The sequence below is a fragment of the Edaphobacter lichenicola genome, assembly GCF_014201315.1.
In the GTDB taxonomy this organism is placed as follows: domain Bacteria; phylum Acidobacteriota; class Terriglobia; order Terriglobales; family Acidobacteriaceae; genus Edaphobacter; species Edaphobacter lichenicola_B.
The window spans coordinates 1380418-1473122 of record NZ_JACHDY010000001.1; the positions used below are offsets into that span (position 1 = coordinate 1380418).

General features: G+C 58.3%; 74 protein-coding genes and 2 tRNA genes. 31 read left to right on the forward strand and 45 right to left on the reverse strand.

Annotated elements, in window-relative coordinates:
* Positions 1-217: 217 nt before the first annotated feature.
* From HDF09_RS05915 to HDF09_RS05925, 4 genes are all read left to right on the forward strand, one after another.
* Entirely contained in the window at positions 218-874 is a 657-nt protein-coding gene (locus tag HDF09_RS05915; RefSeq protein ID WP_183762811.1) for a TetR/AcrR family transcriptional regulator, read from the forward strand.
* Positions 875-998: 124 nt separating this feature from the next.
* Positions 999-1340 (forward strand): hypothetical protein, encoded by a 342-nt coding sequence (locus HDF09_RS20655; protein ID WP_260180937.1) that lies wholly within the window; start codon positions 999-1001, stop codon positions 1338-1340.
* A 12-nt stretch (positions 1341-1352) separates the two neighbouring features.
* Entirely contained in the window at positions 1353-2201 is an 849-nt protein-coding gene (locus HDF09_RS05920; protein ID WP_260180938.1) for a hypothetical protein, read from the forward strand.
* Positions 2198-3694: a hypothetical protein gene (locus HDF09_RS05925; protein ID WP_311718787.1), complete on the forward strand. Its 1497-nt coding sequence runs from the start codon at positions 2198-2200 to the stop codon at positions 3692-3694. The genes HDF09_RS05920 and HDF09_RS05925 overlap by 4 nt, the downstream gene beginning before the upstream one ends.
* A 29-nt stretch (positions 3695-3723) precedes the next feature.
* Here the strand turns inward: HDF09_RS05925 and HDF09_RS05930 are convergent, their stop codons facing one another.
* Together HDF09_RS05930 and HDF09_RS05935 are read right to left on the reverse strand one after the other, a co-directional pair.
* Positions 3724-7317, reverse strand: a complete 3594-nt coding sequence (locus tag HDF09_RS05930) for a TonB-dependent receptor (RefSeq protein WP_183762814.1) — start codon at positions 7315-7317, stop codon at positions 3724-3726.
* Between the two features lie 799 nt (positions 7318-8116).
* Positions 8117-8205, reverse strand: a tRNA-Leu gene (locus HDF09_RS05935).
* Positions 8206-8354: 149 nt separating this feature from the next.
* On the opposite strand from HDF09_RS05935, the gene HDF09_RS05940 reads away from it, so the two are divergent.
* Together HDF09_RS05940 and HDF09_RS05945 are read left to right on the forward strand one after the other, a co-directional pair.
* A complete protein-coding gene (locus tag HDF09_RS05940; RefSeq protein WP_260180939.1) occupies positions 8355-9590 on the forward strand; it encodes an ABC transporter permease in 1236 nt (411 codons plus the stop codon).
* A gap of 2 nt (positions 9591-9592) precedes the next feature.
* A complete protein-coding gene (locus tag HDF09_RS05945; protein ID WP_183762821.1) occupies positions 9593-10849 on the forward strand; it encodes an ABC transporter permease in 1257 nt (418 codons plus the stop codon).
* Between the two features lie 117 nt (positions 10850-10966).
* Here HDF09_RS05945 and HDF09_RS05950 read toward each other — a convergent pair whose 3' ends face one another.
* Both HDF09_RS05950 and HDF09_RS05955 read right to left on the reverse strand, forming a co-directional pair.
* Complete coding sequence (locus tag HDF09_RS05950; protein ID WP_183762825.1) at positions 10967-11230, reverse strand: hypothetical protein; 264 nt, start codon at positions 11228-11230, stop codon at positions 10967-10969.
* A 201-nt stretch (positions 11231-11431) separates the two neighbouring features.
* Entirely contained in the window at positions 11432-13864 is a 2433-nt protein-coding gene (locus HDF09_RS05955; protein WP_183762828.1) for a transglycosylase SLT domain-containing protein, read from the reverse strand.
* 326 nt (positions 13865-14190) lie between these two features.
* Here HDF09_RS05955 and HDF09_RS05960 point away from each other — a divergent pair, with 326 nt between their 5' ends.
* From HDF09_RS05960 to HDF09_RS05970, 3 genes are all read left to right on the forward strand, one after another.
* On the forward strand, positions 14191-14835 hold the full coding sequence (locus HDF09_RS05960) for a PEP-CTERM sorting domain-containing protein (protein WP_183762831.1): 645 nt from the start codon (positions 14191-14193) through the stop codon (positions 14833-14835).
* Positions 14836-15057: 222 nt separating this feature from the next.
* Entirely contained in the window at positions 15058-15684 is a 627-nt protein-coding gene (locus tag HDF09_RS05965; protein WP_179585025.1) for an RNA polymerase sigma factor, read from the forward strand.
* Entirely contained in the window at positions 15681-15920 is a 240-nt protein-coding gene (locus HDF09_RS05970; protein WP_183762834.1) for an anti-sigma factor family protein, read from the forward strand. Before HDF09_RS05965 ends, HDF09_RS05970 begins: the two co-directional genes overlap by 4 nt.
* A 30-nt stretch (positions 15921-15950) precedes the next feature.
* On the opposite strand, the gene HDF09_RS05975 is transcribed toward HDF09_RS05970, so the two are convergent.
* The 3 genes from HDF09_RS05975 to HDF09_RS05985 form a co-directional block, all read right to left on the reverse strand.
* On the reverse strand, positions 15951-16328 hold the full coding sequence (locus HDF09_RS05975) for a DUF779 domain-containing protein (RefSeq protein ID WP_183762837.1): 378 nt from the start codon (positions 16326-16328) through the stop codon (positions 15951-15953).
* Between the two features lie 16 nt (positions 16329-16344).
* Positions 16345-17874: an aldehyde dehydrogenase gene (gene adh / locus HDF09_RS05980; RefSeq protein WP_221270006.1), complete on the reverse strand. Its 1530-nt coding sequence runs from the start codon at positions 17872-17874 to the stop codon at positions 16345-16347.
* A 77-nt stretch (positions 17875-17951) separates the two neighbouring features.
* On the reverse strand, positions 17952-18584 hold the full coding sequence (locus tag HDF09_RS05985) for an NUDIX domain-containing protein (protein ID WP_221270007.1): 633 nt from the start codon (positions 18582-18584) through the stop codon (positions 17952-17954).
* A 56-nt stretch (positions 18585-18640) separates the two neighbouring features.
* Here HDF09_RS05985 and HDF09_RS05990 point away from each other — a divergent pair, with 56 nt between their 5' ends.
* Positions 18641-19396 (forward strand): DeoR/GlpR family DNA-binding transcription regulator, encoded by a 756-nt coding sequence (locus HDF09_RS05990; protein ID WP_183762840.1) that lies wholly within the window; start codon positions 18641-18643, stop codon positions 19394-19396.
* A gap of 30 nt (positions 19397-19426) precedes the next feature.
* Here the strand turns inward: HDF09_RS05990 and zwf are convergent, their stop codons facing one another.
* From zwf to HDF09_RS06025, 7 genes are all read right to left on the reverse strand, one after another.
* Positions 19427-20833, reverse strand: coding sequence for a glucose-6-phosphate dehydrogenase (gene zwf, locus HDF09_RS05995; protein WP_183762842.1), 1407 nt, complete (start codon positions 20831-20833; stop codon positions 19427-19429).
* A gap of 25 nt (positions 20834-20858) precedes the next feature.
* Positions 20859-21881 carry a phosphogluconate dehydrogenase (NAD(+)-dependent, decarboxylating) gene (gnd, locus tag HDF09_RS06000; RefSeq protein WP_183762845.1) on the reverse strand — a complete coding sequence of 341 codons (1023 nt, stop codon included), beginning with the start codon at positions 21879-21881 and terminating at the stop codon, positions 20859-20861.
* Positions 21882-21962: 81 nt separating this feature from the next.
* The gene (gene pgi, locus HDF09_RS06005) at positions 21963-23597 is read right to left on the reverse strand and encodes a glucose-6-phosphate isomerase (RefSeq protein ID WP_183762848.1); all 1635 of its coding nucleotides are present in this window, start codon (positions 23595-23597) and stop codon (positions 21963-21965) included.
* Between the two features lie 333 nt (positions 23598-23930).
* Complete coding sequence (glmM, locus tag HDF09_RS06010; RefSeq protein ID WP_183762852.1) at positions 23931-25277, reverse strand: phosphoglucosamine mutase; 1347 nt, start codon at positions 25275-25277, stop codon at positions 23931-23933.
* A complete protein-coding gene (gene xseA / locus HDF09_RS06015) occupies positions 25274-26668 on the reverse strand; it encodes an exodeoxyribonuclease VII large subunit (protein ID WP_260180940.1) in 1395 nt (464 codons plus the stop codon). The genes glmM and xseA overlap by 4 nt, the downstream gene beginning before the upstream one ends.
* 292 nt (positions 26669-26960) lie before the next feature.
* Positions 26961-27185 (reverse strand): DUF2905 family protein, encoded by a 225-nt coding sequence (locus HDF09_RS06020; protein ID WP_183762855.1) that lies wholly within the window; start codon positions 27183-27185, stop codon positions 26961-26963.
* Positions 27186-27196: 11 nt separating this feature from the next.
* The gene (locus HDF09_RS06025; RefSeq protein WP_183762858.1) at positions 27197-27568 is read right to left on the reverse strand and encodes a response regulator; all 372 of its coding nucleotides are present in this window, start codon (positions 27566-27568) and stop codon (positions 27197-27199) included.
* A 276-nt stretch (positions 27569-27844) separates the two neighbouring features.
* Between HDF09_RS06025 and HDF09_RS06030 the strand changes: the two genes are divergently transcribed.
* The gene (locus HDF09_RS06030) at positions 27845-29035 is read left to right on the forward strand and encodes a potassium channel family protein (RefSeq protein WP_183762861.1); all 1191 of its coding nucleotides are present in this window, start codon (positions 27845-27847) and stop codon (positions 29033-29035) included.
* Positions 29036-29118: 83 nt separating this feature from the next.
* Here the strand turns inward: HDF09_RS06030 and HDF09_RS06035 are convergent, their stop codons facing one another.
* Entirely contained in the window at positions 29119-29850 is a 732-nt protein-coding gene (locus HDF09_RS06035; RefSeq protein ID WP_183762864.1) for a tetratricopeptide repeat protein, read from the reverse strand.
* Between the two features lie 277 nt (positions 29851-30127).
* Here HDF09_RS06035 and HDF09_RS06040 point away from each other — a divergent pair, with 277 nt between their 5' ends.
* Complete coding sequence (locus tag HDF09_RS06040) at positions 30128-31975, forward strand: phosphoenolpyruvate carboxykinase (GTP) (protein WP_183762867.1); 1848 nt, start codon at positions 30128-30130, stop codon at positions 31973-31975.
* A 309-nt stretch (positions 31976-32284) separates the two neighbouring features.
* Entirely contained in the window at positions 32285-33091 is an 807-nt protein-coding gene (locus HDF09_RS06045; RefSeq protein WP_183762870.1) for a HugZ family pyridoxamine 5'-phosphate oxidase, read from the forward strand.
* 243 nt (positions 33092-33334) lie between these two features.
* On the opposite strand, the gene HDF09_RS06050 is transcribed toward HDF09_RS06045, so the two are convergent.
* Positions 33335-34018 carry a TetR/AcrR family transcriptional regulator gene (locus tag HDF09_RS06050; protein ID WP_183762873.1) on the reverse strand — a complete coding sequence of 228 codons (684 nt, stop codon included), beginning with the start codon at positions 34016-34018 and terminating at the stop codon, positions 33335-33337.
* Between the two features lie 128 nt (positions 34019-34146).
* Between HDF09_RS06050 and HDF09_RS06055 the strand changes: the two genes are divergently transcribed.
* Positions 34147-34902, forward strand: coding sequence for an SDR family oxidoreductase (locus HDF09_RS06055; protein WP_183762876.1), 756 nt, complete (start codon positions 34147-34149; stop codon positions 34900-34902).
* 132 nt (positions 34903-35034) lie between these two features.
* On the opposite strand, the gene HDF09_RS06060 is transcribed toward HDF09_RS06055, so the two are convergent.
* The gene (locus HDF09_RS06060; protein WP_183762879.1) at positions 35035-38652 is read right to left on the reverse strand and encodes a TonB-dependent receptor; all 3618 of its coding nucleotides are present in this window, start codon (positions 38650-38652) and stop codon (positions 35035-35037) included.
* A 368-nt stretch (positions 38653-39020) separates the two neighbouring features.
* On the opposite strand from HDF09_RS06060, the gene HDF09_RS06065 reads away from it, so the two are divergent.
* Both HDF09_RS06065 and HDF09_RS06070 read left to right on the forward strand, forming a co-directional pair.
* Complete coding sequence (locus HDF09_RS06065) at positions 39021-40715, forward strand: MFS transporter (protein WP_183762882.1); 1695 nt, start codon at positions 39021-39023, stop codon at positions 40713-40715.
* Positions 40716-41063: 348 nt separating this feature from the next.
* Positions 41064-41300, forward strand: a complete 237-nt coding sequence (locus HDF09_RS06070) for a hypothetical protein (RefSeq protein WP_183762885.1) — start codon at positions 41064-41066, stop codon at positions 41298-41300.
* Positions 41301-41369: 69 nt separating this feature from the next.
* Here the strand turns inward: HDF09_RS06070 and HDF09_RS06075 are convergent, their stop codons facing one another.
* Positions 41370-43856, reverse strand: coding sequence for a 2-oxoglutarate dehydrogenase E1 component (locus HDF09_RS06075; protein WP_183762888.1), 2487 nt, complete (start codon positions 43854-43856; stop codon positions 41370-41372).
* Positions 43857-44231: 375 nt separating this feature from the next.
* Here HDF09_RS06075 and HDF09_RS06080 point away from each other — a divergent pair, with 375 nt between their 5' ends.
* The gene (locus HDF09_RS06080; RefSeq protein ID WP_183762891.1) at positions 44232-45236 is read left to right on the forward strand and encodes a hypothetical protein; all 1005 of its coding nucleotides are present in this window, start codon (positions 44232-44234) and stop codon (positions 45234-45236) included.
* Between the two features lie 110 nt (positions 45237-45346).
* Here HDF09_RS06080 and HDF09_RS06085 read toward each other — a convergent pair whose 3' ends face one another.
* From HDF09_RS06085 to HDF09_RS06095, 3 genes are all read right to left on the reverse strand, one after another.
* Entirely contained in the window at positions 45347-45547 is a 201-nt protein-coding gene (locus HDF09_RS06085) for a cold-shock protein (protein WP_013581125.1), read from the reverse strand.
* A gap of 264 nt (positions 45548-45811) precedes the next feature.
* Positions 45812-46609, reverse strand: coding sequence for a (d)CMP kinase (gene cmk, locus HDF09_RS06090; protein WP_183762894.1), 798 nt, complete (start codon positions 46607-46609; stop codon positions 45812-45814).
* Positions 46610-46614: 5 nt separating this feature from the next.
* On the reverse strand, positions 46615-48828 hold the full coding sequence (locus HDF09_RS06095) for a hypothetical protein (RefSeq protein WP_183762897.1): 2214 nt from the start codon (positions 48826-48828) through the stop codon (positions 46615-46617).
* A 467-nt stretch (positions 48829-49295) separates the two neighbouring features.
* Between HDF09_RS06095 and HDF09_RS06100 the strand changes: the two genes are divergently transcribed.
* Complete coding sequence (locus tag HDF09_RS06100; protein ID WP_183762900.1) at positions 49296-49724, forward strand: hypothetical protein; 429 nt, start codon at positions 49296-49298, stop codon at positions 49722-49724.
* A 181-nt stretch (positions 49725-49905) separates the two neighbouring features.
* On the opposite strand, the gene pstS is transcribed toward HDF09_RS06100, so the two are convergent.
* Together pstS and mutL are read right to left on the reverse strand one after the other, a co-directional pair.
* Positions 49906-51000, reverse strand: coding sequence for a phosphate ABC transporter substrate-binding protein PstS (gene pstS, locus HDF09_RS06105; RefSeq protein ID WP_311718811.1), 1095 nt, complete (start codon positions 50998-51000; stop codon positions 49906-49908).
* A gap of 98 nt (positions 51001-51098) precedes the next feature.
* Entirely contained in the window at positions 51099-53168 is a 2070-nt protein-coding gene (gene mutL / locus HDF09_RS06110) for a DNA mismatch repair endonuclease MutL (protein WP_183762903.1), read from the reverse strand.
* Positions 53169-53508: 340 nt separating this feature from the next.
* Here mutL and HDF09_RS06115 point away from each other — a divergent pair, with 340 nt between their 5' ends.
* A complete protein-coding gene (locus HDF09_RS06115) occupies positions 53509-54042 on the forward strand; it encodes a PEP-CTERM sorting domain-containing protein (protein WP_183762906.1) in 534 nt (177 codons plus the stop codon).
* An 80-nt stretch (positions 54043-54122) separates the two neighbouring features.
* Here the strand turns inward: HDF09_RS06115 and pyk are convergent, their stop codons facing one another.
* From pyk to HDF09_RS06135, 4 genes are all read right to left on the reverse strand, one after another.
* A complete protein-coding gene (pyk, locus tag HDF09_RS06120) occupies positions 54123-55598 on the reverse strand; it encodes a pyruvate kinase (protein ID WP_183763468.1) in 1476 nt (491 codons plus the stop codon).
* 125 nt (positions 55599-55723) lie between these two features.
* Positions 55724-56569 carry a YihY/virulence factor BrkB family protein gene (locus HDF09_RS06125; protein WP_260180941.1) on the reverse strand — a complete coding sequence of 282 codons (846 nt, stop codon included), beginning with the start codon at positions 56567-56569 and terminating at the stop codon, positions 55724-55726.
* Positions 56570-56653: 84 nt separating this feature from the next.
* On the reverse strand, positions 56654-57139 hold the full coding sequence (locus HDF09_RS06130; RefSeq protein WP_183762912.1) for a thioredoxin family protein: 486 nt from the start codon (positions 57137-57139) through the stop codon (positions 56654-56656).
* A 143-nt stretch (positions 57140-57282) separates the two neighbouring features.
* Positions 57283-58434, reverse strand: a complete 1152-nt coding sequence (locus HDF09_RS06135; protein WP_183762915.1) for a VWA domain-containing protein — start codon at positions 58432-58434, stop codon at positions 57283-57285.
* 350 nt (positions 58435-58784) lie between these two features.
* Here HDF09_RS06135 and HDF09_RS06140 point away from each other — a divergent pair, with 350 nt between their 5' ends.
* From HDF09_RS06140 to HDF09_RS06150, 3 genes are all read left to right on the forward strand, one after another.
* Positions 58785-60335, forward strand: a complete 1551-nt coding sequence (locus tag HDF09_RS06140) for a sensor domain-containing diguanylate cyclase (protein WP_183762918.1) — start codon at positions 58785-58787, stop codon at positions 60333-60335.
* A gap of 182 nt (positions 60336-60517) precedes the next feature.
* Positions 60518-61363, forward strand: a complete 846-nt coding sequence (locus tag HDF09_RS06145) for an alpha/beta hydrolase (RefSeq protein WP_311718817.1) — start codon at positions 60518-60520, stop codon at positions 61361-61363.
* A gap of 248 nt (positions 61364-61611) precedes the next feature.
* Positions 61612-63978, forward strand: a complete 2367-nt coding sequence (locus HDF09_RS06150) for a sensor domain-containing protein (RefSeq protein WP_183762921.1) — start codon at positions 61612-61614, stop codon at positions 63976-63978.
* Positions 63979-64056: 78 nt separating this feature from the next.
* On the opposite strand, the gene HDF09_RS06155 is transcribed toward HDF09_RS06150, so the two are convergent.
* The 3 genes from HDF09_RS06155 to HDF09_RS06165 all read right to left on the reverse strand — a co-directional run bounded on the left by HDF09_RS06155 (position 64057) and on the right by HDF09_RS06165 (position 65706).
* Positions 64057-64317 carry a GlsB/YeaQ/YmgE family stress response membrane protein gene (locus HDF09_RS06155; RefSeq protein ID WP_183762924.1) on the reverse strand — a complete coding sequence of 87 codons (261 nt, stop codon included), beginning with the start codon at positions 64315-64317 and terminating at the stop codon, positions 64057-64059.
* Positions 64318-64475: 158 nt separating this feature from the next.
* Positions 64476-64865 carry a DUF6979 family protein gene (locus HDF09_RS06160; RefSeq protein ID WP_183762928.1) on the reverse strand — a complete coding sequence of 130 codons (390 nt, stop codon included), beginning with the start codon at positions 64863-64865 and terminating at the stop codon, positions 64476-64478.
* Between the two features lie 139 nt (positions 64866-65004).
* A complete protein-coding gene (locus HDF09_RS06165) occupies positions 65005-65706 on the reverse strand; it encodes an ROK family protein (RefSeq protein ID WP_183762931.1) in 702 nt (233 codons plus the stop codon).
* Positions 65707-66084: 378 nt separating this feature from the next.
* On the opposite strand from HDF09_RS06165, the gene HDF09_RS06170 reads away from it, so the two are divergent.
* The 3 genes from HDF09_RS06170 (at position 66085) to HDF09_RS06180 (ending at position 68740) form a co-directional block, all read left to right on the forward strand.
* Positions 66085-66546 (forward strand): TonB family protein, encoded by a 462-nt coding sequence (locus tag HDF09_RS06170; protein WP_183762934.1) that lies wholly within the window; start codon positions 66085-66087, stop codon positions 66544-66546.
* Positions 66547-66733: 187 nt separating this feature from the next.
* A complete protein-coding gene (locus HDF09_RS06175) occupies positions 66734-67114 on the forward strand; it encodes a hypothetical protein (RefSeq protein WP_183762937.1) in 381 nt (126 codons plus the stop codon).
* Between the two features lie 183 nt (positions 67115-67297).
* Positions 67298-68740: a DUF418 domain-containing protein gene (locus HDF09_RS06180; protein WP_183762940.1), complete on the forward strand. Its 1443-nt coding sequence runs from the start codon at positions 67298-67300 to the stop codon at positions 68738-68740.
* Between the two features lie 25 nt (positions 68741-68765).
* Here HDF09_RS06180 and HDF09_RS06185 read toward each other — a convergent pair whose 3' ends face one another.
* Complete coding sequence (locus HDF09_RS06185; protein WP_183762943.1) at positions 68766-69419, reverse strand: pentapeptide repeat-containing protein; 654 nt, start codon at positions 69417-69419, stop codon at positions 68766-68768.
* Between the two features lie 141 nt (positions 69420-69560).
* Here HDF09_RS06185 and HDF09_RS06190 point away from each other — a divergent pair, with 141 nt between their 5' ends.
* A complete protein-coding gene (locus tag HDF09_RS06190; RefSeq protein WP_311718823.1) occupies positions 69561-70118 on the forward strand; it encodes a DinB family protein in 558 nt (185 codons plus the stop codon).
* Position 70119: 1 nt separating this feature from the next.
* On the opposite strand, the gene HDF09_RS06195 is transcribed toward HDF09_RS06190, so the two are convergent.
* Positions 70120-70575: a hypothetical protein gene (locus tag HDF09_RS06195; protein WP_183762946.1), complete on the reverse strand. Its 456-nt coding sequence runs from the start codon at positions 70573-70575 to the stop codon at positions 70120-70122.
* 301 nt (positions 70576-70876) lie between these two features.
* Here HDF09_RS06195 and HDF09_RS06200 point away from each other — a divergent pair, with 301 nt between their 5' ends.
* Positions 70877-71563 (forward strand): PEP-CTERM sorting domain-containing protein, encoded by a 687-nt coding sequence (locus tag HDF09_RS06200; RefSeq protein ID WP_183762949.1) that lies wholly within the window; start codon positions 70877-70879, stop codon positions 71561-71563.
* Positions 71564-71654: 91 nt separating this feature from the next.
* Here the strand turns inward: HDF09_RS06200 and HDF09_RS06205 are convergent, their stop codons facing one another.
* Entirely contained in the window at positions 71655-72185 is a 531-nt protein-coding gene (locus HDF09_RS06205; RefSeq protein WP_183762952.1) for an SRPBCC family protein, read from the reverse strand.
* A gap of 357 nt (positions 72186-72542) precedes the next feature.
* Here HDF09_RS06205 and HDF09_RS06210 point away from each other — a divergent pair, with 357 nt between their 5' ends.
* The gene (locus tag HDF09_RS06210; protein ID WP_183762955.1) at positions 72543-73118 is read left to right on the forward strand and encodes a PEP-CTERM sorting domain-containing protein; all 576 of its coding nucleotides are present in this window, start codon (positions 72543-72545) and stop codon (positions 73116-73118) included.
* Positions 73119-73273: 155 nt separating this feature from the next.
* On the opposite strand, the gene HDF09_RS06215 is transcribed toward HDF09_RS06210, so the two are convergent.
* The 6 genes from HDF09_RS06215 to rplA form a co-directional block, all read right to left on the reverse strand.
* The gene (locus HDF09_RS06215; protein ID WP_183762958.1) at positions 73274-75058 is read right to left on the reverse strand and encodes a vanadium-dependent haloperoxidase; all 1785 of its coding nucleotides are present in this window, start codon (positions 75056-75058) and stop codon (positions 73274-73276) included.
* A gap of 714 nt (positions 75059-75772) precedes the next feature.
* Positions 75773-79963, reverse strand: coding sequence for a DNA-directed RNA polymerase subunit beta' (rpoC, locus tag HDF09_RS06220; protein WP_183762961.1), 4191 nt, complete (start codon positions 79961-79963; stop codon positions 75773-75775).
* A gap of 198 nt (positions 79964-80161) precedes the next feature.
* Positions 80162-84649, reverse strand: a complete 4488-nt coding sequence (gene rpoB, locus HDF09_RS06225) for a DNA-directed RNA polymerase subunit beta (RefSeq protein ID WP_183762963.1) — start codon at positions 84647-84649, stop codon at positions 80162-80164.
* Positions 84650-85285: 636 nt separating this feature from the next.
* On the reverse strand, positions 85286-85660 hold the full coding sequence (gene rplL, locus HDF09_RS06230; RefSeq protein ID WP_179585103.1) for a 50S ribosomal protein L7/L12: 375 nt from the start codon (positions 85658-85660) through the stop codon (positions 85286-85288).
* Between the two features lie 138 nt (positions 85661-85798).
* Entirely contained in the window at positions 85799-86581 is a 783-nt protein-coding gene (rplJ, locus tag HDF09_RS06235) for a 50S ribosomal protein L10 (protein ID WP_183762966.1), read from the reverse strand.
* 77 nt (positions 86582-86658) lie between these two features.
* Positions 86659-87369 carry a 50S ribosomal protein L1 gene (gene rplA, locus HDF09_RS06240; RefSeq protein ID WP_179637359.1) on the reverse strand — a complete coding sequence of 237 codons (711 nt, stop codon included), beginning with the start codon at positions 87367-87369 and terminating at the stop codon, positions 86659-86661.
* A gap of 207 nt (positions 87370-87576) precedes the next feature.
* On the opposite strand from rplA, the gene HDF09_RS06245 reads away from it, so the two are divergent.
* The 3 genes from HDF09_RS06245 to HDF09_RS06255 are packed head-to-tail and all read left to right on the forward strand — an operon-like array spanning position 87577 to position 90307.
* Positions 87577-88476, forward strand: a complete 900-nt coding sequence (locus HDF09_RS06245) for a DoxX-like family protein (RefSeq protein WP_260180942.1) — start codon at positions 87577-87579, stop codon at positions 88474-88476.
* Positions 88460-89143, forward strand: a complete 684-nt coding sequence (locus HDF09_RS06250) for a DUF4166 domain-containing protein (RefSeq protein WP_183762972.1) — start codon at positions 88460-88462, stop codon at positions 89141-89143. The genes HDF09_RS06245 and HDF09_RS06250 overlap by 17 nt, the downstream gene beginning before the upstream one ends.
* A 57-nt stretch (positions 89144-89200) precedes the next feature.
* The gene (locus tag HDF09_RS06255) at positions 89201-90307 is read left to right on the forward strand and encodes an SPL family radical SAM protein (RefSeq protein ID WP_183762975.1); all 1107 of its coding nucleotides are present in this window, start codon (positions 89201-89203) and stop codon (positions 90305-90307) included.
* Positions 90308-90458: 151 nt separating this feature from the next.
* Here HDF09_RS06255 and rplK read toward each other — a convergent pair whose 3' ends face one another.
* From rplK to HDF09_RS06285, 6 genes are all read right to left on the reverse strand, one after another.
* Positions 90459-90893 carry a 50S ribosomal protein L11 gene (gene rplK, locus HDF09_RS06260; RefSeq protein WP_179585113.1) on the reverse strand — a complete coding sequence of 145 codons (435 nt, stop codon included), beginning with the start codon at positions 90891-90893 and terminating at the stop codon, positions 90459-90461.
* A gap of 83 nt (positions 90894-90976) precedes the next feature.
* Positions 90977-91615, reverse strand: coding sequence for a transcription termination/antitermination protein NusG (gene nusG, locus HDF09_RS06265; protein ID WP_183762978.1), 639 nt, complete (start codon positions 91613-91615; stop codon positions 90977-90979).
* Positions 91616-91657: 42 nt separating this feature from the next.
* A complete protein-coding gene (secE, locus tag HDF09_RS06270; RefSeq protein WP_183762981.1) occupies positions 91658-91918 on the reverse strand; it encodes a preprotein translocase subunit SecE in 261 nt (86 codons plus the stop codon).
* Between the two features lie 65 nt (positions 91919-91983).
* Positions 91984-92059, reverse strand: a tRNA-Trp gene (locus HDF09_RS06275).
* A gap of 48 nt (positions 92060-92107) precedes the next feature.
* Positions 92108-92257: a 50S ribosomal protein L33 gene (rpmG, locus tag HDF09_RS06280; RefSeq protein WP_158943905.1), complete on the reverse strand. Its 150-nt coding sequence runs from the start codon at positions 92255-92257 to the stop codon at positions 92108-92110.
* A gap of 283 nt (positions 92258-92540) precedes the next feature.
* The coding region (locus HDF09_RS06285) for an EF-Tu C-terminal domain-related protein (protein ID WP_455685161.1) at positions 92541-92705 on the reverse strand (165 nt) is incomplete at its 5' end.

The following is a 92705-nucleotide window of genomic DNA, read 5'->3' on the forward strand; positions in this document are numbered from 1 at the left end:
GAAGCTCCGCCAAAGACATCGCGGGAGCCGCATCGCCTGAAGCACGGAGCTAAACAAATCAGTTTTTCGAAAAGATGTGTCTACTGTATCGCAAAACTTCCGTGCTGGTCAGCAAATTTCGGCAACCGATTCACAGTCGGAGTGGCCAAACGCGACAAAGATGACGATCGTCATAAAATAAGACTCAAACTTCAGTCAACCCCAAGGTCGATCTTCGATGAGAGTAAGCCGTGCCAAGGCAGCAGAGAACCGCGAACGAATCCTTGATGTTGCAACCAGGCTCTTTCGAGAGCGCGGCATCGACGGCATCGGTGTCGCTGATCTCATGAAGAGCGCCGGTCTCACCCATGGCGGATTCTACGGCCACTTCAAATCAAAAGATGATCTCGTCGCCCAGGCCTGCAGACGCGCCGTCACCCGGATGCGTGACAACTGGATCCGCACCATGGACCACTCCAGCGATCCTCTGGAAACCCTCGCCAACGAGTACCTCGCCGCCAAACACCGTGACAACGCTGGCCGCGGCTGTCCCATAGCCGCCCTCGGCTCCGAGATTGCACGTCAGGGATCCGTCACGCGACATACCGTCACCGAAGAACTAAAGCCCTTCATCAACTACCTCTCCGAAATCGTTCAGGGCCGATCTGCAAGTCTTCGCCGCGAACGAGCCATCGCACTCTACGCCAGTCTGGTCGGCGCTGTCGTCATCGCCCGCGTCGTTGACGATCTCGAGTTTTCCAACGAAGCCCTCACCGCCGTGGCCAACGCTATCCAGAGCAAAGGTGCGAAACGGAACGCTCCAGCACCTCGCACACCGACACCACGGACGAAAAAAAGAACCGTCTCACGCGCTCCTCGCGAAACAAAAGCGTAGTTCCCTCTGCTGTCGCCTTCATTCTGAACACAGATAAGATCCATCTTCCATTTCAGAAGTGAGACAACTCGATACGCGACAACATATAAGATAGGGCCATCGGTAGCATCGACAGCGAGGTCCTATGGCTTCCTCCACCTTCCCAACTCCGTACGCTGATGGTCACTCCAGCACGCAGGTATCCACGAAGACCGCGAGCGTTCCCTGGTACATCTGGTGCGGCGCGCTCGCCGTCACTTCCTCCTCGATCGGCGGAGCATGGAACGTCTCCTGGCATCGCTCCATCGGTCGCGACAGCTTCTGGACTCCAGCGCACATGGCCATCTACGTCTGCGGAGTGCTGGCCGCGATCATCTGCGGCTACCTCATCCTGATCAACACCTTCGGACGCACCCCAAAAGACAGCGCGGCAACGGTGAATGTCCTCGGCTTTCGCGCCCCTCTCGGCGCCTTCATAGCCGCCTAGGGTGGCATCGCGATGATCACTTCGGCCCCGTTCGACAACTGGTGGCATGCCGCGTACGGTCTCGATGTCAAAATCGTCAGCCCACCCCACACACTGCTGATCCTCGGCATTCGCTGTGTCGCAATCGGCATACTCTTTCTGATCCTCGCCGCAATGAATCGCGCCTCTGCCGAAGAGTCGAGCGGACATACCTTCAAGACTCTGCAGCGTCTCTTCTTGTACGTCGGCGGCCTCTTCATAGGCGGCCAGATGTTCTTCCTCTTGGAATACACCTGGGACGTGAAGCTTCACTCGGTAAGTCCTTACGTCGCGATGGGTATCGCTCTCCCTGTTGTCTTCGCCATGCTCTCGCAGGCGTCGCGATATAAATGGGCCGCGACCTCAACCGCCGCGGTATACATGATCGTGGCTATCTGTGAGATTCTCATCCTCCCGCTCTTCCCTGCGCAACCGAAACTTGGCCCCGTCTTCTATCCGGTCACACACATGGTTCCCGCAAAGTTCCCCATCCTGATCTTCGCACCCGCGCTCGCACTCGATCTCCTCTGGCAACGCACCCGCGAATGGAAGCCCTGGATGGGCGCTTTGGTCTCCGGCTTTCTGTTCATTGCCGTTCTGGTCATCGTCGAGTGGCCATTCGCCACATTCCTTCTCTCCAAAGCATCGGAGAACCGGTTCTTCGGCACCGGCTACTTTGACTACAACTCCCGCCCCAATGGCTTCGACCGCATGCGCATCTTCTTCGAACCCGACCATGGTGCGGTCCTATTTAGCGGCCTGCTGCGGGCTGCCGTCTACGGTTCAATCGGAACCTGGATCGGACGGAGCTTCGGTCGCTGGATGCGGAGCGTACAAAGGTGAACCGTTTGTCCAGCAAAGTTCGTCTTCTCCTGCTCTCGATACTTTGTCTTTTTGACGCTCCTCATTTAGCCCACGCCCACGTCGGCAGTAAGGACGTTTTTGAACAGATCAACGCTGGCCCGTACAAGCTCTTCGTCACGATTCGCATGCCGACGGTAATACCCGGCGTAGCCTGGGTCGAAGTACGTTCCAGCGGCGCGATGGTAAGGAACATTCACATTACCCCCCTCCCAATCACCGGCGAGGCATCGAAGCATCCTCCAACCTCTGACCCGATGACGAGCTCTACTGCCGACCCTGCGTTTTTTACAGGTAGCATCTGGATGATGGCCTCCGGCTCTTGGCAGGTCCGCTTCGAAATTACAGGGGAGGCCGGAGATCAGATCGCGTCGGTTCCCGTGCCAGCAGTCGCTATCTCGACCTTGAAGATGCAGCACGGCCTTGGTCTCGCGCTGGGAATCCTTGGCCTCTTTCTGGTTGTCAGCATGGCCGGTATCGTTGCTGCGGCCGTCCGCGATGCGCGTCTTGAACCCGGCGCCGCTCCATCGCCTGGTCGAAGACGAAGAGCCATTCTGGCTACCGTCGGCAGCATTGCTGTCATGGCTCTTCTGATTTGGGGCGGCGCGACCTGGTGGAACGTCGAGGCCGCAGCTTACTCCTTGAATGTTTATCACCCTATGTCGGTGCAGCCAGCGCTCTCTCGCAATCTGCTCGATCTCAACGTACTCGCCTATGATGGCGGCAAAACTCGAAGCTCCCGCTCCAACAAGGATTTTCTTCCCGATCACGGCCACTTGATGCATCTCTATGCCATTCGCGAGCCGGAGATGGATGAAGTCTTCCATCTGCATCCGGAACTGCCAGCGCCAGGAGACTTTCATATCGCGCTGCCCTCGATGCCAGCCGGAGACTACAAGCTCTACGGCGATATCGTCCACGCTAACGGCTTCCCTGAGACGCTTGTTTCGACGATCACCATTCCTCCCAATATGCCGGGCAGTCCACTTGGCCCCGACGATGCAAATGGATCTCCCCCGCCTCTGCGCCGCGGCGAACTTGGCAACTCTTACAAACTGCCCGATGGATACGTGATGGTGTGGGATCGCCCCTCAACCATCAATGCAAACACCGCATATGCCTTCCGCTTTTGTCTGCTTGATGCGAATGGAAAACCCGCTGCGGATGTCCAGCCTTACATGGGCATGACAGGTCACGCAGCATTTGTTAAGACGGACGGCACCGTCTTTGCTCACACTCATCCTGAGGGGTCCGCTGCGATGGCTGCGCTCATGCTCGCCAACGGAACTAACGAGAATGATGCGAGCGACCGCAACGGAGCCATGGACATGGATATGGGGACGCATAACGAGCCGCTCTCCCATACCGTCGAGTTTCCTTACGGATTTCCCTCTACTGGCCGTTACCGAATCTTCATCCAGATGAAGCACGGCGCGACCATCGAGACCGGAGCCTTCGACGTCATCGTTCCATAAGCGCTCTTCATTGCATCCTGCCACAAACGTTAGAAGTTGAGCTTCAACTGGAACTCCGTGCTCCGAGGCCCACCGATGTCTGATGTGCCCGAACCACGTTGCACGCGATTCTGATCGTGATCACTAAAACCATTAGGACCATTGAGCAGGCCGCTCGAATTGCCAGTGGTGGTATTTGCCAAAGTACCGTTTTCGTAGTCTTTGAAGTTCGAGAAGTTAGCGACGTTGTAGAACGCGATGCCAGGCACTAGGGACAGACCCTCCCGTAAGCGGGAAAGACGGATCGGATAGGAGAAGTTGACATCGAGGGCACGGTAGAAGGCGTTCTCGGGTCCATGAGCCTCCGGCACTGGGACGATAGGCTGCTGTGTCGCTTGGAGAGCAACCAACTGCTGCTGACTAAATAGCCCGGCTGCGACGAGAGCCTGTCCGGCTGGTGTCAACTGACCGGCCTGCGTCGCGTTGTACTGGTTAATCAAATTATTCAGGTTCGTGCCCTTGTACTGGTGCATGAAGTATCCGGGATTCGTTCCGGGTACAAGATCACCGATCGTGCCGTCACCGGTTACGTCGGACTGGAAGATACCAGCCGTTGGACCTCCACCGGTTCCGCCATTATCAAGATTCAGATCGGTGGCCGCCGCGGAGTAAAAGTGACCGATGATGCCGACCTGTGGTCCATACTTTAGCGTTGCCGAACCGCCGAACGAGATCGCATGCGTGTGATCCAATCCATTCCGGCCAATATATTGGGTAGGATGGTCCCAGTCGTACGAAGGCGAAGCGAAGAACTGGTCCCCTACGCCTGTGTTGCCGTTGTTGATGGCGGGGTTTGCCGTCGAGACGATACGGGAAAACGAGTAGGAGATCTGCAGATTGGAGGACATAACGCCAGGAGCCGGATGGGCCTTCTGCTCGCGGAAGACCGCCTGCAGCGCATCATAGCCAGATCGACCGACGGGTAGCAGGAAAAGCCCCTCTCCCAGCAAAGGATTGGCCCCGGGAAACGCCGCCCCCGTATCGGGAGTGAGTCCATTGTAGGATGCTGGATTGGTGTTGTTAAAGGTTCTCCCCGAATCGACCCCATTCCCCGCGAAGTCCAGGATCGAAGCTCCAGCCGCTATGGAACACGTGATTGCCGCGCTCGTGGATCCACCAGCGCATCCGAAGCCGCTGGTGGTTGTTGCTATGGCGCTTCGGGCCGCGGCGGTGTTGAGATAGCGAGCAGCCCCAACATGATTCACGTCAATCTGTTGAACGATCTTAAGGGTTGAGTTATGAACGTAATCGACTGAGAGGATGCCACCCTTAAAGATCTCCCTCTGAATGCCGCCGTTCCACTGTTCGGAGTACGGTGTTCGGTAAGGAGCCCCATAGATGGCAGTAGCCGTCAACGTATTTCCGACAAATTGACCATTGCTGGCGGGCCCAACGGATGCGGTTACCTTCTGGAAGAGATTCGAAAGGTTGAGGAAGTGCTGACCTGCCTGACTGATTGGTTCTGTGCAAAGCGTGGCGATGGAAACGCCGCCATCGCTCGTAACCACTGTGCCATCCGGAAGCGTTAGCGAGTTGGTTCCCCCGCAGATCGTGTGGTTTGCGTCGTTGAAGAGACCCATTTTGAGAAGCGGGCCACGGGCGTTGAGAGTATTGTTGAAGACGTCACTTTCGTAGAAGATGCCGAATGCTGCACGAAGCACTGTCTTGTGGTCTCCGGGGCTGAAAGTGAAGCCAAGCTGAGGACCGAAGTTTGCATACGGCTGGTGAACCTTCTTACCAAGCCCAGGCTGAAACTGATCGAACAGAGGGGCGCTTCCCGAGCATGGTGACAACAGCCCCGGGGCGACGTCCGAGCACAGAGGGGTTGCCAAGTCCTGGTTGGCCCGGCCGGTATCGACGCTCCAGCGAAGACCCCCTGTGAGCGTGAAGCTGGGACTGATCTTCCAGTTATCCGAGATGTAGGCTCCCTGGCGCCAATCGGTGAGTCCGCCACCCGGAAGGTTGAAACCGGGGTTCTCTGTTGAAAAGCCCTCTCCGTTGCCGAACCGGACCTGGGAAGGGAAGTACCCATTCACGGGATCAGAGGGGCAGGTGCCGGGGGTCCCGTTCCCGCAATTTGCGACCAGATTGCCGGCCAGGAGACTCACACGAGGAGAATCCTGAAAAAAACTTGCGAATCCTCCACCAAGAATACGATTCAGGCTATAGCCGTACCGGATCAGATGGGAGCCCCTGGTCCAGGATCCGTCGTAGCGTATTTGTTTATCCGACTGGTAGGTATTCTGAGGAGCATCAACGTTCGGACCGGAATATAGTCCTGCCGACGCAAGACGGAAGTTCAGGTTCTGTCCGTTCGCCCCCTGAAAGCCGTTATATACGCTGGTGTTTCCCGCAGTGCCGTCGACCAGAAGATTGTGAAACTTCTCATAGCTGCCGCGGAAAGAGTGAGTGAAGTGTCCCGTCGTGAAGTCCGCGCCACCCGCAAGACCGGGCGTGTTGTCGCGGTTGTTGTAGATCTCATAGCCCGCGCCAAAGTTTGAGCTGGACTTGTTGACATCATAGTTCGCGCGAACAAAGTAGTGCACACTCAAGGGTCCGTTGTAGTCCAGGCGAACTGTCGAATACGTCTCACGATAAGGAGAAGGAATGGTAGGGTGCGCCTGCTGAATCGCAAGGAAGATTGGGGCCATGGTGATCGAAACGGGAGACTCCTGCTTGATGCGCTCCGCATTTCCGAAGAAGAACAGCTTGTTCTTAATGATTGGTCCGCCGACGCTTCCACCGTACTGATTACGCTGGAAAGGGGTATCAATCCCGCCTGCAGTGTTCGCAAACAGCGCCCGGTGATCCTGGAAGTTGTAGAAGGCCTGCCCGTGAATCGCGTTGGTTCCGGAGTTGGTCGATACCAGCACCTGGCCGGTAGAAGTCACGTCACCCGAGACGTCCTGGGTCGAGCGGTTCAACTGAAAGTCGCCGATCGCACCCTGCGACACGTTGAAGATGGTTGTTCCAACGTTCTCGTCAGTAATGTCCTGACCATCAAGCAGAATGCGGGTCGTGCGGCCAGAAACACCGCTGGTTGAGATAGCCGAATAACCGGCCTTCGTGGGGTCAAATGATTCCCCACTCTGCAGGATGACACCCGGTTCGATCTGGGCAAGATCGAGAAAGTTGCGCCCATTGACAGGAAGAGAATCGATCTGATCTTTCGTAATAACATCACTGACGCCAGCCTGATCCGTGTTGATCTGAAGCGCCCCCGCGTTGACCTCCACCGTCTCGGTCGAGGAGCCAATCGCGAGCTTGAAATTTCCATTCGTCGCCGTCCCCGTCCGGACTACGGTCTTCACCGTAAGCTTTTCAAACCCAGCAGCGCTCACCGTCACCGTATAAGGTCCGGGAGTCAAAGGTCCCAGGCTATAGAAACCGCTGCTATCAGACTTCAGAGTCTTCGAGGAATTGGTGTCATTGCCGAGAATAAAGATTGTCGCATCGGGCACAATCGCTCCGGTGCTATCTGTGATTGTCCCTTGGATTGATCCACCGTTAACCGAGATCGCCTGCCCCGCTCCCATCACCGTGACGGCGAGAAATAGTACTAGCAACCCACATAGTGTCTTCATGATTCGTCTCCTGTGCCTCGCAAGATAATCAAAAAACGATGCCGCGATGCATGACCGCGGATCGACAAACTAAATTCAGGCCGACCTTTCGCAGAGTAAACGGCAATCTACGCGGTCGTTTTTAGATAGGCATGTGTTCCATCACGTCCATTAGTGAATGAATGTTGCTGACCGGCCGAATCTGGCCTGCACTACAAGCACTCTTCGCTATATGCACGAAAGATCTCTAATCCGAGATGGAACGGATCGTAATCACGCCTGGGTTCTATTTAAGCTACGTTCAACGCTGTGAGGGTGGGATTTGTTCCAGACGTACTGACACGTAGTGGAATCTCTCGAAGAACTGCGGACCATACGATCTTCCTTCTAGGTTCGGAAGATTTGACGAGACAGGTTCGCATCGAAAGTGGGGAAAGCCAATTCGCAACACCCTGTAAGCCATAAACTACTTCGAAATCATCTGAATCGATACTTGGTACGACTGACTTTAGGGGAACGCGATGGGATCTGCTATGGCCGCCTCTAAAAAGTTTTCTATAGCCACTCTTCTAATTTTTGCAACTGATGATTCGCGAAAGCTCGCGAGTGCGATAAGTCGCTCCGTGTTTTACATTTTTTTGGAAGTACCCTGACTCTTAACTTGTTGATAGAGAGCACCCGACTCTCAGCCGTTCAGAGGCACGCGCCAAACTATTTCAAAAGAACCCCTGCCGTCGGACGAGTTCGACGATGTGAAGAATCTATATGAGTAATTTTCCTGCCCAAATGCTGCCAAAAAATGGCGTAAGTTGTTTGTCTGTGGTGCCCGGAGGGGGACTTGAACCCCCACGACCGGTTAAGGTCTGCGGATTTTAAGTCCGCTGTGTCTGCCGATTTCACCATCCGGGCTTGCGAGAGAGAGAGGACCGCCTGCACCATCTTAACGCATTCCCGAGAGATTCCCCCGCAGGGAACCTCAGCCGGCATCTTTGCGTATCTTCGAAGAGTTCGCATCTTATCTCGGGTCGGTTCCATCTATGCCTTTCCACGAAATCCTGATGCAAACCTTGTCTGCGCTCTGGGACACCAAGCTTCGCAGCTTTCTTACAATGTTCGGCATCGTCTGGGGCATCACGTCAGTGATCCTGCTCGTTGGCCTTGGCATCGGCTTCAATGTGGACCAGAAGGAACATCTCCGCACGATTGGTACAGACATCGCGATCATCTTTGGCGGCAAGACCGGTGCCCAGGCGGGAGGATACGCCGCGGGCCGAGACATTCATCTCACCGTCGATGACGCCATCGCGATCCAGCAACAAGCGTCTCTGGTAAAGACCGTAAGCCCCGAACTCCGCCGCAGCGTCTCCGAGGTCAGCCAGTGGAACGCAGCCAACCGACCGGTGCGTGGAGTATGGCCAGAGTATCAACGATTTCGCTCCCTCACCGTCGAGCAGGGACGTCTCATGACCGCGCAGGACGAGGACGAAGGAGCACGAGTCATTCTGCTCGGTGCCGAAGCCAACCGGCAGCTCTTTCCCGGTAAACCGGTCATCGGACAACCGCTGATGGTAAGCGGCTATCAATACACCGTCATCGGAGTGCTTGCAAAAAAGAAGCAGAATGGCAGCTACGGCAGCGGCCCGGACAACACGCAACTCTTCACAACCTACTCGGCCATGGCCCGTGACTTCCCACCCACCGAAGGCCCCGGCGTCATTCGCGGATATGTAAACAATATCGTCGTCGAACCGGTATCGCCCGAGATGCACGAAAAAGCCCTGGACCAGGTCTCGCGAATCATCGCAGAGCGTCATCACTACGATCCCGACGACAAAGAAGCTCTTTGGATATGGGACACCCTCGAAGGCTCGAAGTTTACCGAACGCATCTTCAGCGTAATGACATTTTTCTTCGGCGCCGTAGCGCTGCTCACACTCGCCCTGGGCGGAATTGGCGTCATGAACATCATGCTGGTCGCAGTCACTGAACGCACTCGCGAGATAGGCGTCCGCAAAGCCCTCGGAGCCACAGCCATCGATATCAAGCGCCAATTCCTCGTCGAGTCAGCAATCATCACATTGGTCAGCGGACTCGGTGGCCTGGCACTCGGAGTCGGCATCTGCGTCGCAATGCGCTACGTCCCGCTTCCCGACTTCGTGCCGCATCCCGTAATCTCTCCAATGGCCATTGCCGCATCGCTCACCACCCTGGCGGCCATCACTGTCTTCGCAGGAATGTACCCTGCTCTTCGCGCTGCCAATCTTAGCCCCATGGAATGCCTGAGGACAGAATAAAGATGAGCCTGCTTGAAATCATTCGCCAGAGCCTCGACTCACTCCTCCGCAACCGTCTGCGCTCTGGCCTCACCATGCTCGGAATCATCTGGGGACTGGTAACCGTCGTCCTTCTGCTTAGCTACGGCAAGAGTCTCGGCGAAGGCGTACTCAACGGCTTCATGGGCTTGGGCGACAACGTCATCATGGTGTGGGGCGGTCAAACCAGCATGCAGGCTGGCGGCGAACGATCCGGCAAAAAAGTAAAGTTCCTCGACGGCGACACGGAAGCAGTACGCGACGCAGTTCCCTTCCTGAAAGCAGTCAGCTCCGAGACCGACGACGGCTTCAGCTTCAAGTACGGCTCCAAGGTGGTCAACATCCAAAGCAAAGCAGTCGACTTCCCCTACGGAGGAATGCGCCGGCTCAACGTCGATCAAGGCCGCTACTTCGAAGCAGCCGACTTCACCGATCATCGCCAGGTTGTCATCTTCGGCCCGCACGCCGCACAAAAACTCTTCAACGGCTACCCTCCCGTCGGGGAATCGGTCCAGATCGAAGGCCACGTCTTTCAAGTGATCGGCGTTCTAAAAAACAAAATCCAGGACTCCTCCAACAACGGTCCTGACAATGAAAACGCCTTTGTACCCTTCGACATGATGCGCCTGCTCCGCAACCAGCGCGACCCCGACAGCATCGTCTTCCAGCCCAGTGCTCCGGAGCTTCATCTCAAGGCGCTGCAGGCTGTACGAGCGGTGCTCGCCCAGCGGCACCACTTCGATCCCAAGGATGACAAGGCTGTCCCCAGCTGGGACACGGTAGCCGACTCAGCCGAGATCATGCAGTTCAGCACCGCGCTCGACCTTCTCCTCGGCATCATCGGCGCCATGACGCTGGGCGTCGGCGGAGTTGGCGTCATGAACATCATGCTTGTCTCGGTCACCGAGCGCACTCGCGAGATCGGCCTGCTCAAAGCTCTCGGAGCACGCCGCAAAGACATCCTCACGCAGTTTCTCCTGGAAAGCCTGACGCTAACCTTCCTTGCAGGCATCGTCGGAATGACCGTAGCGGTCATCGTCGCGTACCTTATCCCGCCGATGCCGCTCTACTCCGACATCTACAAGACAGCCAACCACGAGGGCGACATCCTTCTCCGCGCCTCCCCAACTATCATGCTCGTCTCGTTCGCAATCCTCGCCGCAGTCGGCGTCATCTCCGGGCTTCTCCCCGCAGTGCGCGCCTCACGCATGGACCCCGTCGTGGCTCTAAGACACGAGTAATCCATCCGTTCGTCCCTACCAACGGGAGGCCAGCGTACTCACCCAGCCAGGACCGGTATACATGTCACGAAGTGCCCGCCCGGCGCGGAGCGGGCCCGTCCGGCAGGACACACACTTCTAATTTGCCAGCCGATACCGAATTGTCTGATCTTCAAGAAAATACTCTGCTGAACAATCGGAAGCCCCACAAATCATAGACTCCAGTCCCGCACACTGCTGCTTCGTAATCAGCCCCAGCGACCCGCACGACGGACACGCCAGCACCGCCCAGTAAGGGTTATCCGCCTTACCCAGCTCGCCCGCCTGCTCCAGCAGAAACAACGTACCCGGCTGCATCTGCTCCGGGATCCACACTTCAAGTAGGTTCAATTCCGCTACCATGCTTGCCTCTTCTCCCAACGGTTGTCTGCGGTTCACGACTCACGTTCTAGCGCCAATACCGAATTGTCAGGCTGCGGAAGAGACCTCCTGGATGACTTTGTGCTGTGTCGTCCTATGCACTACTTCTGGTGCAAAGAATAACGGAATTCCCGCTCCTGTCAATCCCACATTTTGCACAAAAAGAAGACAGCGTGGTTCGCCCTACTGCGCCGCATACAGTGCACGATAGATCTCACGGTTACGCAGAATCGCCTGCACATACTCCCGCGTCTCACTGTAAGGAATCGACTCAACGAACTCAGCGATATCTTTGTAGTCTCCGATCGCTATCCACTGCCGCACCGGCACGTCCCCTGCGTTGTAGGCAGCCAGCGCATACTCAGCCTGTCCACCGAACCTGTCCATCACCTCACGCAGATTCAGTGTTCCCAACTGCAGGTTCGTCGTCGGATTCAACAGCATATTCGCGTCGAAGTGTTTGATCCCCTGCTTCTTCGCCGCCGACTTCCCCACAGAAGGCAGCAGTTGCATCAACCCCCAGGCGTTTGCATGACTAACCACACCTGCATTGAACTCCGACTCTTGCCTAATCAGCGACGCCACCAGGAAAGGATCCAACCCGTTCTTCCGAGAGTTTGCCGTCAGATCCGCCCAGTAGGGCTGCGGAAACAGAAGCTTCCAATACACCGTCGGAACCTCATCCAGTGGCAGCGAAAAAAAGGAGATCCCGCTGTGCTTCATCGATTGAATCGCCCGCGTTGTCTCTCCATACGACGAATAGATCTCCGCCTGTGCCAGCGTGCCCCATTCGCTCGAGGTCTCGCTCGCCTGAATCTCCGGCCCGATATATTCATTCAGCGCCGCATTCGCCAGCAGCCTCGCCTTGATCAGATGAGGCTCGTTCTCCGGCAACTCCCCCGTCAAATCCGGAACCACCGGCACATGCACCGCGCTCAAAGCCGCAGCAGGAGCGACACTCGCCGTCTGCGTCTTCAGCACATTCAGTCGCTGCCTCGCCAGCCCCGCATAGTAGGAGTTGATATACGAGGCAGTCAGCGCGCGATAGTAGTTCACAGCCTGCCCGAAGTTCTTCTCTTCATCCTCGTAGATTCGCCCGCGCCAGTAGAGAGCCCCCGGAATCTCGATCCCCCCGCCAAACATCTGGATCTGCTCCTCCATCAACCACCCCGCCTCGGCATAGTTATGCTGCCGATAGTTCATCCACGCCACCCGCCAGTGTGCCGACGGCGCATATAAGCTCTTCGGAAACAGCTTCACCAGCAGCGCATAATGATAGGTTGCCTGTTGCGGGTCATGCTTCAGCAGATACATATTTCCGCCTGAATACAGTGCCTCCTCCAGCCACCGGCTCGTCGGAAAATCCCTCACCATCCGCGCAATCAAAGCGTCATGCGCGCTCTGGTCATCCTCATTACGCGACAACTCGGCTAGCAGATACAGCTTCAGCGCCGCACTATCGTCCCTGGTATCCGGCAGCTTCTCCACCTCTCGCCGGCTGATCTTCTTCAATCTCATATCCGATGCCGCAGCATAGATCAACAGTGCATCATGGTCAGCCGCACTCAAACCCGAACTATCCCGCTCGATCGAGTGATACTCCTCTCCAGCCTCCGCGTATCGCTTGGCGTTGAACAGCTGGTCGGCATGAACCTTACGTTCCGCAGCAGTAGGAGGCGTATTCATCGCCTGCAACTGCGTACGTGCCTGAGCCGCCTCAACGCTCAAGGGAAATCCAACATAAATACTTCTGTAAATGGAAGCCGCGTGCGCCGTGTCGCCCGAGGTCTGGTAAGCCCGCGCCAAAGCATAACGAAAGTCGACATGCGACCCTTGCGCCGAATCCGCCAGTGGCACCAGAACCTTCAACGCGCCCTGTGGGTCATTTTGTTGCAAATGAGCATTCGCCAGCAACACCGACGCACCGGTGTCGAAGATGCTCTCAGGATGCCGTTCCGCAAAGCCGTCCAGCAACCCATATGCATCCACCCCATGCCCACCCTGTATCGCAGCCTGCGCCCCCAGGTAATCGGCGTAGTCGTCCAGTGCCGTACCGCTCACATTGGCCTGTCGATAGCTGTGCACCGCATCGTCATACCGATGATCCAGCATCGCAGCATGCCCCAGCGCCAGGTAAGCCGCCGCCGCGCCTTCTCCCGGATGCTGCCGCGCATATGCCTCCACCCCGCTATAAGCCGCTGCCGACCGAGTCGCCGCCAGCTGCTGCGCCATCGGACGAAGCAGCTCCGAAGCCTTGAACGCGCTCGTCAACCGAATCGTCTGCGCCGTTGGCTTCCGCGAGACGATGTGGTGCTTCCGTCTCACAGCGCCCTTCTTCCCCTTCGCCTTACTGCCCGGCGTCTTGCCAGATGTCCCTTCCTTCGCCTTCCCACTCGCTCCCTTCGTCTTCGATCCCGAAGCCTTCCCCGCGCCCGCAGAAGATGTCCCAGACTGGGAAGGTGTCTGTGCCTTCTTAGGCTGTGATTTAGACTGCGGCGTCGCCGGGGTTGTGGTCTGCGCCTGCCCAACCGTATAGCCCGCCGAACACGGCACGCTCATCCCCATCAAAGCAGCGGCAACCACCGCCGACCAAACCTTACCCCTGATGGTCCCCATCGTTCCCTTGTTTCTCCAACCCACATCTCCACTCTAAGCTGAGCCGCTCTGGCTCCGCAGCACCAATCGACCGTGAACCACCACGGATACCACTAAAGATACTTCATAGGATGCGTCCAACCTGCCCCTATTGCCTCTTATTGGTGCCGAGCGCTCCGAAGTTACTAAATGCCAATCCTTTTTCACGACACGGGTAAAGATTCCCCCTTCAAGGCCGAATAGACGAACAGGGCTGCAGAGATGCAGGTAAATGCATATTTCTTTTGTCCCGCAATCGCGTTCTCTCACTCCCTGAAAGAGTTTCCAGACCGCCCATGAGGAATACTATGCGCCTAAGCCTGTTCGCCCTTGCCTCTACCCTCGCCCTCGCTTCCATCCCTCTCTTCGGCGACCCTATCCCCTACGCAAACGTCGGACAACTAGCTCCTGACCAATTGTTTACAGCAACCGGCAACGGAGTAGTCACCGCCTACTTCTACTCCTCCGGCGCCGGCAACGACGACAAGATCATCCTCTGGGACAAGACCTCCGGCACACGGACCGCTCCCGCTCTCAACAATCACAGCTCCGCCGTCGGATCCTCCGTCTCACTCTCTGTCAAAGCCGGCGACTCCCTCGTCTTCGTCCTTGACGATGTCACAACGGGCCAATACTTCAGCTCCGTCGACTACTTCGGCGTCGCATCACCAGCCGACTACAACGACGACGGCTACAACCACGCCTACTCCACCCCCTACTCCGGCGGACTCAGCGGTCTTCCTGCAGGCATCTATGTCGGGATGGAAGATCTCGGAGTTACAGGCCTCAAGCCGCTCACCGGCTCCGACCTCGACTACAACGACGACAACTTCGTCGTCACCAATGCCACCGCGACCCCGGCCCCGACCCCGGAGCCAAGCACCATCATCCTCTTCGGCACCGGCCTGGTCGGAGCAGCCAGCGCACTCCGCCGCAAGTTCGCCCGCGGCTAAGTCCTTTCTCCATCAACGTTCGGCAACACCGGAGAACGTGAACCTCCCAAGCCGTGTTCTCCTGTAATCGCTCTTTCGGCAACAAAAACCCGCCCTGCAAAGCACTCCCCCAATCCCTAACTTTGCTCTCTGCCTCACCGACATTTACTATGTTGTAGATACTGAATCTTCCCGTTCCTTCAACCGGGCGATTCCAGTGTCTATTTCCGCACCTTTTCACTCATGCCCGCCATCCAATCTCCAGCCACGGAAGAGGTACACCCTGACGTAGCGCTTGTAGCGCGCGCGAAAGAGGGGGATACAGCAGCATTTGAGCAGTTGGTTCGTCAGTACGAGCGCCAGATCTTTCGGGTCGCGCAGCATATTACTCAAAACCGTGAAGACGCCGAAGACATCACGCAGGACGCATTCCTCAAGGCCTACGAGAAGCTGGATCAGTTCCAGGGAAACTCGAAGTTTTCGACCTGGCTCGTCCGCATTGCGGTCAATGAGAGCCTCATGCGGCTGCGCAAGCGCAAAACCAGCAAGACCGTCTCCATGGACGAAGACGTCCAGACCGACGAAGGCTCTATCCCTCGCGACTTCGCCGAGTGGAGGCCGAACCCCGAGCAGCAGTACAACCAGGCTGAGCTCGCCGATATCCTCCGCAAGACCATTCAGGGTCTTCCTCCAGGATTCCGCACCGTCTTCACTCTTCGTGACGTTGAAAATCTCTCCACGGAAGAGACTGCGGAGGCACTCGGCTTGAGCGTCCCCGCAGTGAAATCCAGATTGTTGCGCGCGCGGCTTCAACTGCGCGAGCGTCTCAGCCGATACTTCCGGCAGAAGCAGGAGGGCCAGCCAGCATGAACTGCACGGACCTATTGAGCCATCTTTCCGACTACTTCGACGACCAGCTCACGACCGAGCTCCGCGAAGAGATCAGCGAACACACCGCCGGATGCCAGCACTGCCGCGTCGTGCTCAACACCACTCATCAGACCATCGAGGTCTACAAAGGCAACGAGATCTACGAGGTCTCTCCCGGTCTACGCGAGCGCCTTCACTCCGCCATCATGGCCAAGTGTCTTGCCGTAAAAAAATAATTCTCGCTGCGGCGTAAGAAGCCACCGGGATCAAATGCGCCCAGCCGCCCTAAGAGCACCAATCTCCACATCCGTGAACACCCTCGACCGGATCAGAAACCGTACCCCTTCCCCGTTCTCCAGCGAAAACATCCCACCGCGTCCCGGCACCACATCTAATATGAGCTGCGTGTGCTTCCAGTATTCGAACTGGCTCCCGCTCATATAAAACGGAGTCTCCCCCAGCGTCGCCAGCAGCACATCCCCGTCGCCAACTAAAAACTCTCCACGCGGATAGCACATGGGGGAGCTGCCGTCACAGCAACCTCCCGACTGATGGAACATCAGCTCCCCATGTTTGTTCGACAACCTGCCCATCAACTCGTCAGCGGCAGGCGTCGTCACAACCTGTTCCGGTAAATCGTTCATCTCTACCCCATGTCCTCTAAAAAAATCCCATCGCATTCGGGCTATAGCTCACCAGCTGATTCTTCGTCTGCTGATAGTGTTCGAGCATCATCTTGTGATTCTCTCGTCCCACACCCGACTGCTTATACCCTCCAAACGCAGCATGAGCCGGATACAAGTGATAGCAGTTCGTCCACACCCGTCCCGCCTCAATAGCCCTGCCGAAGTGATACGCCCGGTTCATGTCTCTTGTCCAAACGCCCGCGCCTAGACCATAGAGGGTGTCATTCGCCAGCGCCAGTGCCTCGTCTTCATCATGGAAGGTCGTCACCGAAACCACAGGCCCGAAGATCTCCTCTTGGAAGATCCGCATCTTGTTGTTGCCTTTAAAAACGGTCGGCTCAACATAGAAACCCTCCGCCAGATCGCCCGTCTGTGCAGCGCGCTTCCCGCCCGCCAACACCTCCGCACCCTCCTGCTTGCCGATGTCGAAGTAAGACAAAATCTTCTCCATCTGCTCGCTCGAAGCCTGCGCGCCAATCATCGTCGTCTTATCCAGCGGATTCCCCTGCTTGATCGCACCAACGCGCTTCAGGGCACGCTCCATGAACTGGTCGTAGAGCGTGTCCTGAATCAGTGCGCGTGAAGGGCAGGTACACACCTCGCCCTGATTCAATGCAAACATCGTAAAGCCTTCGAGCGCCTTATCGAAGAACGCGTCATCCGCGCTAGCCACATCCTTGAAGAAGATATTCGGACTCTTCCCGCCCAGTTCCAGCGTCACCGGAATAATATTCTGCGAGGCATACTGCATAATCAGTCGCCCCGTCGTCGTCTCGCCCGTAAACGCAATCTTGTTGATGCGTTTGCTCGAAGCCAGTGGCTTGCCCGCCTCCAGCCCAAAGCCATTGACAATATTCACCACGCCCGGCGGCAGAATATCCTGGATCAGCTCCATCAAAACCAGGATCGACATCGGCGTCTGCTCTGCCGGTTTCAGCACCACGCAGTTCCCTGCTGCCAACGCCGGAGCCAGCTTCCACGTCGCCATCAAAATTGGAAAGTTCCACGGAATAATCAGCCCGATCACACCAAGCGGTTCATGGTAGTGATAAGCAATCGTGTCCTTGTCGATCTCCGAGATCGATCCCTCCTGCGCCCGAATTACACCCGCAAAATAACGGAAGTGATCGATAGCCAGAGGCATATCCGCCGCCATCGTCTCGCGAATCGGCTTGCCGTTATCCCACGTCTCAACCGTCGCCAGCATCTCCAGATTGTCTTCAATCCGCTGTGCAATCTTCTCCAGCATCCGGCCTCGTTCCGTCGTCGAGGTCTTTCCCCAGGCCTTCTTCGCTGCATGAGCCGCATCGAGCGCGCGATCCACATCCGCCGCATTCGAACGCGCAATCTCGCACAGCACCTGCCCCGTCACCGGCGTCACATTCTCAAAGTACTGTCCCGACAGAGGCGCCACCCACTCTCCGCCAATATAGTTCTCATACCGTTTCTTGATCGACACTGGAAACCCAAAAGTCCCCGGCTGAACCGCAGTCATCGTAGCCATAGAATCCACTCCCTAGAGATCGTTACCTACACCGCGCTCGAAATTGTAATCCTCCGAACCGAAATCTGTCACAGCCCTCAACAAACAACGGAAATAGCCTTTCCTGTCTCGCTAAACACATGAATGAAGGCATACTGCAGCAACATGATCGTCTTGCCATCCGCAATCGCACCCGTCCCAATAGCGGCCATCGCATCCTCGATCGAAAGCTCCAGAACCTCAATATCTTCGCCCTCAACGAAGTTGCCGCCGCCTGCCGTTACCCTGCTCCCGTTGTCGTATTCCGCAAGAAAAAAGTAGAGCTTTTCGGTCACCGACCCTGGACTCATAAATGCCTCAAAGATCTTCCGAACATGATCGACGCGATACCCAGTCTCCTCCTCCACCTCAGCCTTGATCCGCTCCTCCGGGCTGGCCTTATCTAAAAGCCCAGCGGCCGTCTCTATCAGCAAACCCGGATGCCCATTCACAAAAGCAGGAAACCGAAACTGCCGCGTCAGCACAACCGTTCGCCGCTCTAGGTTATACAGCAAAATTGTCGCGCCATTCCCGCGATCGTACGTCTCCCTGCTCTGCTGCTGCCAAGTTCCATCGCTCCTCTGCAGATCAAACGTCGTCTTCTTCAACACGTACCAATCGTCCGACAGCGTCTCAACCTTCTTGATCCGCACGCGGTCTTTCATGGAGGGAGCCTGCACGAAATTCATCATGCCGGAACGATATCGTGCAGTTTCGTGCAAAGTCAAGTATTATCGTGAATAACCGAATGCTAACCACCCATCGAAAACAACAGATCCTTTCCATCCTCAAGCGTCAGGGCCAGGTCATCGCCAAAGAAGTAAGCCAAGCCATGGGCGTCTCGGAAGACACCATTCGCCGCGACCTCCGCGAGTTGGCTCACGACGGTCTCCTCCAACGCGTCCACGGCGGAGCCCTCCCTGCCTCTCCCGCCGTAGCAGATTTTCCCAGCCGCGAACGAATCGCACCAGAGAGAAAAATAGCCATCGGCCGCGCAGCAGCAAAGATGATTCAACCAAACCAAGTCGTAGTCCTCGACGGAGGCACCACCGCCAGACAAGTCGCGCGGCACATCCCTCTAGACCTCAAAGCCACCATCGTCACCCACAGCCCCACCATCGCCCTCGAACTCATCGACCACAAAAACATTGAAGTCATCCTCATCGGGGGACGCCTCTTCCGACACTCCGTCGTCGCCGTCGGAGCCTCCGCAATCGAGAGCATCGCTCAAATCCACGCAGACACTTTCTTCATGGGAGTCACCGGCATCCACCCAAAGACGGGCCTAACTACAGGCGATTACGAAGAAGCCGCCATCAAGCGAGCCATGAGCCACGCAGCAGCCGAGACCATCGTCCTGGCCTCCGCCGAAAAGCTCAACGCAGCCTCTCCCTACGCCATCGTCCCGCTCTCAGAGATCAGCGGCATCATCACGGAACGCTCCGCAGAAAAATCTCTCCTACGCCCATACGAAAAACTCGGCATAACCGTCACACGAGCCTGAAAAAGCTCCGGCCGTAGCCGAAGCTCTTCCTTATCCCCTCGCGACAACTCTGAAGTCGTCTGGCTCCTGTGCAAGCGGCGTATCCCATCCACAGCAAGGAACAATATTTCTCCCTGCCTCTGGGGGGCCCCATGTGTGAGGCTCGTAAACATACACCGGCGTATCTTCCTTCAGAACAGGATCAACAATCCGCCAAGCCTCTTCGACATAGTCTTGCCGCGCGAACAGCGTAGCGTCACCGGCAATCGCGTCCGTCAACACCCGCTCATACGCCTCCATCTCCTCCGGACTCGGATGACGGCTAGCAATCAACTCCACCGCCTCGCGTCCACCACCAAGTTCGTCGGCGACAGAAACCGACATCGCCACCGTCATCTCTGGGCTTATGCGGAAGCGCATGTAGTTCTGCGCCGTATTCGGCTCCGTGATGTTCGTGTGCGGTGGTTTGCGAAACCGCGCCATCACCTCCATGCACGTCACTGGAAGATTCTTCCCCGCACGAATGTAGAAAGGAACGCCATCCCATCGCCACGAGTTAATCTCAAGCTTCAGGCAAGCAAACGTCTCGACCTTCGAGTTAGGCGCAACACCCTTCTCATCTAGATAGCCACGAAACTGCCCACGAGCCAGATCTTTCGACTGAATCGGTGGAATCGCCTTGAGCACCTTCACCTTCTCATCACGCATCGACTCTGCATCGCCGCGCGCCGGGCACTCCATCGCGAGATTGCACATTACCTGGAAGATGTGGTTTTGGATCACATCGCGAATCGCGCCCGTCTGGTCGTAAAAAGCTCCGCGCCCCTGAACCCCAAAGTCTTCCGCCATCGTGATCTGAACGGTCTCAACATAATCGCGATTCCAGATCGGCTCCAGGAACGCATTTGAAAAGCGAAAGGACACCATGTTGTGAACCGGCCCTTTCGCCAGATAGTGATCGATGCGAAAGATCGACGACTCGGGAAACGCCGACAACAGAATTCGGTTCAGCTCTTGCGCCGAAGCCAGATCATGCCCGAACGGCTTCTCCACAATCATCCGCGCGCCCTTAGCCGAACCCGACTTCACCAGCTGCTCGACAACTTCCTCAAACAACGAAGGAGGAATCGCCAGATAATGAGCCGGTCGCTCCGACGAACCCAGCGCCTTCCGCACCGCAACGAACGTCGACGGATCCACATAGTCCCCATCGACATACTGCAGCAGCGCACTCATCTTCGCCCACGCGTCCGGATCCAGCCCCCCATGCTTCTCGAGACTGTCCTGGGCGCGCGCCTTGAACTGATCAAGGTTCCATCCAGCCTTCGCCACGCCAATCACCGGCACGTTGAGCGTGCCCCGCTTGACCATCGATTGAAGCGCCGGGAAAATCTTCTTATAAGCGAGATCGCCGGTTGCACCAAAGAAGACTAGCGCATCGGAATGAGATTGACTCACGAGTTTTCTCCTTCAAGTCCCAAGACTATTTTTCGTGCGGCTTCTCAAGATGGCCGCCAAAGGCAAAGCGCATCGCAGATAACAGCTTGTTGGAAAAGTCGGCCTCACCTCGCGAACTGAACCGCGAATAGAGCGCCGTCGTCAGAACAGGAGTCGGAACGCCTTCATCGATCGCAGCCTTGATCGTCCAGCGTCCTTCACCCGAATCCGAAACCCTTCCGCCATACTTCGAAAGCTCAGGGTCTACAATCAGCGCAGACGCCGTGAGATCCAGCAGCCACGAAGCAATCACGCTCCCCCGACGCCAGACCTCGGCAACGTCAGGCAGGTTGAAGTCGTAAAGATAGTGTTCAGGATCGCGCAACGGCGTCGTCTCAGCATCGATCTCCGCCGTGTGCTTGCCGATGTTGGCCGCCTTCAGCACGCCCAACCCTTCGGCATAGGCCGCCATCATCCCGTACTCGATCCCGTTATGCACCATCTTGACGAAGTGTCCGCCGCCGGTCTCGCCGCAGTGCAGATATCCCATCTCCGCCGTGCCACCAACCTTCTCACGCCCCGGAGTCTTGGGGATATCGCCCACCCCAGGAGCAATCGTCTTGAAGATTGGATCGAGATACTCAACAGCTTCCTTCGGGCCACCGATCATCATGCAGTAGCCGCGCTCCAGGCCCCATACGCCCCCGCTCGTCCCCACATCCACATAGCGAATTCCCTTCGGCTCAAGTTCCTTCGAGCGCCGAATGTCGTCTATGTAGTACGAGTTTCCACCATCAATCAGGATGTCGTCCTTCTCCAGGTGCGGCACGATCTCGGCAATTGTCTGCTCGACCACTCCCGCAGGAATCATCAGCCAGATAGCGCGCGGCTTCGACAGCTTGCTAACAAAGTCCTCAAGCGAAGTTCCGCCCGTAACGCCCTTTTCCTTCGCAAGATCAGAGACAACCTGTTGCGACCTGTCGAAGACAACGCATTCATGCCCATTCTTGGCCAACCGCTTCACCATGTTGGCTCCCATCCTACCCAGGCCTATCATTCCAAGTTGCATTGAACGCTCCCTCCCAATAGTTGCTGGTTCACTGAACATCAAAACGGTGCAGAGTTTTCTTGCAACCGCAGCCGCCGACCCTTATTTGTTCTTCCTGTATCTCCGAATCAAATTCGTTGTAGAAGTATCATGCGAAAGCGCAGGCTCCGTCTTGCTCTCAAGCTCTCCAATAATCTTCTGCGCCAGCACCTTCCCAAGCTCAACGCCCCATTGATCGAACGAGTCGATGCTCCAGATAGTACCCTGCGTGAACACCGCATGCTCATAAAGAGCAATCAACTTGCCCAGCACCTCCGGAGTCAGATGATCCGCAAGAATTACGTTCGACGGACGATTGCCTTCGAACACACGATGCGGAACCAGCCAATCCGGCGTCCCCTCAGCCTTCACCTGCTCCGCCGTCTTGCCGAACGCCAGCGCCTCAGCCTGCGCGAACACATTTGCCATCAACATGTCATGATGCGGCCCCAGCGGATTGAGTGTCTTATAGAACCCAATAAAATCGCAAGGAATCAAACGCGTCCCCTGATGAATCAGCTGATAAAACGAGTGCTGACCATTCGTCCCGGGCTCGCCCCAGTAGATCGGCCCTGTCACGGTCGTAACATGTGTGCCATCAAGAGTTACATGTTTTCCGTTGCTCTCCATTGTCAGCTGCTGGAGATACGCCGGGAACCGCTTCAAGTACTGCTCATACGGCAGAATCGCAACCGTCTGCGCATCGAAGAAGTCGGTGTACCAGACCGTCAGCAGCCCCAGCAAGACTGGCAGATTGCTGGCGAACGGTGCCGTGCGGAAGTGCTCATCCATCTGATGAAACCCGTTCAGCATCGCGCGAAAGTTATCCGGCCCAATCGCCAGCATCGTCGACAGCCCGATCGCCGAATCCATCGAGTACCGGCCGCCGACCCAGTCCCAGAACTCAAACATATTCGCCGTATCGATGCCGAACTTCGCAACCTCCTTGGCGTTCGTCGAAATCGCGACAAAGTGCTTCGCAACCGCCTTCTCATCGCCACCCAATCCAGCAAGCGACCAGTCCCTCGCCGAGTGAGCATTCGTCATCGTCTCCAGCGTCGTAAAGGTTTTCGAGGCAACGAGAAACAGCGTCTCATCTGCATTCAGATCCTGCACCGCCTCGACAAAGTCCGTTCCATCAACATTCGACACAAAGCGGAACTTAATATCGCGCTGGCTATAGTGCTTCAACGCCTCATACGCCATCACCGGTCCAAGATCCGAGCCGCCAATCCCAATATTGATGACGTTCTTAATTCGCTTGCCCGTATGTCCCTTCCACGCCCCACTCCGAACCCTATCCGCGAAAGCCGCCATCTTGTCCAGTACCGCATGAACCGCCGGCACAACATCCTCACCATCGACGACGATCTTTTCACCCTTCGGCGCGCGCAACGCAACATGCAGCACTGCCCGATTCTCGGTGATATTGATCTTCTCCCCGAGGAACATCGCGTCGATCCGCGCCCTCAGTCCCGACTCCTCCGCTAATTGAACCAGAAGTTTCAGCGTCTCATCCGTAATGCGATTCTTCGAGTAGTCAAGAAAGATGCCCGCAGCCTCAAGGGTAAACCGCTCTCCTCGCCCAGGATCATCTGCAAAAAGTTGCTTCAGCTGCGTGTCTTCGATCTTCTGATGATGCGCACCCAGCGCCTTCCATGCCGAACGCTCGCTAAGCGGCGTCAATTTCGTCGTCATCTGCATGCTCCTTGCATCTCTGTTTGTTTCCGCCAGACCAGACTACTATTCATTCCCGTTACAAATATCGTATTGAAGATGGAAGGTGGAAAAACCTGTAACTTTCCCGCAATTTTAACGAAGACTCCCGGAAAAGCAGCCTATACAAATCCACGGTCCTAACTCCAGCCTCTCTTTTATTGATGTTCGAAAGACAAATAGATATTCCAGAAAAAAGCTGAACTATTCATTGCCCATAAGACAAGTTCGACGGCATAGAGTTACCACTCCGAAACAAGATCGGACAGGTCCTGCTTAGTACACGGCCACCGCGATCATTTAGATGCCGGTCCTTCAGATTCCGATCTCAGTCCGTATTGCGGCAGCGATCGTATTTGCATGATGCCGCATCAGTGGCTCTGATTCCGCTTCGATCATCACCCGGGCCAGCGCCTCGGTGCCGCTATAACGAATCACCACTCGGCCCGAATCAGCAAGCTCCACCTCGGCGGCACGAATTGCAGCAGCCACGTTCGGAATCCCCTCAAGCGGCCTCTTCTCGCGCACCTTGACGTTCACAATCACCTGCGGAAACACCTTCAAATCTGCCAGTAGCTCCCCCAAAGACCTCCCGTTCCGATGTACGACATCCAGCAACAACAATGCCGTCAGTAGTCCATCCCCCGTCGTGCTGCGTCCGCTAAAGATAATATGGCCCGACTGTTCTCCTCCCAGAGCCGCACCCGTGGCAATCATCTGTTCAAGAACATACTTGTCGCCTACCGCGGCGCGAAGCATCTCGATTCCGCTGCGTTTCAGCGCCGCCTCAAGCCCCATGTTGGACATCGTAGTCGCAACCACCGTCGAGTTCGTCAAAAGTCCACGACGTTGCAAATCGCGTGCCGCGAGCAACAGCACCGCATCCCCGTTCACAACGCGACCATGCTCATCTGCAAAGAGCGCACGGTCGGCATCGCCATCAAACGTAATTCCCATCGATGCCTTGCAGTTCTTCACCTGTTCGGCAACGATTTCCGGATGCAACGCCCCGCAGGCCTCATTGATATTTCTCCCGTCTGGACTGGCATGGGTGATCAAAACCTCTCCGCCGAGGTCGGAGAACAACTGAGGCGCGACCGACGAAGCAGCCCCGTTGGCACAGTCGATCACGATCTGCTTCCCATCCAGTGAAAGCTCTGGGACGGACGCCAGCAGAAAGCGAACGTACTCAGCGCGATCGGCCTCATTCACAGCAGGCGGCACGGTCCTTTGCGGCACAGCCGTCGATGAAGCAAGTTGGCGGAAGATCTCCTCTTCGATTGCAAGCTCAACCGCATCCGGAAGCTTATAACCGTCCGGCCCAAAGAGTTTAATGCCATTGTCCTGCCACGGATTATGCGAGGCCGAGATGACGACGCCAGCTGCGAAGCCATGAGTATGCGTAAGGAACGCAATCGCCGGGGTCGTAATCACACCAGCGCTTTCAACAGAAGCACCGCCCGCGTCCAGCCCGGCAGTCAACGTTGCGGCAATCCATTCGCTCGACTCGCGAGTATCCATCCCGAGCAACACGCGGGGCCTCGGAGTCTTCACCCCGAGAATATGCGCCAATGCAAGTCCGATAGCGTATACCGTAGTCGCATCAAGGGGCGACTGCCCAGCGACAGCGCGAATGCCATCGGTTCCAAAGAGCTTCTTCATGACTTGCTGGTCTCCATTACGTTTGCTTCGTCCCTATGAGTCTGAGTTATTTCGGCTTCGAGCGTCCCCTGTGCAAGCCGCGCACGTATAGTCTGGCCCTGCGCCGCATCTGTGGAAGAACGCAGCAACGTGCCGTCTCCAGCGCCGCCTTGCAAGTACACCAGGGCATAGCCGCGTGACAAAACTGCAAGCGGCGACAACGCATCGAGCCTCGTCGAAGCCCTTTCAAGCCGTGTACACCGGCCGGCAACGTTCTCCGTCGCGGCGCGCTGCAACCGCTGTGTGGCAGCCTGCAGACGATGGTTCGTCGCAGCGATGCGATCAGAGATATCCTGGCGGCGGAGACGGTCGCTCACAGCATTCAGCCGTTGGGCAGGAACGCGAAGACGTCGTTGCGCAGCCGCGTCAAGACGAAAGCGAAGCTCGTCAAGCCGCTGATCTCTCCGGCTAACCACATCTCGCAATCGATTTAAAACCGCCTCTGCAGAGAGTCGTGTATAGCGCTGTCTCGCATGCATCAAATGGAATCTTCCAGCACGCTGCACCCTCGCGCCCAACGCAGCAACGCGCTCCTCGATGCGATGTTGAGCGGCAGTAATCAGTTCCGCGGCAGCGGACGGCGTCGGCGCTCGAAGATCCGCAACGAAATCAGCAATCGTAAAGTCAGTCTCGTGCCCAATTGCGGAGACAACAGGAAGTGCGGACGCGGCAATCGTACGCGCCAGCGCCTCATCGTTGAAGCCGGCAAGATCTTCGATCGAGCCGCCCCCTCTCGCAATCACAATCGCATCGACCCGCGAAGAGTTTGCGTTGAACCAGCGAATCCCCGCAGCAACAGACTCCGGACTGGAAGCACCTTGCATCGTAGCGGGATATACCAGCAGATTCAGCCGCGCATGGCGACGACGAACGACGGTAACAATGTCCCGAATCACCGCGCCGGACAGCGAAGTAACGATGCCAACGCACTTCGGAAACGAAGGCAGCTGGCGTTTACGCCCCGCGTCGAAGAGTCCTTCCGCCAGCAATCGCGCCTTCAGTTGCTCGAACGCAACCTGCAACGCCCCGGCACCGCGAGGCTCCATCGTCTCCGCAATCATCTGGAGCTGCCCCCGGCTCTCATACACCGAGACGCGGCCGCGAACCAGAACCGCAAGCCCATCCTCAGGCCGGAAGCGCAACAGTCCTGCCTGACGGCGAAAGAGCACAACCGGTAACTGCGCCTCGCCATCCTTCAACGTAAAGTAGGTGTGGCCAGAGGGTGCTGGCCTGCAGTTGGAGATCTCACCTTCGACCCAAAGATCACTATAGGCCGTCTCAATCTCCTGCCTTATGTTCATCACCAGCGCGCGAACACTCCAGATACGACGCTCCGTCGCCTGCTCGCTCATCTCCGAAATATTTCGCGGGCTGGGCCTTATCGCAACCTCGCCAGACTCTCCCCTGCCAGAAACTGGCTCCGCAGAAGCAACAACCGTTATCCCGGCGTTCTCTTCAAAGAAAGAGAAAAGCTCCGATTGAAGCAGCGAGTCCTGCGCAGGGATTGTCGAGATCTTCGAGATCGACCGTCTTTCGGTCCGGACCTTCCCTCGCCGCGCTCGCAGGCTGGCCAGTGTCGGCGGATTGTCTTCCCTTTCGGACATCTTGCCTGAGTCTAGCATCGCGACGCCGCCAATCAGACGGTCAACGGCGCAGACGTCCCACAACCCAAAGAAGCACACTCAGAAGAACGCTGATCAGAATCGAAGTTACGATGGGAAAGGAAACCGACCATCCCCGCCCACGCCAGCTAAGGTCACCGGGAAGACGACCGAGAGGAAGATTCAGGCGATTCAACCCAAGGATGAGCGCACCTGCCAGAGCCAGCAACAACCCGAGGATGACAAGAGTACGACCCAGCTCAGGCATGCTGCACCACTCTAAGCAGTCGCCAGCAGCGCGGCAGCCTCACGCAGAAGCTCCGAAGGTTGACACGGCTTGGTAAGAATGCCTACAGGTCGCGACATGGTGCTGGCCCGCTCGCGCACACTCTTCAGATTGGAGTAGAAACCGGTCAGCATAAGGATGCGACAGGCCGGCAACTCCCGCGTCACATCGTTTACCAGCGAAAGTCCATCCCGCCCAGGCATCGACACATCGCACAGAAGTAGATTTGGCTCAAACTCGCGAGAACACTCCAATCCCTGATCTGCGGAGTAAGCGGCCTTCGCCTTGAAACCACTCTTCTCAAAGATGAGAGTCAGCGTATCGGCCACAAGACGGTCATCATCAACCACCAGAACTCGCTGCATCGGTGCCCTCCGTGCGAATCGTTCGGGTTGCGCGCGTCAACACATGCCTGATAAATCCAGACTAGGCCTCAAAAAGCATATTTGTCGAATCAAAATTCAATGATTTCATCTCTGAAGAGTTAGACTCCGCTCTTCAAGGGAGAGTCATCAACGAGGCTGTGCAAAAGAAAGTTTGCGAACCACGACCTGCGATTTCACCCGTACAGAATCGCAACTTCAGTCTCTGGTAAGGTTTACGACAGAAACGCTGACTCCGAATCGATCAAGGATCTCATCTTGCACGTCGCCGCATTCATCGCCGGTCTGCTCTTTTGCCTGGGAGTCGCCCTCGACGCCTTCCAGACCATCATCCTTCCCCGCCGCCCCACCGGGCGATTTCGAATCACCCGCATCTTCATCATCGCCACATGGATCCCCTGGGTCCTGATGGCCGAACGCATCACCAACAAAAAACTCCGCGAACAAATCTACAGCATCTACGGCCCGCTCTCCCTTCTTCTGCTTCTCCTTTTATGGGCGCTTCTTCTCATCCTCGGCTTCGGAATGTTTTATTTCTCCATGCATTCCCCGTTTGGTGACGCCATGATGAAACACGCCAACAGCCCCTTGGCACAGTTCGGCACCGACCTCTACGTAAGCGGCACGACCCTCTTCACTCTCGGCCTGGGAGACGTCGTCCCCCACAGCCTTCTCGCACGGGCCTTCATCATCTTCGAGTCAGGCGTAGGCCTCGGCTTCGTCGCCCTCGTCATCGGCTATCTTCCTGTGCTCTATCAGGCATTTTCGCACCGCGAGATCAGCGTTGCCCTCCTCGACGCACGCGCCGGCTCCCCTCCCAACGCCGCCGAACTCCTCCGCCGCCACGCCTTCGAAGGAAGCGAAGAAGCCCTCATCGATCTGCTGGAGGAGTGGGAGCGCTGGTCCGCCGAGATCCTCGAGTCGCACATCTCCTACCCCATTCTCTGCTTCTACCGCTCGCAGCACGACACCCAAAGCTGGCTCGCCGCCCTCGTCTCAATCCTCGACACCTGCGCCCTCCTGATCTCGGTCATCGAAGGCACCCACTCCCGCCAGGCTCAACTTACCTTCGTCATGTCCCGCCACGCCCTCATCGACATCGGGGAGGTCTTCGAAGTCCTCGAACGAAAGCCCGGACATCCTCGAATCGACCCCGACCGCCTCCCGTCCAAAGACTTCTACCATCTCTGCGAGGCGCTCGGCGAAAATCAGCTCCGACTCTGTGGCGATCCCGCCGCGGCAAAACGCCTCCACACCATCCGTGCTCTCTACGAGCCTCACGCCCACGGTCTCTCCGAATACCTGCGCCTGCCCCTCCCCGTCTGGGTCGCGCCCCCAAAAGTAAACGATCAGTGGAGCCTTCTGACCAGAATGCGAACCGATGCTGCCACAGCCATGAAGTCCGCAGGCGACCGCACGCCCTTCTTTCCCGACGAAGACCACGGCTGATCCCGCAACCCACAATGCAGATTCGGGATGCAAGGCGTACAGCCCTCGCATCCCGAACTCTTTCCAAATCTGTATCCAAAAAGCTACTGACCAGCAGGCCCCGCAGGCGCAGGATTCAGCTTCTGAGCAGCCAGCGTCCCCGCAGCGCCCTTAGCGTCTTTATCCTTCAACTGCGCATAGATCTTCTTCGCCAGCTCAGGCTTCCCCTGTGCCTCATACAGCTCCGCAAGCTGTAGTTGCGCCAGCCCGGAAGGCACAGTCGTCGTCGGCTTGGCCGTCAGCTCGTTGTAGATATCCACAGCCTGAGAATCCCGCCCCGTCTGGCGATAAAGCTGCGCCAGCGAAAGCTTCGCGAGCGCCGCAAGATCCCCATTCCAACCACTCACGACCTGCTTCAGTGTGCTCTCCGCCGGGCCGTTCTGCCCCTGTTCCATGTAGGTCAGCCCGCCAAAGTAGCGCGCCACCCTGCCATCCGGGGTCATCCCGTACTTGTCCGCGACGCCCATGAAAAGATCATTGGCCGACTTAGCCCGTTCCGTCGCAGACGCATACGTCTTCACCCCAGCAGGCACCTGCTGCCCGGGCGCTGCCAGCGGCGTCTGGTAAGCCTGCATCGCCGCGCCAAAGGCCACTGACGCCTGATTTGAGCGGCTGTTATAGATCAGAAAGCCACCCACCACCACCAGGATCGCCGCGAGGGCAATGGCACTGGTAGCGATCACGGAGCGGCGGTTTTCGCTGGCCCACTCAAGGCCATGCTGTGTGGTATCGACGAACTGGTCATGCTTGAGAGCTTGCTTGGTCTGCTGGTCCACTTTGTCTTGTTCTTCCTTTTGCTCGTCGCGGTCGTGCCGCGTTGAGGTAACTGGTAGCGCGAAGTCACAGCGCAGAACTTTAAGTCTATCAGCGCGGTAATCGAAGTGCGACTCGCCCGTACCCGAATCGCCGCAAAATCAGCAACACGCGCAAAATGAGCCAATTCCGTGCACTCTCTGTGCCCTGAACTTGTTCCACCATCTCCGAACCCTCTCCAGAGGGTTGACAGCCCCACGGTAGAGGCGAAGACTTGTACCCGAAGGAATTCCACCACTTATGAAGACCGTAGCCGTCGAATCCGCGATCGCGACCCCGCCCACAACCAACAAACATCTTATTCGCTGGGTCGAAAAGATGGCCGACCTCTGCCAACCCGACCGCATCCACTGGATCGACGGATCGCAGGCCGAGTACGACTTCCTTTGCAACCAGCTCGTCCACGCCGGCACCTTTACCAGGCTCAACGAAAAGCTCTGGCCCGGCTGCTTCCTCGCCCGCTCCGCTCCCAACGACGTCGCCCGCGTCGAAGACCGCACCTTCATCTGCTCCCTGTCGAAAGACACCGCCGGTCCCACCAACAACTGGGAAGATCCCTTCGTCATGCGCAAGAAGCTGAAGGCCCTCTTCAAAGGAGCCATGCGCGGCCGCACCATGTATGTCCTGCCCTACTCCATGGGTCCCATCGGCTCGCCCATGTCGCAGATCGGCGTCCAGCTCACCGACTCGGCCTACGCCGTCGTCAACATGCGCATCATGGCCCGCATCGGCGCGCCCGTCTTCGCAGAGATCGACAAGGACGAGAAGCGCGTCGTCCCTTGCATGCACACCGTAGGCGCGCCCCTGGCACCCGGCGAGCAGGATGTCCCGTGGCCCTGCAACGACGAAAAGTACATCGTCCACTTCCCCGAAACCCGCGAGATCTGGTCCTACGGCTCGGGTTACGGTGGCAACGCGTTGCTCGGTAAAAAGTGCTTCGCCCTCCGCATCGCCTCCAACATCGCCCGCGACGAGGGCTGGATGGCCGAGCACATGCTCATCGTCGGCGTCGAATCGCCCAAGCGCACCGACGGCACCACAGAAAAGACCTACGTGGCCGCCGCGTTCCCCAGCGCCTGCGGCAAGACCAACTTTGCCATGATGATCCCGCCCGCTGGCTTCGAGGGCTGGAAGGTCTGGACCGTCGGCGACGATATCGCCTGGATCAAACCAGACGAGAATGGTCAGCTGCGCGCCATCAACCCTGAGGCCGGCTTCTTCGGCGTAGCCCCCGGCACCAGCGCCAAGACCAATCCCAACGCTATGGCCACTCTGGCCAAAAACACCATCTTCACCAACGTGGCCCTCACCCCCGAGGGCGGCGTCTGGTGGGAGGGCATGACCGACACCCCACCCGCCGAACTCATTGATTGGCGCGGCAATCGCTGGACCCCGGCAATCGCCAAAGAGACCGGCACCCCCGCCGCCCATCCCAACGGACGCTTCACCGCACCGGCTTCGCAGTGCCCCACCATCGACCCCGACTGGGAGAATCCGAACGGCGTTCCCATCTCCGCCTTCATCTTCGGCGGCCGTCGCCCGACCACCATGCCGCTTGTCTATCAGGCCTTCAACTGGTCGGCGGGCGTCTACATTGGGGCCACCATGGGCTCCGAGACCACGGCTGCAGCCGGCGGCGCCATCGGCAAGGTGCGGCGCGACCCCATGGCCATGCTGCCCTTCTGCGGCTACCACATGGGCGACTACTTCCGGCACTGGCTCAAGATGCAGCGCAACCTCTCTGCCACGCCCCGCGTCTTCCACGTCAACTGGTTCCGCAAGGGTCCTGACGGCCAGTTCCTCTGGCCCGGCTACAGCGAGAACATGCGTGTTCTCAAGTGGGTCGTCGATCGTGTTCGCGGCCGCGCCATGGGCAAGGAGACCCCGATCGGCTGGACGCCGCACTTCGAGGACATCAACTGGAAGGGCCTCGACTTTCCGCGCGAGACCTTCGATGTCTTACAAACGGTAGATCGCGCCCAGTGGAAGCAGGAGGTCATGGGCCACGAGGAGCTCTTCCTCGCCCTTCACGACCACCTGCCTCCGGAGATGATCTACGAGCGCGAACTGCTCATCTGTAGACTTTAGCCAGGTTTTTTTTCTGCGTGGTAGCATGTGCGTTTTTGCAGGGGTTTTTGCGAAATGCTGGTGCTAAAACGTGGTGTTCTGGATGGTGAAACGTGGTGAGATCGTGGTGAAATGCTGGCTGAAACCACCACGATTTCAGATCACGAAAAATACGCCACGTTTTGAGAATTTATTTTGGCCTGCCCTGTTCAGAGTTATTTTGGACGGCCCTGTTCAGGGCCAGATGTTCCAAGATTCGGTTGCCTCTGAATGGTGATTGACCTTCAAAGTTTCAACGAAAGCACTATTCAGAGAGCTAAGCAGGATCCTATGTCGAATCAGCACGCTGCACCGATCAACCCCAATCCGCAGCCGCCGGTGCCTGAGCCCAGCCACGCCGAACGCTCCCGCACCCTGCTTCACCAGGCCAGCGTAGCGACGCTTTCGACCGTCTCCCGCAAGCAGCCTGGCTTCCCCTTCGGCTCCCTGATGCCCTACGCGCTCGACGCTTCGGGGCGGCCTCTGTTCCTCATCAGCACGATGGCGATGCACACCCAGAACCTGAAGGGAGACCCGCGCGCCAGCCTCTTTGTCTCCCAACCGGCTGCCGATGGCGACGTGCTGGGCGCGGCACGTGTCACCCTCGTCGGGGCGGTCCACGAGATTATTGAGAAGGAGAAGCCCGGGGCTCGCGAACTCTACCTGAAGGCCCACCCGAACAGCCACTACTGGGTGGACTTTACCGACTTCGCCTTCTTCCGTCTGGAGCCGGTGGATGTGTACTACGTGGGCGGCTTCGGCGTCATGGGCTGGGTCACTGCGGCGGACTACGCCTCAGCCTCTCCCGACCCCCTTGCCGGGGCAGCGCAGGGCATCCTGGACCACATGAACGCCGACCACGGCGACGCGCTCGTTCTTCTGACGAAGACACACGCCGGACTCGAAGCCGAGTCGGCGACGATGACCTCGGTCGACCGGCTTGGCTTCCATGTCCGAGCCGTCACACCGGCAGGAATCAAGGGTGCGCGTATCGCTTTTCTTCGGGAGGCGAAGACGCCTGGCGACACTCGTTCCGTTTTGGTCGAGATGGTGAAACAGGCGCGCCAGAACCATGCACTCCCCACAAATGCCTATTGACTCCTATCCCCTTTGCCTTTATCTTTAATGAGTGGCAAGACTCCCTTCGGGTTGAGTCAGTCATAACGAAGTCCACCCACTTCGTTGCTTTACTGGAATACCCACGCAACAGCCCCCACCGCGCTGCGTGGGTTTCCTTTTTAACATCCCTTTGCTTGTTTTGGCTTGTTTTGGCGCAGGCCAAAGGAAGAGCAGATTCCGCGTGTAGAGGGGTATTGCCTGGCTTGCGGCTTTACCTTCACTTCAGGTTCGAGAAGCTGTCTTTGCAGGACTAATTGATCGTCTACGTCGGGTTTCAGGGCGTGTGTCTGTTTGCGTGCTCGCTCCGTAACGCAGGCCATCGACCAGCAGTTCGACCATTTTTTGCGTATAGGCGGGTTCTTTGTCGTGAGATCCCCGGCACAGGTTTGCGACGGCGTGCAACAGGTCTTCAGCTTCAATCCCTGGGCGTACTGCTTTCGCAGCAACGGCCGCGTCAAGCAAGGTTTTCATTGCCGGCAGCAGGCGTTTGTTGAAGTAACCCGGCAGAGCGCCGTAGGCCGGGTCGCCGGAGTGTAGCGCTGCGGCGAGCCCTCGCTTGGTCGCAATGAAGTCCACGTAGCGGTGCATCCAGCGAGATAGAGCCTCGTCAGGCCCATACTTGCCCGCGAGGACAGGGGCCGCATCTGCGCAAGCATCCACCTGGGTCTGGAAGACGGCCTTGATGAGGTCGGATCGCTGCGGGAAATGACGGTAAACCGTACCGAGGCCGACGCCCGCCCTTTCCGCAATTTCACGGACGGGAGCGTCTACTCCTGACTTTCGAAAGACCTCCATCGCCGCCTGGAGCAGTGAACTCATCTTGCGCTGCGCATCGGCACGCATGCGGCGAGGCTTGCTGTCTTCATGCTCCTGTTTGTCCGTTCGTTCTGTCACTCTTTTTTTCATGGGCGGCGGGGCCTTGCAAACGGAACAATGTTCCGGTTATTATCTGGAACATGGTTCCGGTTGTCTTTCAAGCATATCAGGATGTCAGCAACACAACATGTCAGCGACACAACATGGAGGAGAGCAATATGCAAAACAAACCCGTCGCCCTGGTCACCGGGGCAAATCAAGGAATCGGCCTTCAGATCGCGAAGGATCTCGTGGCACAGGGCTTCACGGTACTGGTCGGGTCGCGCAATCTCGAGCGGGGCGAGGCTGCGACCAAGGAGGTTGGGCCGGACGCCCGCGCGCTCCAGCTCGATGTGACGGACGGGGCTTCGATCGCCGCGGCGGCGGAGCGTGTTCGCAAGGAGTTTGGCCGCCTCGACGTGCTCGTCAACAACGCGGCCATCTCGAATACGAGTAAGCTGCCCGGCCAGTCCATCGCGGAGTACGCTAAGTTGACCCGCGCGAGCAACGTGTCCCTCGATGAAGTGCGGGCGGTGTGGGAGACCAACGTGTTCGGCGTGCTCGCCGTTACCCAGGCGATGCTGCCGCTGCTGCGCGAGGCGCCAGCAGCACGCATCGTCAACGTGTCGAGCGGCGTGGGCTCGCTGACGGCGAACTCGGATCCGGCGTTCCCCTATCGCTCGATCTTCGGCCCTTGCTACCCTGCATCCAAGACCGCCCTCAACGCGATGACGCTCGCCATGGCGATCGAACTGGAGTCGACCGGGATCAAGGTCAACGCCTGTTCCCCGGGCTTCATCAAGACGAAGCTCAACGACTATGCAGGCACGGGAACTGTCGAGGAGGGTGCTCGCGAGCCGGTGCGCCTCGCGCTTCTCGGCGCGGATGGTCCGACGGGCACCTTCTCCAACACAGACGGCGTGATCCCGTGGTGATGTAGTCGCCATGCGCATACCGGTATCGACGAACGCCGGCTGTTGCACCAATCGCTCGGGAGGGAGCGTTGTTCGGGACTGATTCTCTCTCCCTTGCGGGTACTGGACTACTTCCGCGCTGGCCTGTGCGCTTTAGAAATTCAGTTTGAGGGCCAGTTGCACAAGGCGAGGATTGTTGACGGTGGAGTTCACGGCGCCGAATCCGCTGGCACTCACATCGTTGACCGGCAGACCGAACTGGGTGTGATTGAAGAGGTTGAAGAACTCGGCGCGGAATTGCAACCCTGTGTTCTCGCGAGGCAGCGCGAAGTCTTTGATGACGGAGAAGTCCGTATTGACGAAGTCAGGCCCGGTGGCCGGGACGCGCCCCGCATTCCCCAACTCGCCGGGGACGACCAGCACGCCGTTGACTATTTGTTGGGCCTGAGCCGGAACAAAGCAAGAGGAGTTGATCCACTGCAGCTTGCTGTGGTCCGCGTGAGTGGGGTTGCAGCCGGCGACCCGGTCAGGCCGGTTGAAGTTGTTCCCATTGCCGCCGTTCTGGAAGAAGTTGCCGGACGCGTTCGTGCTGTTGATCAACGGGTCGGGAAATCCCGAAGATATTCTTTGGATAAGAGTCAGTTGGAAGCCGCCAAGAAGAGTGTTGGTCACGGGATTCCAACTGCTGCCGAACTGCTTTCCGCGGCCGAAGGGCAGATCGTAGATGACACTGGCGATGAAGCTGTTATTGAGATTGATCTGCGATAAGCCCCAATCCAGCTTTTGCCAGTTGGGAAGAGGGAAGAAGGGAGCGCTGAGCTCGGAGCCTAAGCCGTCGGATAACCCGTTGTCATAGGTATGAGAGTAGGTGTAAGCGATCAGGGCGTAGAGGCCGTACTTCGTTGTCTTGGTCTCTGCCTTGATTTGAAGCGAGTCATAGTTGGTCTTGCCCACATCGCCAAACAGGGAGATGGTGTCGAAGGTGCCATAGGGCGGGACATAAGGCGCGCCGTTGGGAAGGCAACCGATTGTGTAGCCGGATACCACGCCGCAGGCAGACGGGCTTCCCGTGTTGAGGTCATTGCCGGCCACCAGGATGTGGGTGCCGCGGGAGCCGGCATAGCCGGCGGTCAGAACAAGATTGCCGACCAGCTGGCGCTCGACGTTCGCGTTGTATTGATAGACCCGGCCCAGCTTGAAGTCGGTTGGCTGGGTATAGAACGAGCCTGTAAAGTTGCCGGCGGTAGGGGGTACAGGGATGGCCTGAAATCCGCTGGAGAGACTGATGCCGGAGGGTGTTTGTCCGAGCGTGGTGGCGCAGTACGAGGTGACAAAGGCGCAGCCTGCGGAGGCGAAGGCGTCGGATTCGCCGAGGAAGGGTGGGTTCTGCCATAGGCCCTGGGCGCCCTGGCTCCAGGCCGAGTCGTGGTAGATAGAGAAACCGCCGCGGAGCACTGTCTTGTCGCTGCCGAAGACCTTCCAGGCGGCACCGATGCGGGGTTCGAGAGCTGTCAAATCCATGTTGACGCCTGCCGACGAACTCACACCATTTTGATTGGCAACGAGGAGTTTTCCGGTTGCGGGAACATAGTTGGCGAGGCGTCCGTGGGCTTCGGTGACGGGAGTCGTCAGAGCCCAGGCCAGGCCAAGATTGAGGGTAAGAGAGGATGTGACTCTCCAATCGTCCTCGACGAAAGGACGCCAGATGGTCCAGCGGCGGCCGGTGACGGGGCCATTGAAGGTCTGATCATGAATGGCCAGGCCAGTGATGCCGAGCAAAAAATCGGCCTGCGGACTGCCTCCGATGCTCGCGCTGCTAAGGCCGGAAAAATTGCCGCCGTTGCCGATGATCCAGAAGCCATCCTGGAAGGCCTCGGTGCCGACGTTCATTTGATTGCGGCGAAGGTCGATTCCCACCTTCAGGTCGTGCTTATGACGGATGAGTTCGAGGGAGTCTCGGAACGAGAAGATGTTTGTTCCGCCCTGGAAGGGAGAGTAGCCGCGATCACCGATGGCCCAATAGCCACCTGCGACGATCGTCGAAACTAGACCGCAGCTGTATGCGCCGGGAAGGCAGGCCCCGTTAGAGCACCCGAGGTTGGCGTTGGGAATGCCGCCGGGCACGATGTTGGCGGAGGCGCAGGTGCCGGAGCCTTGCGAGGTGATGTAGTCGAAGATGCGGTTGTAGCCAAAGCTGGCCTGGTTGACCATGTTTGCATTGAACACATGGGTTTCGCCGAGGGCGATGTTGCGCGCGTGGTTGATGATGTGCTGATTGCTGCCGAAGGCGTTTGCTTCGGCAAATCCTGGAGAGCCGCCGGGCACGTAGGAGAAAGCCTGGTCGTAGCTGAAACGGCCGAAGAGGGTGTCCTTGGCAGTAAGCGTGTGGTCGAGACGGACATCGAACTTGGTTTCGTTCAGAACGCGCACGGGCTGATTGACATAGTTGTAGCCGGAGCTGGCGTTGCTGGCGTTCGGCGCGGGGTACAGGTTCACCATCGCCTGTCCAATGGGGTTGATGAGGCCGGATGGAATCTTGTTACAGGGAGTGCCCTGGGCCTGACTTCCATCGGGATTTGCAGGGAGAGGATTTCCTGCTGCATTGCACTGGAAATAAACATTGGGAAAGGAGGCGGGGTTTGTGGAAGCGCCAATCAGGTTGGGATTGACGATTGCGAGACCGGAGACAGGATTGCCATAAGGATCGGCGGAGAAATCGCCGGTGCGCATGGCCAGCGAAGGCACCAGACCGGTAAAGGCAATGCCGTGACGTTGATATTTTTGTTCGCCATCGACGAAGAAAAAGGTCTTGTCCTTGTGAATCGGCCCGCCGATGGAGCCGCCAAACTGGTTCAGGTTGAACTTTTCCGCCTTGGAGGCAAAGTAGCTCTTGGCATCGAGATCGGTATTGCGCACAAATTCGAATAACGATCCGTGGAAGTTGTTGGTGCCGGATTTTGTGGTGACCAGCACAGTCGGGCCGGCTCGAGTACCGTATTCGGCGGAGTAGGTGTAGGTCAAAACCTTGAACTCCTGAATGTCATCGATCGAGGAGAAGACGCCGATACCGCCTGCAGTGAGTTCGTTATTGTCGACGCCATCCAGCAGCCAGTCCGTGCTGTTGGGGCGGGAGCCACCGACCGATAGCGAGAAAGAACCGCGCGCGGCTACCTCACTGCTGGCGGCGGAGGTGAAAAAGCTATTGGGGTTGGTCTCTGCCGTCGCGCCGGAGGTGAGCGTGGCGAGTTGAACGAAGTCGCGGCCATTCAGGGGGAGTTGCGATACCTGCTGCGAGGTGATGACCTGGCCGAGAGAGGGATTGCCTGTCTCGACAACGACGGCGTCGCCGGAAACTACCACCGAAGTGACTACAGTGGCGGGTGCGATCGAAAAATCGAGTTCGCGGGCTTCATCAATCTGGAGACGCAGATCTTTGGATTCGGCGCTTTGAAAGCCCTGCATATCGACGCGCACGGTGTAGGTGCCGACGGGGAGTAACGGAATCAGATAGTGTCCGGCGCTGTCGGTCTTGCCATCTCGGACCAGGCCCGTTGCCTGAGAAGTTGCTTTGACGGTAGCTCCAGGGACAGCCGATCCCGATTTATCGAGGACATTGCCGGAGAAGCTTCCAATGGCCTGGCCATGCAGGGCAGGAGGGATCATCAGCGCGAGAACGCAGACAACCAGGAGAAGAAGTGTTTTGTGGGATTTTGTATCGGCTGGGCCTGCAACCGATCCCGGACACGTCGTACCAACCATCGTGCGTTTCATAATTGAACCCTTTCGACAAACCTAGGGTGGTTCTTGTATCGACCGCGCTGCGCTGGATTAGATTAATAGACTGTAAGAATTGGTTGTTCGAAAGTCAACGCAAGTTTTGCCGATTCACAGATTTCGCGGTTTTACGGGAACTTCTACCGTAAAGAGCTCGCAGAGTTGACTGGTTGGTCCGAACTGCCGGATCTTTGCTTGAAAGCATCCCAGGGTTACTAACGATTCGCAGGATGCGGACGCCTTATCTCCTGCCAGCCTCGACACCTTATCTCCTCCTACCCTCTTGGTGATCAATTGCTCTGAACAGCGCACAGAAGTGCTCGGAACGACGGCGCAAGCGTTGAGACCGTAAACTAATCGCAGCGATGCCACTTGAATCTCCCAACACCGCTGCAGAACCTCCGATCGTGGACAAGTCCAGCGGCTTCGCTCCTCTGAAGATTTCTCTGTTTCGAGATCGCTGGATTGCGAGCACGATCTCTTCGGTGGGGACGTGGATGCAGGACACTGCGGGCACTTGGCTGATGACCTCGTTGACCGCTTCGCCTCTGCTGATTGCGCTGATGCAGACCGCGGCCAGCCTGCCGGTGCTGCTGCTGGGGCTGCTGGCTGGGGCTACGGCGGACATCTTCGACCGGCGCAAGCTGCTGATCTTCTGGCAGGCGTGGATGCTGGCTTCGGTGGGCGTGCTGGCTGTGCTGACGTTCGTTGGCTATATCTCGCCGTGGGCTTTGCTTGCGTTTACGTTCCTGCTGAACATCGGCTCGGCGATGAACAACCCGGCGTGGCAGGCGATTGTGCCGGAGCTGGTGCCTCGCGAACTGATCCCGGATACGGTGTCGCTGAATGCAGCGAGCAATAACCTGGCGCGTGCGGTGGGCCCGGCGCTTGGCGGATTGATGGTCGCGGGTTTTCAGCGGGTTTATACGGGCGCAGGATCTGTGTTTGCGCTGAATGCGGTGTCGTTTGCGGGCGTGATCTGGGTGCTGGTGAACTGGAAGAGGATTCCGCTGTTCAAGTCGGCGCTGCCTTCGGAGCGCATCGCCGGTTCGATTCGATCGGGGCTGCGGTATGTGCGGTACGCGCCGGATCTGCAGTCGTCTCTGGTGCGCGCGTTCATCTATACGTTCTTCATCTCGGCGATCTGGTCATTGCTGGCAGTGGTCGCAAAGCGTGATTTGAAGCAGGGTCCGCTGGGCTACGGAATTCTGAACGGGTCGCTTGGGTTGGGCGCGGTGATCGCGGCGACTACGCTTCATCGCATTCGTCAGCGATTTTCCGCGGACCAGATTCTGGCGACTTCGACGCTGTACAACGTGGTGGTGCTGCTGGTGCTGGCGTTCGTGCGCAGCCCGTCGATACTGATTGCGACGCTTATCTTGTCGGGCGCGGCGTGGACGAGCACCATGTCGACGATCAACGTCTCGGTGCAGCTTTCGGTGCCTGCGTGGGTGCAGGCTCGTGCGTTGGGGACTTACATGACGACGTTTCAGGGTGGCATGGCGTTCGGGGCGATTCTGTGGGGATACATTGCGGAACATACTTCGACGACGATCGCGCTGACTACTGCGGCGTGTGGTTTGTTGATCACCTTCCCGTTCGCGCGACGGTTTCATATTCTGCAGGGTCCGCTGCCTGACCACACGCCGTATCAGTGGAAGCATCCGGCACCGCAGCTTGCGCTCGATACGGAGCCTACCGACGGGCCGGTTCGCATCTCGGTTGAATATTGCGTGCCGATCGAAAACTATGCGGAGTTCACCTATGCGATTCATCAGCTTCGAGGCGTGCGTCTGCGTGATGGGGCGATACGCTGGGGCATCTACCGCGACGCCATCGATCCGACGCATTTGAACGAGACCTTCGTGATGGAGTCGTGGCTGGATTATCTGCGTTCGCGCGAACGCATTACTGCGGCTGATGAGGCGATTCGCGCTCGGGTACGTGCGTTACATCAACATGACGATCCCCCGAAGACGACGTACCAGATCTATGCGCGAGAGGTTGCGAATCCGGTACCGTCCCGCTCTCCTGCGAGCGCTGTTGAAACGAAGCCGTAATACTGGACCGAAGAGTTTTCTTTCGTTCCTGCAGATTTTTGCGGTTGTTTGCGAGAGGTAAGACGGAGTCAAGAAACGGCGAGTCTGCAAATCTTTGAAAATAATGGCGCGGCGAGTTGCCAGGATTCCGGGAGAGCCGGAAAGGTGTTTGGCCGTCGGCGTGCTGTTTACTCGGGCAGGCCCCTTTACTGAAAACTTTCCCGAGGTCTCGCCATGAGGTTAACGCTACGTGTGTTTTGCGCTACATCCTCGTTGGTCGTTGCGTTATTTTTTGCCAAATTCGCTTCTGCCGACACCATCCCTAACCCGTTTCTCGCATCGACAATGCCGCAGATGGGAAGCGGCTCGATGATGACTTACTCCGTACCAAACGGCTCGGCGACCCATAACGCTGCCAATGGATCCCCTGAGGCGGAAGACTCTTTCCTTCCGCTCTCTGAGGAAGACTACGATGACGCAGTTGTCTTCAAGGCTGCTGCTCCTGCTGCACCCGAGACGCGCAACTTTGTCTTACTGGGGAGCGGACTGCTGACCGCTGCGGGCTTTATTCGCCGCAGAAAGGTCGCGGTACAGATCGCTGAGTAAACTGTTGCGATGAACGACGACGGGCACAGCCAAAACCAAGGCTGTGCCCGTGGATTTTTCAGAGTTGAGTTAGACCGCGGATCCGAGTGCCAGATCGATCAGGGTTTTTTCTTCGATCTCGTGAGCCTTGGCCGAGCCGGTTGCCGGTGTTGCGCTGGCACTGCGCTTGACGCTGAGCACTGCGCGGTCGGCGGCCATGCGGCGTAGCAGAGGCATGACGTAGGAGAAGGCTCCCATGTTGGCGGGCTCTTCCTGGACCCAGATGATCTCTTGTGCGTCTGGGTGCTGGTCGAGGGCGGCCTGCAACTCTTGCTCGGGCCAGGGGTACATCTGCTCGAGAAAGATGATGCCGACGCTGAAGTCCTTGCGCTTCGCGCGCTCGACGCGGAGGTTGTGGCCGATCTTTCCGCTGCAGACGAGAAGGCGGCGTGGATTCTTTACGTCGTTGTCGGGGAGGACGTTCTGGAAGTGCTCGATGGCGAAGTCGGCGAGGGTCGAGGAGGCGTCGGGATGACGGAGCATGCTCTTCGGGGTGAAGAGGACGAGCGGCTTGCGCCATGGACTGAGAGCCTGACGGCGCAGGAGATGGAAGTACTGCGCTGCGTTTGAGGGCTGGCAGATCTGGATGTTGTCGTTGGCGGCGAGCTGGAGGTAGCGCTCGATGCGCGCGCTGGAGTGCTCGGGGCCTTGGCCTTCGTAGCCGTGCGGGAGCAGCATGACGAGGCCGGAGAGGAGGCCCCACTTGGCTTCGCTGGCGGCGATGAACTGATCCATGATGATCTGCGCGCCGTTGGCGAAGTCGCCGAACTGCGCCTCCCACAGGACGAGAGTTTCGGGATAGTCGCGGGAGAAGCCGTACTCGAAGCCGAGGACTGCGGCTTCGGAGAGGAGCGAGTTGTAGACCTCGAACTTGCCTTGTTTGTCGCTGAGGTGAGAGAGGGGCGTGTAGCGGACTTCGGTTTCGGTATCGACCATGACGGCGTGGCGCTGGTTGAAGGTTCCGCGCTGGGAGTCCTGTCCGCTGAGACGGACGGGAACGCCGGCTTCTAGGAGCGAAGCGAAGGCTACGAGTTCGGCCATGCCGTAGTCGAAGAGGCGTGTGCCCGCGCCCATCTCCTGGCGCTGCTCGAAGAGCTTCTTCACCTTGGGATGGATGTGGAACTCTTTGGGGTAGGAGGTCAGTGAGGTGACGAGTTGGTTGATGCGCTCGGCTGGGAGGCCAGTGGGTACGTTGTACTCGGGCTCGCATTCGCCGCCTTTGTAGGGGTCCCAGTAGGCGGGCAGCTGGGCCAGGTGCGGCTTGTGATCAGCCTGACTCGCGGCCTTCTGATCGTCGAGGAGCTCTTGCTGGATCTTCTGCACTTCCGCTGTGGGGTCGACGCCGATCTGTTTTGCGTAAAGCTGGTAGAGCGCGGGGCGATCCTTGATGATGGCGTAGCGGCGGGGCTGGGTGACGGTGGGATCGTCGACCTCGCTGTGCCCATGTTTGCGATAGCCCACGAGATCGATCACGATGTCGGAGTGGAAGCGATTGCGATACTCGGCAGCGATCGCGGCGACTCGCACGACGGCGTCTGGATCTTCGGCGTTGACGTGGAAGATCGGGATGGGAAGGCGCTTTGCGATGTCGGTGGCGAAGCGTGAGGAGTTCGACTCTTCGGGGACGGCGGTGAAGCCGAGGAGGTTGTTGACGATGACGTGGATGGTGCCGCCGACGTTGTAGCCGTGCAGCGTGGCCATGTTCAAGGTCTCGGCGAGGATGCCCTGACCTGCGAAGGCTGCGTCGCCGTGAATGATCAACGGAAGCACGTGGTCGTTGCCGTCTTTGCCGATGCGCTCCTGTTTGGCGCGGGTGCGTCCGAGGACTACGGGGTCGACTGCTTCGAGGTGGCTTGGGTTCGAGGCCAGATGGAGCAAGATGGTTTTTCCGTCGGGCGAGTGGTATTCGCCGGTTGCGCCGACGTGATACTTCACATCGCCACCGCCCATGGTGCTGCGCGGATCGACGTCTTCGAATTTGGTGAAGATCTCGGAGGGAGAACGGCCAATGGTGTTGGTCATCACGTTGAGGCGGCCGCGATGGCTCATTGCGATCATGGCCGTGGCGACGCCGGTTCCGGCGCTGACGGCGAAGACGCGATCGAGGAACGGGATCAGCGCTGTGATCCCCTCGAGGGAGAAGCGTTTGGTGCCGAGGTAGCGTGACTGAATGACCTGCTCGAAGATGTCGGCGCGAATGAGTTGCGTGAGGATGAGCGCTTGATCGGGCTTGGCCGGGACTTGTTCGATGCGCTCCTGCAGCCACTGCCGCTGTTCGTTGCTGGGGAGGTGCATGAACTCTGCGGCGATGGTTCCGCAGTAGTAGCTGCGCGCTTCTTTCGCGATATCGCCTTCGGGTGCGGGGGTTGGAAATGGCTCGGGAGGAAGGTACTGACCGAGAGGGTCGAGGGATGCCTGGAGGTAGCCCCAGCGGCGGAAGATATCGAAGATTGTCTCTCGTTCGTGTTGTTCAACTGCGGATGTTGTTGCAGTCAGTGCCTCTGCCTTCGTGGCCATTGCTTCCTCACTTCAGATCTATTCGCGAGTGGTGCGCGTCCTTTACTATGCTAGACCTTTCGGCGGTTGGGTGCACGCTCTTGAGCGCCTGCCAGGGGCTGTGACCATAAAGTTGCACCCCTTTGTTGCACCTCTTTGAGGTCGGCGAGCGAAAAGACGAGGGGCCAGCCGCGGGTGCTTCTGCTTTGGCGTGTTGGAGGGATTTTCTCCTGTCGGTGGAGATGTTGTAAGCCATTTTTTCCCAGCGGGTTAGGCTGAGTTCCCGATTATCGGACAAGCCTTGGTGGAGCGGAGTCGCGATGGGCCGCTTTATAGTGGGAAGTTATGGTGGTTGAGGCTCGCAGGGTTTTGGTTTTGCTCGTAGGGGTGAGTTTGATGGGTTTGCCCGAGGGGTCTGCTCTGAGCCTTCCTGGACAGGCAAACACAGTTGCGCAGCCATCGGGCCGGCAGCCTGCACAACAGGAGCCTGCACAAACTGTCGCTCCATCGGCTCCTGTCACTCCTCCTGCTCCGGCAACTCCTTCTGCTCCGGCAACGAACGACGGCAAGACTGTGGAGGACGGGAAGGCTGGGGAACGTCCGCTGCCGGATATTGCTGCTTTGATGCATGACGTAGAGACGAATCAGAGAGCCGCAGAGGCGATTGAGAAGGACTATCTGTATCGGTCTCTGGTGACGGAACAGCGGCTGGATTCGCATGGTGGATTGAAGAAGATCGAGACCAGGGAGTTTGAGGTCTTCTGGGAGAATGGCGTGCCGGTGGGCCGGCTGGAAAAGAAGGATGGGCAGGAGCTAAGCCCGGACGAGCAGAAGAAAGAGAGTGAACGGATTGATAAGGACTCCGAGAAGGCCAAGGAGAGACGAGAGAAGGCCGATGAGGAGGGGAAGGAGTCGGATGCGCGCGGGCACGAGTTGATGACGGCCTCGCGGGCGCTGGAGTTGGGAAGCTTTACCAATGCGCGGCGAGTGCAGTTGAATGGCAGGGACACGATTGTGGCGGACTATGCGGGCGATCCGAAGGCTAAGACACGAACGAAATTCGAAGAGGTGGTTCGGGACATGATGGGCACGGTGTGGGTGGATGAACGGGACCGTGTGCTGGTGAAGGCTGAAGGACACTTCGTGAATAACTTCAAGATTGGCGGGGGGCTGGTGGCGAATATTCAGAAAGGGACGAGCTTCGCCATGGAGCAGAGAAAGGTGAATGGCGAGGTCTGGCTGCCGGCGAGATTCGAAGGCCAGGGGTCTGCACGAGCCTTGCTGTTCCTGGGTTTCAACGGCCGCGTTGAGGCGGTGGAGTCGGACTATCGGAAGTTCAAGGCGACCTCGAAGATTGTGCCGGTGGAGAGTCCGACCACTCCGGAGTCAATGCCTAAGTGAGATCAGTCGCGCCGGGGCAGGGAAAGTGATAGGCGAAAAACGCGCAAAGGGATAGCCGAGGCCATCCCTTTCGCAAAACTTGGTTGTCGCTGTCGTCGAAGTGCTAAAGACTAGAGAGGCTGAACGTCAGACGCCTGCCAACCCTTGGGTCCCTTTACCACATTGAACTGTACAGCCTGGCCCTCTTGAAGGCTCTTGAAACCGTTCGAATTGATCGCCGAGTAGTGTACGAACACATCCTCGCCGTTCTGACGGCTGATAAAGCCAAACCCCTTGGCATCGTTAAACCACTTCACTGTTCCCTGTTCCATGTTCACTATTTCCTTATTGCTATTGAATTTGCCGCTAGATCCAAATCGGGGTTCGTACAGTACGAGCTTTGCAGAAATCCAATCTGTTTCAAACGATGTGTGAAGGTTAGCACAGTTGCCAAGTTTTTTTTACTTATTCTCCTAAATAGTTATGGTTGCACTGTTTATAGTGCAAAAAATGTGGATATTCGGGCTTGTTTGAGGATATTGGGGGCTCGGTGGATTCGACAAACGTGCATCGACAATGTTAGATATCACGCAGCGTTACGCTTTAAGGTGGGTTCGGACGATCTCTTCGGCCTGATTCAACACCTCGTCGAGGGTCATCGAGGTGGAGTCGAGGATGACTGCGTCGGCAGCGGGCCTAAGGGGTGATTCGGCCCGATTGCGATCGCGGTAGTCGCGGTCTTTCAGCTCGCGAAGGACGGCCTCTTCGGTAAGCCGCTGCTGCTCGGCGGAGACGGGATCGGGAGCCTGACGGCCGTAGTTTTGGCGGTCGGTCGGTTCGGCGGTGTTCGATCCGGGAGCGGCCTGGCGGTAACGGCGGTTGCCGCGAACCTCGGGGGCGGCATCGAGGAAGATCTTGACTTCGGCGTCGGGAAAGACGGCGGTGCCGATGTCGCGGCCTTCCATGACGACCCCACCGGCCTCACCGAGCAGGCGCTGCTGGTGGACCATCCAGGCGCGAAGTTGCGGATGGATGGAGACTTTGGAGGCGGCGTTGGTGACGTCGGTCTCGCGAATGCGGCGGGAGACGTCCCGGCCGTCGAGCAGGACGCGGTTGCCTTCGAGTTGCGGCTCGAGGGTGATGCGGGTGTGGGCGGCAAGGTCCATGAGCGGGGCCTCTTCGTCGAAGGAGTAGTCGTTATCGATGGCTTTGAGGGCGAGCGCGCGGTACATGGCGCCGGTCTCCAGATTGAGGAATCCGAAGCGGCGGGCGAGATGGGCGGCGAGGGTGCTTTTGCCGGCGCCAGCAGGCCCGTCGATGGCGATGACGGGACGCTGACGCTTTTTGGTCTCAGGCTGCGATGCGGGTGCGGAGTCCTCGTGCGGCTGCGTCATCCGGCTTATTCCCCTTCCTCACGTTTGAACTTGCGGGCGGGAGGCCGATTGCCGAAGGGCTTCTTGTTGCCCTTGAACTTGTCGAAGGTGCTGGCGGGTTTGCCCGTTCCGGCGGCGGATTTGCTGTAGGGTTTCTTGCCGGCGAAGCTGCCAGTGGATTTGCCGGCGAAGGTGCCGCTTGAGAAGCTACCGCCCGATTTGCTGTATGGTTTTTTGGCTCCGAAGCTGTTGCTGGTTTTGCTGTACGGCTTCTTCTCGCCGAAGCTGCCGCTGGATTTGCCTTCGAAGGCGCCCTTGGGACGTGGGGTGCGGGGTGCGTCGAACTTGCGGAAGGGGGGACCGTCGGGACGTGCTGCGCGGCCTTCTGTGCGGCGGGGGCGGGCTTCGGAGTCACGGGTGTCTCGGGTGGAGGGGGTGTCGCGGGAGAAGGATTTGCGCGGGGCGAAACCGTTGGTGCGGTCGCCGCCGTCGAAGCTGCGCTGGGGGCGGGCGGAGAAGCTGCCGGGTTTGCGTGGACCACCGAAGCTGGGCTTGGCGCCGAAGCTGGGTTTGGCTGGCCGGTCGCCGAAGGTGCGGCGGGGAGGACGTGCGTCCCCGGAGTCTGCGTCGGGACGGGGCGCGTAGTCGCGGCGCGGAGGGCGGGCGTCGCTGCTGTCGCGACCGAAGCTGGGCTTGCCGGCGAAGCCTTCGCGCTTGCGGCCGAAGGTGCCTGGCTTGGAGAAGGTCTTGCGGGGGCGGTCGCTGTCTCCGGCTGAGGCGTCGTTGTAGGGGCGTGGAGTGTATTCGCGGCGGGGCGGGCGGCTGTCGCCGGAGTCTGCGCTGCGGCGGTAGGTGGGGCGGTCACCGCCGGTAGAGGGGCGATCATCACCGAAGCGCGGCTTGCCGCCGAAGGCTGGCTTGCTGCCAAAACTGGGACGGCTTCCGGAGGATGGTTTCGAACCGAAGGCGGGTCGCTTCCCTGCTCGGTCGGAGCTGGGTTTGCGATCGTAGGCGCGAGGAGCGCGCGGGGCTTCTGTGCTGTCGCCTTCGTTCGGGACCTCGGAGGAGGATTTTGCTGCGGCGAGGCGGTCGGCCTTCTCTTCTTCCCACGGCTTGGTAAAGCTGGGGCGGTCGGGGCGGTTGGATTCGCGGGTGAAGGGGCGGCGCTCGCGTGGGGAGGGAGAGGATTCGGAGCTGCGACCAGGTTTGGTTACAAATCCAGTGCCGACCTTGCGGGGCTTGGGAATGAACTTCTTGATGCGGCCAGTTCCCTCGGCGGATTCGGCGCTGTCGCCTTCGGTGGTGGCGACGATGGAGTCGACGTCGTCCGGTGCGGGAGCGGCGATTGCGAGGAAGGCGGGGAGTTCGCCGGTGACGTGGAGGACAGTGCGGCCTTCTACTGCGATCGTCTCCAGTTGACGCGCGGAGATGAGTGCATGGATGACGTCGCGGATGCGCGAGCGGGCGGCGATGGGCGAGAGGAAGGTCTCGATGTCCTCTTCGGAGGCCACGATGGCCTGGCCGAGATAGAGGGAGATGAGGGCGGAGAGGGCGGTGGGCTGTCCGGCGTTGGCTCCGGCTTTGATCTGCTTGGTGAAGCGGGTGGTGGTGAGCTCCCAGAGTGTGGGAGCGCCGTCGGGTTGCGGGACGGGGATGACGCGGAGATGCTGCCAGAGCTCGGTGAGGGAGCGGAGGACGGCGGTCTCGGTGACCTCTTTGCCGAGCTGGGTGGTGAGGTCGTAGGAGCTTATGCCGGTGGCATGGTCTTTGGCGCGCTCGGCGAGGAGGGTGTAGGTGTTGAGGGCGAGCGGGGAGACCTTGGTGGCTCCGCTGGTGGTGGGGGGCTGCTTCCAGGCCTTGTCGCCGCGCAGGGTGAAGATGTAGGGGAAGGCGAGCGGGGAGACGATGAAGTCGGGGGTCTCGCTGCCGGTGCCGGTGGGCGAACCGAGGAGATTGAGAGGAATGGCACCGCCGTCGAGGATGAGACGGGAGAGGAGGCTGCGGGACTGGTCCGCGTCGGCGAGGGTGGGGGCGGCGTTGGGGGTGCCGAGGATGGCTTCGACGAAGGATGGCGCGGGTGCGGGAAGCTGCGCGGCGCGAGGCGTGAAGAAGACCAGGCCTGAGGTGTTGAGCCAGTCGCGGAGCATGTTGATGGTGAGGATGGGATCGGTGTTTTGATGCCAATGCGCGAGGCGGGCGGCGGCGAGCTGGTCAGCCGTGGGAGTGCTTAGGTTACTCAAGGTGTTGCCTTCCTGCTGGGCGGAGCGGGGCTCGCGCTACAACATATCCTTAGCCTGGGCTAAAAGGATGACACTAAAAGATTGGATTCGAGCGATGAGCGGCTAGATGCGCTGAGATGCTTTTTGTATGTCTTTATAAGAATACCGCAAAGCGAGAGCCTACCGTGGAAGAGTGCGAAAATCGGGCAGCGGGTCAATTTGAAACCCTGTGGCAATCAGGTTACCTATAAGCCCGTTTTGCGGGCACAACGTTCCTTAGCCTTTGCAATACACTTGCGGTCATGGCGTACTCGCGACTTTCGAAGTTAAAGAACCGGCTTCATTCTTCGTGGAAGTGGGTTCTTTCTTTCAAAACTAACGATTGGCAACTAGACGACTACCCGATAGAAATACGGGAGCAACAGAACGACGGCAATCCGCCTCTCCCAGCGCCGCGCTTTATCTCACACAGGTACGTCGCGCATATCTTGAACGCGGCGATCACAGGAAGCGGCGACACACCAGCGGCTGCCAAAGAGAAGCTCAAAGAGAGCTTCAGAACAGTCCGCAACCGGCGGCTGGAAGATGGCAAACCCTTAGTGCGTCCGGGAAGGTCATGGCCAATCGAGTTCGCTTCTCAAGAGCAAGTAAATAAGCATGAGGCGCTGGGCGAGGATTTTATTCGTCGCGTTCTGGATTTGGATTGGGCCTGGATTTCAGACGAATCCAGCTTGTGGGACTTCCATGCGGAAAGTGACAACAGCCGACTGAACTCGAAGATCATGGAAGTCTACGGAGTGGACGTGTCAGACATTCAGTCGGGCCGACTCGCGGCCATATTCGAAAGAATCGTGCAATCGCGAACGGAACTGGGCCAATCGATAGGCACGCTTCACCGGAGTGCTGAGTCCCTTTAGAAGGTCTCTGTCGAGACGCACCGAAGACGTTCCGTGAAAGTCGGGTTTTCGGCAACCTCAGTCATTCACTCCAAACTGTCCCACTACCAGGGAATCCAAGGGTTTCTGTATGGCAAAGAAAAGCCGTCTTATTCGCGCCTTGGTGTTTTCTGACGGAATAAGACGGCTGGGATGCCTTTGGTTAGGGGATGGGCTGGCCTGCTGCGGTCATCTGCTGGAGCTGCTGGCGGTCGTAGGCTTTGACTCCGTCGGGAAGCGGGGCGTAGTTGAGTGTGGCTGCAGCGGCTTGTCCGTCGGTGATGACGTACTGGATGAAGTTTCTGAGGGCCGTCCGCTTCGCGACGTCGGGGCCGTCCTTCGGGATGATGAGGAAGGTGAGGGTGGAGATCGGGTAGGCATCGGGCGCGGAGGCGGGAGCGTTGACGATCGGGGTGCGTGGGTCCTTCGAGAGCTGATCGGTGAAGGCTGCGATGGCGGCGGTGGTGCTGGAGGTGTCGGGCAGGATGTATTTGCCGGCGAGGTTCTTGATCGAAGCTACGGGCAGCTTGTTCTGTTGAGCGAAGGTGAGTTCGACGTAGCCTATGGCTCCGGGGGTCTGACGGACCTGGCCGGTGACGCCCTCACTTCCCTTGCCTCCCATTCCGACGGGCCAGTTGACGGAGTTGCCCTGACCGATCTTCTGCTGCCACTCCGGACTGACGGCTGAGAGGTAAGTGGTGAAGGCATTGGTGGTGCCGCTGCCGTCGGTGCGATGCGCGACGAGAATCTTCGTGTTGGGTAGAGCGACGCCGGGGTTGTCTTTGGTCAGGATGGGATCGTGCCATGAGGTGATCTTGCCGAGGAAGATGCCTGCGATGGCGTCTGAGGAGAGCTGGATCGGCTTGGCGAGGCCGGGCAGCGAGTAGGTAATGCAGACGGGACCTGCGGATTCGGGGATCTGGATTACGGGCTTCATGCCACTGAGTTGATCGTCGTTGAGCGCAGCATCGGAGGCTCCGAAGTCGACTGTGCCGTTTTTGACCTGCTGAACGCCGCCGCCAGAGCCGATGGATTGGTAGTTGATGCGGACGTTGGAGTGTGCGCCGGAGAAGGCGGATGTCCATTGGGACATTACGGGATAGACGAAGGTGCTTCCAGCGCCGTTGAGATCGACGCTCTGAGCTTCACTGCCGCCGGAGCTTGATTTGCACCCGGCAAGGGAGACGATAAAAAGGGCGGATGCAAAACATAGAACATAGGCTGATCGGAGACGGGAGCCATCGATGGCTTTGCGCACAGGTTTCTCCAGGGGAACGAAGATGGATATTAGTTTGGTTGCACGACCATGGAGAGAGGGTTGCCGCCAGAGGGCATATTCGCAGAGTCTTTACAGAGCTAGATGCGCTGGAAGGCCTTCGCAATGTCCTTATAGGAGTAGCGCAAGGCGATGGGTCTGCCGTGGGGACATGCCGTGGGGTGCTCGGTCTTTCCCAGGGCGTCGAGCAGCCATTCGATCTTCGAGTGTTCGAGGGGCTGATTGATCTTGATCGCGGCGTGGCAGGCGATGGAGGCTGCGATACGACGACGGCGGGCTTCGGAGTTCTCGGTCTGGCGATTGCGGTCGGGGATGGCGAGAACTTCTTCGAGCAGGTGTTCCAGCTCGTGGCCCTCGAGACCCACCGGTGCGGCCTTGACTGCCAGAGTTCGGGGGCCGAAGGGCTCGGCTTCGAAGCCGTTGCGCTCCAACTCTTCGGCGATCTCGGCGAACGTGATCATCTGCGCGGGGAGGAGGTCGATGAGCAGAGGCATGAGCAGACGCTGGCGCTGGATCTGTTCGGTGTCGCGGTCGCGTAGAACTTTTTCGAAGAGGATGCGCTCATGAGCTACATGCTGATCGATGATCCAGAGCCCCTCTTCGTTGGTGGCGAGGATGAACGAGTCGCGTAGCTGACCGAGCGGCTTGAGGGTTGAGAGCGCAGTGAGCGTGTCGGCTTGCTGGGGCGAGGCTGGTTCGTAGATAGATTCGACGCCGGATTCGGCGTCGGTAGATTCGTAACCGATGGGGATCGAGTGTCCGGAGAAGGCGAAGCGGCCGGGAGAGGGTGGGACGATTGGGGCGGCAAGGTGAAAGATCGGGGACTTTATGGTTTCAGCTGAGGGTGGGTTGTCCCATTGCGCCGTTTCAGAGCCCTTTGAAAAATAGAGAGCACCTGCGCCTTCGGCGCTCAGAGGAGTCGGCTGATGGCCTTCGAAGGTGGATGGTGGATGCGTGGGGTCGAAGACTGGCTGGCGGATAGCATCGCTACCTTCTGGAGGACCGGGGAGTGGGCTTACATCGATAAGGAGAGAGCTTGAGATGCCTTGCGGGCCATTCTGGAGTGCCGTGGCGAAGCTGGCAGCGGGACGGGCCTGCATGAGCGTGGTTCGGATGGTGTCGCGGACGAAGTCGTGCACGAAGCTTGGCTGGCGGAAGCGGACCTCGGTCTTGGCTGGGTGGACGTTTACGTCGACCTCTTGGGGCGGCATCTCGAGATAGAGGAGGACGACCGGGTAGGAGGTGGGAGGAAGGATGTTGCGGTAGGCCTCGGAGAGCGCGTGGAGGATAAGTTTGTCGCGGATGAGCCGCTGATTGACGAAGACGTAGATGGAGTTGCGATTGAGCTTTTGCAGTTCTGGCTTGGAGACGAAGCCTGTCATGCGGAGGAAACCGGGGTCGGGCGCGACGTAGTCTTCTTCGCGCTTCCAGGGCGGGGGCTCGGGGAGGCCGGCGCGGGTAAAGTCGAGTTCGGCGGTTGTGGGGAGCATGTAGTTGCTGGTGTCTTTGCCGAAGATCTGGAAGAGGCGTTCGGCAGCGTTGGCAACGGCGGGGGCGACAAGGAGGGCCTGCGTGGAGGAGTGAAGCTCAATGTGTTTTGTAGGGTGAACGAGCGCGTAGTGCGTGACGAGGGCGGCGATATGGGAGAGCTCGGTCTGCTCGGACTTGAGGAATTTACGGCGGGCGGGGGTGTTGAAGAAGAGGTCGCGAAGGGTGATGGTCGTGCCGACAGGAAGGCCAGCTTCTTCGACACGGAGGATGTTGCCCCCGACGATTTCGACCAGGGTGCCTGATGCCTCTTCCGCTACGCGCGTCTCGAGTTGCAGGCGGGAGACGCTGGCGATCGATGGCAGGGCTTCTCCACGAAAGCCTAGGGTGGCGATGGAGAGGAGATCGTCCGCGCTGCGGAGCTTTGAGGTGGCGTGGCGCTCAAAGGCGAGAAGGGCGTCGTCGCGCACCATTCCGTGACCGTTGTCGGTGATGCGGATGAGCTTGCGGCCTCCGGCTTCGACCTCGATGCGGATGCGGGTGGCCTGAGCGTCAAGGGAGTTTTCGAGGAGCTCTTTGACGACGGAGGCGGGTCGTTCGACGACTTCGCCGGCGGCGATCTGGTTCGCCACGAGGTCGGAGAGGATGCGAATGCGGCCCATAGGTCGATTGTACGAGGAGCAGCCTTGAGGTGTTGTTGAGGTGTATCGGAGATGTCTCTTGAACGTGCAGTCAGGTAAAAAATTCCGACGCGAGAAGTGGAACTGCGGCCGTTTGTGAGCTTAGTCAACTTCTATCAAGAGATAGATGGTATTGCTGTCTTCTTGCAGGGGAATTCGAGTTCCACTTTAGATCGCAAAAATTTGCACATAGTCAAGGTGACATTCTTACGTTTGCGCTAAAAGACCATATTTTACGGGCTTTCCAGCGGCCTCTGAAGTGGCTATCAGAATGCTTCCTGATGGTTCGGAAGCGCCTTTCTTTCGGCATCTATGGAGTGTTATGAAAATTAGAACTGTTGGACTTTGCATCCTCGCCTTGGCTGTTGCTTGCACGTCAGGAGCGCACGCAGACACGTTCTCCTTCAACTTCTCCGGCTCAGCCTTCAATGGATCGGGGACCATAACGGCGTCCGCAAGCGGCAGCGGCGTCTACACCATCACTGGCATATCCGGAATCGTTGATAATCAGATCATCACCAGCCTGCTCGGCGTCAACGCCTTCGATAACAACGACAACCTGCTGTACAGCCCGGGTTTCCTGTTTGGAGCCTATAACTTCGATACCCAGGGTGTCTCGTTCCAGATTGGGAGCGGGGGAGACAGGGTCAACATTGGACAGGGTGGCTTCCTCAATTTATTCGAAGTCGCCGATCTGGATCCTTCGAAGAGCAACCGGGATATCACTGAAAACATCAGCATCGACGTAGAAAAGATCGCATCCACCTCTCCGGTTCCTGAGCCGGGAACGCTTGCCCTTCTGGGCACGGGGATCCTGGGAGTAGCTGGTCTCATGCGTCGCCGTCTTACAACCTAAGCCTTGTACAGGCAAACAAAAGCCACCTTATGGCAGGTGGCTTTTTTCGTTAGGGGCTAAAGCACCCGCGGCCTGGGGGTTCACTTTCTTTTTTTCGAGGCCCTCGCTCTGGCAACCTCGGTGTCGCGATCCCCAACCATGTGTAACCGCATGAAGTTGGTGGCTCCGGATTTGGTCCTCGTACCGGCGACGATGCCGACGATCTGACGCTGGTGAACATGACCTTGCGTTTCCAGGATTTGTTCGGCCATGTCGACCAGTTTGTCCGTGTCGCGAAAGCGAGCGCAAAGAATCGGGTAGGTGCCCCAGAGAAGCATGCAGCGGTTGATGACCTTCTCGAAGGGCGAGAGCGCGAAGATAGGCGGATCGGGGTGGTACTTCGAAAGAAGTCGCGCCGTCATGCCGCTTTCAGTGAAGATGGCAATTGCAGCTACGTCGAGGTCGTCGGCCGCGTGCGACATGCACTCGCAGATGGTCTCCGCGATGGAGAGGCGGACGCTGGGGTGATGGCCGAGGGCCGGGCGAGGATCGAGACGGATCTGGTGCTCAGTCTCGGTGATGATCTTGGCCATCATGGCAACGGCTTCGGCGGGGTACTTGCCTGCGGCGCTCTCGCCGGAGAGCATGACAGAGTCGGTGCCGTCGTAGATGGCGTTGGCGACGTCTGACGCTTCGGCGCGGGTGGGGCGCGGGTTGTCGATCATCGACTCGAGCATCTGCGTAGCGGTGATGACGGGCTTGCGGAACTCGGCGGCGCGACGAATGATGTGCTTCTGGATGGCCGGAACTTTTTCTGGTGGAACCTCTACCCCCAGATCGCCGCGGGCGACCATGATGGCATCGGTGACTTCGAGGATGCTGTCGAGGTGCTCGATGGCCTGTGGTTTTTCGAGCTTGGCGACGACCCATGCATCGGACTTGAGAGCGGCCAGACGATTCTTGACGTGGCGTACATCGTCGGCGGTGCGGACGAAGGAGACGGCGACAGTATCTACTCCCTGGCCGATGGCGAAGATGAGATCCTCTTCGTCTTTTTCGGTGAGGGAGGGAACGTTGACGGCGATGCCGGGGAGGTTGATGCCCTTGTTTTCGCCGAGCATACCGCCGTTGATAATCTCGCAGGTCACGTCTCCGCCTTTGACGGCCTCGACGCGCAACTCGATGAGGCCGTCAGAGAGCAGGATGCGGGAACCGGGCTCGAGGTTTTCCGCGAGCGTCTTGAAGGTGGTGCCGACCAGAGCGGCGGTGCCTTCGATCTCTCGCGGGGTAATGGTGAGGCGCTTGCCAGCGATAAGCTGCACGGGCTTATGGCCTTTGAGCTTGCCGGTGCGAATCTTGGGGCCCTGCAGGTCGGCGAGGATGCAGATGGGCTTGCACTCCTCTTTCGAGATCTTGCGGACCATGCGGATGAGTTCGGTCTTTTGATCGTGGGTGCCGTGAGAGAAGTTCAGGCGAGCGACGTCGAGTCCAGCGCGGACAAGCTGGCGAAATATCTCCGGCGTACTGGAAGCGGGGCCGAGGGTTGCGACGATCTTGGCGCGGCGACCACGCTCCATTGCGGCAAAGGGGGCAACGTTGGGCATTGAGTTCACAGGTTTCTTCATGGGTCGCTTGCGGAAACTTTCTCACCATCGCGAAAGAATGATGGTATGGCCAGTGAGTTTTACCTGCCGTGGCCATTCTAACCGGGCAGGAGGGTATTTGGGGGCGCAGGTTTGGAATGAGGCAGATGCGGGTGGAAGAAACGAGCGTGAAATTCGGCGTTGAACTCGGCTCCGCAGAGAACGCAGAGCGAGATGATGTAGAGCCAGAAGAGAAGCGCTATGCCGGCACCAAGGGAGCCGTAGACCTGAGAGTAGTTGGCGAAGCGTGTGACATACCAGCCGAAGACGACGGTGGCAAAAAACCACATGGCGGTGGAGACGAAGGCCCCGGGGAGGGTCCGCTTCCACGACTGTTGCATGGGAGTTCCCATGTGATAGATGAGGGCGGTGACGCCGATGCTGCCGGTAAGCGCGACGCTCCACCGAATGAGCATGGCGAGGATGAAGACCGGGGTGCGGGCGGAGGGTGTGATGTGCAGGGCGAGCCAGGTTGTGATGAAGTGACCGAAGACCACGAGGACGCTGGCGAGCGCGAAGGGGACCAGTGAGAGAGGTACCAGAAGGAGTGCTCGCAAGCGCCGCTGCCAGAAGGTCCAGCAGTCGAACGGGAGGTCGTTCGCACGGCGCAGGCCTTCCATGATGGTGGCCAGGACGCTGGAGGCGCCGATGAGGCTGACGAGCGCCGCAACGCTCAGGGCGTGGGTGGAACGGATGGTTTGCGGTGAAGCGACAAAATAACTTTGAAGCAGGGGGCTGACGTCCGGAGGGAGAATGCGGTCGAAGAAGAGCGCGAACTGGAAGCGCAGGGGAGTTGTATCGGGAACCATGCTGATAACGGCGGCAGCGACGATGAGGGCTGGAAAGAGTGACACCATCGCCGAGTAAGCGGTGGACTGGGCGAGGTTGAGGCTATCGTGCCTCATTGCCCGGAGAAGCGTTCCATGAAGGATCCTGGGTAGGCGGAGGAGTCTTCTCATGGGAGCCGTCCGAACTGGCGAGGAGAGAGACTACGCCTTCCACCTGTTGAGGAAAGCAGTGACGGCTTCAACGCTGGTGTGCTCGAACTCCTTCTCGTGTTCGGCGTAGAGGAGGTTGCCGTGAGCGTCGATGACAGCGAGAGAAGGAATGCCATGGGCGATGGGAACATGATACTTCTTTGCCACATCGACGTTATGGTCTACATGGCCAGTATCGATGTGCACAACAAGGAAGTGCTTGGCGAGGAGTTCCGCATTGGGACTTTGGCGGTAGTAGTAGTCCAGGACCTGGCAGTCGCCGCACCAGTTTGCACCGAAGTCGAGGATGATGCGCTTGTGCTCGCGACGGGCGGTGACCATTGCGGCGGCAATGTCGGCACTGGCGTTGGCGGTCTCGGAGTAGAGGGTCCGGTTGACCGTGAAGACAGATTGAGCAGAGGCCGGGGTGAGTGAGGTGATCGTGAGCGCTAGAAGCGCTACTGCGACAGTGCGGATGATGCGATGTGTCGTGTTCATAGAGGCCTTGTTCGTGGGACAGGACTGTGAGGACGCTCGTTGCAATCGGATTTTTAGATGCGATCCGGATGTCTGAATGTCTACAGATGATGCATGAAGATCATGGAGTAACGCAAAACTATGCGGAGGGAAGGCGGCGAGAGCTACTTTCCGGCGTAGTAACCATCGCGGGTCTGGACGACGAGACCTTTCTGGTGAATGTCCACTGCAACCTGATGGTAGCCGCTGGACGCTGCGTCCTGGGTGGGGGTATAACCGAGCCGGTACTGTGCACGGAGCTCTTCCGCTATCTGGTTATAGATCTGGGCGACGTCTTGATTTTTCTTGATCTCGAAGAGCCGGCCGCCGGTCTCCTGTGCCATACGTTCGAGGATCTTCTTTCCGTCGACGTGGCTCTGGCTGGGATAGTTCCCCCCATTTCCGCCACCGTTGCCTCCACCTGGATACCCACCACGACCGCCCGGGTAGCCGGCACCAGGGTATCCGCCTCCGGGGTAGCCTCCGCCAGGGTAGCCGCCGCGGCCGCGCTGTTGGTTGTTGTTCTGTGGGTGGGACTCTTCGCCCTTGAAGTAGATGGCGTAGATGATGGTGTCGGCCCGCTGCGAGGCTTCGATGGATCGGACGAGATTCTCCTTGCTGTTTCGGTCGACGCCATCGGAGAGGATGATCAGGGCTTTGCGACCGGTCTGCTTGCTCATCATCTCGTCGGAGGCCAGAAAGAGAGCGTCATAGAGGACGGTTCCTCCCCGGCTGTGGCTCCGGCTGTCGCTATCGTCGTCGACGGAGCTGGGGCTGGGGGTATCGATCTCTTTGAGCGCCTTCTGGAGGAGCGGGCGCGAGGTGGTGAGGTCCTGCAGCAGCTCGGTTTGACGGGCAAACTGGATGATGAAGGCCTGATCCTTCGGGTTGGTCAGCATCTGGTCGAGGAAGGTGCTGCTGGCAGTGCGTTCTTCGTCCAGCACGCTGCGTTGAGACTGGCTGATGTCGACGAGAAGACCGAGGGTGAGGGGGAGGTTGGTGTCCTTGTCGAAGTAGCGAATGGTCTGTGGTTTACCGTCCACCTGGAGGGTAAAGTCGTCTTTTGTTAGGTTCTGGATGAGTGCTCCCTTTTTGTCGCGGACGACGACGGGGAGATTGACCAGACGAGCGTCAACTGCGATCGTGCCCCCGGCGGGTGTAGGAGACTGATCGGACGGAGAGTTTTTTTGCTGCGCGGCGAGGTCCGTAACGTGGAGGGCAGGGGCTAGGATGGCAACGGCCATCAGAAGGGGCCGAAGTAAGGAGGGGGCGTTCATGTGAGTTTAGACGACCCCGGCTTGATGGGGTTTCAATCCAGGGGGGAGACCTGACGTTTTTGCTGACGAGAAATCTTTGACTTGCTACTATCGAGTCATCGTTTCAATCTGCTCCTCCTTGCTCCTTTTCGGGTTCAAGTGGGTGCTTGAGTAAATTCTCGGGCCATGTGGGTCGTTGTAGGTCATCGAACTCTGAAACCGCCGCAGCCCCCGCAGCTCTTCGCGATTGTGAGCGGAAATTTCTGAAGAAGCATGGCGAATGACAGACGGGATCGCTCCGCGCTATAACCTGTTGACACTCCCATTGCAGTATTCTGAGTGGGTTTGGAGATGCTGGAAAATAGAATGCAATGGACATAAGCAAGACTGTTGGCGAAGCGTCGCTGGATGTGGAGTTGGCTCATTGTGCTGCTCCTGAAACCACTTACGCCCAATCGCGCTCTGAGTCTATTCGGTGGGGACACCTGACCGCCACGTTCTTCATCCTGCTGCTGTTTTCCTGGCTGGGAATCGTGCTTTCGCGACAGTCGGATGGGGTTGCGACGATCTGGTTTACCAACGGACTTTTGTTTGCGCTGGTGGTTACGCGGCCGAAGAAAACCTGGATTCCTTATTTCATCGCAGGTTTCCTGGCCGATACGCTGGCCGATGTCCTCTACGGCGATCCGCTGCGGCTGGCGGTCGGCGTGTCGGTCGCCAACTCCGTGGAGGTCATTACCTCGTCTGTGTTGTTGACGCGTTGGTTCGGCAGCCCTTTGCAGCTGACGAAGCGCGTTCCTTTGCTGGGCTTTCTCGGCGTCGCTGTCGTTGGGGCAACGGCTGTGACAAGTGCACTGGGAGCTTCGTGGACGATGCTCTTTGTGAACGCAGGCCCCTGGTGGATGCTGTTTCGCACCTGGTACCTGGGCGATGTGCTGGGCATGGCGATCATCGCGCCGCTGGTCTTTATCTTGCAGCGGCCGGGTTTCTTTACGATGCTCCACAGTCAGCAGCTGCCGAGAACACTGTTGTTGCTGATGGTTCCTGCGGCTGCGACAGCGCTGGTGTTCAGCCACAGCAAAGACCCGCTCATCTTCTTCATCTTTCCCGCACTGTTGCTGGTGGTGTTTCGGTTGGGCTTCCCAGGCACGGTGCTCGCCGTGTTTGTGATTGCACTGATCTCGATCTGGTTCACCGTCACCGGACATGGGCCGTTGATGTTGATCACTGGTACAAATCTGCTTCATAAGATTGTTGTTGAGCAGATCTTCCTTGCGGTGGCCCTCTTCACCTTCTTTCCGGTGGCGGCTCTGCTTGAGGAACGCAAGGCGCTCGAGATTTCGCTGCAGAAGAGCGAACTGCGATACCGCGAGCTGGCCAATGCGGATGCACTGACCGGCCTGGCAAACCGGCGAGCCTTTGATGAGAGGCTGGAGGTGGCATGGTATCGGGCGATGCGCGAGGAGCAGTCGCTGGCGCTGCTGCTGATCGATGTGGATCTTTTCAAGGCGTATAACGACCTCAATGGACATGTTGGCGGAGATGAATGTCTGCGCTGCATTGCGAAGGTGATTGCCAGTGCGCTGCAGGGTAAAGCTGAGATCGCAGCACGCTTCGGGGGCGAAGAGTTTGCCGTGATTCTCCAGAACACGACAATCGAAGTTGCAATGCAGGTCGGTGAAGACGTCCGCGAGGCCGTCGCATCACTGAAGGTGCCGCACTCGGGAAATCAACTTGGAATCCAGACGATCAGCGTAGGTGTGGCGGCGGAGGTACCGAACCGGAACGCCACGGTGATCTCTTTGCTGACGGCCTCCGATCACGCGTTGTATCGAGCCAAGTATCTGGGACGAAACCGGGTAGAGTCGGCAGCGGCAGTGATGCCAAAGAGCGAGATGTTCACTGCGGATTCGACGGTCTGAGACGCGGGTCCGCCATCGCGTATGGTTGCAATGGCAATGGGTTGAGAAGCATGTATTTTGACGGGATGATGAGACCACTTCTTTGGCTGACAGTCGGTTGTTTCTGTGCGCTCCCTGGAGTGGGTTGCGCCTCAAACTCGGCTACAGCAGCTACCTCCGCGCACGCTATAGCGGAGGCAACGGTGACGAAGCCTCCGATGGGATTCGCAAAGACTGTCGTGCTATGGCCAAACGGAGCGCCAGGTGCGTTGGGAGAAGGCGAAGGAGACATCCCGAAGATGTATGTGTATCCCGCCCCGGGCGCCGGCGTGCATTCTGCTGTGATCGTGATGCCAGGGGGCGGATATGTTCACCTGGCAATCGAAAAAGAGGGTGGGGAGGAGGCGCGTTGGCTGAATGCGCATGGCGTGACAGCTTTTGTGTTGGCGTACCGGCTCGGGCCGCGATATCACTTCCCTTCTCCAATGCTGGATGGTGCGCGGGCGATGCGCTATGTGCGCAGCCACGCCGCAGAGTTGGGAGTGGCGAAGGACAAGATCGGGCTCTGGGGCTTCTCCGCGGGTGGTCACCTGGCAGGCTATCTCGCGGCGGTAAACGATAACGGTGCCGCGAGCGCTGAGGATCCAATTGATAGAGTCAGCGACCGGCCCGACTTCGCCATTGTCTCCTATGGCCGGTTTACGATGGACGCCTCGATACCCAGGAAGACGAACATGGAGGGGCTGCTGGGTAACCATCCGACGAAGGCAATGCTGGACTCGGTCTCGGTGGTGAAGCTGGTGACAAAGAATACCTCTCCCTGCTTCATCTTCTCTACGACGGCCGACCAGCAGGTAAGTCCACTCAATGCAACGGCGTTCTACGACGCACTCAAGGAAGCCGGCGTCCCCGCGGAGCTGCACATCTTCGAGCGCGGACAGCACGGGACGGGAATGGCGCAGGGGATGAAAGGGATGGCCGAGCTAGCCATCTATCCGACTCTGCTCGCGAACTGGATGGAGATGCACGGCTGGATGTCGCAGGAATAGTGTGCCGGAGAGATGGTTGCACTCTTTCAAACCAGATGGACGCAAAATAGTTGATCCCAGGCTGCGAGGAACGAATAGACTGCATGTGGTATCGCTGCGGAATAAATGTCGAAGGCAAACGTTTTCAAGGTGCACAGGTATCTCGCATTTTTTGACAGCAGAAGAAGTTGCTTCGTTCGGTTACGGCGTTGACGAGGGTAGAGAAACACGATGCTGGCACGATCCTGGCTTGTATTTCGAGGTATTTCTTGAAGGGTTCTGCGCTCGAATCCCAGCGATCCTGGGTTTGGAAGACGATTCTCTTAGCAGCGCCGGTTTCGCTGGTGGTGGCAGGGCTCTGGCGAATCGAGCATGGGGCAGAGTTCGGGAAATTGAGCACTATCATTATTGCGATGTCTGGCACTGCCGTTGCCCTGTGGGCGTTGTGGCGCGAACGCAGCCGGGTAGAGAAGCTAAGAGGAGCCGAGCAGGCGCATTCGCAGTTTTTGGCGGCCGCTGAGACGAGCCTGGATGCCTTTGGGCTCTTTGAATCGGTGCGAGACGAAGAAGGCAGGATCGTGGACTTCCGGGTTCTCTATGTCAATGCCAACGTCGAGAGACTGATCGAACGATCACGTTCCGAGCTCCTCGGACATACTTTGTGCTCAGTAACTCCGATAAAGGCAACGGGGCCGATGTTCGCCAGGTTTTGCAGGGTTGTCGAGACCGGGGAGTCACTCAACGAAGAGTTTCCCGTAGATTACGCGAGTGTCAAGGCGACGTGGCTGCGAACCCAGGTGGTCAAGCTCGGAGATGGGCTGGCCATCACCTTCAGCAATATCAGCGAAGCCAAGGCGACTCAGGAGCGATATGCCCACCTGGCGGAGTTTACCGGCTCTGTCTTTCAGAACGCTCCCTTCAGCATCGTCGCAACCGATATTGCGGGGATGATTACGGCAATGAATTGGGAGGCAGAGAGGCTCACGGGGTATCGCAGCGAGGAGTTAGTCGGGAAGGCTTCACTGACCGTGCTGCACGATGAGCGAGAGCTGTTGGGGAGGGCGGTTGCGATTGACTCCTCCGCGACGCTGGAAAAATACGGCTTCGAAGTTCTGACGACGAGGGCATCCCAGGGAGAGATGGAGGAGCAGGAGTGGACGCTGATCAGACGCGACGGCGCACGAACGCCAATCAATCTGGCCATGAGAGCCGTGAAGACCGAGGCGGGAGAGGTAACCGGCTTTGTGAGCATCGCATTCGATATTACGGATCGACGGCAGATGATGGAGTATGTGACTCATCTCGCCACGCATGATCAATTGACGGGGCTGACCGGGCGCGCGCTCTTGCAGGACAAGACCGTCCAGACGGTGGAACTGGCGCGACGTTACGGGACGAAGGTCGCGGTCTTTGTGATCGACCTGGATCACTTCAAACGCATCAATGACTCCCTGGGACATTCGGCGGGAGATCAGATTTTGGTCGAGGCTGCCCATAGATTGCGACGCTCGGTACGCAGCACTGATGTGGTGGCGCGGATAGGCGGGGACGAGTTTGTGGTGGTCATGCCGGACATCACCACCGTGGACGACGTCGAACAATGCGCAGTGAATCTGGTGGCTACGCTATCGCCGGAGATCTCAATCGAAGAGCACCTGGTACACGTGACCGCGAGTGTTGGAGTCTGCATCTATCCCGACTTCGCAAGCGATGCCAAGCACCTGCTGAAGCGGGCAGATTCGGCGATGTACGCGGCAAAGGAGAATGGGCGGAACCAGTTTCAAATCTTCAGCGAAAGCATGCTGAAGGAGACGGCAGAACGCCTGACGATGGAGCATGCACTGCGACACGCCTTGGCGAATAAAGAGCTCAGCATGCACTACCAACCACAGATCTCGCTGACGACCGGAGCCGTTACCGGTATGGAAGCGTTACTGCGTTGGACCAATCCCAGACTGGGGAGCATCTCGCCGTCGCAATTTATTCCCTTGGCGGAAGAGACGGGGCTGATTGTGCCGATCGGGGAATGGGCCTTTATGACCGCATGTTGCGAGGGAAAGGCGCTGCAGGACGAGCTTGGCATGGATCTAACGGTTTCAATCAATCTGTCGCCGCGGCAGTTTCAGCAAAAAAATCTCGTTCCTGTTGTTGAACATTCCCTGTCAAAGAGCGGTCTGTCTCCAGAGAAACTGCAGATCGAGATCACCGAAAATATGTTGATGGTCAACTCGGAACATGTTCTGGACAAGTTGCAGAAGATGAGGGAGCTGGGAGTCGGTATATCCATTGATGACTTCGGCACTGGATTCTGCAGTTTCTCGTATCTGCTGGAATATCAGGTCGACCGCTTGAAGATCGATCAGAGCTTCGTGAAGAAGGCTGGAACTGACGCCAACGCCGCCGCGGTGGTTCGAACGATCATCGCAATGTCTCACGGACTCAACATTAAGGTAGTAGCAGAAGGTGTCGAGACCGATGAGCAGATGCGTTTCCTGTTGCGGAGAAAGTGCGACGAAGCGCAGGGCAACTTCATTGCGAAACCCGTGGCTATGGCGGAGTTTAGCGAAGTGGTACGGCAGTACGCCGATGGCCCTTCCGCTCGTGCGTCGGAGCCGGCAATCGGGTTGGTTCGGTAGAGGGCCCCGTGACGCAACAACGATTACGGCAGAAATATCCCTCGGCCGTAGCTGCCATTGAAAAATAAAAAATGACTTCTAAGTAGTTGCCCGGCTGCGTCGAATCAGGTGATAGATGCCTAACAAGATGAGGGCGCCGATAAGCGACATCAAAAAGCCAGCGGACTGATCAGGCTCATAGTGACCAATAGCGCGGCCGAGAAAGGTCCCAAGGAAGGACCCCGCTATACCGATCAACATGGTTATAAAGATGCCGCCGGGCTCTTTGCCTGGCATGATCAGTTTGGCGAGTGCGCCGACGATGAGACCGATGAGAGCCGTCCAAAGCAAATGAAGCATCGCTGTTCCTCCATGTTTGGTTTTCCGGGGCGGCCGGATACGTCTCGATTGATGGGAGAAGAATACTCCTACTTGGTGCGGATGCAAGAGTTTGATCTTGCGGGATACGTAGATTTTCCTTCTGTGGGAGAGCACGCGACACGGCGGCGAATGATGACCTACGCGTTGCGGACGATCAGGTCGTTCTTCCAAAGAGCCAGAACGACGTCCATCTGGCTGTTGTGTGCGATGTCTTCGCCGTCGGTGACCTCGGCCCAGAGTGCGTTGACAGTTTTGTGGGTGCCTGCGTTGAGTAGCGCCACGGCACGAAGGGCGTAAGCCTTGGCTTTGTTGGATGGTGCATATTGTCCGGCAGGAATTCCCTTGACCAACCCGGCTTCACAGAGACTCAGGAAGGCGAACCGAGGGCCTCCTTTTCGCTGGGCCGAGGGGCTGGTCGGATAGAGTTTTGCGGTCGCCTGTTCCCAGCGAGCTGCAGGTGTGATGGACTTGCCGTAAGTATCCATGCGGGCCGCGATGAGAGCGGCTTCGCCATATTTGTTAGCCATGCTGTCTCCGGTATGAATTGTTTCAGATTACAGGTGGGGTGCGATCTCTGGTCGTAAGCGGGGTGTCTTGCGGTCCGACCGAAGACTTTCAAAACGAAACGATGGCTCGTCGCATCGTCTTCTGTTGCTCTCTGCCTGCTCAGGACTTTGAAGATTTGGCCGATGCGCTTGTCGGTTTGGAAGTACCAGGGTTGTCCTCCCAGAGCTTGATGCCACCGTCGATCGCGTTGGTGTTCGCACCCACGATCACGTGGTTGGGCAGGGACTTCATCAGTTTGGCGTTGCCACCACCGAGGAGCACGGTGTCGCAGACCATCGCGGCTTTAAGGCGGCTGATGATGTCCAGAACCGACTTTCTCCAGCGCTTGACACCACGACGTTCGAGTCCAACGAGACCGATGTACTGTTCGTAGGTGAATCCCTTTTTGTAAGGCAGATGAGCGAGCTCAAGCGGGATGATGACGCCATCGAAGATCATTGCCGAGCCCAGACCGGTGCCGGTGCCAAGGAAGAGCATGCGGCCGCCCTTGTAGCCGCCGAGAGCCTGCATCGCGGCATCGTTGATGAAGCGTAAGGGCTTGCCGAACTCCTTCTCGTAAGGAAAATCGATCCAGCCTCCGCCAAGGTTATGGGGCTCGGCGATTGGACGATGGTGGACGACCGGACCGGGATAGCCGATGGAGACGCAATCGTATGTCCAGCCAGCGGTGGCCGCGAGGACGTCCTTGGTCATCTGTTCGGCGGTCATGGCAGGACCGGAGGGGATCTTGATAGGGACGCGCATATCTGTGGAGGCGACCTTTACGTTGGTGCCTCCGATGTCGATGACCAGAACTTTCATTGAATTGCATGTTAGCAGTGTTGGAGAGGTCGCTGGACCGGTCTCGATGGGAGTTTCTTAGCTGGCCGCTCGATGGGCCATTTAAGACAGTCAGAAGGCTAAAACGCTCCGGTTCTAAGCGCCAATCTGCGAGCCATTTATGAGTATGACGCCAGGGTTCAAGTCAAAAAAAATCTGGCCGGTCTCACTGCGTTGCAAGCGAAACAATAACGAATACGTAAATCCTCTACCGTCATTGTTTTTTGCTATGCCACGGAAAACCAAAACAGTAATTATCTGATAATAAAAGGATTAACTTATTTTCTATTATCTTATTGACATTTGTATTTTGATTGAATTAGTGTGGTGTTGGGCACACTTGCCCTAGAGATAGATAATATGCGTCGAATCATTGTGGCCACCCTCGCCCTGTCCCCCATGTTGCTTCACGCTCAGGCAAATTCGCCTGCAAAAACCCGGATCGTTGGCACTAACCTGCGCTCTGAACTGGTTGCCCCAGCGTTCACTGGCTCCGAGTCGGATCGCGGGTCCATTCCAAACGCTGCCCCTCTTCGTATCTCCACTGGCGTCAATGCTCCCAAGTTGGTTTACACCGTCGCTGTCGAATCAGACGCCGACTTCGCTCCTATGGCCCAGTTTGATCGAACTGCTGTTGTTGCGATGACGGTCGATCCGAGCGGCAAACCGACGGATCTAAAGATCGTTCAGTCGGTCAATTCTGTGATGGACCGCAATGTTCTGAACGCGGTCAGTCAGTATCGCTTCACTCCGGGCACGCTGGATAACCAGCCTACTGCTGTTCCCGTCAATCTGGCTGTTGTTCTACGCGCTGGCCGCTAGCTCCGCTGTTTGACCTGCAGCCTTCTCTTCACAGCAGAGATTGTTGAGGAGGCTTGGATCAAGCTAAAAGGCAGACTCTTACGAGTCTGCCTTTTGTTTGTATTGCGAAAAGTGGCGTCATTGCTGGGTGGCGGGAGGAGCAGCGGTAGGGCTGGTTTGGCTTTTGCCGCTGGGATTGGGGCGCAGGATGAGGAAGACCGCGATCGCTCCGGCAACGACGCAGGCGATGACGATCAGCAGGAGTGGGCTGCAGAAGGCTTGTCGTTTCTCGGGCGGCGGGGTGGGGGAGGAGGCCATGTGGGGTTGGATGCAGGATGGGAAGTTCGTGAAATTTTTATTGCGTGGTGGAAGGGTGGTTTTTCTGGGGTTTTTGCAAAAACATGGTGGCTGGGTGTGGTTTTTTGATGGTGTGATCGTGGTGGAATGCATGGTAAACGTGGTGAAGAAACGCCATCTAATCAGCGGCAGAAAAATACGCCACATTTTTCAGATTTATTTTTCGTTCCTCCGTATTTTTCGTTCCTTGATTCAGTCATTGAGATTCAGTGGTGGGAGCGGCTGGGGCTGATCGGCGGCGGGAGTCCTATTCCCTGCTGGTTTTGGGACCTGGAACTTGGGTGGAAGGGCTTTGGTGCGCGATTTCGCTTGATTGGCGGGGGTGTGGGTGGAATACTTCAGGTGAAAAAATGCGGTGAACCGACGCGCACGCGATTCTGGGGCCAGGGACTTGCGGGGTACTTCTGGAGGAGTCATGGCGAGCGTGGCTGGAGTGAATCCTTATGAGGGCGTGATCGCGCCTGGTACTCCCGAGGAGTTGGCTGGGCCGGCGCAGGTGGAGTTGAGCGCAACCCGACCTGTGGCGCGTGGGGAGCGGATCAGCAGCATGGATGTGCTGCGTGGCTTTTCGCTGATGGGCATTCTGGTGATGAACATCTGCGACTTTGCGTATGGAATTCACAACTACACCTACCCGTTGAGCACGGTGAAACCGGTGTTCGATGGGCCGCACTGGAAGATCAATACGACGGTGTGGTTTCTGCGCTGGATCTTTGCCGAGGGCAAGATGCGTGCGCTGTTTTCGATGCTGTTCGGGGCAGGCGTGATCCTGCTGACGGAGCGGGCTCTGGCGCGAGGGGCAGGGATCAAGGCGGCGGATATCTTTACTCGGCGCAATATGTGGCTGGTGCTGATCGGGATGATTCACGGCTACCTGATCTGGGACGGCGACATTCTGTTCTACTACGGCGTGGCGGCGCTGCTGTTTCTGTTTCCCTTCCGCAACGTGCGGGTGAAGCGGCTGATGTGGACGGCGGGAATCATTCTGTTTATCAACTCCGTGCTGATGATGGGCGGGCAGTATGGCAGCTCCTACAGCGCGAAGCAGGCGGCGGCGAAGGCCAATGCGAAGCTGGCGCAACACCAGACACTGACGGAGGATGAGATCGGTGATCTGAAGAAGTGGCAGAGCGTGCAGGACAGGTGGCGTGCTCCCGACAAGAAGAAATACGAAGACATCGCCGCGATGCAGAAGGGGTATTGGAAGGCGCAGGGCCATGTGGCAGGCAATGTGTTGATGGGAGAGTTGAAGGGCGCTTACTTTGGCTTCGGCGACTGGGTGGGGCTGATGCTGCTTGGCATGGCTCTTTACAAGAACGGTTTTTTGCCTGGCCGCTTGAGTATGAAGACGTATGCGTGGATCGCGGGGATCGGGCTGGGAGTGGGGTGGGCGGTGACTGGCGTGGGCGCCTACAAAGCCTGGGCAGGACACTTCGATATGTTCAAGACGTTGATCTGGATGCAGGCTCCCTATGACATCGGGAGGATTGCCGGCGCGCTGGGAAATGCCGCGCTGCTTTTGATCCTGCTGAAGGCGGGAGTGTTTCGATGGCTGCTGGCGCGAGTCGCGGCAGTGGGACAGATGGCGCTGTCGAACTATCTGCTGACGAGCCTCACCATGAAGACGATCTTCGTATGGGGCGCGTGGCACTGGTACGGCTATGTGGAGTACTACAAGATCTACTATGCTGTGGCGGGGATGTGGATCTTCAATATGGCGTTCAGCTCGATCTGGCTGCGATACTTTGAGTTTGGTCCGATGGAGTGGGTGTGGCGGTCGCTGACTTATTGGAAGAGGCAGCCGATGCGCATTCGAGCCGCAACACCTGTACAGGTAGTTGCCGCCACCGCTGCTTAAGCGGTTGCTCGGATTACCATTCGACTTACCATTGGACTTGGACGCCGAAGAGGGTTATCAGAAGCGCGGCTTGATCCGGGCTGATGATGAGACCACTCATCGTGGCGGGTGTGCCGCGAAGGCCGTCGATCCTACAGCCGCGTATGTCTGCGCGGTGTAGGTTCGCGTGTGAGAGGTCGGCGCGACTGAGGTCGCAGTCCCGGAAGATGGTGCCGGTGAGATCGGCGCCGTAGAGGTCTGCATCGGTGAGATTGCAGTTCTGAAAGACGCACTGTTGAAGGCGTGCCATTCGCAGGAGAGCGAAGTCTATCTTGCACTCTTTGAAGAGAACACTTTTGAGTCTGGCTTCCGTTAAGATGGCTCCGGTGAGTCGCGTTGAAGTGATCTCTACGCGCTCGATGGAGCTTCCCTTGAGGTCGCCGTTAGCCAGGTCGGAGCTTTCGATGCGGGAGTCGTGCAGGTGCAGGCCGTGTGCCTTGGGATCGGCCAACGTAACGGAGTGCAAGAGGCAGCGATCTATTCTGATGGACTGTCCGCGTGGACTCAGGAGCGGTGGCAAGGCCATGTCTGAAGCTATGGCATCACTAACCTGTCCCGATTCGAGCTGATCAATGAGGGTCTCGGTGAGGAGATCGAGTTCTATCTGGGGGGCGATGCGGCCCTTGATCTTCGTCGCCATTCTTTTCAGAATAAATGTGGGGCGCTATTTTTTCGTCAATGCGTTTTTTTCAGCCTCGTCGATGACTGCTGCGACCTTTGCCGGCTCGATGGCCGGAGGTACTATAGGGCCGGAAGTACTATAGGTCAGGGAGCAGGAGCCGTGACTACACGTCCCTATGAGGTTCGCGTCCAACTCGGCGATGCGTCAGTCCGGATGTTTGCGGCCAACGATCGCATGAACCAGATGCTGATCGAACACCTTGAGGCTGCGGCGTGGAGAGCGAAGCCGCTCGGCAAAACTCGCACCATTGCTGCGATCTTCACGCACATGCATAACGTCCGCTGCAAGTGGGTCAGGCTTACGGCTCCGCACCTGAAGGTTCCTGCACTGCTGAATCGTGCGCACTGCACGCCGGAGCAGGCTCGTGCTGGCTTAGCCGAGAGTGCCGCTCGCTGCGGGGAGATGCTGGCGGAAGCGCTGGGCGACGGTGGTGGGCGCATCGAGAGGTTTCGTAGAGACGGCTGGGCTCCTGCGTGGCCGGTTGGCGTGGAGATGCTGTGCTACATGCTGGCGCACGAAGCGCACCATCGCGGGCAGGTTTGTATGCTCGCGCATCAGATGGGATCTCCATTGCCGTATGAGGCTTCGGACGGGATCTGGAATTGGGAGAGGATCTGGAAGGAGTGCGGGGCGCGTGGTCCGGAGTATGGTGCTTAGTTTAATTGCTCGCTAGAACCTGCTTGTTTGGGTTGTAGACGTAAGTGATAAACGCGTATCCCCACGGTACAGCGACGATGGGCAGTATCACCCACAGGAACGCCGAGGTGGTGCCTTCCGCTGATGAACCGGCCAACATGCCCTTTGACCAGAGCGGGTAGGCCACGACGATGAGCCACAGGACTTTGTAGAAGACCTCGAGGAGCACGATCGGCAGCATCTTGAGAGGGCGAATGATGCCCAGGCCGGCGAGGGTGGCGAAGGCTGTCCAGAGGCACCACGCGACGGCGTCCATTGGCTCCCATGATCCCTGGTGAGTGAGAACGTGGGTCCAGGCCTGCTTGCCGAGGACGAAGAACATGAGGATGTAGAGAAGCCGCAGGAGGTAGATGTTGATCGGTCGGACGCCTTCGTACTTGGCGGCTGGTTGAAAGATAGCTTTGGGGCTGAAGGTCATGGAAGAATCCTCGACTCAGCATGGTCCTGCTGGTTTCTTGCGAGAGTTTCGCTTTCCATACACCTTATCTGATTTGTCGGGTGACGGTTCTATGTGTGGGTACGAATTTGATTGGCTTATGCCGATGGTTTCGAAAAGTAACCAAAGTAGGCCTAAAACTCCACTTTTCTATGCAGGTTTTTGCGCACACTGGGATGATTTGGCCGCGCATTCTTTTGAATTGAACGCGTAACTTTGGCATCCTACGTGCCTTCACTGCTTGAAAGATGAGTCTCCCCATCTGTTGTAGAGGACGAATTGAATGCGAATCACGTGGATGTTCGTAGCGGCTGCACTTTCGTTCCCTGCACACGGCGCGTTGGCAGATAGTATCCAACTTACCGTTCATTCGAGCGTCACCATAGATGTGTCCAGCCCCAACGATAACTTCTTCGGCCAATACGATAATGTTCAAGGGTTGCCGTTCCTGAATGACCATCCGAGCATCTCGACGAACGTCGTCATACCGTTTTCGAATGTGTCGGTTCTGTTGCCGACGGGGAGCGTCTTCGAGGATGCTTCGGTTGGGATCGCAGGGCCTCCGCTTGGCACAATGGTGATGGGGACGGGACACGAGTTCGCGGGAACGCCGTTTGGTGCGGTGATCAATCACTCTCTTCCTTCGGTTGCGCCTACGTTCAGCAAGAATGGAATCTCCGATGTGTCGGTCGATCTTCTCTTTACCGGAAAGACGACGGTTGCTGGGGAGAAGGTGTCGACGAATATTCAGGATCTGAATTTTGTGCTTAGTGGATTTATTCAGTCTGCTCTTCTGAATCCTGGCTCCAACTGGGCCGGCTATCTGGGAGGGAGTGGGCAGGTGGTGATTCCGTATACGGTTGAGTTGACTGTGGACTATTCGCCGGTGCCTGAGCCTTCGAGTCTTGCTCTGTTTGGGATTGGGCTGCTTGGGTTGAGTGGCGTGGTTCGGTGGAAGCTTCGGTCTTAGCACCAAGCTCGAAGGCGATGTCCGAACTGATCAACGGTCTGGGACCGAACGGCAAGCTCATGGTGATCGGTGCAAGCTTCGATCCCATTGATTACGGATGTTCCGCAGCAGCTTTCAGGTTGGCGAGACCTTTGTCGAAGTCGGGACCGATCATCTTGTCCATGGTGGTGAAGACGCTCATAAGTTTGCCGGGGAGCAAGTTCATCGGGCCGTTCATGATCCAGTTTACGCGGGTGGCTGAGCCTTGCGGTTCGAGGACGAAGTCGGCGGTGTTGTGGCCTTCGAAGGGTTTGAGGAAATCGATTTTGATGGTGGTCTTGGTGGGTTCGACGGAGAGGATCTCCATGCGGCCCTTGCCTACTTTACTATTCCCTTCCCACTCGTAGACTGAGCCGACGCCGCTGGGTGGGCCGGAGTAGGTGGTCTTCATGTTGGGGTCGAGCTGTGCCCAGGGCGACCAGGCGTTCCATTGATGAAAGTCGTCGATGAGGGAGGAGATCTTTTCGGGTGGGGCGGTGATGGTGGCGGAACGCTCTACTCGGAAGGTGCTCGGCTTGGTGAGCGCGAGAAGAAAGACTACAGCGACAGCCAGAACGAGGATGAGGCCAATGGTTTTTAACATAGTGGCTCCTGGGAGTGAGCCGCCAGTATAGAAGTGGAAAGACGGTTCGCGCCAGTCCGAATGCCCACATTCTCAAAATCGAGATACGGGGCACTCGGCATTCTGCTGTTTACATCCCACCCTTCGCAAAGTGCGCGAAGATGGGCACCCGATCATTTGTGGTCGCTTGAAGTGAGTAGACTAACGATGGGCCACCCGCCAACTTTTTGTGTAATGTCCTCACAACTCTTCGAACTCAGGGGAGTATCCAGTGTGACCGGTGTCCTCAACTCGTACTGTCCTGAACTCATACCTTGACCCAGGGTCGTTTCCGGTCTAGTGTAGACGTGCCTTAGAAGAGGAATTTAGGAGGCGTTCATGCGTCGATCCCTTTGTCTTCTCTGCCTACTGCTCTTTGGTTCTTGCCTGGTCGCTCAGGCCGATCCTCTGGTGACAGTCACGGTTAACTACGTTTACCACAACTTCGACGACACGGGCTCGACTACCTTCTCGTTCGACCCCGACAAGGTGTTCTACTATCTCCAACCGAATTACCAGTTTGATTTCTTGTACCCCCTCATTCAGTCGCCCGAATTTCCAAGCCCGTTCAGCTACGACACAGTAGACTTCTTTGGCGGTTCGCTCGCATTCACCAACTTTGGACCAAATTTCATCTACGACTTCGAAATCGACGGTACCTGCCAGGACATTCCCCCTCTCGCCGGCACCGGGGCCGTGCCTACCTTCGTAACAACGACCTGCTACGGCAGCGGCGTTCGCGATAGTGTCGGGTATCTGACTGAGCAAGTCGAGGAGATCACGTCGCTCGACTTCGTGGTGACGGGAGGTGCGACCATACCTGAGCCCTCAAGCCTTGTGCTGCTTGGCACCGGCCTGGCGGGTCTCTTTCAAATTGGCTTCCGCCGCATGCGAGCTGCCCGGAGAGCTTCATAGCGGTTCGCGCTTGGCGCGAATGCTCACGTCGCAAAATCGAGATATGGGGTACCCGGCTGCTTCGCTGTACCCGACGTCCTCGCCTTGGACGTTTCTCCGGTCAGCAGCATCGCTGTTGGCCCTGTGCAACACAGTTTATTCCCGGGCAAGCTCAGTTACTGATTGGAGATGGTGGCGATGGTCCCGTCCAGCTTGGTGAGATGCACTGTTAGTTTTTCGTTATAGACGCGAATCTTATCCTGGAGGAAGCTGAGGGCGAAGGCCTCTCCGAGGAGGATCGAGTCGTCGCTGTCGCTGCGCCAGTGGATGCCGCCGTGAATGCCGTGGCCGAAGGTGATGTTGTGCGCGAGCTTGTTAAGCTCGCCGTTGATGGTGAGACTACCTGCGTCAGGGCCGGTGTAGGGGTTCAGCGAAAGACCGTCGGGCGCAGGCACCTGTGGATTGGGGATGACGAAGTTCCCATCGTAGAAGAACTTCAGAATGGTGATGCAGGCCCCGGCGACAGTGCCGTGACCGGTGGGGTAGGCGGGGTGAGCGGGCGATCCCTCAGGAAAGGCTTGCGAGAGAAACCAGCTGTTGTTGGCGTCATAGCTGGCTTTCAGCGCCTGCGAGTTGAGGAAGTTGTTGTTCAGCTTGGCCTGAAGGCTGCCCAACTGGTTCGTCTTGGTGAGGTAAGCGATGCCGCCGCTGGACTCAGGCCGTGGACGCAGGTGAACGAACCACTTTTGATACCAGACAGTGTCGAGAACACGCGCTGCGACTTCGCCGATGGTCGCGGAGATGTCAGGGCCTCCTAGTGTGTCGAATCCGTTCTGGGTGCGGGAGGTTGCGTAGGGATTGCCTGGGTTGAGAGGTGCGCTGAGGGTGTTCATCACAAGGAACGCGATGAAGTATGCCTGGAAGAGCACGTCGACGTGAGTCCATGCAGCGAGCCCTCGGCCGTTTTGGAGGAAGCGAACGTTGGGGTCGGGTTGGTTGGTCAGGCCCGTATTGATTCCATTCTGGACCTGGAGGAATGAATCGGGATCCAGCATGTAGTTGAGACCGGCCTGATAGGTGATGTACTGATTGGTGAGAGGCAAGGCGCCGAAGAAGCTGGGTGTGATGATCAGCTGCGAGATATAAGGCCCAAGTGTCTCGCCTGGGTAGTAGCCGCGGAAGAGCAGATTCGGTGTGACGTGACCGGAGTGCGTTCGCGGACCGGCGTAGCTGGGCATGCTGGTCAGCTCGGCGCAGGCCGCGGCGGCTACGGGGCTGGTTTGGTAATCGGTGAAGGCGGTGTCGCGGAGCAGCGAACACCAGTAGAGCTCGGTGAGTTCTGTACCCCAGGCGGGACTGGAGAATGCAGGCGGCGCTGGAACGACGACTTCGGTCTCCTGGTTGTGAGGAGAGGGCGAACTGCCGAACTGATGCGAGTCCGTTCCCTCTAACGTGAAGGCTAACCCACCCTGTGGGCCGTTCAGGGTGCGGGTTCCTCCAATGATGATGTTCTCGAAGTCCGAGGGCTTGCCACTGGCCAGAGCGGTCGTGAAGGTTCGATAGGCAGCGGGGTTTACCAAGCCGATCGAATCCTGGAGGACAACTTTGGTGTAGGTGGCGGAGCCGTCAGGGTAACGCTGCTGATCGCCATTGGTTTGATGAGAGGGTAGCGGAACAAGCGCCTGGGCGATCGCCGCGTTGAGACGAATTGCAAACGACGCTTGAACCCGCGGATTGTCCGGGATCCCGTAACTTGCCGCACTTGCCTGGTTATTTGGCGAAAGCTTTGAACTGTCGGAAGCGGTCTGTGCCGCGGCTGCGGACGGTACAGCCAGCGCTCCGACCAAGCTCGCGCTCATCTTGCCGAGAAACATGCGGCGATTCGATTGTTTGAGGTGGGGCAGCGGAGTAGGTGCCAGAAGATTATCCGGCGAGCTTTCGATCGATTTTAGATCACTCATGTTGGTAACTCCTTCGTTCGATTTGACAAGACAAACGGCAAGGGCAACATTCGCGTAGAGCAGCCGAAGTGTGCTCGCGCAGATGCGTGTGAGGATTAGCGATAATTAAAGTGGAGATGGCCGGAATGCCAGACCCTTGGGGAGAAAAACACTGAGGCAAGCTGGTGACAAACTTTAGCTAAAGAAGGGCCTGCACTGCTCCGGAAGCTAACCCTCGCCGCGATTGAAACCGTCGCCGCCGTGTGGTTGATCCGGCTTGATGGACAATATCACACATTGCGGCACGACTGGATAAAAAGATGGGTCGAGAGTGGTTCGGTCGCCGCGGTGCTGTTGGACGGCGAGCCCTCAAACCTTGTCCTGCTCGGTATCGGCCTAGCCGGTCTCTTTCAAATTGGCTTCTGCCGCATGCGAGCTGCCCGGCGAGCTTCCTAGCGGTTCGCGCCAAGCACGAATACCCACTCATGCGATAAGACCGCATGAATGGGCACCCGATGTATAGGTAATTTCATGTGTGGGCCATAGGCACAACAGAACAGTTTCAGCACCGCTGAAGACACTACTCTACTTTTGGTGCGGGAACTTGGTCTTTTTAGCGGGATTCATGATTGCAGTCGCCCTTCTAAAGACCTGAATTGAACAAACAAAACGGCAGAGCCGAAGCTCTGCCGTTGTTTGTTTTCACGCGAAGCGCTTTTCGCCGTCCGCGAAGGCCTACTCGGCGGCTAGTTCTTCTTGTTCGCCTTCCATGCGCATCTGCTCTAGTTCGCGCTCTTCGGCTTCGATGGCGGAGGCCACTTCCTGCTGGACCTGGGCTGCCGCTTCTTCCAGTTCTGGTGAGAGCTGGACGTTGCGGTAGTACTCCATGCCGGTGCCGGCGGGGATGAGGCGGCCTACGATGACGTTTTCCTTGAGGCCACGGAGCGTGTCGATGGAGCCGTTGATGCTGGCTTCAGTGAGTACGCGAGTGGTCTCCTGGAAGCTGGCGGCCGAGATGAAGCTGTCGGTCGAGAGCGACGCCTTGGTGATGCCGAGGAGGAGCGAACGGCCGATGGCAGGCTTGCCGCCGGACATCAACACGCGCTGGTTCTCGGCGTTGAAGCGGAAGCGGTCGGTCTGCTGATCGACGAGGAAGCTGGTGTCACCGACTTCTTCGATCTTGACCCAGCGAAGCATCTGACGAACGATGGTTTCGATGTGCTTGTCGGAGATGGTAACGCCCTGGAGCCGGTAGACTTCCTGGATTTCGTTGACGAGGTACTGCTGCAGTGCGCGCTCGCCGAGAACTTCCAGAATGTCGTGCGGGTTGCGGGGACCGTCGATCAGAGCGTCACCGGCACGGAGGCGTTCGCCTTCCTGCACGTTGACGTAAGTACCGCGGGGAACGCTGTACTCCTCTTCCTGACCGTTGTCCGCAGTGACGTAGACCTTGCGCTGGCCCTTCGAGACTTCGCCGAAGCGAACGACACCATCGATCTTGCTGATGATTGCCGGGTCGCGTGGCTTGCGGGCCTCGAAGAGTTCGACGACGCGGGGGAGACCGCCGGTGATGTCCTTGGTACGCGTGGTTTCGCGTGGGATCTTGGCAAGGATGTCGCCGGGGTAGATCTCGTCGCCGTCGGCCACCATGAGGTGAGCGCGTGAAGGCATGAGGTAACGCTTGTTGCCCTGAGCGGACTTGATGATGATGGCTGGCTGACGCTTCTCGTCGGAGGAGTCGGTGACGACAAGACGGCTGAGGCCGGTGACTTCGTCGACTTCTTCGTTGAGAGTGAGGCCTTCCTGGAGGTCCTTGAACTGGACGGTTCCAGCGATCTCGGTGAGGAGGGAGAAGGTGTAGGGATCCCACTCGCCGAGGCGCGTGCCCTGGACGACCTGCTGGCCCTCTTCGACCTTGAGCTTGGCACCGTAGACGACAGCGTAACGCTCCTTCTCGCGGCCCTTCTCGTCGACGATGGCGAGCGAACCGTTGCGGTTGAAGGCGACCAGACCGCCGTCCTTGGAGCGAACGGTGACGAGGTTGATGAAGCGGACCGTACCGGCGTTCTTGGCCTCGAGGTGCGAAGCGTCGGATACGCGTGATGCCGTACCGCCGATGTGGAAGGTACGCATGGTGAGCTGAGTGCCGGGCTCGCCGATGGACTGCGCCGCGATAACGCCGACGGCTTCGCCCATCTCGACCATCTTGCCGGAGCCGAGGTTACGGCCGTAGCAGAGGATGCAGACGCCGCGCTTGGATTCGCAGGTGAGAACCGAGCGGATCTTGACGCGCTCGATACCCGCGGCCTGAACGGCGCTGGCGAGATCTTCGTCGATCTCCTGGTTGATGTCGACGATGGTCTTGCCTTCGAAGTCCTTCAATTTTTCGAGACTGACGCGGCCGATGATGCGATCGCGAAGGGGCTCGATGGTCTCGCCGGCTTCGATGATCGGGGTGACGTAGATGCCTTCGACGGTGCCGCAGTCGTTGTGCGAGATGATGACATCCTGCGCAACGTCGACCAGACGGCGGGTGAGGTAACCCGAGTCAGCGGTCTTGAGTGCGGTGTCGGCGAGGCCCTTACGTGCGCCGTGGGTTGAGATGAAGTACTGCAGCACCGTGAGACCTTCGCGGAAGTTCGCCGTGATGGGGGTTTCGATGATTTCGCCGGAGGGCTTGGCCATCAAACCTCGCATGCCGGAGAGCTGGCGGATCTGCTGTTTGGATCCACGAGCACCGGAGTCGGCCATGATGTAGATCGGGTTCATGGCTCCTTCCTTGTCGGCACGCTTCATGTTGTTGAACATCTCGTCGGCGACGCGCTCGGTGACTCCGGACCACATCTGGATGACCTTGTTGGAGCGCTCACCGTTGGTGATGGCTCCGTCGAGGTACTGCTGCTGCATGGCGAGAACCTGCTTTTCGGCATCGCCCACGACGGTGTACTTGGAGTCGGGGATGACCATGTCGTCGAGTCCAACCGAGAGGCCGGAGCGCGTGGCATAGGTGAAGCCGAGGTCCTTGACGCGGTCGAGGGTCTTGACGGTGACTTCGAGGCCGAGGTTCAGGTAGCAGTAGTTGATGAGCTGGCCGATACCCTTCTTCTTGAGCAGGCCGTTGACGTAGGGCATGCCCTCGGGGAGCGCATCGTTGAGGATGGCGCGGCCGACGGTCGTGTTGATGTACTGCTTGTTGAACTCGACCGGCTCGGTGTGGGTGAGGTCCTGATCGTCGTACGCGGTGGTCATGTCGAGGACTGGCCCCGAGTAGCGCAGACGGATCGGGGTGAGGGTCTCGACCTGCTTCGCCTCGAGGGCCATGAAGACCTCCTCGATGTTGGCGAAGACGCGGCCTTCACCCTTGGCGTTAACCTTTGCCTTGGTGAGATAGTAGAGGCCGAGGACGAGGTCCTGCGTCGGGACGGTGATCGGTTGACCGCTGGCGGGCGAGAGGATGTTGTGCGAAGCGAGCATGAGAACGCTGGCTTCGATCTGAGCCTCAGGCGAGAGTGGGATGTGAACGGCCATCTGGTCGCCGTCGAAATCCGCGTTGAAGGCGGTGCAGACGAGCGGATGGATCTTGATGGCTTTACCTTCGACGAGCACGGGCTCGAAGGCCTGAATGCCGAGACGGTGAAGCGTCGGAGCGCGGTTCAGAAGAACCGGGTGATCCTTGATGACCTCTTCGAGGATGTCCCAGACGATGGGCTCCTGCATCTCGACCATCTCTTTGGCTTGCTTGATGGTGGTGCAGTGGCCGGTCTGCTCGAGGCGGTGATAGATGAAGGGCTTGAAGAGCTCGAGCGCCATCTTCTTGGGAAGACCGCACTGGTGCAGCTTCAGCTCGGGACCGACGACGATGACCGAACGGCCGGAGTAGTCGACGCGCTTGCCGAGAAGGTTCTGACGGAAGCGGCCCTGCTTGCCCTTGAGGGTGTCGGATAGCGACTTCAGCGGACGGTTGTTCGCGCCACGGAGAACGCGGCCACGGCGGCCGTTGTCGAAGAGAGCATCGACGGCCTCCTGCAACATGCGCTTCTCGTTGCGGACGATGACCTCAGGTGCGTGGAGGTCCATCAGCTTCTTGAGTCGGTTGTTGCGGTTGATGACGCGGCGATACAGGTCGTTCAAGTCAGACGTGGCGAAGCGGCCGCCGTCGAGCGGAACGAGGGGACGCAGCTCGGGCGGGATCACGGGGATCACGTCGAGGATCATCCACTGCGGCAGGTTGTCGGACTTGCGGAAGGCCTCAACGATCTTGAGACGCTTGGAGTACTTGAGCTTCTTCTGCAGCGAGGTCTCGGTCTTCATGCGCTCGCGCAGCTCGATGGCGAGCTCAGTGACTTCAACGCGCTTGAGAAGTTCCTTGATGGCCTCGGCGCCCATCATGGCCTTGAAGCCGGAGGGGCGGTACTGTGCATCCAGCTCGCGGAACTTGGTCTCGTCCTTGATGACTTCGCGTTCTTTGACCGGGGCATCGCCTGGATCGACGACGACGTAGGACTCGAAGTAGAGGACGGCCTCGAGCTCACGCAGGCTGATGTCGAGCAGGTGTCCGATACGCGAGGGAAGGCCCTTGAAGAACCAGACGTGCGAGCAGGGGCTGGCGAGCTCGATGTGGCCGAGGCGCTCGCGGCGAACCTTAGAGAGGGTGACTTCGACGCCGCACTTGTCGCAGATGACGCCGCGGTGCTTCATGCGCTTGTACTTGCCGCAGAGGCACTCCCAGTCGGTGATGGGGCCAAAGATTCTTGCGCAAAATAGTCCGTCGCGCTCGGGCTTGAACGTGCGGTAGTTGATGGTTTCCGGCTTGGTGACCTCGCCGTGCGACCAGCTGCGGATCTTCTCTGGGCTGGCGAGCTGGATCTTGATGGCGTCGAAGTCGGCGATGGGTCCGGTCAGTTCAAATGGGCTGGAGCGAAACATATTTGACGTCTCCGTATGCAGTGTCTGGCGTTTGTTGAGCCTTGCTGCTGGTTACTGCTGCTTTACTTCTGCTGGGCGGTGGGTGGTAAGGTCCGTCGCCTGCTTCTCTTTATTGCTCTTCCCCTTTGGCCGGCCCTTCGTGAATGTTGAGCGTGAGCCTCATTCAGAAGGACCGTGCCTGGGGTGGAGCGGTATCGACTAATCTGCTGCGGCGATGGCTGGCAGCGGCTGCTTCTTCTGGTCGGCCTGTTTGATCAGTTCGACGTCGAGGCAGAGGGACTGCAGTTCGCGGATAAGAACGTTGAACGACTCGGGAACACCCGGCTCGATGGCAGCTTCGCCCTTGACGATGGCTTCGTAGATCTTGGTACGACCGAAGACGTCGTCGGACTTGGCGGTGAGCAGCTCCTGCAGGATGTAGGCGGCGCCGTAAGCTTCAAGGGCCCAGACCTCCATCTCACCGAAGCGCTGTCCGCCGAACTGCGCCTTACCACCAAGCGGCTGCTGGGTGATGAGCGAGTACGGTCCGATGGAACGAGCGTGGATCTTGTCGTCGACAAGGTGCGACAGCTTGAGCATGTAGATGTAGCCGACGGTGGCGGGCTGCTCGAATGGATCGCCGAGCATGCCATCGTAGAGCTGCGACTTGCCCGAGCTGGGAAGACCAGCGGCCTTGAGAAGCGCCTTGATCTCGGTCTCGCGTGCACCGTCGAAGACTGCCGTGCCGAACCAGATACCACGCTTCATGCCGGCGGCAACGCGCAGGGTCTGCTCGTCGTCGAGGTCAAGAAGCTGGTTGAGTGCGGCGGTACCGGCGAAGCGCGCCTTGAAGAGCTCGCGGACTTCGTTGGCCGACTGCATGGTTGCAGCGAGTTCGGCGACCTGCTTGCCAAGCTCGTGCGCTGCCCAGCCAAGGTGCGTCTCGAGGATCTGACCGACGTTCATACGCGAAGGCACACCGAGCGGGTTGAGGACGATCTCGACCGGGGTTCCATCGGGGAGGTACGGCATGTCTTCCTCAGGGAGGATTCGTGCGATAACACCCTTGTTACCGTGGCGGCCGGCCATCTTGTCACCGACAGAGAGCTTGCGCTTCATGGCGATGTAGACCTTGACCATCTTGATGACGCCGGGCGAGAGTTCATCGCCCTTCTGCATCTTGCCGATCTTCTCGTTGGTGATCTTGCGGAGAACATCGATCTGGCGTGAGGTCATCTCCTCGATCTCATCGATCTGCTCATTCACACGTGGGTCTTTATCTGCATACCGTATGCGCTTGAGGTTACGAGTGCTGATGAGTTCGATCGTGTCGCGATCGAGGATGTCGCCCTTGTTGAGCAGCTTCTTGTTGGTGCGCTCGTCATGGAGATCTGCCAAAACTTCTTTGGCTCCCAAGATGGCTTCGAGACGCTTGAGGCGCTCGTCGGTGAGAATACGAATCTCGTCGGCGAGGTTGCGCTCGAGCTTCTCGATCATCTCCTGCTCGATCTGCTTGGCGCGCTCGTCCTTCTCCTGCCCCTTGCGGGAGAAGATGCGGACGTCGACGACGGTGCCTTCGATACCCGGAGGGCACGTGAGCGAAGCGTCGCGAACATCGCCGGCCTTTTCACCGAAGATGGCGCGGAGGAGCTTCTCTTCCGGCGTCAGTTGCGTTTCACCCTTCGGCGTTACCTTGCCGACGAGGATGTCGTTGTGACCGATCTTCGCGCCGATGCGGATGATGCCCGAGTCATCGAGATCGCGGAGTGCGTGCTCGCTGACGTTGGGGATATCGCGCGTGATCTCTTCCGGTCCAAGCTTCGTGTCGCGGGCTTCGATCTCGAACTCCTCGATGTGGATCGAGGTGTAGTAGTCCTCGCGGACCAGCTTTTCGGAGATGAGGATCGCGTCCTCGAAGTTGTAACCACGCCACGGCATGAAGGCGACCAGAACGTTACGGCCGAGGCCGAGTTCGCCCTGCTCGGTGCATGGGCCGTCGGCGATGACCTGACCCTTGATGACACGATCACCCTTGCGGACGATCGGCTTCTGGTTGATGCAGGTGTTCTGGTTGGAGCGCTTGAACTTCGTGAGCTGATAGATGTCCGAACCGACCTCACGCGAGAGCTGCGTGGGGTGATGCTCGCCTTCTACGCGCACGATGATGCGCTCGGAGTCGACCGAGTCGATGATGCCATTACGCTTGGCCAGGATGACGGCGCCGGAGTCGCGGGCGGTGACGCCTTCCATACCGGTACCGACGAAGGGGGCCTCGGCAACGAGCAGAGGAACGGACTGCCGTTGCATGTTGGCACCCATCAGCGCACGGTTGGCGTCGTCGTGCTCGAGGAACGGAACCAGCGAGGCGGCGACCGAGACAAGCTGCTTCGGCGAGACGTCGACATAGTCCACTTCGGACTTGTTGACGAGGACGAAGTTGCCCTGACGACGGGCGTCGACGACATCCTGCACGATGTTCAACTTCGCATCGAGCTCGATGTTCGCCTGTGCGATCGTGTGGCGGTCTTCTTCCCAGGCCGAGAGGTAGAAGCTGAAGGGGGCGAGGTCCATGGTGCGCTTGCCGGCCTTCTTCAGTTCAGCATTCTTGGCACGGGCCTCTTCAATTTCGAGGTAGTCGCCCTGACGCAGACCGGACTCACCGGCGTTCGAGACGGAGACGTAGTCGAGCGCACGGCCTTCCTTCACGCGACGATACGGCGATTCGATAAAGCCGTATTCGTTGATCCGCGCAAAGCAGGAGAGCGACGAGATCAGACCGATGTTCGGGCCTTCCGGCGTCTCAATCGGGCAGATGCGGCCGTAGTGAGTGGGGTGCACGTCGCGGACTTCGAAGCCAGCGCGCTCACGCGACAGACCACCGGGCCCAAGGGCGGAGAGACGGCGCTTGTGCGTGATCTCCGAGAGGGGGTTGGTCTGGTCCATGAACTGCGAGAGCTGCGAGGAGCCGAAGAACTCACGAATCGCGGCCATAACTGGCTTGGCGTTGATGAGGTCGTGCGGCATGGCGGTCGACATCTCCTGATAGACCGACATCTTCTCCTTGATGGCGCGTTCCATACGGACGAGGCCGATGCGGAACTGGTTCTCCATCAGCTCACCGACGGCGCGAACGCGGCGGTTGCCAAGGTGATCGATGTCATCGACGACGCCGATGTTCTTGCGCAGCTTGAGCAGGTAGCGAATGGTGCCGTAGAAGTCCTCAGGGGTCAACGTACGCTTGTCGAGGCCAGAGGGATCCTGGTTCTCGTAGAGCTTGATGTTGAACTTGAGGCGGCCGACGCGCGAGAAGTCGTACTTGCGCGGATCGAAGAACATACCTTCGAAGAGCGCAGTCGCGGTGTCGAGCGTCGGTGGGTCGCCCGGACGCAGCTTGCGGTAGATCTCGATGAGAGCTTCTTCAGGCTTGCGCACGGAGTCGCGGCGAAGCGTGTTGGTGATGATGTTGCCTACGTCGTCGCGCTCGGGGAAGAAGACCTCGATGCTGCTGACGCCGGACTGGATGATCTTGTGCAGCTTGTCGGCGGTGAGCTCCTGGTTGGCCTCGTAGAGCAGCTCGCCGGTGGTGAGATCGACGACGTCGGCGGCGGTCATGGCGCCGTCGAACTCGCTGGTCTCCACTTCGACCGCGTCGATCTTGTGGCTGCGCAGACCCTTCATCGTGTGAGCGGAGATCTTGCGAGTGGCAGGCGCGATCTCCTCACCCTTGACGGTGATGGCATGGGCCGGACGGGTGCCCTGCAGGTTGCTGAGCTGACCCTCGGGAGCGACCTTCCAGCTGAGCTTGCCGTCGGCTACGTTGATGGTGTCGACGGTGTAGAAGGTCTTGAGGATCTCCTCATCGGTGCGCAGGCCGAGTGCACGCAGGAAGATGGTTCCGAGGAACTTGCGCTTGCGGTCGATGCGGACGTAGAGGGTGTTCTTCTGGTCGTACTCGAACTCGACCCAGCTGCCGCGGTACGGAATGATCTTGCCGAGGAAGTAGGTGCGGTTGTTCGCGGTCTCGAAGAAGACGCCGGGCGAACGGTGGAGCTGCGAGACGATGACGCGCTCCGTGCCGTTGACGATGAAGGTGCCGTTCTGCGACATGAGAGGAATGTCACCGAAGAAGACTTCCTGCTCCTTCATGTCGCGCAGGCTCTTGACGCCGGTCTCGGGGTCCTTGTCGTAGATCTTCAGGCGGATGGTGACCTTGAGGGGTGCAGAGTAGGTCATGCCGCGCTCTTCGCACTCTGCCTGGTCGTACTTCAGCTGCAGGCCGACGGGGTCGCCGCACTTGGTGCAGAAGTCAGGGGTGTTCTTGTTGTAGGTTCCGCAGAAGTTGCAGAGGACGTCGCCCGGGTGGAAGGGGTCGGTAATGACCATGTGGCCGCAGTTGGTGCAGGCCGTGCGCAGGTGGTTGAGGCCCTTGAGGTAGCCACACTTGCACTCCCAGTTGCCGATGGAGAAGTCGACGAACTCGAGCTCGGAGACGTTACGGAAGTCGGTGATGGGAAATACGGAGGTAAAGACCGACTGCAGGCCGTTGTCCTCGCGCTCCTGCGGGAGCTTGTCCATCTGCAGGAAGCGCTCGTAGCTGCGGCGCTGAACTTCGATGAGGTTGGGAATCTGGATGGATGTGGGGATCTTGGAAAAATCAAGACGGCTTCGGATCGCGCGCATTTCGCTGTTGTTGGACTCGCCAGACATGCTCTCTCCTGAAAACTGACCTTCGAGGCCTCCCGAGCGCGTCTGCCGGCATCGTATTGCTGGCTTCACTCGTTAGGGGAGGGCATCGGTCAGGCCCTCCGGGTTTGGTTCTGATCGCGCAGTCTTGAAGATCTTCGGGTCTTGCTGTCCTCGATGGCAGCGAGCCCCGTGCGCAAAATGTCTTGCCGTCATGGTCCGCGGCACGGATAAATCTTGAAACTTTTGCTACCTGCAACCGTTCGAAGCTGCTATAAAGAACGCGTGCAGCGTACTGTTGGCTCCTACAGCGGAGACAATGCCAATAAAACACGGCAAAGCGCTCGCGGGGACAGCATGCCCCATGAGCGCAAAGGTCGACTTGTGCACTGTTTCTATATAAGTGGTGTTAATGCCTGCCGCCATTGAGGTTCGCCTACCCCAAAGTTGCGCCGCTCGCATGTTTCTTATTGCACTATGCGCATCCGCCGCTCGAAGCGTATAGTGGCCGGTTCCTTAACCTGTGAAGACAGGATGATCCGGGTACAACGAAGTTTTTTCTGGGTACCGCTGGCCGCCAATGAGCACGTCAAGGCGGAACGAATTTTCTCTAACGTCAAGAATATCGCGTTCCGCCTTATAGTGCAAGCTGGCAGTTAACTACTTGATTTCGATGGTCGCAACGCCTTCGAACTTCTTGGCGATGGCTGCTGCGTCATCCTTCGAGATGTTCTCCTTCAAGGGCTTGGGAGCGGCATCGACCAGATCCTTGGCTTCCTTCAGCCCAAGAGCGGTGACTTCGCGTACAGCCTTGATGGTGTTGATCTTATTCGCGCCGGCATCCTTCAGGATGACGGTGAACTCGGTCTTCTCTTCGACCGGAGCTGCTGCCGCTGCACCGCCGCCCGCTGCCGGGGCTGCAACTGCCGCTGCTGCCGAAACGCCGAGACGCTCTTCGAGCTTCTTGACCAGAGCCGAAGCCTCGAGGAGGCTGAGGCTAACGATTGAATCTTCCAACTGCTGGATGTCTGCCATGTTATTTCTCCAATTAGAACTGAACTTTGTGGTGCCTATTGCTCTTCCAAAGCCTGACTGCGCTTCGGCTGCCTATGCCTTCCAGGGTTTCCGTTGCGCCCAGACCAGCGCCCCCGGGAAGACCAGGCGAAACTTGTTTTAGCCCTCGACCGGGTCCGTGGTCGCGGCTTCCCCACCCTGCGATGCGGTGGAGTTCTCGGGCTGCTCAGCGGTCGCATCGGCGGCGGGAGCTTCAATAGCGTGCGCCTCGGCTACGAGCTGACCTTCAGCAGCGGGAGACTCAGCAGCAGGAGCCTCAGCAGCAGGAGACTCAGCAACTGCGGCCACTGCCACAGGAGCTTCTTCAACCTTAGCCTCCGCCTTCGGCGCTTCGACAGCTGCCGGTGCGGCTGCGCCTGCAAACTTGCCTTTTTCGACGCCCTGGTTGATGACAACCGCCAGATCGCGGCCGGTGGCGTTGATGACTGTGGCCAGACGCTGCGCAGGCGACTGAATCAGGAAGAGAAGCTTCGAGAAGAGCTCTTCCTTGCCCGGCATAGTGGCCAGATCGCCGATCTCGCGGACGTCGATCACCTTGCCGTCGACGATGCCCAGCTTGAAGGTGAACTCGGCGTTGTCCTTGACCCAGGTCGAAAGCGCCTTGGCCAGGGCAACAGGATCGCCCGAGGTATAGGCAACAGCCGAAACGCCTTTAAGGCCCTGCAGCGCCGACTCGATCTTGGTGCCTTCGCTGGCGCGTGCAGCCAGCTTGTTCTTGACGACATGGTAGTTTCCGCCGGCGGCGCGAACCGTCTTACGCAGCTCGAAGTCCTTCGCGGCGGTGAGGCCCTTGAAGGTGCCGATGATAGCGGAGGTCGAGTGCTCGAGCTCGATCGCGAGCTGCTTCACCTTCTCCGTCTTTGATGCTCTGGTCAATGCCATGACTAAATCCTCTTCGCTTTCGCTTCCCCACTCCTCGCTCTCGCGGCCAGAGGGGGTTTCGTGCTAACTAAAATTGATTAAGCCTTGCCCGCAAGTTCGGCAGCGGCGTAGTCGAGCTGAATGCCAGGGCCCATGCTCGAGCTCAGCGTGACGCCCTTGATGTACTTGCCCTTGGCGGCCGACGGCTTGGCCTTCACAACACTCGTAATGACGGTCATCGCATTGTCGACCAGCTTCTGCGGATCGAACGAGAGCTTGCCAACCGGAACGTGAACCAGCGCGGTCTTGTCGGTTCGGAACTCGACCTTACCAGCCTTGATCTCCTTGACCGCAGCGGCAACATCAGTGGTAACCGTGCCCGTCTTCGGGTTGGGCATCAGACCCTTGGGGCCAAGCACCTTACCGAGACGTCCGACCGAACGCATCATGTCGGGGGTCGCGATCAGAGCGTCAAAGGCAGTCCAGTTTTCTTTCTGGATCTTCTCGACCAACTCCTCACCACCGACAAACTCTGCGCCAGCAGCCTCTGCTTCCTTGATGCGATCGCCCGAGGTGATCACGGCGACGATCTTCGACTTGCCCAGACCGTGCGGGAGAACTACCGTGCCGCGAACCATCTGGTCCGCGTGGCGAGGATCGACGCCAAGACGCATGGTCAGATCGACGGTCTCGTCGAACTTCGCGTACTTTGCTTTTTGCAGGAGCGGAACTGCGTCCGCCAACAGATAAGGACGGGGCTCAACGAGCGCACGCGCCTTTACTAGATTCTTAGAGAGCTTCCTTGCCATTTTCCCTCGTCTCCCACCCCTCTGGAGTTGATCTCTCCGGGCGTGGTTCTCGACTGGCCTCAACTGGACATTGAGGCACTCTTACGAGTATGCCGGAAATGCTGGTTTTCTGCAAGCGCTATCGCGAAATACGAGCCGGCTGAACCTCCTCCACCTGGTCCATGCTATCCTCGCGCCATGTCTCGGGGCCTTTATATTGAGCTTCCCATGCGAACCCCTATGGATCGGCTTTGGAAGTTCACCCAGGATCCCGCGCTTCATCAACGGTGGGACCTCCGATTTACGACGATCCACTATCTTCCAAAGACTGATTCCACTTCGCCACAGCGCTTCCTCTACGAGACGCGGGTGGGGTTCGGGCTCGCAGTCGCTGGGGAGGGAGAGTCGACCGGCACGCGGTCAGGAGCCTCGGGAGAGGCTACCTCGGCACTCAAATTCTGGTCGGACGATTCGAGGTCTCTCATTCGTGCAGGAGCCGGGTATTGGAAGTACATTCCTGCGGGAGAAGAAATCCGCTTTCTTACCTGGTACGACTACCAGCCCCGATTCGGTCTCCTGGGCCGAGTCTTCGACGATCTCGTCTTCCGTCCGCTGATGGGGTGGGCGACTGCGTGGAGCTTCGACCGCCTGCGGCTTTGGCTGGAGGATGACTTCGCCCCCGAGCTTGTGCTGCGCTCCTCGCTTATTTATGGCATATGTCGCGGACTGATCGCATTCGTTTGGATCTGGCATGGGCTGGTTCCTAAGCTGCTTTTTCACGACGTCGGAGAGTTGGCTATGTTGTCGAACGCGGGTGTAGCTGCCCCTTGGCTCCCACTGATTGGTTTTGCGGAGATCGCTCTGGGTCTGTTGGGACTGCTTGCCTGGCGATGGCGTGGATATTTTCTGTTGACCGGTACCGCGATGATCGCCGCCCTCTTCGGCGTTGCTTTGTCATCGCCAGCGCAGTTGAGTGCAGCATTTAACCCCGTGACACTCAACCTCGCAGTGTCGGCCCTATGCTTCTGCGGATGGCTCTCGCATCGGGGGACTGCTTTCGCAGGTCGGTGCCTTCGCAGACCATACGCAACCAAAGATAATGAGGTCAGCGATGCCGTCCATCTATGAGCGCGTGCTTGGAGAAGACTTCAAACGTCTGCACCCGATGATTCAGCAGCGGTTCTCTATTTCGAGCGAGTCAGGTGTGGGGGCCATCGGACGAGGGGTTATGGAAGAGGTGTGGCATGGGCCGGTCTACACGCTTCCCTTCCTCTACCTCGGCGCGTGGCGGAGCATCATGTTCCCGGAACAGGGCCGCAACGTACCGTTCACCATCCGCAACTTCGCCTATCGGGATCGATTGGGACGTGAGACCGTGACCTGGCTCCGCACCTTTGAGACCGCGAGACCATCGGCGCCCCAGAGACGATTCGACGCCTACATGATCTACAGCGAACAACGACGGCGCATCGTCGACTATCTCGGAACGCATCAGCACCTGGCCGTTGACATTGACATCTCCGTCGCTGCCAACGGTGGAGTCGCACTCAGGTCAGGGGAACAGCGATTCTATGAGGGGCCAGCGGCCTTCAGGTTTCCCATGGCTCTCTCCGGCTTCGCTGAGGTCTGCGAGTGGTTCGATGAATCGATTGGTAAGTTTCGCATCGAAGTCACCGTCAAAAATCGGGTGTGGGGACCATTGTTCGGATACCGGGGAAGCTTCAGGGTGGAGTGGTTGCCGGTCAGCAAGACACCGGAGGACCTGTTGCCAAAAAGAGTGGAAAAACGCGAGTAAAGATCCTGTTGACGCCGATTGAGAACCAGCCTATGCTAAATCTCGAGAGGCGAACAAATGGAGAAAATTAATGGCCGATCACTCTTTCCAATTCTTCCCGCAAGCCCCGTCGGGATCGCTCGTATGGCGGCTGAGGCAGAGCACGCCGACGATGGCCACCTGATTGAATTCAAGATGTTGAAGGTGCGCAGCATTCTGAACAAATCGGTATCGAAGCGGCAGCTGTCGCTCGCTTACAGCATCAATCCGTACCGCGGATGCGAGTTCGGCTGCAAGTACTGCTATGCGCGCTATACGCATGAGTTCATGGCTCCAAAGGCTGCGGCAGAGATGGGAGAGATGAGCGCAGAGGTCGCGACGAACACGATCGATATGCGAGATCCTTTGGCGTTCGAGCGAATGATCTTCTTGAAGCAGAATGCCGCATGGCTGCTGGAGCAGGAGTTGAAGAAGATCGACCCTGCGGACGAGGTGGCGCTGGGCACCGCGACCGACCCCTACCAGCCGATCGAGCGACGGGCGAAGATCACGCGCAGCCTGCTCGAGGTGTTTGCGCGAAAGGAGGGGTACCGCCTTGGGATTGTGACCAAATCGCGGCTGATCGAACGCGATATCGATCTGCTGGTAGAAGTTGCTCGCCGCAATTCCCTGGTGGTGCATGTGACGATCACAACCCCAGACGCTGCGCTGGCGCGTCTGCTCGAGCCGCGAGCGCCACGGCCTGATCTGCGTTTTCAAGCTGTGAAGCGGTTGCGGGAGGCGGGGATCGTCGCCGGAGTCTTCGGCTCGCCGCTCCTGCCTGGCATTACCGATAACGAAGAGGCGCTGGACGGGATGGCTCGGCGTGCTGCTGCCGTGGGAGCGAGCTTCTTCGCCGCCCATCCACTCTTCCTCAAGCCGTGTTCACGTCCTACTTACCTGAGCTTCGTTCGTGAGCACTTCCCCGCCCTTCAGGCCGACTACGCCAAACGTTTCGCCAACGCCGACTTCGCCGGAAGAGAGTATCGCGAGCGTCTTGCAAAGATGGTCGAGCGCGCGTGCCGACGGTACGGCCTGGGAAAGCGTTCGAGCGATGCCCTGCTTACTCGAAACGAGGAGGGCGCGGGCAAAAGGCCGACCCTCGGTGTGGGAGCAACGGCGAGACAGCAAAGACTCTTCGCTTAGCCACGATAAGGCGGAGGTGAGGCCACAGTTAACGACGAGAGAGGACGCCCGGAGGTCATCGTCGACTGACAACGTCGGTGATGATTCCTTGCGTCCCCGCTTGTAGTAATCCTCGCGTGTAGAAAGCTGAGTCGGTGCGAGCAGCCGTGAGTTAGCCTACGACTTCAATGCCCATCGAACGGGCAGTGCCGCGAATGGTCTTCGCTGCGGCCTCGACCGTGGTCGCGTTCATGTCCGGCATCTTCTGGGTGGCGATGGCGATGATCTGCTTCTCGGTCACCTTGCCCTTCTTCTCCTTGTTCGGAGTGCCGGAGCCCTTCTCGATACCGGCGGCCTTCAGCAGGAGCACCGGAGCCGGAGGGGTCTTGGTGATGAAGCTGAAGGTGCGGTCCGCGTAGACGCTGATGACGACCGGGATGGTGAGTCCGGCCATGTCAGGAGCCTTAGTACGCTCGTTGAACTGTTTGCAGAACTCCATGATATTGACCTGAGCCTGGCCAAGCGCGGGGCCGACAGGAGGTGCAGGGGTGGCCTTGCCGGCCATAATCTGAAGCTTGACGTATCCAGTGATCTTCTTCGGTGCCATTCGGGTAAATCCTCTTTACTCTTCCAGCGGCGGGCGTTATTACATCCGAACGCCTGCTGCTTAATTATTTCAAAACTCTCAAACTACTCGTCGACGACCTTGTCGACCTTGGAGAACTCGATCTCGACCGGAGTCGAGCGGCCAAAGATGCTGACCATAACCTTGAGGGTCTGCTTGTCCTCGTTGATATCGTCGACCGCGCCGGTGAAGTTGGCGAAGGGGCCTTCGTTGATGCGAACCTGCTCGCCCTTCTCGTACTTGACCTTCATGGTCGGCTTGTTGCCTGCGGTCTCGGTGCGGAAGAGGATGGAGCTGACCTCCTGCTCCGAGAGCGCGACCGGGTTGTCGCCGGTGCCCAGAAAGCCGGTGACGCGCGGCGTGTTCTTGATCACATGCCACAGGTCGTTATCGAGATCCATCTCGACCAGAACGTAGCCAGGCAGGAAGACGCGCTCGATGGTGTACTTCTTGCCGTTGCGCAGCTCGGTGACCGGCTCGGTCGGAATCATGATGCGGCCGATGCGGTTCTGCAGACCGAAGGCGGTGATGCGGCTTTCGAGGGACTCACGCACCTTGCGCTCGAAGCCCGAGTAGGCGTGAATGATGTACCACTTGAAGTTCTCATTGACCGGTGGAGCGAGCTGCTCAGAGGGATCTCCCTGAGGATTCTGCTCTTCCGGATTTTGCTCTTCTGCCGCCATCGTTGTGCCTTTTTCACGCATCGTGTACTTCTCTCTACCGCTATTGCTCGGAATCAAATCTCTTTAGTGCTGGGTCAGATGGTGCAGCAACGCTTCGATCGCCCGGCCGATGATGTTGTCCACCAGCCAGAAGTAGGCGGCGAAGATGAAGACGGTGACCAGGACAACGATCGTAGTCGATTGAACCTCTGCGCGCGAAGGCGAGATCACCTTGCGCATCTCGCTGCGAACATCCTTGAGGAACTCGCCGAGACGTGCTGGCTGCGACTTCAACTGCTGCAATCCGGTGCTGGGCTGTTCGGTTACCGCTATTGTCTTGGCCATAGTACTGCCTCAATCTTCGTGGTGCGTTGTGGTGTCTGTTCCCGGACTTGAGGGACCGGGCAAACTGGCGGGGGAGCTCGGATTCGAACCGAGAAGTTCGGTTTTGGAGACCGACAGTTTAACCGTTGAGCTTACTCCCCCAGTGGTGCGGAGTGAGACCTTCGCCTCACCCCAGAATCCGGCTGGAGACTACTTCGTTTCCTTGTGGTCCGTGTGCTTCCGGCAGGTGTTGCAGAACTTCGAGAACTCGAGGCGACCCGTCGTCGTCTTCTTGTTCTTCGTGGTGGAGTAGTTCCGGTTCTTGCAATCCGGGCACTGAAGAGTAATGATCTCGCGCATTGTTGATTTCTCCTTCTAACGTGGCCAGCCACCTCGGCTGGCAAGCAGCGTAGTGACACGCCGCGACACAGGGCAATGGCCCCTGCAACCAAATCCTGATTGTGAGACGGAAGAAAAGCGGTCAGGCCACGCTCGTCCTCTCAAATTATCTCTTAAAACAGTGTTTCAGGAAAGCCATAGCTCCGAACTGTCAGAACGATGGTCGCCAAATAGAACAAGGAGGCAATAAAACCACTAAAACGTTTGGCGGCAGGAACCGTTCCCGCCGCCGACGTTCGAATAATTACTTGATGATCTCGCTGATGGTGCCTGCTCCGACGGTGCGTCCGCCTTCGCGGATAGCGAAGCGCAGACCCTTCTCCATCGCGACTGGCGTGTGCAGCGTGATCTCCAGCTGGATGTTATCGCCGGGCATGCACATCTCGGTGCCTGCAGGAAGCTTCGCCGA

Coding starts and splice junctions, on each gene's coding strand:
- HDF09_RS05915 (WP_183762811.1), top strand. CDS start 218: ATGAGAGTAAGCCGTGCCAAGGCAGCAGAGAACCGCGAACGAATCCTT.
- HDF09_RS20655 (WP_260180937.1), top strand. CDS start 999: ATGGCTTCCTCCACCTTCCCAACTCCGTACGCTGATGGTCACTCCAGC.
- HDF09_RS05920 (WP_260180938.1), top strand. CDS start 1,353: ATGATCACTTCGGCCCCGTTCGACAACTGGTGGCATGCCGCGTACGGT.
- HDF09_RS05930 (WP_183762814.1), bottom strand. CDS start 7,317: ATGAAGACACTATGTGGGTTGCTAGTACTATTTCTCGCCGTCACGGTG.
- HDF09_RS05940 (WP_260180939.1), top strand. CDS start 8,355: ATGCAAACCTTGTCTGCGCTCTGGGACACCAAGCTTCGCAGCTTTCTT.
- HDF09_RS05945 (WP_183762821.1), top strand. CDS start 9,593: ATGAGCCTGCTTGAAATCATTCGCCAGAGCCTCGACTCACTCCTCCGC.
- HDF09_RS05950 (WP_183762825.1), bottom strand. CDS start 11,230: ATGGTAGCGGAATTGAACCTACTTGAAGTGTGGATCCCGGAGCAGATG.
- HDF09_RS05955 (WP_183762828.1), bottom strand. CDS start 13,864: ATGGGGACCATCAGGGGTAAGGTTTGGTCGGCGGTGGTTGCCGCTGCT.
- HDF09_RS05960 (WP_183762831.1), top strand. CDS start 14,191: ATGCGCCTAAGCCTGTTCGCCCTTGCCTCTACCCTCGCCCTCGCTTCC.
- HDF09_RS05965 (WP_179585025.1), top strand. CDS start 15,058: ATGCCCGCCATCCAATCTCCAGCCACGGAAGAGGTACACCCTGACGTA.
- HDF09_RS05970 (WP_183762834.1), top strand. CDS start 15,681: ATGAACTGCACGGACCTATTGAGCCATCTTTCCGACTACTTCGACGAC.
- HDF09_RS05975 (WP_183762837.1), bottom strand. CDS start 16,328: ATGAACGATTTACCGGAACAGGTTGTGACGACGCCTGCCGCTGACGAG.
- adh (WP_221270006.1), bottom strand. CDS start 17,874: ATGGCTACGATGACTGCGGTTCAGCCGGGGACTTTTGGGTTTCCAGTG.
- HDF09_RS05985 (WP_221270007.1), bottom strand. CDS start 18,584: ATGATGAATTTCGTGCAGGCTCCCTCCATGAAAGACCGCGTGCGGATC.
- HDF09_RS05990 (WP_183762840.1), top strand. CDS start 18,641: ATGCTAACCACCCATCGAAAACAACAGATCCTTTCCATCCTCAAGCGT.
- gnd (WP_183762845.1), bottom strand. CDS start 21,881: ATGCAACTTGGAATGATAGGCCTGGGTAGGATGGGAGCCAACATGGTG.
- pgi (WP_183762848.1), bottom strand. CDS start 23,597: ATGACGACGAAATTGACGCCGCTTAGCGAGCGTTCGGCATGGAAGGCG.
- glmM (WP_183762852.1), bottom strand. CDS start 25,277: ATGAAGAAGCTCTTTGGAACCGATGGCATTCGCGCTGTCGCTGGGCAG.
- xseA (WP_260180940.1), bottom strand. CDS start 26,668: ATGAGCGAGCAGGCGACGGAGCGTCGTATCTGGAGTGTTCGCGCGCTG.
- HDF09_RS06020 (WP_183762855.1), bottom strand. CDS start 27,185: ATGCCTGAGCTGGGTCGTACTCTTGTCATCCTCGGGTTGTTGCTGGCT.
- HDF09_RS06025 (WP_183762858.1), bottom strand. CDS start 27,568: ATGCAGCGAGTTCTGGTGGTTGATGATGACCGTCTTGTGGCCGATACG.
- HDF09_RS06040 (WP_183762867.1), top strand. CDS start 30,128: ATGAAGACCGTAGCCGTCGAATCCGCGATCGCGACCCCGCCCACAACC.
- HDF09_RS06045 (WP_183762870.1), top strand. CDS start 32,285: ATGTCGAATCAGCACGCTGCACCGATCAACCCCAATCCGCAGCCGCCG.
- HDF09_RS06050 (WP_183762873.1), bottom strand. CDS start 34,018: ATGAAAAAAAGAGTGACAGAACGAACGGACAAACAGGAGCATGAAGAC.
- HDF09_RS06055 (WP_183762876.1), top strand. CDS start 34,147: ATGCAAAACAAACCCGTCGCCCTGGTCACCGGGGCAAATCAAGGAATC.
- HDF09_RS06060 (WP_183762879.1), bottom strand. CDS start 38,652: ATGAAACGCACGATGGTTGGTACGACGTGTCCGGGATCGGTTGCAGGC.
- HDF09_RS06065 (WP_183762882.1), top strand. CDS start 39,021: ATGCCACTTGAATCTCCCAACACCGCTGCAGAACCTCCGATCGTGGAC.
- HDF09_RS06070 (WP_183762885.1), top strand. CDS start 41,064: ATGATGACTTACTCCGTACCAAACGGCTCGGCGACCCATAACGCTGCC.
- HDF09_RS06075 (WP_183762888.1), bottom strand. CDS start 43,856: ATGGCCACGAAGGCAGAGGCACTGACTGCAACAACATCCGCAGTTGAA.
- HDF09_RS06080 (WP_183762891.1), top strand. CDS start 44,232: ATGGGTTTGCCCGAGGGGTCTGCTCTGAGCCTTCCTGGACAGGCAAAC.
- HDF09_RS06085 (WP_013581125.1), bottom strand. CDS start 45,547: ATGGAACAGGGAACAGTGAAGTGGTTTAACGATGCCAAGGGGTTTGGC.
- cmk (WP_183762894.1), bottom strand. CDS start 46,609: ATGACGCAGCCGCACGAGGACTCCGCACCCGCATCGCAGCCTGAGACC.
- mutL (WP_183762903.1), bottom strand. CDS start 53,168: ATGGGCCGCATTCGCATCCTCTCCGACCTCGTGGCGAACCAGATCGCC.
- HDF09_RS06115 (WP_183762906.1), top strand. CDS start 53,509: ATGAAAATTAGAACTGTTGGACTTTGCATCCTCGCCTTGGCTGTTGCT.
- pyk (WP_183763468.1), bottom strand. CDS start 55,598: ATGGAGCGTGGTCGCCGCGCCAAGATCGTCGCAACCCTCGGCCCCGCT.
- HDF09_RS06125 (WP_260180941.1), bottom strand. CDS start 56,569: ATGAGGCACGATAGCCTCAACCTCGCCCAGTCCACCGCTTACTCGGCG.
- HDF09_RS06130 (WP_183762912.1), bottom strand. CDS start 57,139: ATGAACACGACACATCGCATCATCCGCACTGTCGCAGTAGCGCTTCTA.
- HDF09_RS06135 (WP_183762915.1), bottom strand. CDS start 58,434: ATGAACGCCCCCTCCTTACTTCGGCCCCTTCTGATGGCCGTTGCCATC.
- HDF09_RS06140 (WP_183762918.1), top strand. CDS start 58,785: ATGGACATAAGCAAGACTGTTGGCGAAGCGTCGCTGGATGTGGAGTTG.
- HDF09_RS06155 (WP_183762924.1), bottom strand. CDS start 64,317: ATGCTTCATTTGCTTTGGACGGCTCTCATCGGTCTCATCGTCGGCGCA.
- HDF09_RS06160 (WP_183762928.1), bottom strand. CDS start 64,865: ATGGCTAACAAATATGGCGAAGCCGCTCTCATCGCGGCCCGCATGGAT.
- HDF09_RS06165 (WP_183762931.1), bottom strand. CDS start 65,706: ATGAAAGTTCTGGTCATCGACATCGGAGGCACCAACGTAAAGGTCGCC.
- HDF09_RS06170 (WP_183762934.1), top strand. CDS start 66,085: ATGCGTCGAATCATTGTGGCCACCCTCGCCCTGTCCCCCATGTTGCTT.
- HDF09_RS06175 (WP_183762937.1), top strand. CDS start 66,734: ATGAGGAAGACCGCGATCGCTCCGGCAACGACGCAGGCGATGACGATC.
- HDF09_RS06180 (WP_183762940.1), top strand. CDS start 67,298: ATGGCGAGCGTGGCTGGAGTGAATCCTTATGAGGGCGTGATCGCGCCT.
- HDF09_RS06185 (WP_183762943.1), bottom strand. CDS start 69,419: ATGGCGACGAAGATCAAGGGCCGCATCGCCCCCCAGATAGAACTCGAT.
- HDF09_RS06195 (WP_183762946.1), bottom strand. CDS start 70,575: ATGACCTTCAGCCCCAAAGCTATCTTTCAACCAGCCGCCAAGTACGAA.
- HDF09_RS06200 (WP_183762949.1), top strand. CDS start 70,877: ATGCGAATCACGTGGATGTTCGTAGCGGCTGCACTTTCGTTCCCTGCA.
- HDF09_RS06205 (WP_183762952.1), bottom strand. CDS start 72,185: ATGTTAAAAACCATTGGCCTCATCCTCGTTCTGGCTGTCGCTGTAGTC.
- HDF09_RS06210 (WP_183762955.1), top strand. CDS start 72,543: ATGCGTCGATCCCTTTGTCTTCTCTGCCTACTGCTCTTTGGTTCTTGC.
- HDF09_RS06215 (WP_183762958.1), bottom strand. CDS start 75,058: ATGAGTGATCTAAAATCGATCGAAAGCTCGCCGGATAATCTTCTGGCA.
- rpoC (WP_183762961.1), bottom strand. CDS start 79,963: ATGTTTCGCTCCAGCCCATTTGAACTGACCGGACCCATCGCCGACTTC.
- rpoB (WP_183762963.1), bottom strand. CDS start 84,649: ATGTCTGGCGAGTCCAACAACAGCGAAATGCGCGCGATCCGAAGCCGT.
- rplL (WP_179585103.1), bottom strand. CDS start 85,660: ATGGCAGACATCCAGCAGTTGGAAGATTCAATCGTTAGCCTCAGCCTC.
- rplJ (WP_183762966.1), bottom strand. CDS start 86,581: ATGGCATTGACCAGAGCATCAAAGACGGAGAAGGTGAAGCAGCTCGCG.
- rplA (WP_179637359.1), bottom strand. CDS start 87,369: ATGGCAAGGAAGCTCTCTAAGAATCTAGTAAAGGCGCGTGCGCTCGTT.
- HDF09_RS06245 (WP_260180942.1), top strand. CDS start 87,577: ATGCGAACCCCTATGGATCGGCTTTGGAAGTTCACCCAGGATCCCGCG.
- HDF09_RS06250 (WP_183762972.1), top strand. CDS start 88,460: ATGCCGTCCATCTATGAGCGCGTGCTTGGAGAAGACTTCAAACGTCTG.
- HDF09_RS06255 (WP_183762975.1), top strand. CDS start 89,201: ATGGAGAAAATTAATGGCCGATCACTCTTTCCAATTCTTCCCGCAAGC.
- rplK (WP_179585113.1), bottom strand. CDS start 90,893: ATGGCACCGAAGAAGATCACTGGATACGTCAAGCTTCAGATTATGGCC.
- nusG (WP_183762978.1), bottom strand. CDS start 91,615: ATGCGTGAAAAAGGCACAACGATGGCGGCAGAAGAGCAAAATCCGGAA.
- secE (WP_183762981.1), bottom strand. CDS start 91,918: ATGGCCAAGACAATAGCGGTAACCGAACAGCCCAGCACCGGATTGCAG.
- rpmG (WP_158943905.1), bottom strand. CDS start 92,257: ATGCGCGAGATCATTACTCTTCAGTGCCCGGATTGCAAGAACCGGAAC.